The organism is Cellulosimicrobium sp. TH-20 (genome assembly GCF_002105775.1).
Lineage (GTDB): Bacteria > Actinomycetota > Actinomycetes > Actinomycetales > Cellulomonadaceae > Cellulosimicrobium > Cellulosimicrobium funkei.
This window is the reverse complement of record NZ_CP020857.1, coordinates 3,146,687-3,262,029: the sequence shown is the minus strand read 5'-3', so window position 1 is coordinate 3,262,029 and position 115,343 is coordinate 3,146,687. Positions and strand designations below refer to the sequence as shown.

102 protein-coding genes, 3 rRNA genes and 1 riboswitch (2 of these 106 running past the window's edge) are annotated in these 115,343 nt (G+C 74.3%); of the genes, 81 read left to right on the top strand and 24 right to left on the bottom strand.

Annotated features, from left to right (window positions below; all coding sequences use genetic code 11):
* The 18 genes from murF to B8281_RS14420 form a co-directional block, all read left to right on the top strand.
* A protein-coding gene (murF, locus tag B8281_RS14505; RefSeq protein WP_085388084.1) for a UDP-N-acetylmuramoyl-tripeptide--D-alanyl-D-alanine ligase crosses the window boundary here: on the top strand, positions 1-1,406 show its 3' portion. It extends 43 nt beyond the left edge of the window; the window shows 1,406 of its 1,449 coding nt (coding positions 44-1,449); its start codon lies beyond the left edge, outside the window; it ends in the stop codon at positions 1,404-1,406.
* A complete protein-coding gene (mraY, locus tag B8281_RS14500; RefSeq protein ID WP_021483305.1) occupies positions 1,403-2,485 on the top strand; it encodes a phospho-N-acetylmuramoyl-pentapeptide-transferase in 1,083 nt (360 codons plus the stop codon). The genes murF and mraY overlap by 4 nt, the downstream gene beginning before the upstream one ends.
* Complete coding sequence (gene murD, locus B8281_RS14495) at positions 2,485-3,933, top strand: UDP-N-acetylmuramoyl-L-alanine--D-glutamate ligase (protein ID WP_085388083.1); 1,449 nt, start codon at positions 2,485-2,487, stop codon at positions 3,931-3,933. Before mraY ends, murD begins: the two co-directional genes overlap by 1 nt.
* Before the next feature lie 12 nt (positions 3,934-3,945).
* Positions 3,946-5,292 (top strand): putative lipid II flippase FtsW, encoded by a 1,347-nt coding sequence (gene ftsW / locus B8281_RS14490; protein WP_043657972.1) that lies wholly within the window; start codon positions 3,946-3,948, stop codon positions 5,290-5,292.
* 127 nt (positions 5,293-5,419) lie between these two features.
* On the top strand, positions 5,420-6,568 hold the full coding sequence (gene murG, locus B8281_RS14485; RefSeq protein ID WP_157446641.1) for an undecaprenyldiphospho-muramoylpentapeptide beta-N-acetylglucosaminyltransferase: 1,149 nt from the start codon (positions 5,420-5,422) through the stop codon (positions 6,566-6,568).
* Complete coding sequence (gene murC, locus B8281_RS14480) at positions 6,565-8,043, top strand: UDP-N-acetylmuramate--L-alanine ligase (RefSeq protein WP_369824897.1); 1,479 nt, start codon at positions 6,565-6,567, stop codon at positions 8,041-8,043. The genes murG and murC overlap by 4 nt, the downstream gene beginning before the upstream one ends.
* A complete protein-coding gene (locus B8281_RS14475) occupies positions 8,043-9,113 on the top strand; it encodes a cell division protein FtsQ/DivIB (protein WP_085388082.1) in 1,071 nt (356 codons plus the stop codon). Before murC ends, B8281_RS14475 begins: the two co-directional genes overlap by 1 nt.
* Before the next feature lie 149 nt (positions 9,114-9,262).
* Positions 9,263-10,600: a cell division protein FtsZ gene (gene ftsZ, locus B8281_RS14470; RefSeq protein ID WP_034652916.1), complete on the top strand. Its 1,338-nt coding sequence runs from the start codon at positions 9,263-9,265 to the stop codon at positions 10,598-10,600.
* Between the two features lie 34 nt (positions 10,601-10,634).
* A complete protein-coding gene (locus B8281_RS14465; RefSeq protein WP_232322580.1) occupies positions 10,635-11,441 on the top strand; it encodes a polyphenol oxidase family protein in 807 nt (268 codons plus the stop codon).
* 139 nt (positions 11,442-11,580) lie between these two features.
* The gene (locus tag B8281_RS14460; RefSeq protein WP_034652914.1) at positions 11,581-12,066 is read left to right on the top strand and encodes a cell division protein SepF; all 486 of its coding nucleotides are present in this window, start codon (positions 11,581-11,583) and stop codon (positions 12,064-12,066) included.
* 151 nt (positions 12,067-12,217) lie between these two features.
* Positions 12,218-12,508, top strand: coding sequence for a YggT family protein (locus B8281_RS14455; protein WP_021482710.1), 291 nt, complete (start codon positions 12,218-12,220; stop codon positions 12,506-12,508).
* 226 nt (positions 12,509-12,734) lie between these two features.
* Entirely contained in the window at positions 12,735-13,409 is a 675-nt protein-coding gene (locus tag B8281_RS14450) for a DivIVA domain-containing protein (RefSeq protein WP_034652912.1), read from the top strand.
* Between the two features lie 138 nt (positions 13,410-13,547).
* On the top strand, positions 13,548-14,009 hold the full coding sequence (locus tag B8281_RS14445; protein ID WP_021482712.1) for a TraR/DksA C4-type zinc finger protein: 462 nt from the start codon (positions 13,548-13,550) through the stop codon (positions 14,007-14,009).
* Between the two features lie 59 nt (positions 14,010-14,068).
* Positions 14,069-14,755 (top strand): signal peptidase II, encoded by a 687-nt coding sequence (locus B8281_RS14440; protein ID WP_081600060.1) that lies wholly within the window; start codon positions 14,069-14,071, stop codon positions 14,753-14,755.
* Positions 14,752-15,681: an RluA family pseudouridine synthase gene (locus B8281_RS14435; protein WP_043655591.1), complete on the top strand. Its 930-nt coding sequence runs from the start codon at positions 14,752-14,754 to the stop codon at positions 15,679-15,681. Before B8281_RS14440 ends, B8281_RS14435 begins: the two co-directional genes overlap by 4 nt.
* Positions 15,678-16,199: a GNAT family N-acetyltransferase gene (locus tag B8281_RS14430; RefSeq protein WP_051028218.1), complete on the top strand. Its 522-nt coding sequence runs from the start codon at positions 15,678-15,680 to the stop codon at positions 16,197-16,199. The genes B8281_RS14435 and B8281_RS14430 overlap by 4 nt, the downstream gene beginning before the upstream one ends.
* A 98-nt stretch (positions 16,200-16,297) precedes the next feature.
* Entirely contained in the window at positions 16,298-19,834 is a 3,537-nt protein-coding gene (gene dnaE / locus B8281_RS14425; protein ID WP_021481777.1) for a DNA polymerase III subunit alpha, read from the top strand.
* Between the two features lie 197 nt (positions 19,835-20,031).
* Entirely contained in the window at positions 20,032-20,436 is a 405-nt protein-coding gene (locus tag B8281_RS14420) for a pyridoxamine 5'-phosphate oxidase family protein (protein ID WP_085388081.1), read from the top strand.
* Positions 20,437-20,463: 27 nt separating this feature from the next.
* Here the strand turns inward: B8281_RS14420 and B8281_RS14415 are convergent, their stop codons facing one another.
* Positions 20,464-20,700: an RNA-binding S4 domain-containing protein gene (locus B8281_RS14415; RefSeq protein WP_034652908.1), complete on the bottom strand. Its 237-nt coding sequence runs from the start codon at positions 20,698-20,700 to the stop codon at positions 20,464-20,466.
* 132 nt (positions 20,701-20,832) lie between these two features.
* Here B8281_RS14415 and hisD point away from each other — a divergent pair, with 132 nt between their 5' ends.
* Positions 20,833-22,158: a histidinol dehydrogenase gene (gene hisD / locus B8281_RS14410; protein WP_034652906.1), complete on the top strand. Its 1,326-nt coding sequence runs from the start codon at positions 20,833-20,835 to the stop codon at positions 22,156-22,158.
* The gene (locus tag B8281_RS14405; protein WP_051028219.1) at positions 22,155-22,772 is read left to right on the top strand and encodes a GNAT family N-acetyltransferase; all 618 of its coding nucleotides are present in this window, start codon (positions 22,155-22,157) and stop codon (positions 22,770-22,772) included. Before hisD ends, B8281_RS14405 begins: the two co-directional genes overlap by 4 nt.
* Positions 22,773-22,799: 27 nt before the next feature.
* Here the strand turns inward: B8281_RS14405 and B8281_RS14400 are convergent, their stop codons facing one another.
* On the bottom strand, positions 22,800-25,067 hold the full coding sequence (locus B8281_RS14400; protein ID WP_043655610.1) for a RecQ family ATP-dependent DNA helicase: 2,268 nt from the start codon (positions 25,065-25,067) through the stop codon (positions 22,800-22,802).
* Between the two features lie 365 nt (positions 25,068-25,432).
* The gene (gene adhP, locus B8281_RS14395) at positions 25,433-26,455 is read right to left on the bottom strand and encodes an alcohol dehydrogenase AdhP (protein WP_051028484.1); all 1,023 of its coding nucleotides are present in this window, start codon (positions 26,453-26,455) and stop codon (positions 25,433-25,435) included.
* A gap of 293 nt (positions 26,456-26,748) precedes the next feature.
* On the opposite strand from adhP, the gene B8281_RS14390 reads away from it, so the two are divergent.
* The 6 genes from B8281_RS14390 to B8281_RS14365 all read left to right on the top strand — a co-directional run bounded on the left by B8281_RS14390 (position 26,749) and on the right by B8281_RS14365 (position 31,244).
* Positions 26,749-27,912 (top strand): histidinol-phosphate transaminase, encoded by a 1,164-nt coding sequence (locus tag B8281_RS14390; protein ID WP_085388080.1) that lies wholly within the window; start codon positions 26,749-26,751, stop codon positions 27,910-27,912.
* Positions 27,909-28,508 (top strand): imidazoleglycerol-phosphate dehydratase HisB, encoded by a 600-nt coding sequence (hisB, locus tag B8281_RS14385; RefSeq protein ID WP_021482124.1) that lies wholly within the window; start codon positions 27,909-27,911, stop codon positions 28,506-28,508. The genes B8281_RS14390 and hisB overlap by 4 nt, the downstream gene beginning before the upstream one ends.
* Positions 28,505-29,017 carry a hypothetical protein gene (locus B8281_RS14380; protein ID WP_034654090.1) on the top strand — a complete coding sequence of 171 codons (513 nt, stop codon included), beginning with the start codon at positions 28,505-28,507 and terminating at the stop codon, positions 29,015-29,017. The genes hisB and B8281_RS14380 overlap by 4 nt, the downstream gene beginning before the upstream one ends.
* Positions 29,014-29,688, top strand: a complete 675-nt coding sequence (gene hisH, locus B8281_RS14375) for an imidazole glycerol phosphate synthase subunit HisH (protein ID WP_085388079.1) — start codon at positions 29,014-29,016, stop codon at positions 29,686-29,688. Before B8281_RS14380 ends, hisH begins: the two co-directional genes overlap by 4 nt.
* A gap of 69 nt (positions 29,689-29,757) precedes the next feature.
* Positions 29,758-30,501 carry a bifunctional 1-(5-phosphoribosyl)-5-((5-phosphoribosylamino)methylideneamino)imidazole-4-carboxamide isomerase/phosphoribosylanthranilate isomerase PriA gene (priA, locus tag B8281_RS14370; RefSeq protein ID WP_085951364.1) on the top strand — a complete coding sequence of 248 codons (744 nt, stop codon included), beginning with the start codon at positions 29,758-29,760 and terminating at the stop codon, positions 30,499-30,501.
* On the top strand, positions 30,498-31,244 hold the full coding sequence (locus B8281_RS14365) for an SseB family protein (protein ID WP_085388078.1): 747 nt from the start codon (positions 30,498-30,500) through the stop codon (positions 31,242-31,244). The genes priA and B8281_RS14365 overlap by 4 nt, the downstream gene beginning before the upstream one ends.
* A 73-nt stretch (positions 31,245-31,317) precedes the next feature.
* Here the strand turns inward: B8281_RS14365 and B8281_RS14360 are convergent, their stop codons facing one another.
* The 6 genes from B8281_RS14360 to B8281_RS14335 all read right to left on the bottom strand — a co-directional run bounded on the left by B8281_RS14360 (position 31,318) and on the right by B8281_RS14335 (position 36,057).
* The gene (locus tag B8281_RS14360; RefSeq protein WP_085388077.1) at positions 31,318-31,842 is read right to left on the bottom strand and encodes a hypothetical protein; all 525 of its coding nucleotides are present in this window, start codon (positions 31,840-31,842) and stop codon (positions 31,318-31,320) included.
* A 94-nt stretch (positions 31,843-31,936) separates the two neighbouring features.
* Positions 31,937-32,698: a serine protease gene (locus tag B8281_RS14355; RefSeq protein WP_085388076.1), complete on the bottom strand. Its 762-nt coding sequence runs from the start codon at positions 32,696-32,698 to the stop codon at positions 31,937-31,939.
* Positions 32,695-33,414, bottom strand: a complete 720-nt coding sequence (locus B8281_RS14350) for a hypothetical protein (RefSeq protein ID WP_232322579.1) — start codon at positions 33,412-33,414, stop codon at positions 32,695-32,697. Before B8281_RS14350 ends, B8281_RS14355 begins: the two co-directional genes overlap by 4 nt.
* 35 nt (positions 33,415-33,449) lie before the next feature.
* A complete protein-coding gene (locus B8281_RS14345) occupies positions 33,450-33,812 on the bottom strand; it encodes a DUF1844 domain-containing protein (RefSeq protein ID WP_043659864.1) in 363 nt (120 codons plus the stop codon).
* Positions 33,813-33,964: 152 nt separating this feature from the next.
* On the bottom strand, positions 33,965-35,479 hold the full coding sequence (locus tag B8281_RS14340) for a catalase (protein ID WP_085388075.1): 1,515 nt from the start codon (positions 35,477-35,479) through the stop codon (positions 33,965-33,967).
* A 113-nt stretch (positions 35,480-35,592) separates the two neighbouring features.
* On the bottom strand, positions 35,593-36,057 hold the full coding sequence (locus B8281_RS14335) for a Fur family transcriptional regulator (RefSeq protein ID WP_081600341.1): 465 nt from the start codon (positions 36,055-36,057) through the stop codon (positions 35,593-35,595).
* A 381-nt stretch (positions 36,058-36,438) separates the two neighbouring features.
* Between B8281_RS14335 and infC the strand changes: the two genes are divergently transcribed.
* The 8 genes from infC (at position 36,439) to B8281_RS14295 (ending at position 44,731) form a co-directional block, all read left to right on the top strand.
* Positions 36,439-37,476 (top strand): translation initiation factor IF-3, encoded by a 1,038-nt coding sequence (gene infC, locus B8281_RS14330; protein WP_085388074.1) that lies wholly within the window; start codon positions 36,439-36,441, stop codon positions 37,474-37,476.
* A gap of 108 nt (positions 37,477-37,584) precedes the next feature.
* The gene (rpmI, locus tag B8281_RS14325) at positions 37,585-37,779 is read left to right on the top strand and encodes a 50S ribosomal protein L35 (protein ID WP_034653792.1); all 195 of its coding nucleotides are present in this window, start codon (positions 37,585-37,587) and stop codon (positions 37,777-37,779) included.
* A 67-nt stretch (positions 37,780-37,846) separates the two neighbouring features.
* Entirely contained in the window at positions 37,847-38,233 is a 387-nt protein-coding gene (rplT, locus tag B8281_RS14320; RefSeq protein WP_024840664.1) for a 50S ribosomal protein L20, read from the top strand.
* 68 nt (positions 38,234-38,301) lie between these two features.
* The gene (locus tag B8281_RS14315) at positions 38,302-39,180 is read left to right on the top strand and encodes an RNA methyltransferase (RefSeq protein ID WP_085388790.1); all 879 of its coding nucleotides are present in this window, start codon (positions 38,302-38,304) and stop codon (positions 39,178-39,180) included.
* Complete coding sequence (gene thpR, locus B8281_RS14310) at positions 39,177-39,821, top strand: RNA 2',3'-cyclic phosphodiesterase (RefSeq protein WP_076406563.1); 645 nt, start codon at positions 39,177-39,179, stop codon at positions 39,819-39,821. The genes B8281_RS14315 and thpR overlap by 4 nt, the downstream gene beginning before the upstream one ends.
* A gap of 286 nt (positions 39,822-40,107) precedes the next feature.
* Positions 40,108-41,229, top strand: a complete 1,122-nt coding sequence (gene pheS, locus B8281_RS14305) for a phenylalanine--tRNA ligase subunit alpha (RefSeq protein WP_083712017.1) — start codon at positions 40,108-40,110, stop codon at positions 41,227-41,229.
* A complete protein-coding gene (gene pheT / locus B8281_RS14300) occupies positions 41,229-43,850 on the top strand; it encodes a phenylalanine--tRNA ligase subunit beta (protein ID WP_085388073.1) in 2,622 nt (873 codons plus the stop codon). Before pheS ends, pheT begins: the two co-directional genes overlap by 1 nt.
* The gene (locus B8281_RS14295) at positions 43,847-44,731 is read left to right on the top strand and encodes an SDR family oxidoreductase (protein ID WP_085388072.1); all 885 of its coding nucleotides are present in this window, start codon (positions 43,847-43,849) and stop codon (positions 44,729-44,731) included. Before pheT ends, B8281_RS14295 begins: the two co-directional genes overlap by 4 nt.
* A 72-nt stretch (positions 44,732-44,803) precedes the next feature.
* Here the strand turns inward: B8281_RS14295 and B8281_RS14290 are convergent, their stop codons facing one another.
* The gene (locus tag B8281_RS14290) at positions 44,804-45,028 is read right to left on the bottom strand and encodes a hypothetical protein (RefSeq protein ID WP_034651423.1); all 225 of its coding nucleotides are present in this window, start codon (positions 45,026-45,028) and stop codon (positions 44,804-44,806) included.
* A gap of 77 nt (positions 45,029-45,105) precedes the next feature.
* Positions 45,106-45,200, top strand: a riboswitch (TPP riboswitch).
* On the opposite strand from B8281_RS14290, the gene thiD reads away from it, so the two are divergent.
* Positions 45,194-46,165: a bifunctional hydroxymethylpyrimidine kinase/phosphomethylpyrimidine kinase gene (gene thiD, locus B8281_RS14285; protein ID WP_085388071.1), complete on the top strand. Its 972-nt coding sequence runs from the start codon at positions 45,194-45,196 to the stop codon at positions 46,163-46,165. It overlaps the preceding riboswitch by 7 nt.
* Positions 46,166-46,229: 64 nt before the next feature.
* Here the strand turns inward: thiD and B8281_RS14280 are convergent, their stop codons facing one another.
* The 4 genes from B8281_RS14280 to B8281_RS14265 are packed head-to-tail and all read right to left on the bottom strand — an operon-like array spanning position 46,230 to position 49,311.
* A complete protein-coding gene (locus tag B8281_RS14280) occupies positions 46,230-47,240 on the bottom strand; it encodes a DUF4862 family protein (protein WP_085388070.1) in 1,011 nt (336 codons plus the stop codon).
* Between the two features lie 36 nt (positions 47,241-47,276).
* The gene (locus B8281_RS14275) at positions 47,277-47,558 is read right to left on the bottom strand and encodes a hypothetical protein (RefSeq protein WP_085388069.1); all 282 of its coding nucleotides are present in this window, start codon (positions 47,556-47,558) and stop codon (positions 47,277-47,279) included.
* Complete coding sequence (locus B8281_RS14270; protein ID WP_085388068.1) at positions 47,555-48,592, bottom strand: quinone oxidoreductase; 1,038 nt, start codon at positions 48,590-48,592, stop codon at positions 47,555-47,557. The genes B8281_RS14275 and B8281_RS14270 overlap by 4 nt, the downstream gene beginning before the upstream one ends.
* Positions 48,593-48,618: 26 nt before the next feature.
* On the bottom strand, positions 48,619-49,311 hold the full coding sequence (locus tag B8281_RS14265) for a FadR/GntR family transcriptional regulator (RefSeq protein ID WP_157446639.1): 693 nt from the start codon (positions 49,309-49,311) through the stop codon (positions 48,619-48,621).
* Between the two features lie 264 nt (positions 49,312-49,575).
* Between B8281_RS14265 and B8281_RS14260 the strand changes: the two genes are divergently transcribed.
* The 28 genes from B8281_RS14260 (at position 49,576) to B8281_RS14120 (ending at position 85,100) form a co-directional block, all read left to right on the top strand.
* Positions 49,576-51,246, top strand: a complete 1,671-nt coding sequence (locus B8281_RS14260; protein ID WP_157446729.1) for a 2-isopropylmalate synthase — start codon at positions 49,576-49,578, stop codon at positions 51,244-51,246.
* A gap of 442 nt (positions 51,247-51,688) precedes the next feature.
* Positions 51,689-52,783, top strand: coding sequence for an N-acetyl-gamma-glutamyl-phosphate reductase (argC, locus tag B8281_RS14255; protein WP_085388066.1), 1,095 nt, complete (start codon positions 51,689-51,691; stop codon positions 52,781-52,783).
* Entirely contained in the window at positions 52,780-53,991 is a 1,212-nt protein-coding gene (gene argJ / locus B8281_RS14250) for a bifunctional glutamate N-acetyltransferase/amino-acid acetyltransferase ArgJ (protein WP_085388065.1), read from the top strand. The genes argC and argJ overlap by 4 nt, the downstream gene beginning before the upstream one ends.
* Complete coding sequence (gene argB, locus B8281_RS14245) at positions 53,988-54,974, top strand: acetylglutamate kinase (protein WP_085388064.1); 987 nt, start codon at positions 53,988-53,990, stop codon at positions 54,972-54,974. Before argJ ends, argB begins: the two co-directional genes overlap by 4 nt.
* Positions 54,975-55,084: 110 nt before the next feature.
* Positions 55,085-56,362 carry an acetylornithine transaminase gene (locus tag B8281_RS14240; RefSeq protein ID WP_157446728.1) on the top strand — a complete coding sequence of 426 codons (1,278 nt, stop codon included), beginning with the start codon at positions 55,085-55,087 and terminating at the stop codon, positions 56,360-56,362.
* Entirely contained in the window at positions 56,362-57,297 is a 936-nt protein-coding gene (gene argF / locus B8281_RS14235; protein ID WP_043655535.1) for an ornithine carbamoyltransferase, read from the top strand. The genes B8281_RS14240 and argF overlap by 1 nt, the downstream gene beginning before the upstream one ends.
* Positions 57,294-57,830 carry an arginine repressor gene (locus B8281_RS14230; RefSeq protein ID WP_074810086.1) on the top strand — a complete coding sequence of 179 codons (537 nt, stop codon included), beginning with the start codon at positions 57,294-57,296 and terminating at the stop codon, positions 57,828-57,830. The genes argF and B8281_RS14230 overlap by 4 nt, the downstream gene beginning before the upstream one ends.
* An 87-nt stretch (positions 57,831-57,917) precedes the next feature.
* Positions 57,918-59,147: an argininosuccinate synthase gene (locus B8281_RS14225; protein WP_043655541.1), complete on the top strand. Its 1,230-nt coding sequence runs from the start codon at positions 57,918-57,920 to the stop codon at positions 59,145-59,147.
* Positions 59,144-60,598 carry an argininosuccinate lyase gene (gene argH, locus B8281_RS14220; RefSeq protein WP_085388063.1) on the top strand — a complete coding sequence of 485 codons (1,455 nt, stop codon included), beginning with the start codon at positions 59,144-59,146 and terminating at the stop codon, positions 60,596-60,598. The genes B8281_RS14225 and argH overlap by 4 nt, the downstream gene beginning before the upstream one ends.
* 46 nt (positions 60,599-60,644) lie before the next feature.
* Positions 60,645-61,319 carry a uridine kinase gene (locus B8281_RS14215; protein ID WP_085388787.1) on the top strand — a complete coding sequence of 225 codons (675 nt, stop codon included), beginning with the start codon at positions 60,645-60,647 and terminating at the stop codon, positions 61,317-61,319.
* Positions 61,320-61,380: 61 nt separating this feature from the next.
* Positions 61,381-62,100, top strand: coding sequence for a DNA-3-methyladenine glycosylase (locus B8281_RS14210; RefSeq protein WP_085388062.1), 720 nt, complete (start codon positions 61,381-61,383; stop codon positions 62,098-62,100).
* A gap of 154 nt (positions 62,101-62,254) precedes the next feature.
* Positions 62,255-63,514 carry a tyrosine--tRNA ligase gene (gene tyrS / locus B8281_RS14205; RefSeq protein WP_085388061.1) on the top strand — a complete coding sequence of 420 codons (1,260 nt, stop codon included), beginning with the start codon at positions 62,255-62,257 and terminating at the stop codon, positions 63,512-63,514.
* A gap of 614 nt (positions 63,515-64,128) precedes the next feature.
* Positions 64,129-65,650 (top strand): 16S ribosomal RNA (locus B8281_RS14200).
* 469 nt (positions 65,651-66,119) lie between these two features.
* Positions 66,120-69,227 (top strand): 23S ribosomal RNA (locus B8281_RS14195).
* 96 nt (positions 69,228-69,323) lie between these two features.
* Positions 69,324-69,440 (top strand): 5S ribosomal RNA (gene rrf, locus B8281_RS14190).
* The 16S, 23S and 5S rRNA genes sit together here, the layout of an rRNA operon.
* Before the next feature lie 960 nt (positions 69,441-70,400).
* Complete coding sequence (locus tag B8281_RS14180; RefSeq protein WP_085951359.1) at positions 70,401-71,189, top strand: hypothetical protein; 789 nt, start codon at positions 70,401-70,403, stop codon at positions 71,187-71,189.
* Entirely contained in the window at positions 71,186-72,208 is a 1,023-nt protein-coding gene (locus tag B8281_RS14175) for an HAD-IIA family hydrolase (RefSeq protein ID WP_043658028.1), read from the top strand. Before B8281_RS14180 ends, B8281_RS14175 begins: the two co-directional genes overlap by 4 nt.
* A 148-nt stretch (positions 72,209-72,356) precedes the next feature.
* On the top strand, positions 72,357-72,560 hold the full coding sequence (locus B8281_RS14170; protein WP_085388060.1) for a hypothetical protein: 204 nt from the start codon (positions 72,357-72,359) through the stop codon (positions 72,558-72,560).
* A gap of 2 nt (positions 72,561-72,562) precedes the next feature.
* The gene (locus tag B8281_RS14165) at positions 72,563-73,618 is read left to right on the top strand and encodes a TlyA family RNA methyltransferase (protein ID WP_232322578.1); all 1,056 of its coding nucleotides are present in this window, start codon (positions 72,563-72,565) and stop codon (positions 73,616-73,618) included.
* Positions 73,615-74,616, top strand: a complete 1,002-nt coding sequence (locus tag B8281_RS14160) for an NAD kinase (protein WP_034650767.1) — start codon at positions 73,615-73,617, stop codon at positions 74,614-74,616. The genes B8281_RS14165 and B8281_RS14160 overlap by 4 nt, the downstream gene beginning before the upstream one ends.
* Positions 74,617-74,618: 2 nt before the next feature.
* Entirely contained in the window at positions 74,619-76,349 is a 1,731-nt protein-coding gene (gene recN / locus B8281_RS14155) for a DNA repair protein RecN (protein WP_085388785.1), read from the top strand.
* Between the two features lie 6 nt (positions 76,350-76,355).
* Positions 76,356-77,543, top strand: coding sequence for a putative cytokinetic ring protein SteA (steA, locus tag B8281_RS14150; RefSeq protein WP_021482582.1), 1,188 nt, complete (start codon positions 76,356-76,358; stop codon positions 77,541-77,543).
* Between the two features lie 124 nt (positions 77,544-77,667).
* On the top strand, positions 77,668-78,762 hold the full coding sequence (locus tag B8281_RS14145) for a copper transporter (RefSeq protein ID WP_085388059.1): 1,095 nt from the start codon (positions 77,668-77,670) through the stop codon (positions 78,760-78,762).
* 1 nt (position 78,763) lies between these two features.
* Positions 78,764-79,603 (top strand): hypothetical protein, encoded by an 840-nt coding sequence (locus B8281_RS14140; RefSeq protein WP_085388058.1) that lies wholly within the window; start codon positions 78,764-78,766, stop codon positions 79,601-79,603.
* Positions 79,600-81,327, top strand: coding sequence for a murein biosynthesis integral membrane protein MurJ (gene murJ, locus B8281_RS14135; RefSeq protein WP_232322577.1), 1,728 nt, complete (start codon positions 79,600-79,602; stop codon positions 81,325-81,327). The genes B8281_RS14140 and murJ overlap by 4 nt, the downstream gene beginning before the upstream one ends.
* 137 nt (positions 81,328-81,464) lie before the next feature.
* Positions 81,465-83,150, top strand: coding sequence for a CTP synthase (locus B8281_RS14130; protein WP_085388057.1), 1,686 nt, complete (start codon positions 81,465-81,467; stop codon positions 83,148-83,150).
* A complete protein-coding gene (locus B8281_RS14125; RefSeq protein ID WP_085388056.1) occupies positions 83,151-83,786 on the top strand; it encodes an NUDIX hydrolase in 636 nt (211 codons plus the stop codon).
* 306 nt (positions 83,787-84,092) lie between these two features.
* Positions 84,093-85,100, top strand: coding sequence for a patatin-like phospholipase family protein (locus tag B8281_RS14120; RefSeq protein WP_232322576.1), 1,008 nt, complete (start codon positions 84,093-84,095; stop codon positions 85,098-85,100).
* Between the two features lie 49 nt (positions 85,101-85,149).
* Here the strand turns inward: B8281_RS14120 and B8281_RS14115 are convergent, their stop codons facing one another.
* The 3 genes from B8281_RS14115 to B8281_RS14105 all read right to left on the bottom strand — a co-directional run bounded on the left by B8281_RS14115 (position 85,150) and on the right by B8281_RS14105 (position 87,928).
* Positions 85,150-86,103 (bottom strand): heme A synthase, encoded by a 954-nt coding sequence (locus tag B8281_RS14115; protein ID WP_085388055.1) that lies wholly within the window; start codon positions 86,101-86,103, stop codon positions 85,150-85,152.
* 68 nt (positions 86,104-86,171) lie between these two features.
* Positions 86,172-86,975, bottom strand: coding sequence for an ABC transporter permease (locus B8281_RS14110; protein ID WP_085388054.1), 804 nt, complete (start codon positions 86,973-86,975; stop codon positions 86,172-86,174).
* A complete protein-coding gene (locus tag B8281_RS14105) occupies positions 86,972-87,928 on the bottom strand; it encodes an ABC transporter ATP-binding protein (protein WP_085388053.1) in 957 nt (318 codons plus the stop codon). The genes B8281_RS14110 and B8281_RS14105 overlap by 4 nt, the downstream gene beginning before the upstream one ends.
* Positions 87,929-88,133: 205 nt before the next feature.
* Here B8281_RS14105 and B8281_RS14100 point away from each other — a divergent pair, with 205 nt between their 5' ends.
* The 11 genes from B8281_RS14100 (at position 88,134) to B8281_RS14050 (ending at position 100,068) form a co-directional block, all read left to right on the top strand.
* A complete protein-coding gene (locus B8281_RS14100) occupies positions 88,134-88,922 on the top strand; it encodes a metalloregulator ArsR/SmtB family transcription factor (RefSeq protein WP_076404969.1) in 789 nt (262 codons plus the stop codon).
* Between the two features lie 94 nt (positions 88,923-89,016).
* On the top strand, positions 89,017-90,477 hold the full coding sequence (gene sufB, locus B8281_RS14095; RefSeq protein ID WP_074805987.1) for a Fe-S cluster assembly protein SufB: 1,461 nt from the start codon (positions 89,017-89,019) through the stop codon (positions 90,475-90,477).
* A 1-nt stretch (position 90,478) separates the two neighbouring features.
* Entirely contained in the window at positions 90,479-91,735 is a 1,257-nt protein-coding gene (gene sufD, locus B8281_RS14090; protein WP_085388052.1) for a Fe-S cluster assembly protein SufD, read from the top strand.
* Entirely contained in the window at positions 91,732-92,076 is a 345-nt protein-coding gene (locus B8281_RS14085; protein WP_021480875.1) for a non-heme iron oxygenase ferredoxin subunit, read from the top strand. Before sufD ends, B8281_RS14085 begins: the two co-directional genes overlap by 4 nt.
* 67 nt (positions 92,077-92,143) lie before the next feature.
* Complete coding sequence (gene sufC / locus B8281_RS14080) at positions 92,144-92,926, top strand: Fe-S cluster assembly ATPase SufC (protein ID WP_021480874.1); 783 nt, start codon at positions 92,144-92,146, stop codon at positions 92,924-92,926.
* Positions 92,927-92,953: 27 nt separating this feature from the next.
* Entirely contained in the window at positions 92,954-94,270 is a 1,317-nt protein-coding gene (locus B8281_RS14075) for a cysteine desulfurase (protein ID WP_085388051.1), read from the top strand.
* Positions 94,271-94,281: 11 nt separating this feature from the next.
* Positions 94,282-94,818, top strand: coding sequence for a Fe-S cluster assembly sulfur transfer protein SufU (sufU, locus tag B8281_RS14070; protein ID WP_085388050.1), 537 nt, complete (start codon positions 94,282-94,284; stop codon positions 94,816-94,818).
* The gene (locus tag B8281_RS14065; RefSeq protein ID WP_074805999.1) at positions 94,815-95,168 is read left to right on the top strand and encodes a metal-sulfur cluster assembly factor; all 354 of its coding nucleotides are present in this window, start codon (positions 94,815-94,817) and stop codon (positions 95,166-95,168) included. The genes sufU and B8281_RS14065 overlap by 4 nt, the downstream gene beginning before the upstream one ends.
* A 175-nt stretch (positions 95,169-95,343) precedes the next feature.
* Positions 95,344-96,813, top strand: coding sequence for a helix-turn-helix domain-containing protein (locus B8281_RS14060; protein ID WP_157446638.1), 1,470 nt, complete (start codon positions 95,344-95,346; stop codon positions 96,811-96,813).
* A 301-nt stretch (positions 96,814-97,114) separates the two neighbouring features.
* The gene (gene nirB, locus B8281_RS14055; protein ID WP_085388782.1) at positions 97,115-99,670 is read left to right on the top strand and encodes a nitrite reductase large subunit NirB; all 2,556 of its coding nucleotides are present in this window, start codon (positions 97,115-97,117) and stop codon (positions 99,668-99,670) included.
* Positions 99,667-100,068 carry a nitrite reductase (NAD(P)H) small subunit gene (locus tag B8281_RS14050; RefSeq protein ID WP_085388048.1) on the top strand — a complete coding sequence of 134 codons (402 nt, stop codon included), beginning with the start codon at positions 99,667-99,669 and terminating at the stop codon, positions 100,066-100,068. The genes nirB and B8281_RS14050 overlap by 4 nt, the downstream gene beginning before the upstream one ends.
* A 27-nt stretch (positions 100,069-100,095) precedes the next feature.
* Here B8281_RS14050 and B8281_RS14045 read toward each other — a convergent pair whose 3' ends face one another.
* Positions 100,096-100,653 carry a DinB family protein gene (locus tag B8281_RS14045; protein WP_034656065.1) on the bottom strand — a complete coding sequence of 186 codons (558 nt, stop codon included), beginning with the start codon at positions 100,651-100,653 and terminating at the stop codon, positions 100,096-100,098.
* 118 nt (positions 100,654-100,771) lie between these two features.
* Here B8281_RS14045 and B8281_RS14040 point away from each other — a divergent pair, with 118 nt between their 5' ends.
* Together B8281_RS14040 and B8281_RS14035 are read left to right on the top strand one after the other, a co-directional pair.
* Positions 100,772-101,479: a lysoplasmalogenase gene (locus B8281_RS14040; protein ID WP_085388047.1), complete on the top strand. Its 708-nt coding sequence runs from the start codon at positions 100,772-100,774 to the stop codon at positions 101,477-101,479.
* A 62-nt stretch (positions 101,480-101,541) separates the two neighbouring features.
* Positions 101,542-101,790 carry a hypothetical protein gene (locus B8281_RS14035; protein ID WP_144723176.1) on the top strand — a complete coding sequence of 83 codons (249 nt, stop codon included), beginning with the start codon at positions 101,542-101,544 and terminating at the stop codon, positions 101,788-101,790.
* Between the two features lie 4 nt (positions 101,791-101,794).
* Here the strand turns inward: B8281_RS14035 and B8281_RS14030 are convergent, their stop codons facing one another.
* From B8281_RS14030 to B8281_RS14010, 5 genes are all read right to left on the bottom strand, one after another.
* On the bottom strand, positions 101,795-102,364 hold the full coding sequence (locus B8281_RS14030) for a DapH/DapD/GlmU-related protein (RefSeq protein ID WP_085388045.1): 570 nt from the start codon (positions 102,362-102,364) through the stop codon (positions 101,795-101,797).
* A gap of 9 nt (positions 102,365-102,373) precedes the next feature.
* Entirely contained in the window at positions 102,374-103,249 is an 876-nt protein-coding gene (locus tag B8281_RS14025) for a helix-turn-helix transcriptional regulator (protein WP_085388044.1), read from the bottom strand.
* A 97-nt stretch (positions 103,250-103,346) separates the two neighbouring features.
* A complete protein-coding gene (locus B8281_RS14020; protein ID WP_198163074.1) occupies positions 103,347-104,390 on the bottom strand; it encodes an alcohol dehydrogenase catalytic domain-containing protein in 1,044 nt (347 codons plus the stop codon).
* 94 nt (positions 104,391-104,484) lie between these two features.
* Entirely contained in the window at positions 104,485-105,786 is a 1,302-nt protein-coding gene (locus tag B8281_RS14015) for a PP2C family protein-serine/threonine phosphatase (protein WP_198163073.1), read from the bottom strand.
* Positions 105,787-105,883: 97 nt separating this feature from the next.
* Positions 105,884-108,334 (bottom strand): DNA topoisomerase (ATP-hydrolyzing) subunit A, encoded by a 2,451-nt coding sequence (locus B8281_RS14010; RefSeq protein ID WP_085388042.1) that lies wholly within the window; start codon positions 108,332-108,334, stop codon positions 105,884-105,886.
* Between the two features lie 246 nt (positions 108,335-108,580).
* Here B8281_RS14010 and B8281_RS14005 point away from each other — a divergent pair, with 246 nt between their 5' ends.
* The 4 genes from B8281_RS14005 (at position 108,581) to B8281_RS13990 (ending at position 113,913) form a co-directional block, all read left to right on the top strand.
* Positions 108,581-111,334: a GNAT family N-acetyltransferase gene (locus B8281_RS14005; RefSeq protein WP_085388041.1), complete on the top strand. Its 2,754-nt coding sequence runs from the start codon at positions 108,581-108,583 to the stop codon at positions 111,332-111,334.
* A gap of 74 nt (positions 111,335-111,408) precedes the next feature.
* The gene (locus tag B8281_RS14000; RefSeq protein WP_043652060.1) at positions 111,409-112,002 is read left to right on the top strand and encodes a DUF5998 family protein; all 594 of its coding nucleotides are present in this window, start codon (positions 111,409-111,411) and stop codon (positions 112,000-112,002) included.
* On the top strand, positions 111,999-113,201 hold the full coding sequence (locus B8281_RS13995; RefSeq protein WP_085388040.1) for an alkaline phosphatase family protein: 1,203 nt from the start codon (positions 111,999-112,001) through the stop codon (positions 113,199-113,201). The genes B8281_RS14000 and B8281_RS13995 overlap by 4 nt, the downstream gene beginning before the upstream one ends.
* Before the next feature lie 70 nt (positions 113,202-113,271).
* Positions 113,272-113,913 carry a thymidine kinase gene (locus B8281_RS13990; protein ID WP_085388039.1) on the top strand — a complete coding sequence of 214 codons (642 nt, stop codon included), beginning with the start codon at positions 113,272-113,274 and terminating at the stop codon, positions 113,911-113,913.
* Between the two features lie 13 nt (positions 113,914-113,926).
* Here the strand turns inward: B8281_RS13990 and sepH are convergent, their stop codons facing one another.
* Positions 113,927-115,042: a septation protein SepH gene (gene sepH / locus B8281_RS13985; protein ID WP_085388038.1), complete on the bottom strand. Its 1,116-nt coding sequence runs from the start codon at positions 115,040-115,042 to the stop codon at positions 113,927-113,929.
* A 249-nt stretch (positions 115,043-115,291) separates the two neighbouring features.
* Here sepH and B8281_RS13980 point away from each other — a divergent pair, with 249 nt between their 5' ends.
* On the top strand, positions 115,292-115,343 hold the 5' end (the start) of the coding sequence (locus B8281_RS13980) for a trimeric intracellular cation channel family protein (protein ID WP_085388037.1). Its footprint extends 602 nt past the window's final position; only the first 52 of its 654 coding nucleotides appear in the window; its start codon is at positions 115,292-115,294; its stop codon lies beyond the right edge, outside the window.

Sequence of the window (115,343 nt, the reverse complement as noted above, 5' to 3'; positions counted from 1 at the left end):
GACGCCTGTCCGCCGACCCGGAGGTCCGGGTCGGGGGGCCCGTCGTCGTCGACTCGCGCCGGGTCGCGCCGGGGTCGCTCTTCGTGGCGCTGCCGGGCGAGCACGTCGACGGTCACGAATACGCCGCCGGTGCCGTCGAGGCGGGCGCGACGCTCGTCCTCGCCGCGCGCGAGCTCGACGTGCCGTGCGTCGTCGTGGACGACGTCCAGGCCGCGCTGGGCGAGCTGGCCCGCCACGTGCTCGCGACGCTGCGCGAGCGCGGCGACCTGCGCGTGGTCGGTGTCACGGGCTCCGTGGGCAAGACCACGACGAAGGACCTGCTCGGCCAGCTCCTGCGCCCCGAGGGCCCCACCGTGGTCCCGCGCGGGTCGTTCAACAACGAGATCGGCCTGCCGCTCACGGTGCTGGAGGCCGACGAGTCCACGCGCTTCCTCGTGCTCGAGATGGGCGCGAGCGGCGTGGGTCACCTCACCTACCTCACGCGCATCGCGCCCCCGGACGTCTCGGTCGTGCTCGTCGTGGGCAGCGCCCACCTGGGCGAGTTCGGCGGGATCGAGGCCGTGGCGCGCGCCAAGTCCGAGATCGTCACGGGCCTCGCGCCCGGCGGCGTCGCCGTGCTCAACGCCGACGACCTGCGGGTCGCGGCGATGGCCGACGTCGCGCCGGGGGAGGTCGTCACCTTCGGGACGATCCCCGCGGCGGACGTGCGCGCGGAGGACCTGGGCATCGACCGCACGGGCCGGGCGTCCTTCACGCTGCGCGTGCGCCCCGGCGCGTCGGGCGACGCGGCGCGCGGCGAGGGCACGAGCGCGCGCGTGACCCTCGGCCTCGTCGGCGAGCACCACGTGACGAACGCGCTCGCGGCCGCGACGGCCGCGCTGCGCCTCGGCGTCGCGCTGCCCGACGTCGTGGACCGGCTGTCCGACGCGCGCGCCCTGAGCCCGCACCGGATGCAGGTCACCGAGCGTCCCGACGGCATCACGGTGATCGACGACTCCTACAACGCCAACCCGGACTCGATGCGCGCCGCGCTCAAGGCGCTCGCCGTCATGGCGGGGCGCGACCGGCGGTCCGTCGCCGTGCTCGGCGAGATGCTGGAGCTCGGCGAGGACTCGCGCGTCGCGCACGACGACATCGGCCGGCTCGTGGTCCGATTGAACGTCAAGCTGCTCGTCGTGGTCGGCGAGGGCGCCGGCGGGATCCACGACGGCGCGACCCAGGAGGGGTCGTGGGGCGACGAGACGCGCTTCGTCCCCGACGTCGAGGCGGCGTCCGCGCTGCTGCGCGACGAGCTGCAGGAGGGGGACGTCGTGCTCGTGAAGGCCTCGAACGGGTCCGGGCTGTGGCGGCTCGGCGACGAGCTGGCGGCCGCAGGTGCCGGTGCGACAGGAGGTGAACGCGCGTGATCGCGATCATCGTCGCGGCGGGCGTCTCCCTGCTCGTCGCGCTCTTCGGGACGCCGCTGTTCATCCGGTTCCTCGTGCACCGCAACTACGGGCAGTTCGTCCGCCAGGACGGCCCGACGGCGCACTTCACCAAGCGCGGGACGCCCACGATGGGCGGGGTCGTCATCATCGGCGCGACGCTGCTCGGCTGGGCGATGTCGTACGTCGTCTCGGGGCGGTTCCCGAGCGTCTCCGCCCTGCTCGTCCTGTTCCTCATGACGGGGCTCGGGATCGTCGGCTTCCTCGACGACTTCACGAAGATCCGCAAGCAGCGCAGCCTCGGGCTCACGGCCCGCGCGAAGATCATCGGCCAGGGCGCGGTCGGCATCGCGTTCGCGGTGCTCGCGCTGCAGTTCCCCAACGAGCACGGCCGCACGCCGGCGTCGACGCGCATCTCCTTCCTGCGCGACACGAACCTCGACCTCGCGTTCGCGGGCGTCACGGTCGGGCTGATCCTCTTCGTGCTCTGGGCCAACTTCCTCATCACCGCGTGGTCGAACGCGGTCAACCTCACCGACGGTCTCGACGGGCTCGCGACGGGCGTCTCGCTCATCGTGTTCGGCTCGTACGTGCTCGTAGGCATCTGGCAGCTCAACCAGACCTGCCAGCGCCTCGCGTCGGCCGGGCCGAGCTGCTACGAGACGCGCGACCCGCAGGACCTCGCGATCGTGGCCGCCGCGATCGTCGGCGCGTGCTTCGGGTTCCTGTGGTGGAACGCGAGCCCCGCGAAGATCTTCATGGGCGACACGGGCTCGCTCGCGCTCGGCGGCGCGCTCGCCGGCCTGTCGATCCTCACGCGCACCGAGTTCCTCGCGCTCATCATCGGCGGCCTCTTCGTCATCATCGTGCTCTCCGACGTCATCCAGATCGGGTTCTTCAAGATGACCGGGCGGCGCGTGTTCAAGATGGCGCCGCTGCACCACCACTTCGAGCTGTCCGGGTGGGGCGAGGTCACGATCGTGATCCGCTTCTGGCTCATCGCCGGGCTGTTCGCGGCGCTGGGCATCGGGATCTTCTACGCCGAGTGGGTGGTCGGCTAGTGGCACGCGACCCCCACGACCTCGCCGTCCCGCTCGAGCGTGCGCGCGTCGTCGTCGCCGGCCTCGGGGTGTCCGGGCGCGCCGCCGCGGCGGCGCTCCACCCGCGCGCGACGTCGGTCGTCACGCTCGACGACGGCGCCGCCGACGCCGACCTGCACGACGCGGCGGACGTGGACCTCGCGGCGACCGACCTCGTCGTCGTCTCGCCGGGCTGGCGCCCGAGCCACCCGCTGCTCGTGGCCGCCGCGGAGCGCGGCGTGCCGGTATGGAGCGAGGTCGAGCTCGCGTGGCGCCTCTGCGTCGCCGGCCCGTCGGGGCGGCCCGCGCCCTGGCTCGCCGTCACCGGGACGAACGGCAAGACGACGACGGTCGAGATGCTCGAGACGATCCTGCGGACCGCGGGCCTGCGGACGGCGGCGGTCGGCAACGTCGGGACGCCCGTCGTCGAGGCCGCGCTCGACCCGACGCTCGAGGTGCTCGCGGTCGAGCTGTCGAGCTTCCAGCTCCACTTCACGCACACCACGTCCCCCGAGGCGGGCGCCGTCCTCAACGTCGCCCCCGACCACCTCGACTGGCACGGCGGGATCGACGCCTACGCGGCCGACAAGGGCCGAGTCTTCGAGGACGCCCGGGTCGCGTGCGTCTACAACGTCGCGGACCCTCGCACCGAGGCGCTCGTGCGCGAGGCGGACGTCGTCGAGGGGGCCCGGGCCGTCGGCTTCACGCTCGGCGCCCCGGCGCGCGGGCAGCTCGGCGTCATCGAGGACGTGCTCGTCGACCGCGCGTTCCACGCGTCCGCGGACGCTCCGGACCGGCACACGCACGCCGCCGAGCTCGCGACGCTCGGCGACCTGTCGCACCTCGCGGGCGCCGACGGCGTCGTGCCCGCCCACGTCGTGGCGAACGCGCTCGCCGCGGCCGCCCTCGCGCGGGCGCACGGTGTCCCGGCCGTCGCCGTCCGCGACGGGCTGCGCGCGTTCCGCACGGGGTCGCACCGCATCGAGCAGGTCGCCTCGGTCGACGGCGTCGCCTACGTCGACGACTCCAAGGCGACCAACGCGCACGCCGCGTCCGCGTCCCTCGCCGCGTTCGCGCCCGGGACCGTCGTGTGGGTCGCGGGCGGCCTCGCGAAGGGGGCATCGTTCGACGAGCTCGTCGCCGCGCGCGCCGACCGGCTGCGTGCCGTCGTGCTCATCGGCGTCGACGCCGAGCCGTTCGCCGGTGCGCTCGCCCGACACGCGCCCGATATCCCCGTCGTGCGCGTGGATCCTGGCGACACTGGGACGGTGATGCCCCGCGCCGTCGACTCCGCCCGCCGCCTCGCGCAGGCCGGCGACACGGTGCTGCTCGCGCCCGCCGGCGCGTCGATGGACCAGTTCCGCTCGTACGCCGCGCGCGGCGACGCGTTCGCCGAGGCGGCGCGCGCCCTGCGCCCCGACCACGGGTAGGCCGGGCAGCCCATGACCCAGACCGCGAACGGGCGAGGCGCGCCCTCGACGCGCACCGTCCCCCGGGCCGGCACGAGCCGGACGGTGCCGCGGGGCCGGGCGACGACCCGCGAGCCGCGACGCCCGCGGCCCGAGCCCGCCGAGCGCCCGTGGCTCGGCCAGTGGAACAGCACGGTGACGAGCTACTACCTGCTCGTCGGCGCGACGGCGCTGCTCGCGATCATCGGTCTCGTCATGGTGTTCTCCAGCTCGGCGGTCACGCAGATCGCCGCGGGCAAGTCACCCTTCGGGGCGTTCCTCGAGCAGGCGAAGTTCGCCCTCATGGGCCTGCCCGTCCTGCTCGTCGCCACGCGCGTGCCGGTCGACTGGTACAAGCGGCTCGCGTGGCCCGCGCTCCTCGTGGCGCTCGGGCTGCAGATGCTCGTGTTCACGCCGCTCGCGAAGAACGTCAACGGCAACACGGGCTGGATCGACCTGAAGCTCTTCACGTTCCAGCCGGCCGAGGTCGCGAAGCTCGCGCTCGCGCTGTGGCTCGGTGTCGTGCTCGGGCGCAAGCAGCGGATGCTCGGTCAGTGGCGGCACGTGCTGATCCCCGCGGTCCCCGTCGCGGTCGCGGTCGTGGGCCTCGTGCTCGCGGGTCACGACCTCGGCACGGCGCTCGTCGTCATGGCGATCATCGCGGGTGCGTTCTTCGTCTCGGGGGCCGACGGGCGCCTGCTCGCCCTCGGGGCGGGCGGTGCCGCGTTCGTCGTCGGGTACGTGTTCATCCTCAACCAGTCGGGCGGCGACCGGCTCTCGCGCATCATGGCGACGTACCGCGAGTGCACCGACACCCTCGGCGAGTGCTACCAGTCGATGCACGGCCTGTACGCGCTCGGCACGGGCGGGCTCACGGGCGTCGGCCTCGGGGCGAGCCGCGAGAAGTGGTCGTACCTGCCGGAGGCGCACAACGACTTCATCTTCGCCGTGATCGGCGAGGAGCTCGGGCTGCTCGGCACGCTCCTGGTGCTGGGGCTGTTCGTCATCGTCGGCGTCGCCACGAGCCGGATCGTGCGTCGCCACCCCGACCCCTTCGTGAAGATCACGACGGCCGGGATCGCGTGCTGGATCGTCGGCCAGGCGTTCATCAACATCGGCGTCGTCATCGGGCTCCTGCCCGTGATCGGCGTCCCGCTGCCGCTCGTCTCGGCGGGCGGCTCCGCGCTCATCATGACGATGGCCGCGCTCGGCGTGCTCATCTCGTTCGCACGCTCGGAACCGGGCGCGGCCGAGGCGCTCGCCGCGCGGGGGAGCGTCGTGCGGCGCTCGCTCGCCGTCGTCGGCCGGGCGGCACGCCCCCGGCGCCGGACCGCGCGATGACCTCCCCGGCCGTCGCGGCCGCTCCGGCCGCGACGCCGGACCCGTGGGGCGCCCCGTGCCCCGCACGACAGACCTCCGCACGACGGACAGGACGCGGCACCTGCCGCAGGGAAGGACGACGAGGTACGTGACGACGATCGGTTCGGTGGTGCTCGCAGGCGGCGGGACGGCGGGGCACGTGAACCCGCTCCTCGCGGTGGCGGACGAGCTCCGGGTGCGTGAGCCCGGCGTGGTGGTGACCGCGCTCGGGGTCGCGGGCGGCCTCGAGGACGACCTGGTCCCCGCCCGGGGCTACCCGCTGCGGCACGTGCCGCGCGTCCCGCTCCCGCGCCGCCCCAGCGCGGAGTGGGTCAACCTCCCGGGACGCCTCAAGTCCGCCGTGGACGCGGCGGGCGCCGTCATCGACGAGACCGGCGCGCGCGTCGTCGTCGGCTTCGGGGGCTACGTCTCCACGCCCGCGTACCTCGCCGCGCGCCGTCGCGACGTCCCGGTCGTGATCCACGAGCAGAACGCGCGCCCCGGCCTGGCGAACCGCCTCGGTGCCCGGTGGGCCGTGCGCGTCGGCGTGACGTTCGAGGGCACGCCGCTCAAGGGCGGCGTCGTCACCGGGCTGCCGCTGCGCCGCGAGATCCAGGACCTCGTGGCCGCGCGGGCGGCGGACGCCGCCGGGGTGCGCGCGGACGCCGCGGCGCGCCTCGGCCTCGACCCCCGCGCGCGCACGCTCGTGGTCACCGGCGGCTCGCTGGGGGCGCAGAGCCTCAACGAGGCGGTCTCCGGTGCCGCCGGCGCGCTCCTCGGGGCGGGCACGCAGATCCTCCACCTGACGGGCAAGGGCAAGGACGGCGCGGTGCGCGAGGCGGCGGCCGGTGCCGTCGCGGGCCACCCCGGCGCGCGCTACGACGTGCGCGAGTACCTCGCCGAGATGCAGCTCGCGCTCGCGGTCGCGGACCTCGTCGTGTGCCGCGCGGGCGCGGGCACGGTGGGCGAGCTCGCGGCGCTGGGCATCCCGGCCGTCTACGTGCCGCTGCCCATCGGCAACGGGGAGCAGCGGCTCAACGCCGGCCCCGTCGTCGCGGCGGGTGGCGGCCTGCTCGTCGACGACGCGCAGCTCGACGCGGCGTGGGTCGCGCGCGAGGTCCCGGCGCTGCTCGGTGACCCGGGCCGGCTCGACGCGATGGCCGCGGCCGCCGCGGGTGCGGGCGTGCGCGACGGCGCCGCGCGGGTCGCGGACCTCGTCGCCGAGGCCGTCGCGGGTGCGTCGGGGGCACGGGCGTGACGGCGGCGTCGAGCGAGGGCCCGCTCGCGCTCGAGGCGCTCGGCACGGTCCACCTCGTCGGCGTCGGCGGGGCGGGCATGTCCGTCGTCGCCCGTCTCCTCGCCGCGCACGGCGTCCCCGTCCAGGGCTCGGACGCGCGCGAGGGCGACGCGCTCGCCGCGCTGCGCTCCGACGGCGTCCGCGTGTGGGTGGGGCACGACGCCGCGCACGTCGCCGGCGCGGACACCGTCGTGGTGTCGAGCGCGGTGCGCGAGACGAACCCCGAGCTCGCGGCGGCGCGCGCGGCCGGGCTGCGCGTGCTGCACCGCTCGCAGGCGCTGGCCTCGCTCATGGCGCGCGGCCGGTCCGTCGCCGTGGCGGGCGCGCACGGCAAGACCACGACGTCCGCGATGATCGCGACCGTCCTGCGCGGCGCGGGCCTCGACCCGTCGTTCGCGATCGGCGGCACGGTGCTCACCGAGGACGGCCCCGTCGCGGGCGGCCACCTCGGGTCGGACGTCCTCGTCGCCGAGGCCGACGAGTCGGACGGGTCGTTCCTCAACTACGCGCCCGACGTCGCCGTCGTCACCAACGTGGAGCCGGACCACCTCGACCACTACGGGTCGCGTGCCGCGTTCGAGCAGGCGTTCGTCGACTTCGCCGCGCGGATCGTCCCGGGCGGGACGCTCGTCGCGTGCGCCGACGACGCGGGGGCGCGCGCTCTCGCGTCGTCCCACGCCCGGGCCGGGGGAGCGGTGGTCACGTACGGCACGTCCGCGGACGCCGACGTGCGCGTCGCGGACGTGGCCCCCACCGACGAGGTGGGCCGACCCGGGGTGCGGGCGTCGCTCACCGGAACGGTCGGTGCGGCGCGCCTCGACGGGCTCGAGCTGCTGCTGCGCGTGCCGGGGCACCACAACGCGCTCAACGCGACCGCGGCCGTCGTGACGGCGGTCGTGCTCGGCGTCGACCCGGCGGCGGCGGTCGCGGCCGCGCACGGCTTCCTCGGCACCGGCCGCCGTTTCGAGGCCCGCGGCGAGGCGGGCGGCGTGCGCGTCGTCGACGACTACGCGCACCACCCGACCGAGGTGGCCGCGCTGCTCGCCGCCGCCCGGCCCGTCGCGGCCGGTGGCCGGGTGCTCGTGCTGTTCCAGCCGCACCTGTTCTCGCGCACCGCGACGTTCGCGCGCGAGTTCGCGCAGGCGCTCGCCGGAGCGGACGAGGTCGTGGTCACGGGCGTCTACGCGGCGCGCGAGGAGCCGGACCCGGCCGTGAGCGCGCGCACGATCACCGACCTGGTCGACGCTCCCGGCGTGGTCGTCGACGCGGTCGAGGACCGCGTCGAGGCGGCCCACCGCGTCGCGGACGCCGCCCGCCCGGGAGACCTCGTGCTCACCGTCGGGGCGGGCGACGTCACGGAGCTGGGCTCCGTCGTCCTCGAGCGCCTCCGCGCGCGTCGCGACGGTGCCCCGGCGCCCGGAGGAGGCGAGGCCTGATGCGTCCGCCGCCCCAGCCTCGTCCCGCCGCGCCGCGGCCGGGCCGGTCGGGCGCGGGCGAGCGGGCCGGACGGTCCGCGGCCCCGGGCCCCGCAAAGCAGGCCCCGAGCTCCGCGAAGCCGGCCCCGCCCCCGGGCGCGCGCCGGGCGCCGGTCGAGGACACGCCGACGCGACCGGTGCGCCGCGTCGCGGCGCCGGGCTCCGAGCTCGTGCGCTCGTCGGGCGGCCGACCCGGCACCGGTCGTCCTCCGGCCGCGCGCGGTGGCGGCAGCCGGGGCGCGGGCCCGACGACGTCGGTCCCGCGCGGCGCGTCGGCCGCCCCGATCGGGGTCGTCTCGCACGGCATGGCCGAGCGGCTCGCCGAGCGCGACGCGATGCGCCGCCACCGCGTGCGCACGCGCGTCCTCGGCTGGGTCGCGGGGCTCCTCGTCGTCGCCGGTCTCGCGTGGGTGGCGTTCTTCTCGCCCGTGCTCGGCCTCGACCTCGACGAGGTCACGGTCTCCGGCGAGGGCACGGTGATCGACCCGCAGCAGGTGCGCGACGTCGTCGCCGCCGCGGACGGCGTGCCGCTGCCGCGGCTCGACACGGTCGCGCTGCGCGAGCAGGTGCTCGACCTCAACGGCGTGCGCGACGTCGAGATCCGGCGTGCGTGGCCCTCGGGGCTCTCCGTGCTCCTCGAGTCGCGCGAGCCCGTCGTGGCGGTGCCCGTGGACGACGGCTTCGCGCTGCTCGACGCCGACGGTGTCCGCGTGCGTACCGACCCGGTGGTGCCCGAGGGGCTGCCGGAGATCGACGCGCCGCTCGACGACCAGGGAGCGCGGGCGCTCGACGCCGCGCTCGTGCTGCTCAACGCGCTCCCGGCGGACCTCCACGCGCAGGTCGCGGAGGTCTCGGCGCCGACGCGAGACGCGGTCCGCATGATGCTGCGGGACGGGGTCGTCGTCGAGTGGGGGAGCTCCGAGGAGGCGGCGCTGAAGGTGCGCGTCCTGCAGACGCTTCGGGCCGTCCCGGAGAACGCGGGGGTCACCGTGTACGACGTCTCGGCCCCGCGGCTCCCGGTGACGCGGTGAATGCGCGCGTGGCGATCCCCGACACGCGCGAGACGGTCGTTGATGATGGGCACGTCGACACCTACGGTCGACCCATGAACGACCTGACATAACTATAACCCTCTACTTGAGGGTGAAGGTTCAGGGCTGACCGATCGAGAGGCATTGACGTGGCAACTCCGCAGAACTACCTAGCAGTGATCAAGGTGGTCGGCATCGGCGGTGGGGGCGTGAACGCCGTCAACCGGATGATCGAGGTCGGCCTCAAGGGTGTCGAGTTCATCGCCATCAACACGGACGCGCAGGCGCTCCTCATGTCCGACGCGGACGTCAAGCTCGACGTCGGCCGCGAGCTCACGCGCGGTCTCGGCGCCGGCGCCGACCCGGAGGTCGGCAAGAAGGCGGCCGAGGACCACGCCGAGGAGATCGAGGACGTGCTGCGCGGCGCGGACATGGTCTTCGTCACGGCGGGCGAGGGCGGCGGCACCGGCACGGGCGGCGCACCGGTCGTCGCCCGCATCGCGCGCTCGCTCGGCGCGCTGACCGTCGGCGTCGTGACGCGGCCCTTCACGTTCGAGGGCCGCCGCCGCTCGGTCCAGGCGGACCAGGGCATCGAGAACCTGCGCAACGAGGTCGACACCCTCATCGTCATCCCGAACGACCGCCTCCTGTCGATGTCGGACCGCAACGTCAGCGCGCTGCAGGCGTTCCACCAGGCCGACCAGGTGCTGCTTTCCGGTGTCCAGGGCATCACCGACCTCATCACGACCCCCGGTCTCATCAACCTCGACTTCGCGGACGTCAAGTCCGTCATGCAGGGTGCGGGCAGCGCCCTCATGGGCATCGGCAACGCGCGGGGCGACGACCGCGCGGTGCAGGCCGCCGAGATGGCGATCTCGTCGCCGCTCCTCGAGGCGAGCATCGACGGCGCCCACGGCGTGCTGCTCTCCATCCAGGGTGGTTCCGACCTCGGCCTGTTCGAGATCAACGAGGCGGCGCGTCTGGTCCACGAGGCCGCGCACACCGAGGCGAACATCATCTTCGGCGCCGTGATCGACGACGCGCTGGGCGACGAGGTCCGTGTCACCGTCATCGCGGCCGGCTTCGACGGCGGTGCCCCGCAGGTGCGGGGCGACGCGCGGGCGCTCGGCCAGGTGGCAGGTGCCCAGCGCCCCGCGACGAGCGCGATCCCGGTCGTGCCCGCCGCGCGGGCCGTGCCGCCGGCACCGACGACGGGTGCGCACACGCTGCCGCGGCCGGTCGTGCCGATCCAGCCGGAGGCCGACGACGTGCCCGTCACGCTCGACGGCGGTCAGGGCCCGGTGCCGGTGCAGCCGGTCGCCCCCGCCCCGTTCACCGTGGTCGGTTCCGGCGACGCCGGGAACCACAACGCGGAGGCCGTGCCGGGCGGGCAGAACGAGGGCGTCGACGTGCCCCCGCGGATCTTCGACGAGGAGCCCCCGCGCCGCAAGGTCGAGGAGCTCGACGTGCCCGACTTCCTCAAGTGACGGTGCGCGACCGCGTGGCGCGGTGCGGGGCCGCGTGAGCGCCGGGGCCGTGCAGGACGGGAGGGGCGGTGCCGACGGCGCCGCCCCTCCCGTCGTGCTCGAGGTGGACCTCGGGCCGGGGGTGCGCGCCGGCTTCACGACGCGCGACGGCGGGCTCTCGCCGGCGCCGTGGGACACGCTCAACCTCGGGCTGAACGTGACCGACGACGCCGATCGGGTGCGCGCCAACCGTGCGCGCGCGGCCGCGTGGCTCGGCGTCCCGGCGTCCTTCGCGACGCAGGTGCACGGCACCCGCGTCGCGACGGTGGAGCCTGTGCCGCGCGGTGCGGACCCCGTCGACACGGTGGGGGAGGCGGACGCCCTCGTCGCCCCGTCCCGCGGCGCGGGCCTGGGCGTCCTCGTGGCCGACTGCGTGCCCGTCCTCCTCGCGGACGCCGAGGCGGGCGTCGTCGGCGTCGCGCACGCCGGGCGCCGCGGCCTCGCGCACGGGGTGGTCGACGCGGCGCTGGGCGCCCTGGTCGCCGCCGGTGCGCGGGTCGACCGGGTGCGGGCCGCCGTCGGGCCGAGCGCGTGCGGGCGGTGCTACGAGGTGCCCGCGTGGATGCGCGACGACGTCGCGCTCGCGCGTCCGGCCACGTGGTCGACGACGTCCTGGGGGACGCCGGCGCTCGACCTGCCCGCCGGGGTCGTCGCGGACCTCGTCGCGGCGGGCGTGGCGGACGTCGTGCGCGTCCCGGCGTGCACGATCGAGGACGAGCGGTTCTTCTCGCACCGTCGGGCGGCGCGTCGTGGCACGACGACCGGCCGGTTCGCCGGGCTCGTGACGCTCACCGGCACCTGAGCGGGCTCGGTCCGACCTCCGCACGAGGTTGCGCACGCCGGGCGTGTCGTCCGGGGCTCGCCGCGCACCCTCGGTTAGCGTGAACGCACCGGTCCGACGGCCGGTGGACCGAGGATCGATCGAGGACGGAGCAAGGCCCATGGCGGGAGCGCTGCGCAAGACCATGCTGTATCTGGGCCTCGCTGATGATCGCGGCGAGGACGAGCAGGACGAGTACGTCGACGAGCTCGACGAGACGGGGGCGGACGTGGCGCACGACTACCAGGCACCGGTGACGCCGCTGCACCGCGCGCTCGGGCCGCGCGAGGTGCCGCAGACGAGCATGTCGGCGGCCGAGCTGCGGCGGATCACGACGGTGCACCCGCGGTCGTACAACGACGCGCGCGTGATCGGCGAGGCGTTCCGCGGCGGCACCCCCGTGATCATGAACCTCTCGGACATGGACGACGCGGACGCGAAGCGCCTCGTCGACTTCTCCGCGGGCCTCATCTTCGGGCTGCACGGGGCCATCGAGCGCGTCACCAACAAGGTGTTCCTGCTCTCGCCCGAGCACGTCGAGATCACCGGCGAGGAGCAGGCCGCCGCGCCGGCCCCCGGTCGCGCGGGCTTCTACAACCAGAGCTGAGCGTGCGCGCGGCGCGGTGCACCCGCCGAGCACGCGCCGCACGCACGGAGGGACGGGCGCGGTGACGCGCCCGTCCCTCCTGCGCGTCCGCCCTGGGCGTAGCGCGTGTCCCCGGCGGGGCCGGGGGCGGTGCGTCTGGCACAGTTGACCCGTGATCTGGGACCTCATCACAGGCATCGTCGGATTCCTGCTCTGGCTCTACCTGCTGCTGCTCATCGGTCGGCTCGTGTTCGACTGGGTGCAGTTCTTCGCGCGCGACTGGAGGCCCCGGGGGGTCCTGCTGGTGCTCGCCGAGGTGATCTACTCGGCGACGGACCCGCCCCTGCGCGCGCTGCGCCGGCTCATCCCGCCGCTCTCGCTGGGTCAGGTGCGCCTCGACCTCGCGTTCATCATCCTGTTCTTCGCGGTGACGATCGCGGCGCAGATCGTGTCCTCGCTCTGAGACGCACGTCACCCGACCAGGGTGTCCGGACGGCCCGTACCGGGCCGCTACGTCCGGTTCGCCCCGACCCCCACCGCACGCCCGCGCACGCTGCACGCCGTCGGCACGGTTCCGACGGCGCGCGACGGCGCGGCTGCACCCGCCCCTGAGGGCAATGTCCGCTACTTTGGAGTCTGGTGATCGCGAGGTCGCCCGGACCGACACGCAAACGCTATGAGGTGAACCGATGGCACTGCTCACTGCAGAGGACATCCTGAACAAGAAGTTCTCGGCGACGAAGTTCCGCGAGGGCTACGACGTCGAAGAGGTCGACGACTTCTTGGACGAGGTGGTGAGGACCCTCAACTCCGTGCAGGAGGAGAACGAGGACCTCAAGTCGAAGCTCGCTGCGGCGGAGCGTCGTCTCGCCGAGCTCAGCCGGGCCGACGCGTCCAGCGCTGCGGTGCAGCCCCCCGTCGTCGAGACGCCGAAGGCGCCCGAGCCGGAGCCGGAGCCCGTGCGCCCCGCGCCGATCTCGCAGGCCGTCGTCACGAAGAACGCGGCGGAGCCCGAGTCGGCGACGGGCATGCTCCAGCTGGCCCAGAAGCTGCACGACGACTACGTGCGCTCCGGCCAGGAGGAGGGCGACCGCCTCATCGCGGAGGCCAAGGAGGAGGGCTCGCGCATCGTGCGCGAGGCCGAGGAGACCTCGCACCGTACGCTCTCGCAGCTCGAGCAGGAGCGTTCGCTCCTCGAGCGCAAGATCGACGAGCTGCGGATCTTCGAGCGCGACTACCGCACGCGTCTCAAGAGCTACCTGCAGAACCTGCTGGGCGACCTGGACAACCGGGGCAGCGCCCTCCCGCCGCGCAGCAACGTCGGCGGGGCGAGCCGCACGAGCGACCTGGCTCCCGGCATCTAGCACCTGCGTCGACCGTCCGGCAGCGGCCGGTACGCCACGCACCTGCGCCTTCTCTCCCGCCTCGGCGGACCGGCGTGGTGTGTTGTGCGTACCGGCCGCTGCGTCTACTCTCGCGTGACTCGAACTTGGAGGGGCGACATGACCAAGCTCACCACCGCGGCCCGTTCGGCCGTGCGCGACCGTTTCCCGAACCTCGCGAAGGACGTCAAGTCCTTCCCCGTGCGCGACGGGGAGGAGCCCTGGACCCTGCGGGAGGCCGAGGAGCTCGCCGCGGAGCTGCTGGCCGAGAAGGAGCGGCTGGAGGGGGAGCTCGCCGTCGCGGACGAGGAGCTGTCGAACCTCCTGCGACACTCCGGTGACGGTGCCGGCGACGACCAGGCAGACTCCGGGTCCAGCGCCCTCGAGCGCGAGCAGGAGCTGACGCTCGTCAACAACGTGCGCGACCTCCTCGCGCAGACGTCGCACGCGCTCGACCGCATCGCGGCCGGCACGTACGCGACGTGCGAGGAGACCGGGCTGCCGATCGGCAAGGCGCGCCTGCAGGCGTTCCCGCGCGCGAACCTCTCCGTCGAGGCCAAGCAGCGCGCCGAGCGGCGCTGAGCACCGGGCCGTCGCGGGGCCGCGTCGACCGGGGCGACGACGTGGCAGACTTGCCGCCGATGTCCACCTCTGCGCGCCCCGAGCCCACCGACCCCGCCGACGCCTCCCCGCAGGCGCCCGCCGACCCCTCCGCAGGAGCCGTCCGGCGCGGTCCGCGACGCGTCCTGGTCGTGTGGACCGTCGTCCTCGCCGTCCTCGTCCTCGTGCTCGACCAGCTCACCAAGTGGTGGGCGGAGTCGAGCCTCACGCTGGGCGACGACACGATCCCGCTCGTGGGGTCCCTGCTCGGCCTGCGGCTCATCTACAACCCGGGCGCGGCGCTCTCCATCGCGACGGGCATGACGTGGCTCCTGACCATCGTCGTGGTCGCGGTCGTGGTCGTCATCGTGCGCATGGTGAGCCGCATCGGCTCGCGCGCGTGGGCCGTCGCGCTGGGCCTCCTGCTGGGCGGCGCGCTCGGCAACCTCGTCGACCGCTTCTTCCGCGAGCCCGGCTTCGCGCGCGGGCACGTCGTCGACTTCATCGCCTACGCGAACTGGTTCGTGGGCAACGTCGCGGACATCGCGATCGTGGCCGCGGCCGTGATGATCGCCGTCCTGTCGGTGCTCGGCATCGGGCTGGACGGGACGCGCCACGGCGGCGACGACGCGGACCCCGGGACGAGCGCCGACGACGCCATCGAGCCGACGTCCGGGCCCGCACCCGAGCCGACCGCCACGCGGACCGACGACGAGGGGGCGCGGTGAGCCTCCGGTCGCTCCCGGTGCCCGACGGCCTCGCCGGCGAGCGGGTCGACGCCGGGCTGTCCCGGCTCCTCGGCCTCTCGCGGACGCGGGCCGCCGAGCTCGCCGCGGGCGGCGCCGTCCGCCTCGACGGACGCGAGGTCGGCAAGTCCGACCGGCTCGTCCCGGGCGGGTGGCTCGAGGTCGACGTGCCCGACGCCGCGCCCGCCGTCGAGGTCGTCGCGGAACCCGTGCCGGGCATGGGCATCGTGCACGACGACGACGACCTGGTGGTCGTCGACAAGCCCGTCGGCGTCGCGGCCCACCCGTCGCCGGGCTGGACGGGCCCGACCGTCGTCGGCGCCCTCGCGGCCGCGGGGTACCGGATCTCGACGTCGGGCGCCGCGGAGCGTCAGGGCATCGTGCACCGCCTCGACGCCGGGACGTCGGGGCTCATGGTCGTCGCGAAGAGCGAGGTCGCGTACACCGCGCTCAAGCGCGCCTTCAAGGAGCGCACGGTCGAGAAGGTCTACCACGCGCTCGTCCAGGGCCACCCCGAGCCCACGACCGGGACGATCGACGCGCCGATCGGGCGGCACCCCAGCGCGGACTGGAAGTTCGCCGTCACGGCGGAGGGCAAGCCCTCGGTCACGCACTACGAGGTCCTCGAGATGCTGCCCGCCGCGTCCCTCGTCGAGGTGCACCTCGAGACGGGACGCACGCACCAGATCCGGGTGCACTTCTCCGCGCTGCGGCACCCGTGCGTCGGCGACCTCACGTACGGTGCCGACCCGGTGCTGGCCTCGCGCGTGTCCCTGACGCGCCAGTGGCTGCACGCGATGCGCCTCGGGTTCGAGCACCCCACGACCGGGCAGTGGCTCGAGCTGACGAGCGAGTACCCGGACGACCTCGCGCACGCGCTCGAGGTGCTGCGCGGGGCGTACGCGTGACCGTCGCCGCCTCGGGGCCGGGCGACGCCCGGCTCGCCGTGGAGCGCGTGTCCGACGACGCCGGGCTGGCCGCGGCGCACGCGCTGCGGCTCGCGGTGTTCGTCGACGAGCAGGGCGTCCCGGTCGAGGAGGAGATCGACGACCTGGACACCGCGGAGACGACCACGCACGTGCTCGTGCGGGACCGCGAGCGGGGCGGGGAGGTCGTCGGCACGGGCCGGCTCCTCACGGACCCCGGGCGCCCGGGCGAGGTGCACGTCGGCCGGGTCGCGGTCGCCGCGGTCGCGCGCGGCACCGGCGCGGGCGCCACGGTGATGCGCGCGCTGGAGGGGGTCGCGCTCGCCGAGCACGCGGTCCCCGGACCGGACGGACGCCGCGCCGTGCGCGTGCTCCTCTCCGCCCAGGTCCAGGCGATCGGCTTCTACGAGCGGCTCGGGTACGCCGTGTCCGGGCCCGTCTACCTCGACGCGGGCATCGACCACCGCGACGCCGCCAAGACCCTGACGACCGACGCCTGACCCCTCTCGGCGGGGTGCCGCGGGTCGTCCGCGTGACGTGCCGCACGACCCGCCGCGACCTCGCGGGAGTGTCGGTGGGGCACGCCTAAGATCGGTGCATGCCCACCGCGACTGAGGACTTCGTCCACCTCCACGTCCACACCGAGTACTCGATGCTGGACGGCGCGGCCCGGATCGGGGACCTGTTCGACGAGGTCGAGCGCCTGGGGCAGAAGGCCATCGCGACGACGGACCACGGCTACGTGTTCGGGGCGTTCGAGTTCTGGTCGCGGGCGCAGGCGAAGGGCATCAAGCCGATCATCGGCGTCGAGGCGTACGTCACGCCGGGCACGAGCCGTTTCGACCAGACTCGCGTGCGGTTCGGGCAGCAGGGGCAGGAGTCGGACGACGTCTCGGCGCGCGGTGCGTACACGCACATGACGCTGCTCGCGAAGGACAACGAGGGTCTGCACAACCTGTTCCGGGCGTCGTCGCTCGCGTCGCTCGAGGGGCAGATGGGCAAGTGGCCGCGCATGGACCGCGACCTCCTCCAGCGCTACGGCAAGGGCCTCGTCGCGACGAGCGGGTGCCCGTCGGGCGAGATCCAGACGCGCCTGCGCCTCGGCCAGTGGGACGAGGCGGTGCGGACGGCGGGCGAGCTCCAGGACATCTTCGGCCGCGAGAACTTCTTCGTCGAGCTCATGGACCACGGGATCGACATCGAGACGCGGGTCACGAAGGACCTCCTGCGCCTCGCGGAGACCATCGGCGCGCGCCTCGTCGCGACGAACGACCTCCACTACGTGCGCGAGGAGGACGCCTCCAGCCAGGAGGCGCTGCTCGCGATCAACTCCGGCTCGACGCTCGACGACCCGGACAGGTTCAAGTTCGACGGCACCGGCTACTACGTGAAGTCGGCGGCCGAGATGCGCCGGGTCTTCGCGGAGCTCCCCGAGGCGTGCGACAACACGCTGCTCATCGCCGAGCAGTGCGAGGTGTCGTTCAACACGAAGGCGAACTACATGCCGCGGTTCCCCGTCCCCGAGGGCGAGGACGAGACGAGCTGGTTCGTCAAGGAGGTGGAGCGCGGGCTGCACCGCCGGTACCCGAACGGCATCCCGGACGCGGCGCGCAAGCAGGCGCAGTACGAGACCGAGGTCATCATCCAGATGGGCTTCCCGGGGTACTTCCTCGTGGTCGCCGACTTCATCAACTGGGCCAAGGACCAGGGCATCCGCGTCGGCCCGGGCCGTGGTTCGGCGGCGGGCTCCATGGCCTCCTACCTCATGGGCATCACCGAGCTCGACCCGCTGGAGCACGGGCTGATCTTCGAGCGGTTCCTCAACCCCGAGCGTGTGTCGATGCCCGACGTCGACGTCGACTTCGACGAGCGTCGGCGCGGGGAGGTCATCCGGTACGTCACGGAGAAGTACGGCGACGACCGCGTCGCCCAGATCGTCACCTACGGCACCATCAAGGCCAAGCAGGCGCTCAAGGACTCGGCGCGGCTCCTCGGCTTCCCCTTCGCGATGGGGGAGAAGCTCACCAAGGCGATGCCGCCGGCCGTGATGGGCAAGGACATCCCCCTGTCGGGGATCTTCGACCCCAAGCACGAGCGGTACTCCGAGGCGGCGGAGTTCCGCCAGCTCCACGACACCGACCCGGAGGCGCAGCGCGTCGTCGAGCTCGCGCGGGGTATCGAGGGGCTGAAGCGGCAGTGGGGCGTGCACGCGGCGGGCGTCATCATGTCGAGCGACCCGCTCATCGACATCATCCCGATCATGCGCCGTCCTCAGGACGGCGCGGTCATCACGCAGTTCGACTACCCGACGTCCGAGGGCCTCGGCCTCATCAAGATGGACTTCCTCGGGCTGCGGAACCTCACGATCCTCGACGACGCGCTCGAGAACATCGAGATGAACGGCAAGGAGCCGATCGAGATCGAGTCGCTCACGCTCGACGACAAGGCGTCGTACGAGCTGCTCGCGCGCGGTGACACGCTCGGCGTGTTCCAGCTCGACGGCGGCCCCATGCGCGCGCTCCTGCGCCAGATGAAGCCGGACAAGTTCGACGACCTCTCGGCCGTCATCGCGCTGTACCGCCCGGGCCCGATGGGCATGAACTCGCACACGAACTACGCGCTGCGCAAGAACGGGCTGCAGAAGATCGAGCCCATCCACCCGGAGCTCGAGCAGCCCCTCGCGGAGATCCTCGACGAGACCTACGGCCTCATCGTCTACCAGGAGCAGGTCCAGAGGGCCGCGCAGATCCTTGCCGGGTACTCGCTCGGACAGGCCGACCTGCTGCGGCGCGCGATGGGCAAGAAGAAGAAGGAGATCCTCGACAAGGAGTTCGTGCCGTTCCAGGCGGGCTGTCGGGAGCGCGGGTACTCCGACGCCGCGATCCAGGCGGTCTGGGACACGCTGGTCCCGTTCGCGGGCTACGCCTTCAACAAGGCGCACTCCGCCGGGTACGGCCTCGTGGCGTACTGGACGGCGTTCCTCAAGGCGAACTACCCGACGGAGTACATGGCGGCGCTCCTGCAGAGCGTGCGCGACGACAAGGACAAGCTGGCCCTCTACCTCAACGAGTGCCGGCGCATGCACATCACCGTGCTCCCGCCGGACGTGAACGACTCGGCGGCGAAGTTCACCGCGGTGGGCGGCGACATCCGCTTCGGTCTTACGGGCGTGCGCAACGTCGGCGCGAACGTCGTCGACGCGATCATCCGCACGCGCGAGGAGAAGGGCGCGTTCACGTCGTTCACCGACTTCCTCGACAAGGTACCGGCTGTGGTGTGCAACAAGCGCACCATCGAGTCGCTCATCAAGGCAGGCGCGTTCGACTCGCTCGGCCACGCGCGGCGCGCCCTGCTCGTCGTGCACGAGCAGGCCGTCGACTCGGTCATCAGCGTCAAGCGCAAGGAGGCTGAGGGGCAGTTCGACCTCTTCGCCGACTTCGGGGGAGCGGACGCCGAGGACGGCATGTCGTTCTCCGTCGACGTGCCGGACCTCCCGGACTGGGACAAGAAGCAGCGCCTCGCGTTCGAGCGCGAGATGCTCGGCCTGTACGTGTCCGACCACCCGCTGTCCGGTCTCGAGCACGTGCTGACGCGTGCGGCGGACACCGGGATCGCGAACCTCCTCGCCGACGAGGGCCGGCCCGACGGCTCCACCGTGACGATCGCCGGCCTCGTGACGTCGCTCCAGCGCAAGATGAGCAAGAACGGCAACCCGTGGGCCGCGGTGACCATCGAGGACCTCGAGGGCGCCGTCGAGGTCATGTTCTTCGGCGAGACGTATCTCGCGTACTCGACCGTCCTCGCCGAGGACCAGGTCGTGGTCCTGCGCGGGCGCGTGCGTCGGCGCGACGACACGATGCAGCTCCAGGCGATGGAGGTCTCGCTCCCGGACATCACCGTGGGCGCCGAGTCGCCGCTCGCCGTGAAGGTCTCGCACACGCGCTGCGTCGAGCCGATCATCCTGCGCCTGCGCGAGGTCCTCGCGACGCACCCCGGCTCGGCCGAGGTGCACGTCCAGGTCCTCGAGCCCGGCAAGACCACGGTCGTCCGCGCGGGCGACGGGTTGCGGGTCGAGAAGTCGCCGGCGCTGTTCGGCGACCTCAAGGCGCTGCTCGGGCCGTCCTGCCTGCTCTGACACGCCGACGCCGCCGGTCCGGCACTGCGCACGGTCCCGCCGAGCAGACGGTGCCACGGCCCGGGCGGTGCCGTCCTGCCCGCGGTGCGGCGCACCCAGGACGACGCACCCGCGGCGGCTCGTCGTCGGCGTCGTGTGACGACCGGCACGAGACGGCTCCGGCCGGTGCCGGGCGGGCCGCGCCTAGACTCGCGAGCGTGATCCGACTCAACCCCGAGCAGCGTGTCTTCGTCACCGAGCGGCACCTGGCCACGCTCACGACCCTGCGCGAGGACGGGAGCCCGCACGTCGTCCCGGTGGCGTTCACCTGGGACCCGGACGCGGGCGTCGTGCGGATCACGACGAACCGCGGGTCGGTGAAGGCGCGCAACGCCCGCCGGGCCGGCCCGGACGGGGCACACCCGCGCGCCGCGGTGTGCCAGGTCGACGGCGGGCGGTGGCTCACGCTCGAGGGGACGATCGAGGTCGTCGAGGACGCGGACGAGGTGGCGGACGCCGTCGCGCGCTACGCCCGCCGCTACCGCCCGCTGACGCCCAAGCCGGAGCGCGTGGTGCTGCGCCTCACGCCGGACAAGGTGATGGCCTCGACGTACATGGCCTGACCTCGCCCGACGAGTCGTACCCGCCGCTCAGGCGACGGTCGCGCTCTCCCCGCCCTGCGGCCGGTCCACCGTGACGACGTCGCCGCGGTGCAGCTGGCGGCCTCGGCGCGTGTCCACCTCGCCGTTCACGCGCACCTCGCCCTCGGTGACGAGCTCGCGCGCCTCCGCGCCGGACTCGGCGAGCCCGGCGAGCTTGAGGAACTGGCCGAGGCGGATGACGTCGTCGGAGATCTCGACCGGGCGGGCGTCGTCGGAGGCGTTCATGACGCCATTCTCCCCGGCGCCGCGTGCCGCGACGACACGACTCCCGACGAGAACGCGCCGGCGCGAGCCGCCAGGACGACCGGTGGGCGAAACGCGCTCGTCGCGGACCTCCCGGGCTCCTAGACTCGTCGCATGATCTCCCGCATCGATCTCCGAGGGCGTTCCCTGTCCGCACGCGAGCTCGCCGAGGCCCTGCCGCGCGCAGAGGTCGGCGTGGAGGACGCGGCGCATCGGGTCGCGCCGATCCTCGAGGCGGTGCGGACGCGCGGGGCCGAGGCCCTGCGCGAGTACGCCGAGCGCTTCGACGGTGTGCGGCCGGAGCACCTGCGGGTCCCGGCCGACGAGATCGCCGCGGCGCTCGCGGCGCTCGACCCGCAGGTCCGGGCAGGGCTCGAGGAGTCGATCCGCCGGGTCCGGCTCGTGCACGCGGCGCAGCGCCCGCAGGACTTCACGGTCCAGGTCGCGCCGGGCGCCCAGGTCCGCCAGCGGTGGGTGCCCGTGCGCCGCGTCGGGCTCTATGCCCCCGGTGGCCTGGCCGTCTACCCGTCGTCCGTCGTGATGAACGTCGTCGCGGCGCAGGAGGCGGGCGTGCCGAGCCTCGCCGTCGCGTCGCCGCCGCAGCGGGACAGCGGCGGCCTGCCGCACCCGACGATCCTCGCCGCGTGCGCGCTGCTCGGCGTCGACGAGGTGTACGCCGTCGGCGGGGCGCAGGCGGTCGCGATGTTCGCGTACGGCGCGGCCGGCAGCGAGCCGCAGGACGGCGACGTGCTGTGCGAGCCGGTCGACGTGGTGACGGGCCCCGGCAACGTCTTCGTCGCGGCGGCCAAGCGGCTCGTGCGAGGCGTCGTGGGTATCGACGCGGAGGCGGGCCCCACCGAGATCGCAGTCCTCGCCGACGCCTCGGCGGACCCGGGGCACGTCGCGGCCGACCTCATCAGCCAGGCGGAGCACGACCCGCTGGCCGCCGCGGTGCTCGTCACCCCGTCGGTCGAGCTCGCCGCCGCGGTCGAGGCGCGCCTCGCGGACCTCGTGACCGCGACGAAGCACGCGCAGCGCGTCGCGCAGTCGCTCGCGGGCCCGCAGTCCGCGATCGTGCTCGTCGACGACCTCGAGCACGGGCTGCAGGTGGTGGACGCCTACGGCGCGGAGCACCTGGAGATCCAGGCCGCGGGGGCGGCCGAGCTCGCCGAGCGCGTCACGAGCGCGGGGGCGATCTTCGTCGGGCCCTGGTCGCCGGTCTCGCTCGGCGACTACATGGCCGGCTCGAACCACGTCCTGCCGACGGGCGGCTGCGCGCACTTCTCCAGCGGGCTCGGCGTGCACAGCTACGTCAAGGCCGTCCAGGTGGTCGAGTACGACCGCGACGCCCTCGAGGACCTCGCGGACCGGATCGTCGCCGTGGCGAACGACGAGGACCTCCCGGCGCACGGCGAGGCGGTGCGGGCGCGGTTCCTGTGACCGCCGGTCGGTCCGGCGCGCCGCACGACGGCGGCCCGCACGACCAAGCACGGCGGCACGACGGCGGCCCGCACGACGAGGCCCCGCACGGCGGCGCCTCGCGCGACCAGGCACCGCTCGCCGGCGCTCCGCACGGCGTCTCCGCGCGGGACGCCGTCGTGCGGGTGCGGCGTGCCGTCCCGCGCGACGCGGCCGACCTCGTGTCGTTGCGTGTGCACCTCATGCGCGCGATGGGCGAGCCCGGCGCGGAGGACCCGACGTGGCAGGGCCGGGCGCGCGCGTGGTTCGCCGCGGGTCTGGGGACTCCCGACGTCGTCGCGTTCGTCGTCGACGCACCGGGACGCCTCGCGGCGTGCGCGCTCGTCGAGCTGCACCGGTCCGCGCCGTCGGCGCGCAACCCGCGCGGCACGACGGCGCACCTGTCGAACGTCTGCACGCACCCGGCCGACCGCGGCCGGGGGTTCGGGCGCGCGTGCGTCGGAGCGGCGCTCGACTGGGCCCGCACGGCGGGCGCGGACTCCGTGTCCCTGCACGCGACGCCGGAGGGCGAGCCGCTCTACCGCTCGCTCGGCTTCGTGGACACGACGTACACCGAGCTGCGCCTGCGCTGGTGACGCGGCCCGGTGTCTGGCGCGTCCGCGTCAGCGCACCCCGAGCACGAACGGGTGCACCGCCGCCGCCCCGGCGCGGCGCAGCAGGCGCGCCGCGACCGTGAGGGTCCAGCCCGACTCGGTGTAGTCGTCGACGAGCAGCACGCGGCGACCGGCGAGACCCGCGCGCGCCGCGTCCGACAGCTCGAGCTGGAGGCGGCCCGCGACGCCCGCGAGGCGCGTCGCGGAGTTCACGTCGTGCCGGCCCGGCTCCTCGCGGCCCGGGGCCGGCCCGACCGCGCCGATGAGCGGCTTGCCGAGGTAGCTCGCGAGCCCGTTCGCCAGGTGGAACGTGAGCCGCGGACGCGTCGCGGAGCGGACCGCGACGACGCCGTCCACGAGGAGCCGCCGCTCGGCCGGCGCGGTGCCGTCGGGGGTGTCGTCGTCGGCCCCGGTCCCCAGGTCCGGCTGCGGGGCGGACTCGTAGAGCTCCGCCCAGTCGTCGAGGACGCGCGCGGCGGCGCGCCGGAGCGCGACGGGGGTGTCGCCGTCGGGCGTCGTGGCCGCGAAGAGCTCGCGCAGCGGCGCGGACCAGCCGAGCCCGTCGAGGCGCGCGACCGCGCGCCCGGTCTCCGCGAGCTCGTCCGCACCCAGGCGCCCGCGCAGGTCGAGCCCCAGGCGGTCCATACCGCTCGGCCACTGCCGACGGGCCACGACCTCGACGCCGGGGCGGTCCATGTCGGCGCGCGCGGCGGCGACGGCCTCCGCGTCGGGGAGCGCGGGCAGCGTCACGCCGCCGCACGTGTCGCAACGGCCGCACCGCCACCCGTCCTCGAGCTCCGGGTCGTCGAGCGCGGCGCGCAGGAACGCCATGCGGCACCCGTCGGTGGCCTCGTAGTCGAGCATCGCCTGCTGCTCGGCCGAGCGCGTGGCGTCGACGCGCGCATAGCGCTCGGCGTCGTACGTCCAGGGCTCGCCCGTCGCCTCCCAGCCGCCCTTGACGCGCCGGACCGCGCCGTCGACGTCGAGCACCTTGAGCATGCCCTCGAGGCGTGACCGCTTGAGGTCGACCTGCGTCTCGAGCTGCGCGACGGACTGCGTGCCGCCCGCGCCGAGGGCGTCGAGGGTCGCCCGCACCTGGTCCTGGGGCGGGAACGCGGTGGACGCGAACCACTCCCAGATGCGGCGGTCCTCCTCGCCCGGCAGGAGCACCACGACGGCCGAGTCCACGCCACGGCCCGCGCGCCCGACCTGCTGGTAGTACGCGATGGGCGAGCTCGGCGCCCCGAGGTGGACGACGAAGGCCAGGTCCGGCTTGTCGAAGCCCATCCCGAGCGCGGAGGTCGCGACGAGCGCCTTGACACGGTTCTCCTTGAGGTCCTCCTCGAGCCGCTCGCGCTCGGCGGGGTCCGTCTGGCCCGTGTACGACGCCACGGCGAGACCGGCGGCGCGGAGCTGGCTCGCGACCTGCTCGGCGGCGGAGACGGTGAGGCAGTACACGATCCCCGAGCCGTCGACGTCCTGGAGCGCCTCGACGAGCCACGCGACGCGCGTCGGCTGGTCGGGCAGGCGCAGCACGGCGAGGTGCAGCGACTCGCGGTCCAGGCCGCCGCGCAGGACCAGGACGTCCTCGTGGGCCGCACCGCCCGCGGCGTCGCCGACGGCCCCGCCCGCGGCGTGCGCCGCCGTGACGCCGAGCTGCTCCGCGACGTCGGCGGTCACGCGCTCGTTCGCCGTCGCGGTCGTCGCGAGCACCGGGATGCCGGGCGGCAGGTCGGCGAGCAGGGTGCGGATGCGCCGGTAGTCCGGCCGGAAGTCGTGGCCCCAGTCCGAGATGCAGTGCGCCTCGTCGATGACGACGAGGCCCGCGTCGGCCGCGAGCCGGGGGAGGACCTCGTCGCGGAAGCCGGGGTTGTTGAGCCGCTCCGGCGAGCACAGGAGGACGTCCACCTCGCCGTCCGCGATCGCGCGGTGGACGTCGTCCCACTCGGTGACGTTCGCAGAGTTGATCGTCACCGCCTTGATCCCGGCGCGTGCGGCGGCCGAGATCTGGTCGCGCATGAGCGCGAGGAGCGGGGACACGATCACCGTCGGGCCGGCGCCGCGGTCCCGCAGCAGCCGGGTCGCCACGAAGTACACGGCCGACTTGCCCCACCCGGTGCGCTGCACGACGAGCGCACGACGGCGGAACGCCACGAGCGCCTCGATCGCGCGCCACTGGTCCTCGCGCAGCGTCGCGTCGTCGCGCCCCACGAGGGCGCGCAGCGCGGTCTCGGCGTCCTCGCGCAGCGACTGCCCGTCGAGGAGGCCGCGCAGCATGGCGAGCTTGGCGCGCTTGGCGGCCTCGCCGCCGTCGGCCGCAGGAACGGGCGTGGGGTCGGGCGTGGGGTCGCCGCCCCGAGCGCCCGTGCCCGGGACCTCGCCGCCGGCCGTGCGCGCGGCGGGAGCCGCGCCGGCCGGTGCCTGCGGCGCCGCGCCCGCCCACGGGTCGCCGAACGGGTCGGCGGGCTCGTCGAGCGGCGGCTCGTCGGCCGGGTCGAAGGGCAGGTCGGCGTACGGGTCGGTGGGGCTCACCCGCACGATCGTAGGCGCACCCGCCGACCCTCGGGCCGTCGTGCACAGCCCCGGCCCGCGACCCGGTCGGGGTCACGGGCCGGGACGACGCGAGCGGCAGCGGCGCGACGTCAGGAGCGCATGTCCATGACGACGCGCCCGTCGATCCGGCCCTCCTCCATCTCGGCGAAGATCGCGTTGATGTCGTCGAGCGGACGCACGGTGTACGTCGGGCTGATCTTGCCGCGCGCGAAGAAGTCGAGCGCCTCCGCCATGTCCTTGCGCGTCCCGACGATCGACCCGCGCACGGTCAGGCCGAAGAGGACGGTCGTGAAGATGTCGAGCGGGAACTTCTCCGGCGGCAGGCCGACGAGCGAGACCGTGCCACCGCGGCGCAGCGCCCCCACGGCCTGCGGGAACGCGTGCGCGTTGACGGCGGTGACGAGCGCGCCGTGGACGCCGCCGCCCGTCTTCTCGCGGATCTCGGCCGCCGCGTCGGGCGACGTCGCCGCGTTCACCGTCACCTCCGCGCCGTGCTTGCGCGCGAGCGCGAGCTTCTCGTCGTCGACGTCCACCGCGGCGACGCGGCGGCCCATCGCGACCGCGTACTGCACCGCGATGTGCCCGAGGCCGCCGATCCCGGAGACCAGCACCCACTCGCCGGGCTGGGTGTCCGTGACCTTGAGCCCCTTGTAGACGGTGACGCCGGCGCACAGGATCGGCCCGACGGCGGAGAGGTCGACCCCGTCGGGGATCACCGGGCAGTACCGCGAGTCGACGAGCATGTACTGGCCGAACGAGCCGTCGACCGAGTAGCCGCCGTTCTTCTGCTGCGGGCACAGCGTCTCCCAGCCCGTCTCGCAGTACTCGCACTCGCCGCACGCGCTCCACAGCCAGGCGTTGCCGACCGTGTCGCCCACGCGCACGCGCGTGACCTGGTCGCCGACCGCGACGACCGTGCCGACGCCCTCGTGGCCCGGCACGAACGGGGGAGCGGGCTTGACCGGCCAGTCGCCGTGCGCGGCGTGCAGGTCCGTGTGGCACACGCCGGTGTAGTCGACCTTGACCAGGGCCTCGTGGGGCCCGGGCGACGGGACGTCGAGCTCCTCGACGACCAGCGGGTCGGTGAACGAGCGGACGACGGCGGCACGCATGGCGGACACGGGGATCACCTCGTTTTCTCGGGGAGAGGGCCAGGAGGACCCTGCCGACGGTCCTCCCTTCCCTCTCGACGCTACGCGCGCGACGCCGCTCCGGCGCCCCGGACGGCCGGACCGGCGACCGACGTCCGCCCAGGTCGGGACCTCCGCCTCTCGCCGGCGAGGCCGACCGTCCCGGCCGACCGCGCGCCGACCGGCCTGGGGGACCGCCGCGTGCCGGTCGTCCCGGGTGCCCGCGTGCCGGACGTCACGGGCGGCCGCGCGCCCACGCTTCGTAGACTGGGGGAGTGACCCCACCCTCCGTCGCGGGACGACCCCTGCTCCCGCTGCGCCCCGAGCTCGCCGGCGTCGAGCCGTACGGTGCGCCGCAGCTCGACGTCCCGGTCCTGCTCAACGTCAACGAGAACCCGCACGCGCCGAGCGAGGCCGTCGTCGCGACCATCACGCGCGCGGTGCACGACGCCGCCACCGGGCTGAACCGCTACCCCGACCGCGACTTCCTCGGCCTGCGCACCGACCTCGCCGCCTACCTCGGGACGGAGGCGGGCGTCGTGCTGGGGGCGGAGCAGCTCTGGGCGGCGAACGGCTCGAACGAGATCATGCTCCACGTGCTGCAGGCCTTCGGCGGCCCGGGGCGCACGGCCGTCTCCTTCGCGCCGACGTACTCGATGTACCCGGAGTACGCGCGCGACACGCACACGGCCTGGGTCGTCGGGCGCCGCGCGGAGGACTTCACGCTCGACCCGGAGCACGCCCGCGAGGTGATCGCGCGCGAGCAGCCGTCCGTCGTCCTGCTCGCGAGCCCGAACAACCCGACCGGCACGGCGCTGCCTGCCGCGACCGTCGAGGCGGTGTGCGAGGCGGCGCTCGCGGTGCGCGTCCCGCTCCCCGGCGGGCAGGAGGCGCCCGCCGTCGTCGTCGTCGACGAGGCGTACGGCGAGTTCCGGCGCGCCGGGACGCCGTCGGCGCTCGAGCTGCTCGAGCGCTACCCGAACCTCGCGGTGACGCGCACGATGTCCAAGGCGTTCGCGCTCGCGGGCGCCCGCGTCGGGTACCTCGCGGCGTCGCGCGAGCTCGTCGACGCGCTGCGCGTCGTGCGCCTGCCGTACCACCTGTCGGCCGTGACGCAGGCGGTCGCGCGCGCGGCCCTCGCGCACTCGGGCGAGCTGCTCGCGCAGGTCTCCGCGCTGCGCGAGCGCCGCGACGAGACCGTCGCGTGGCTGCGCTCGCTGCGGCACCCGGACGGTCGTCCGGTCGAGGTCGCGGAGTCCGACGCCAACTTCGTCCTGTTCGGCACGTTCGCGGACCGGCACGCGGTCTGGGCGGCGTTGTTGGAGCGGGGCGTGCTCATCCGGGAGACTGGTCCCGACGGCTGGCTGCGGGTGTCGATCGGCACCGGCGACGAGATGAGGGCCTTCCGTCAGGCCCTCGTGGAGGTGGCAGGACTGTGAAGCGCACCGCGCGCATCGAGCGCGCGACGTCCGAGTCGAGCGTGCTCGTCGAGCTCGACCTCGACGGGACCGGACGGACCGAGATCTCGACGACCGTCCCGTTCTACGACCACATGCTCACGGCGCTGGGCAAGCACTCGCTCATCGACCTCAAGGTCGTCGCGACGGGGGACACCCACATCGACGCGCACCACACGGTGGAGGACGTCGCGATCACGATCGGCGAGGCGCTGCGCGTCGCGCTCGGCGACAAGGTGGGCATCGGGCGCTTCGGCGACGCGACGGTCCCGCTGGACGAGGCCCTCGCGCTCGCCGTCGTCGACGTGTCCGGGCGGCCGTACCTCGTGCACTCGGGCGAGCCGGAGGGGCAGGAGTACCACCTCATCGGCGGGCACTTCACGGGGTCACTCACGCGGCACGTGCTCGAGTCGATCGCCCACCACGCGGGCATCTGCATCCACGTGCGCGTCCTCGCGGGCCGCGACCCGCACCACATCGTCGAGGCGCAGTTCAAGGCGCTCGCCCGGGCGCTGCGCGCCGCCGTCGCGCCGGACCCGCGCGTCGAGGGCGTCCCGTCCACGAAGGGAGCCCTGTGAGCACGCACGACGACGACGCGCTGGACGGCGTCGAGATCCCCGACGACCTCTCGTCGCTGACGGCCTCGGCGGTCCCCGACCTCGTGGCGCTCATCACGCAGATCGCGGGCGCGGAGCCGCTCGCGGCGGCGTGCTCGCTCGCGCAGGTCGAGGCGGACGTCGTGCCGACCGACGTCGGTGCCGTGGCGGTGCTGCGCGACCCCGCGGGCGACGCACCCGCGCACGCGGCCGCCGCCCTGACGACCCTCGTCAAGGGCGTGCCGCTCGTGCTCGTCGAGCGCAGCGGCGAGCAGCTCACGATGACGCGCTGGGCGGACGGCGTGCAGGGCGACACCCTCGCGCCGGGCCTCGTGCTCGGCGGTGCGCCCGAGTCGCTCGAGGACCTGCTCACCGGCACGACGACGCTCGCCGACCAGGACGGCGTCGTGGCGAGCTCGTCGATCTCCCGCTGGAAGGCGATGCGCCTGCTCACGTCGGCGGCGCGGCGCGCACGGAAGGACGGCGCATGACCGAGCCCACCGCGGCGGCGTCTACCGCCCGCCGCCCGTCCGTCGTCGTGCTCGACTACGGGTTCGGCAACGTCCGCTCGGCCGTGCGCGCGCTCGAGCGCGTCGGCGCGGACGTCGAGCTGACGGCGGACCGGGCGCGCGCGCAGGACGCGGACGGGCTCGTCGTCCCGGGCGTCGGCGCGTTCGCCGCGGTCATGACCGGTCTGCGCGGCGTGCGGGGCGACGAGATCGTCGGTCGGCGGCTCGCCGGCGGGCGGCCCGTCCTCGGGATCTGCGTGGGCATGCAGGTCATGTTCGAGCAGGGCGACGAGCACGGGACGCTCACCGACGGTCTGGGGGAGTGGGCGGGCCTCGTCGACCGTCTGGAGGCCGACGTCGTGCCGCACATGGGCTGGGACACGGTCGACGTGCCCGAGGGCAGCGTGCTGTTCCGCGGGGTCGAGCGCGAGCGCTTCTACTTCGTGCACTCCTACGCGGCCCGGTCGTTCACGACCGGCCAGGACCTCCCGGCGGACTCGCCCGTCCGCCGACCGCTCGTCACGTGGTCCGAGCACGGTGGCCGCTTCGTCGCGGCCGTCGAGAACGGCCCGCTGTCCGCGACGCAGTTCCACCCCGAGAAGTCGGGCGACGCCGGCGCGACCCTGCTGGAGAACTGGGTCCGCTCGCTCTGACCGTCTGCGCACGCGGCACACGCCCGGCGCGCACCACCCGGCGCGAGCGACGCGCCACCGCCTACACCGATGGAGACCCTCGTGACCGACCGCCTCGTGCTGCTCCCCGCCGTCGACGTCGCCGACGGCCAGGCCGTCCGCCTCGTCCAGGGCGAGGCGGGCTCCGAGACCTCGTACGGCGACCCGCTCGCCGCCGCGCTCGACTGGCAGTCCGGCGGCGCGGAGTGGATCCACCTCGTCGACCTCGACGCCGCGTTCGGCCGCGGCTCCAACGCGGAGCTGCTCGCCGACGTCGTCGCGCGCCTCGACGTGCAGGTCGAGCTGTCCGGGGGCATCCGGGACGACGCGTCGCTCGAGCGCGCGCTCGCCACCGGCGCGCGCCGCGTCAACCTCGGCACCGCGGCGCTCGAGAACCCCGAGTGGACGGCGAAGGTCATCGCGGAGCACGGCGACGCGATCGCGGTCGGGCTCGACGTGCGCGGCACCACGCTCGCCGCGCGCGGGTGGACGCAGGAGGGCGGCGACCTCTGGGAGGTCCTCGACCGCCTGGAGGCGGCCGGGTGCGCGCGGTACGTCGTCACCGACGTGACCAAGGACGGGACGCTGCGCGGCCCGAACCTCGACCTGCTGCGCGACGTCGCGGCGCGCACCGACGCGCCTGTCGTCGCGTCCGGCGGCATCTCCAGCCTCGAGGACCTCGAGGCGCTGCGCTCGCTCGTGCCGGCCGGCGTCGAGGGCGCGATCGTGGGCAAGGCCCTCTACGCGGGCGCGTTCACGCTACCGCAGGCGCTCGACGTCGCGGGTCGGCCGTGACGAGCGACCACGAGCCCGCGGGCCCGGGCAAGGCGCTCCCGCCGTCCTCCGGCTTCGCGGGCGACGACGGATCGGCCGACCCCGCGCTCGCCGCGCTCCTCGACGCCTACGCCGCGGGCTCGGCCTCGCTGTCCGACGTCGTCGCGCGCCTCGGCGAGACGCGCGTGCTCGTGCCGATCCTCGCCGAGCTCGAGAGCGCGGGCGAGGGCGAGCACGGGCACACGGTCGACAAGGAGGCGTCGGCCGGGGTCGTCGCCATCGAGGCGCCGGACGGGCGCCGCGCGCTGCCCGTGTTCACGTCCGTCGCGGCGATGGCGGCGTGGCGCGCGAGCGCGCGGCCGGTGCCGGTGGACGCGCGCCGCGCGGCGCTGTCCGCCGTGAGCGAGGACTGGTCGCTGCTCGTGCTCGACCCGGCTGGACCGGTCACGGCGCTCGTGCCGCGCCCGGCCGTGTGGGCGCTCGCGCAGGGCAAGGACTGGTCGCCCGCGGTCGTCGACGGAGTCGTCGTGCCGGAGGTGCTCGCCGCCGTGCAGGGGTCGCTCGCGGGCGTGCCGCACGTCGCGCGCGTCTGGGCCGAGCCGGGCCGCCGGGCCGAGGTCGCGGTGGTCCTGCGCATCGACGCCGGCCTCGACCGCGCCGGTCTCGACGCCGTGCTCGGGCAGGTCAACGCCGCGCTCGCGACGGACGCGGTGGTGTCCGAGCGCGTCGACGGGCTCGAGCTCCGCGTCGGCCGGGCCGACTGAGGCGGCCCTCCGACCCGGACCGCCCGCGCGGACGCGCCGGCCGAAACGGATCGGCGGGCAGCGCTGCCCGGGCTCAGCGCCGGCGCAGGCGGCTGAGGCCCCACGCGAGCGCGGCCGAGAACGCCACGACCGCGCCCAGGGCCTGGCCGCCCAGGATCACGCGGTTGAGGTCGAGGGCGGGCTGCCAGCGCACGCCCGCGTCGTCGACGACGTAGACGCCCTTCGCGACGACGCGCACCCCGAACCCGCCGCCACCGCCCGAGCCCTCGCCGCCCGCCTCGCCCCCGGCGTTGCCGGAGCCCGGGTCGGACGACGAGCCACCGTCCGCGGTGCCGTCGCCGGGACCGGCGTCCGCCCCGCGTGCCGCCGCACCGACGCGACGCCGCCAGTCCGCGGCTCCCTTGCCGGAGAGCTCGCCGGTGCCGGACCCCCAGCCCGAGCCCGTGCCGCCCCAGACCGTCGCGACGGGGATGACGAGCGTGCCGTCCCGCTCGTACGACTCCCCGAAGACGCGACGCACGGTGAGCGTGTCGCGTGCCGCGTGGGTGATGTGCGCCGGGTCGACGGGGGGCGTGTCCGAGCTCGCGTGTGTGCTCATGGCACGAAGGGTAGACCTGGGGCCCCCGGTGCGCGCGGGAACCGCGCGCACCGCCTCGCCGTCGAGGCCGTCGGTGCGCGGACGCCGGGACGGGTCAGGCGTCGCACTCCGGGAGGCCCGTGAACGCGGACTCGTCGCCGAGCATCGTCTGGAGGGTGCTCACGGGCACGAGGAGCGACTTCTCCGTCGACGTCTTCGCGTAGACCACGCCGATCACCTCGCCCGCCTCGTTGAGCGCGGCGGACCCGGAGCTGCCGGGCTCGACGGGGGCGTCGGTGACGAGCACCTCGCCGAGGTTCTCGTGCAGCGGGTCCGTCGTCGTGCCGATGACCGACCCCTGCGTCACGGTGAGCCGCCCGCCCTCGGGGTACCCGACGACCGTCACCGCGTCGCCGGGCGCCGGGTCGGCGGCGGCCAGGGTCGGGGCGGACGGGAGGTCCTCCGCGGTCCGGACGATCGCGAGGTCCGCCAGACCGGCCACGCTCGCCGTCTGGGCGGCGATGTCGCGCCCGTCGTAGGTGAGGAGCTGGAGCGAGCGCGACGAGTCGACCACGTGCTTGTTGGTGATGAGGGTCCGGGAGTCGACGGCGAACCCCGAGCCGGTGGACAGGCCGTCGCACCGGACGTTGCGGATGCGCACGGCCATGCGCTGGACGGCGTCGAACCCGTCGGGGGAGAGGTTCTCCGAGCCGGCCGGGTCGTCGGGCGCCACGAGCGACGGCACGACCGAGCCCGGCACCGGCTCGGGAAGCTCCGGCAGGACGCCGCACGCGCCGAGCGAGCCGCCCGCGAGCGACAGCCCGAGCAGCGAGCCGAGGACGCGCACCGCCGCGCGCCGGGACGGGCGGCCCGTCATCCGGCGAGCTCCTGCTGGAGCTGGGCGTTCGCGTCGGTGGCCTCCTGGCAGAGCACCCCGACCTGGTCGGCGAACCGGTCGATGTCGGCGGGGTCGTAGGCGTCCCGGTTGTTGAGGTACCCGATGAGCTGCGTCTGCGCCGTCGTGCACTGCCCGAGCGCGGCCGCGACCTTGCCCGCTGCGTCCGAGACCCGGCTCTGGTAGTCCAGGTACTGCTGGGACGCCTCGTTCTCGTCGCCCAGCTGGGCCTTCTCGTTGGCGAGGTCGCTGATGCGGTCCTGGGCGGCGGTGAGCTGGGTGCGCGCGGACTCGAGCTCCGCGTTCGCGCCGTCGAGCTCGGTGCGCAGCTGCGCGACGTCCTGCCCGAGCCCGCGCGCCTGCGCCTCCCACCCGGCGCTCGTCTCCTGCCAGCGCGTCGTGGTGAGCCAGAGGTACGCGCCGACGCCCAGCGCCGCGGCGAGGGCCAGCGCGAGCACGACGATCGCGACCACGGCCCCGCGACGCCGTCGAGGCCGGGCCGCCGCGGCGTCGTCGCTCGCCGGTGCGCCGTCGCCCGGCGCGGTGGCCGTGGCGGACGCCGCGCCGGGTGCGGCACCCCCGGGGCCGGCCGTCGCCGGCGCGAACGACGGCGGCCCGACGGCGCCCGGTCGGGCCGTCGGGACCGCGTCGGCCGGGGTGCCCCGCGGCACGCTCTCGGGCGGCTGCGGTGGGCCCACGGGACCGCCGTGCGGGGGCGGGACCGGGGGCGTGCTCAACTCACGGCGCCCGTGTACTTCTCGCCCGGCCCCTCGCCCGGGGCGTCCGGGTAGACCGACGCCTCGCGGAAGGCCAGCTGGAGCGAGCGCAGCCCGTCGCGGAGCGAGCGGGCGTGCTGGTTGCCGATGTCGGGGGCGCTCGCCGTGACGAGCGCGGCGAGCGCGTTGATGAGCTTGCGCGCCTCGTCCAGGTCGAGGTGGCCCTGCTCCTGCGCGTCCTCCGCGAGCCCGCACTTGACGGCGGCGGCGCTCATGAGGTGGACGGCCGCGGACGTGATGACCTCCACGGCGGCCACGTCGGCGATGTCGCGCACCGCGTCGGTAGTGGGGTCGGGCACGGCGGCGTTCTCGGTACTCATGGCGACCATCTTTCCATCCGGCGGGGGGAGCGGTGGCCCGGTGCGCGGGAAGGACGGCCGACGCGCCCCGGGCCGGGGACGACGTCGGCCGCCGCCCCGGCGAGGGGCGACGGCCGACGGGTGCGACCGCCCCGCAGGGCGACCACGACGGGTCAGACGCGGACCGGCTCCGCGGCCGTCCCGGGCTGGCCACCCTCGAGCGGGGCGTCCGCGGCGGCGAGGGCCGCGCGCAGGTCGCGACCGAGGTTCGCGTCGACGTACGTCCAGTACTGCACGGCGCGCTCGCGGATGTCCTCGCTGCGCACGGCGCCGACGTGGCCCGTGATCGTCTCGAGGAAGCGCGCGCGGGCGGCGTCGTCGAAGACCTCGCGGTAGAGCGTGCCCGCCTGGCCGAAGTCGTCGTCCTCCGGGTGCAGCGTCGCGGCGCTGCGCGTCAGCTCGCCGTCGGCCTCCCAGCCGGCGGACTCCGCGGCGCGGGCCGGGTCGGCGTGTGCGCCGCCCTGGCTGTTCGGCGCGTACACCGGCGTGGTCGCCGACGAGAACGAGTAGCGCATCGACCCGTCCTTCGCGTACGAGTGACCGGCCTCGGCGGCCGCGTGGGGCGCGTTCACCGGGAGCTGGGCGTGGTTCGTGCCCACGCGGTACCGGTGGGCGTCGGCGTAGGAGAAGATGCGCGCGAGGAGCATCTTGTCCGGGCTCGTCGCGATGCCCGGGACGAAGTTGCTCGGCGCGAACGTCGCCTGCTCGATCTGCGCGAAGTAGTTCTCCGGGTTGCGGTTCAGCTCCATGACGCCCACCTCGATCAGCGGGTAGTCGGCGTGCGGCCACACCTTCGTGAGGTCGAACGGGTTGAACCGGTAGGTCTTGGCGTCCTCGTACGGCATGACCTGGACCGAGAGCGTCCAGCGCGGGAAGTCGCCCCCCTCGATGTGCTCGTACAGGTCGCGGATGTGGTGGTCAGAGTCCGACCCGGCGAGCTGCGAGGCCTCGTCCGCCGTGAGGTTCTTGATGCCCTGCTGGGTCTTGAAGTGGTACTTGACCCAGAACCGCTCGCCCGCCGCGTTGATCCACTGGTAGGTGTGCGAGCCGAACCCGTCCATGTGGCGCCAGCTCGACGGGAGGCCGCGGTCACCCATCAGCCAGGTCACCTGGTGCGCCGACTCGGGGGAGAGGGACCAGAAGTCCCACTGCATGTCGTTGTCGCGCAGGTTCGAGCCGGGCAGGCGCTTCTGCGACCGGATGAAGTCGGGGAACTTGATGCCGTCGCGCAGGAAGAACACGGGCGTGTTGTTGCCGACGAGGTCGTAGTTGCCCTCGGTCGTGTAGAACTTCAGCGCGAAGCCGCGAGGGTCGCGCCAGGTGTCGGGCGAGCCCTGCTCGCCGGCGACGGAGGAGAAGCGCGCGAGCATCTCGGTCGTCGTGCCGGGCTGGAACAGCGCCGCGCGGGTGTACGCGCTGACGTCCTGGGTCACGGTGAACGTGCCGAACGCACCGCCGCCCTTGGCGTGCACGACGCGCTCCGGGACGCGCTCGCGGTTGAACTGGGCGAGCTTCTCGACGAGGTAGTGGTCGTGCAGGACGATCGGGCCGTCGGCGCCGACGGACTGCGAGTGGGCGTCCGAGGCGACGGGCGCGCCGGCGTTCGTCGTGGTGAAGGGGGCGGTCATGGGTCTCCTTCCGTGAGCCGCGGGTACGGCTCGTCTGGCGTTCTCAAACAGTGCATCCGTGAGGAAACGGACGCGCTCCGGGTGCACGAGGCCCCGGAGCGGGTGGTGCGGGGTCAGTCGGCGCAGTCCGGGCAGAGTCCCCAGAACGTCACCTCGGCGGTGTCGATCCGGAACCCCGCGGTGCTGCTGGGGGTGAGGCACGGGGCGTGGCCCACGGTGCAGTCCACGTCGGCGACGGCGCCGCAGCCCCGGCACACCACGTGGTGGTGGTTGTCACCGAGCCGGCGCTCGTAGCGGGCCGGGTGCCCGGCCGGCTCGATGCGGCGCACGAGCCCCTTGTCGGTGAGCGTGTGCAGGACGTCGTAGACGGCCTGGACGGAGACGGAGCCCAGCGCCGTGCGCGCGGCGCGCAGCACGTCGTCGGCGTCCGCGTGCTGCTGCACCTCGACGGCGTCGAGCACGGCGAGGCGTGCGGCGGTGACGCGCAGGCCGTGGTCGCGCAGCTCGCTCTCGTGGCGTGCGCGGCGGGGCCCGTCCTCGAGGCCGGTGCCCGCGGTCGACGTCGCTCCTGTGGTCATGGCTCCCACTCTACCCCTCTATTCTGGAAGAGTTCCATTGATGGATCGAATCAGATGTCCACGGGTGCGCTCGGCTCGACCTGCACGCCCGCTCTGCTATCCTTGACAGCTGACCGACCCGTTCGTGTCCGTACTGCCCGGTTCCGGGTGGTGGGGAAGACGTGCGGGTGCGCAAGTGGATGACATCCCACCCGGGCTTCGACCGCCGACTCACGTCGCGACAGAGGCCGGGTCCTGGTCCGGAGCGAGCCCCTCGGGGACCGTTCCGCCGTGGTCGTCGCGTTCGCGTGACGTCCCGACCTGATGGCCTCCGCCCTGCGCCAGGGACGGAGGCCTTCTTCGTGTCCGGGCGGTCTACCGACGACTTCCTAGGAGCATCACATCAGCGAGCCTCGCATCAACGATCGGATCCGCGTCCCCGAGGTCCGACTCATCGGTCCCGGCGGGGAGCAGGTCGGCGTCGTCCGCACCGAGGTTGCCCTGAGCCTTGCCCAGGACGCGGACCTCGACCTCGTCGAGGTCGCCCCGGACGCCCGGCCCCCCGTCGCCAAGCTCATGGACTTCGGCAAGTTCAAGTACGAGTCCGACATGAAGGCGCGTGAGGCGCGGCGCAACCAGGCGAACACGGTCCTCAAGGAGATCCGTTTCCGCCTGAAGATCGACCCGCACGACTACGGCACCAAGAAGGGCCACGTCGAGCGCTTCCTCGCGGCGGGCGACAAGGTCAAGGTCATGATCATGTTCCGCGGCCGTGAGCAGTCGCGCCCCGAGATGGGTGTCCGCCTGCTCCAGCGCCTCGCGGACGACGTCGCGGAGCTCGGCTTCGTGGAGTCCATGCCGAAGCAGGACGGGCGCAACATGACCATGGTGCTCGGTCCGGTGAAGAAGAAGGCCGACGCCAAGAGCGAGCAGCGCAAGCGCGCGCAGGAGGCCGAGCCGCGTCTCACCAAGTCCGCCCAGCGCGCCGCTGCGCGCTCCGGCGACGACGCGGACGTGACCGACGAGCCCGAGACGGTCGAGACGCAGACCGTCGAGGCCACCGGCGCGGTCGAGGCGACGGAGACCACGGCCGCGGTCGAGGCCGCCGCCCCGGTCGAGGAGCACGCCCCGGCCGAGGCCCCGGCGCAGGCCGCTCCGGCTCCGCGCTCCGCTCCGGCTCCGCGGTCGGCTCCGGCTCCGCGGTCGGCTCCGGCTCCGCGGTCTGCTCCGGCTCCGCGGTCGGCTCCTGCCCCGCGTCCCGCGGCTCGGCCGGCCGCGGACTCGAAGCCGGCGGCGCCGCGCCCGACGCCCGCGGCCTCGCCCGCGTCGTCGGACGGCGCGAAGCCCGCAGCACCCCGGCCCGCCGCGCCGAAGCCGGGCGCCCCGCGCCCCGCGCCCAAGCCGGCACCCAAGCCGACGCCGCGCGGCAAGGCCGGCTGACACCGGCACCACGGACGGACCCTGCTCGGGGTCCGGGCCCACCGGCCCGGACCCGAACACGTCGGCCACCGCGAGGTGGCTGACCGGACACAAGGAGAGACGGCAGTCATGCCGAAGAACAAGACGCACTCGGGTGCCAAGAAGCGCTTCCGCATCACGGGTTCCGGGAAGGTCATGCGCGAGCAGACCAACGCCCGTCACTACCTCGAGCACAAGGCGACCAAGCGCAAGCGCCGCCTCGCTGCCGACCAGGTGGTCTCGCCCGCCGACGTCAAGTCCATCAAGAAGCTGCTCGGCAAGTGACCCGGCAGGTGGCGGGACCCGCCACCGACCGGCTCACCCCTGAGCCCCGAACTGCAAGGAGCATCACGTGGCACGCGTGAAGCGGGCGGTCAACGCCCAGAAGAAGCGCCGTACGACCCTCGAGCGCGCCAGCGGCTACCGCGGCCAGCGCTCGCGCCTCTACCGCAAGGCGAAGGAGCAGGTCACCCACTCCCTCGTCTACTCCTACCGTGACCGCAAGGCGCGCAAGGGCGACTTCCGCAAGCTGTGGATCCAGCGCATCAACGCTGCGTCGCGCGCCCAGGGCCTGACGTACAACCGCCTCATCCAGGGCCTCAAGGCCGCGGGTGTCGAGGTCGACCGTCGCCTGCTCGCGGAGCTCGCGGTCAACGACGTGGCGGCGTTCAACGCGCTCGTCCAGGTCGCGAAGGACGCGCTCCCCGAGGACGTCAACGCGCCCAAGGCCGCAGCCTGACCAGCGCCTCGCCCGGCCGCCCGTCGGCCACGGACGCCCGTCCGGCGCCCGGCCCGCTCGACCCCACGCTGACGAATCCTCGCAGCGACCGGGTCAAGGCGGTCCGTGCGCTGGCCGGGCGTCCGGCGCGTTCACGGCACGGACAGCTCCTCGTGGAGGGCCCGCAGGGCGTCCGCGAGGCGGTCCGGCACGCCTCCGACCGGGTCCGTGACGTCTACGTCACGCCCGCCGCAGCGGACCGGCACCCGGAGATCGTCGCCGACGCGCGCGCGGCCGGGCTGCACGTGCACGGCGCGACGCCCGAGGTGCTGGCGGCGATGAGCGCCGACGCGCAGGGCGTGCTCGCCGTCGTGCGTGCGGACGCGCCGCGGCTGCAGGACGTCGTCGCGACGCTCGCGCGGCGCGACCGCCCGGCGCTCGTCGCGGTGCTCGCGACGGTCCGGGACCCGGGCAACGCGGGGACCGTGGTCCGCGCGGCGGACGCCGCCGGGGCCGACGCCGTCGTGCTCGCCGGCGAGAGCGTCGACGTGCACAACCCGAAGGTCGTGCGGTCGACGGCCGGGTCGCTCTTCCACCTCCCGGTCGTCACGGGCGTGAGCCTGGCCGAGGCCGTGGCCGCGCTGCGCGGCGCGGGGCTCGCGGTCCTCGCCGCCGACGGCGCGGGGGACCTCGACCTCGACGACCTGCTCGACGTGGCCGGCACCGCGGGCGCCGGTACGGAGCGCCCGGTCGACCTCGCCGCGCCGACCGCGTGGGTCTTCGGGAACGAGGCGTGGGGGCTGCCCCCGGAGGACCGCGCGCTGGCCGACGCCGTCGTGCGCGTGCCGATCCGTGGCCGGGCCGAGTCCCTGAACCTCGCGACGGCGGCGACGGTCTGCCTCTACGCCTCCAGCCGCGCGCACCGGCCCGCCCGAGGCCCGGGCGCCGTCCCGGAGGGCGGCGCGTGAGGCTGTTCGCCGCGCTCTACCCGAGCGCCGCGGCGCTCGACCACCTCGCGCTCGCCCTCGCGGACGCGCACGCCCAGGAGGCCCGCCGGCCCGACGGCGCACCGCTCGTCCGCTGGACGTCCCCCGAGCTGTGGCACCTCACGGTGTCGTTCTTCGGCGACGTGCCAGAGGGGGCCGTCCCCGACCTCGCGGCGGCGCTCGAGCCGGTCGCGCACGAGGCCGCGCCGCTCGACCTCCGGCTGCGGGGCGCGGGCGTGTTCGACCGCCGCGTCCTGTGGGTCGGCGTCGGCGGGGACGGCGCCGACGCCCTGCGGGCGCTGAGCGCCGCGGTCGCCGAGGCGGCGGGCGACGCGGGCGTCCGGGTGGACCGCCGTCCCCGGCAGCGCGCGCACCTCACCGTCGCGCGGGCCGCGGCCGGGGCGCGCCAGGCGAACCGCCGGGCGCGCGGTCGCGGCGCGACCCGTCCCGACCGCACCGCGGGCGACCCGCTCGCCGCGCCCGCCGCGGCCCTCGCCGTGTACGCCGGCCCGGGGTGGACGACCGACGCGCTGCACCTCGTCGAGTCCGACCTCGGCGACGCCTCGGGGCACCCGGTGCACCGGACGCTGCGGACCCTGCCGCTCGGGCCCGCCGCGCGCTGAGCGGGACCACCCTCCGGCCGCGCCCGGAGACGCCTGTGCGAGGATGGGCCGCATGAGCCTGCGCGGTGGTCGTCGATTTCCCGGGCCCGTCACGGGCCCGCGCGACTGACGCGTGCTCCCCGCCCGCCTCGTGGCGGGACGGGTCCTGGCCCGGACGGGCGCCCTAGAATGACGGCGACGCGCGCACGTGCGCGCCCCGCACGCCCCGCCCCGAGCGGCGCGTGCCGCGGGTCGACGCCGGCCGTCGTCCGCTCCCCGCAGTCCCGCCCTCGCCAGGAAGGCACGCATGTCCAGCCCTGACGCCGACGTCGTCACCCCCCACGCGGGCGACGGCGGACCGGACACCACCACCGGACCCTCCCCGCTTGACGCCGACGCGCTGCAGCGCGCGCTCGACGCCGCGCTCGCCGCCGTCGCCGCGGCCGGCGACCTCGACGCGCTCAAGCGCGTGCGCACCGAGCACGCGGGCGACCGCAGCCCGCTCGCGCTCGCGAACCGCCAGATCGGTTCGCTCGCCCCCGCGGACAAGAAGACCGCGGGCAAGCTCCTCGGCCCGCTGCGCGGCCGGCTCAACCAGGCCCTCGCCGCGCGCCAGGCCGAGCTCGAGGCCGAGCGCGACGAGCGCGTCCTCGTCGAGGAGGCCGTGGACGTCACGCTGCCCGTGGACCGCGTCCCCGCGGGCGCGCGGCACCCGCTCGAGACGCTGCAGGAGCGCGTCGCGGACTTCTTCGTCGGCATGGGCTGGGAGATCGCGGAGGGCCCCGAGGTCGAGGCGGAGTGGTTCAACTTCGACGCCCTGAACTTCGGCGTGGACCACCCCGCGCGCCAGATGCAGGACACGTTCTACGTCGCCGGCCCCGACGGCGAGGACGGCGCGGAGCCGTCGAACCTCGTGCTGCGCACCCACACGTCGCCGGTCCAGGCCCGCTCGCTGCTCGAGCGCGGCGTGCCGCTGTACGTGGCGTGCCCGGGCAAGACGTTCCGAACGGACGCGCTCGACGCGACGCACACGCCCGTCTTCCACCAGGTCGAAGGCCTGGCGATCGACAAGGGCCTGACCATGGCGCACCTGCTCGGCACGCTCGACGCGTTCGCGCGCGCGATGTTCGGCCCGGACGCGCGCACGCGCCTGCGGCCCGCGTACTTCCCGTTCACCGAGCCGAGCGCCGAGATGGACCTGTGGTTCCCCCAGAAGAAGGGCGGGCCGGGCTGGATCGAGTGGGGCGGCTGCGGCATGGTCAACCCGAACGTGCTGCGGTCCGTCGGGGTCGACCCCGACGAGTACTCGGGCTTCGCGTTCGGCATGGGCATCGAGCGCACGCTCATGCTGCGCCACGGGATCGCGGACATGCACGACATGGTGGAGGGCGACGTGCGCTTCTCCGCCCAGTTCGGAACGGAGATCTGATGCCGTACGTCGCCATCGACTGGCTGGGCGACCACGTCGAGCTGCCCGCGGGGCTCACCGCCGAGCGGCTCGCCGCCGACCTCGTCCGCGTCGGCCTGGAGGAGGAGGCGATCCACGGCGCGGCCGCGACGGGTCCCCTCGTCGTCGGGCGCGTCCTCGAGATGACGCCCGAGCCGCAGAAGAACGGCAAGACGATCAACTGGTGCCTGGTCGACGTCGGGCCGGAGCACAACGCCGCCGAGATCAAGGGCGTCGAGCCGGCAGACATGCCGGCGGGCGGTGCGCGCGGCATCGTGTGCGGCGCGCACAACTTCGCGCCGGGCGACCTCGTCGTGGTCGCGCTGCCGGGCTCCGTCCTGCCCGGTCCGTTCCCCATCGCGAGCCGCAAGACGTACGGGCACGTGTCCGACGGCATGATCTGCTCGCAGCGCGAGCTCGGCCTCGGCGAGGACCACGACGGCATCATCGTGCTGCCGCGGCTCGGGTACGCGGCCGAGGACCTCACCCCGGGGCAGGACGCGGTCGCGCTGCTCGGGCTCGGCGACGAGGTGCTCGAGATCAACGTGACGCCCGACCGCGGGTACGCGTTCTCCTACCGCGGTGTCGCCCGCGAGTTCTCGCACTCGACGGGCGCGCGCTTCACGGACCCGGGCCTGCCCGGCTCCCTGCCCACGCCCCCGCCCGCGGCGACGCCCGACGGCTTCCCCGTCGAGGTCGACGACGCGGCGCCGGTCCACGGCGTCGTCGGGTGCGACCGGTTCGTCACGCGCGTCGTGCGCGGGCTCGACCCCGCGGCGCAGACGCCCGCGTGGATGCAGCGCCGCCTCACGGCGTCGGGCATGCGGCCCATCTCGCTCGCGGTCGACGTGACGAACTACGTCATGCTCGACCTCGGGCAGCCGCTGCACGCGTACGACCTCGAGAAGGTCGCGGCCCCCGTCGTGGTGCGGCGCGCCGCCCCGGGCGAGCGGCTCACGACGCTCGACGACGTGGACCGCCCGCTCGACCCGGAGGACCTGCTCATCACCGACAGCCCCGACGGTGCGCGCGGCGCGCGCGTGCTGGGTCTCGCCGGCGTCATGGGCGGTGCCTCGTCGGAGGTCGGGCCGGAGACGACGGCGGTGCTCGTCGAGGCCGCCCACTTCGACCCCGTGACGGTCGCGCGCACGTCGCGTCGCCACAAGCTGTCGAGCGAGGCCGCGAAGCGGTTCGAGCGCGGCGTGGACCCGCTGCTGCCCGCGGTCGCGGCGCAGCGCGTCGTCGACCTGCTCGTCGAGCTGGGCGGCGGGACCGCCGACCCGGCCGTCAGCGACCTCGACCGCGTGACCGCGCCCGCCCCGATCCACCTGCCCGTCGGCGAGGCCGAGCGCCTCGTCGGCGTGCCGTACACGCTCGAGCAGGTCGTCGGGACGCTCGGGGCGATCGGGTGCGCGGTCGACGCGGACGACGCCGCCGCGACGGGCGTCGTCGTCGTGACCCCGCCGTCGTGGCGCCCCGACCTCACCGAGCCGGCCGAGCTGGTCGAGGAGGTCGCGCGCCTCGTCGGGTACGACGAGATCCCGTCGGTGCTCCCCTCGGCGCCCGGCGGCCGCGGGCTCACGCGCGAGCAGCGCGTGCGCCGGTCGGTCGCCCGCGCGCTCGCCGAGCACGGGTTCGTCGAGACGCTGAGCTACCCGTTCGTCGGCGAGGGCGAGCTCGACGCGCTGCGGATCCCCGCGGACGACGAGCGCCGCCGGGCGCTGCGCCTGCTCAACCCGTTGGCCGACGACCGCCCCCTGATGCGCACGGACGTGCTGAGCACGCTCCTGGAGACCACGCGCCGCAACGTGGGCCGCGGGCTCGGGGACGTCGCCGTGTTCGAGGTCGGGCTCGTGACGCACCCGCGCCCGGGCGCCCCGGCCGCGCCGTCGCTGCCCGGCGGGGTGCGTCCCTCCGACGACGACCTCGCCGCGATCGAGGCCGCGCTCCCGGCGCAGCCGCGTCACGTCGCGGGCGTCCTGGTCGGTCGTCGCGAGCGGGCGGGCTGGTGGGGTCACGGACGTCCCGCGGACTGGACGGACGCGCTCGACGCGGCGCGCCTGGTCGCGGACCGCGCCGGCCTGCGGGGGGACGACGCCGTGCGCGTCGTCGCGGACACCGCGCGGGCCCCGTTCCACCCGGGCCGCTGCGCGCGCCTCGAGCTCGCCGACGGGACGGTCGTCGGGCACGCGGGCGAGCTGCACCCCAAGGTGCTCGAGAACGTCGGCCTGCCCGCCCGTTCCGTGGCGTTCGAGCTCGACCTGTCGGCGCTCGTCGCGGGCGCGCCCGACGAGCCCGTCCAGGCGACCCCGGTCTCCGGGTTCCCGGCGGCGAAGGAGGATCTCGCGTTCGTCGTCGCCGCCGACGTGCCGGCCGAGGCGCTGCGCGCCGCGGTCGTCGAGGGCGCCGGCGAGCTCGCCGAGGAGGTCGCGCTGTTCGACGTCTTCACGGGCGAGCAGGTGGGCGCCGGGCGCAAGTCGCTCGCGTTCTCGCTGCGGCTGCGCGCCGCGGACCGCACCCTCACCGCCGACGACGTCGCGCGGGTCCGGGAGGGCGCCGTGGCCGCCGCGCGCGAGCGCGTCGGGGCGGAGCTGCGCGCATGAGCGGCGCACCGGGGGAGGGCACGACGCCGGTCGTGGCACCCGCACGGACCGCGCTCGTCACCGGGGCGTCGCGCGGCATCGGCCGCGCGGTCGCCGTCGGGCTCGCCGCGTCCGGTCTCGACGTCGCGCTCCTCGCGCGCGACGCGGGCCGGCTCGCCGGGGTGGCCGACGAGATCCCCGCGCTCGACGGCGCGGGCCGGGCCGTCGTCGTCACGGCGGACGTGACCGACGCGGCGGCGGTGGCCGCGGCCGTCCGCGAGGCCGAGGCCGCGCTCGGGAGCGTGGACCTGCTCGTCAACAACGCGGGCCGGGTCGACGCCGAGGTGCCGCTCTGGGAGGCGGACCCCGACGAGTGGTGGGCCGTCCTGGAGACCAACGTGCGCGGGCCGTTCCTGCTCGCGCGCGCGGTCGTCCCCGGGATGCTCGCGCGCGGCGGCGGCCGCGTCGTCGACCTCAACAGCGGCGCGGGCTCGCACGACATGGAGGGCGCGAGCGCGTACAACGCGAGCAAGACGGCGCTGCTGCGCCTCGGGGCGAACCTCCACCGCTCGGGCCACGCGCTCGGGCTGCGGACCTTCGAGGTGTCGCCGGGCGTCGTGCAGACCGACATGACGGCGTCCATGGTCATGCACGAGGGCCGCACGGAGTGGACACCCGTCGAGCGCACGGTCGAGATGGTCGTCGCGATCGCGCGCGGCGAGCTCGACGCGTTCTCGGGGTCGTTCGTGCGCGTGACGCACGACTCGCCCGGGTCGCTCCGCGCGGCCGCCCAGGAGGCCGCCCGCGCGGGCGTCGCGTTGCCCGGTCCTGACGGCCGTCGGCTGCGCGTCACGCGCTGGGGCTCCGACGACCCGATGCCGGGAGAGCTCCCCGCCCGCTGAGCGCACGCACCCCGCACGGCCGACGCCGCCCGACCCCCCGGTCGGGCGGCGTCCGTGCGTCCGGGCACCGGGTCACAGGGGGACGCACGTGTCCCGGTCGACCCACACGTGCCACAGACCCCGCTCGGGGTGCTCGTACTCGAAGGCCACGAGGCCGCCCGCGTCGTGCGTGACGACGCCCGTGAGCACGACCCGCCGGCCGTCGCGGTCGAACGTCGTGCAGAGGGCGGGCACCTGGACCGGGACGGGCGCGTCCGGCAGGAAGGGGCGGGTCGCGGGGGCGACGTGCTGCGTCATACCCGGAAAGACGCGTGCACGCGCGTCGTCTCACGCGTCGGGGCGGGTGAAAAGCGCACGGGTCGCCGCGTAGCATGGCCCGCGACACGGGGTGCCCCGCACCGGGGCTGAGATGAGACCCGTCGAACCTGATCTGGCTCGTACCAGCGAAGGGATGTCCGCGCGATGACGCTCGCCCTGCCTCGGCACACCTCCGACCCGCTCCGCGCCCCCGCGGACCGTGACCGCCGACCCGACTTGGGCCGCGGGCCCGACCGGGCACCGTCCCGCCCCCGCGTCCTCTCCGTCGCGGGGACCGACCCGACCGGCGGCGCCGGGATCCAGGCCGACCTCAAGGCGTTCTGCGCGCACGGCGCCTACGGCATGGCCGTCACCACGGCGCTCGTCGCGCAGAACACCCACGGCGTGCGGTCGGTGCACGTCCCCGGGCCGGCGTTCCTGCGCGCGCAGCTCGACGCCGTGTCCGACGACGTCGAGGTCGACGCCGTGAAGATCGGCATGGTCGCGGACGAGGCGAACGCCCGCGCCGTCGGGGAGTGGCTCGACGATCTCGCCGCGGCGCGCGCCGCCGCTGGTGCTCTGCGGCCCTGGGTCGTCCTGGACCCAGTGATGGTCGCGACGTCCGGCCACCGCCTGCTTGACGCGGGCGCGGAGCAGGCCGTGCGCGACCTCGCCGCGCGCGCCGACGTCGTCACGCCGAACCTGCCCGAGCTCGCCGTCCTCGGCGGGCAGGAGCCCGCGACGACGTGGGACGACGCCCTGCGCCAGGCGACGGCGTACGCGACCGCGAGCGACGCCGTCGTGCTGCTCAAGGGCGGTCACCTCACCGGACGCACGTCGCCCGACGCGCTCGTCGTCCCCGCGCCCGGGCCGACGACGGGCCGCGCGCCGGGGGCGGTCACCGTCACGACGTTCGACGCCGAGCGCGTCGACACGCCCCACACCCACGGCACGGGGTGCTCGCTCTCGGCGGCGCTCGCGGCGCTGCGGCCGCAGCGCGCGAGCTGGGAGGAGTCCGCGCGCGAGGCGAAGGAGTGGCTCACGGGCGCGCTGCGTGCCGGCGCCGCGCTGCGGGTGGGGACGGGCCGGGGGCCCGTGGACCACCTGCACCGCTCGGCGCCCGTGCGGCGGGGCTGAGCCTGGGCCGACCGGCCGAGCCCGGGCTGCTGCGACGTGCCTGGCCCCGGCCCGCGGGACGCGCTCAGGCCGTGGGGCGGCTCGGTGCGTGGTCGGCCCTGCGGCCGACTCCGCGGTCGGTGTCGAGATCGGCCAGCGCGTCGCGGAGCACGGCGAGCGTCGCGCGCGCGACGGCGAGGCGCTGCGCGGGCGGGGCGTCCGCGGGCCGCGTGGTCACCTTGGCGCCGACGAGCGGGACGGGCCCCGCCGCGGCGAGGAACTCGCGCACCTCGGCCGGGCCGAGCATCGACTCGTCCGGGCCGGGGAGCGCGGGGTCCGGGCCGTGGGGCGGCACGTGCGCGTCCGCCCACGGCGCGCCCCACCGGCCGGGCCGGCCGGCGGCACCGGAGAGCATCGCGCTCGCGAGGAGGCCCGCGCCGGCGGCCGCCCGCGCGTGCTCGACGGGCGTCGCGGCGCTGCGCCCCTCGATGGCGGACCGACCCCAGTTGAGCCCGACGTGCAGGGGGTGGCCCGTGTCCCGGGCCGCGCGCGCGACGGCGGCGATCTCGTCGTCGAGCGCGAGGAAGCCCTTCTCCGCGACGCCCCACGGGCGGGGCGCGTCGCAGTGCTCCACCACGAGCGGCAGCCCGGCGGGCGCGACGGCGGCCAGCTCGGTGAGGCTGCGCGCGAGCGCCGCGCCGGACCCGCGGCCGGGACCGGGCGCGGACTGGAGCTCGACCGCGACGACGCGTCGTCGACCCTCCGCCTCGGCGAGCCGCGTCACGGCCGCGAGGACGCGCGCGACGCCGTCGACCGCCTCGCACCGACCCTCCTCGTCGTCGGACGCGAGGCCGTAGGAGCGGTCGGCCGTGGCGCGGCGGGCCGTCGCGGCGACCGTCGTCGGCAGCAGCGCCCAGTGCGCCGGCAGCGCGGCCGCGGTCGTCGCGAGCGCGTCCGTGTCGTCCGGGTCGACGGGGTGCTCGAGGCCGCCGAGGCCGTCCTCGTCGAGGGCGGCGTACCAGCCGCCCGGGTCGGGGACGCCCGCGAGGGCGTAGGCACCGAGCAGGGTCAGGGGGCGGTCGTGCAGGTCGGTCATCGGTCCTCGTCGGTCGTGGTGGGGGTGCCGGACGCGTCAGGCGCGGGCGACGTCCTGGTCGGCGGTGGCGTACCCGCACGCGTAGCCCGGCGGGACCCAGCGCCACCGTGCCTCGACGTCCTGCACCGCGACGCCCGCGGGTCGGTCGGCGACGCACGCGTCCGCCTGCTGGCGCACCGCCACGGTCACGTAGTAGACGACGAACACCGCGGTGAGCAGCACGGCGAGCACGGTCACGGTGCGGCGCAGCGCGGGGGAGGGGCCGCCGTCGGAGCCGTCCTCCTCGCCCGGGCGCGGGGGCACCCAGTCCCAGCTCACGCGGTCCCGGTCGTCGTGCCGGTCGCGGTGGCGGGAGCGTCGTCCGCCCCGGCGGGACGGAGCAGCACCTTGCCGGTGGTCGCCCGTCCCTCGAGCGCGCGGTGGGCGTCGGCGGCGTCGGCGAGCGGGAACGTCGCGCCGACGCGCACGTGCAGCGTGCCGCCCGCGACGGCGCCGAGCACCTCGGTCGCGCGCTCGACGAGCTCGGCGCGCGTCGCCGTGTGGTCGGCGAGCTTGGGCCGCGTGAGGAAGAGCGAGCCGCCCGCGTTGAGGCGCTGCGGGTCGAACGGCGGGACCTGCCCGGAGGAGCCGCCGTAGAGGACGAGCGTGCCGCGGCGGCGCAGCGACGCGAGCGACGCGTCGAACGTGTCCTTGCCGACCGAGTCGTACACCGCCGCGACGCCCTCGCCGCCCGTGAGCCCGCGCACGACCTCGGGCAGCTCGGCGGTGAGGTCGGCGAACGCCGTGTACTGGATCGCGTGCTCGGCGCCCGCGCCGCGGGACAGCTCCGCCTTCTCGGGGGTCGAGACCGTGGAGATCACGTGCGCGCCCCGCGCCACGAGCATCTGGGTCAGGAGCAGCCCGACGCCGCCCGCGCCCGCGTGCACGAGCACACGGTCGCCCGGACGCACGGGGTACGACGACGTGCACAGGCAGTGCGCCGTGAGCCCCTGGAGCGCGACGGCGGTCGCGTCCTCGAGCGAGACGGCGTCCGGCACGTGCAGCGCCTGCCCGGCGTCCACCACGACGAGCTCCGCGTACGACCCCGGCGCCTCGGTCCACACGACGCGGTCGCCGACGGTGAACCCCTCGACCCCCTCGCCCACCTCGGCGACGACCCCGGCCCCCTCGCTCCCGACGACGTGCGGGTACTCCATCGCGTACACGCCGGAGCGCTTGTACGTGTCGATGAAGTTCACGCCCGCCACCGCGGAGCGGACGAGGAGCTGCCCCGGGCCCGGCGACGGGTCGGGCAGCTCGGTGTACTCGAGGACCTCGGGACCGCCCGCCGCGCGGGCCACGATCGCGTGCATGGCCTCAGCCTAGGGTCGCGCGGCGGTCACGGTCGCCCTCGGTCGGCGACCTTCGCGTGCACGGACGCGAGGTGCTCGCGCGCCGCCGCCGCGGCGCGGCCGGTGTCCCGGTCGCGGACGGCGTCGAGGATCGCGTCGTGCGCGTCCTGGTCGTCCCGGTGCGTCGTGCCCGTCCGGTCGAGGTCGACCATGGCGACCATCGCGCGGCGCAGGCGCGGGACGAAGGTCGCGAAGAGCTCGGCGAGCACCGCGTTGTGCGCGGCGTCGACGACCGCCCGGTGGAACGCGAGGTCCGCGTCCACGTAGTCGACGGGCGACGCCGTCGCCGCGACCTGCCCGCGGCGGGCGAGCGCCGTCGTCATGGTGCGCAGGTCCGCGGGCGTGCGGCGCGCGGCGGCGAGCCCCGCGGCCTCCGCCTCCAGCGCGGCGCGCACCTCGAGCACGTCGGCGATCTCGCCGCGGCGCAGGACCTCGCCCCAGTCGTCGGTGGTGTCCGTCGAGACGACGTACACGCCCGAGCCCTGCCTGCTGTCGAGGACGCCGCGGCCCGCGAGCTGGCGGATCGCCTCGCGGACGGTCGATCGGCCCACGCCGAGCTCGGCGGCGAGCGCCTGCTCCCCGGGCAGCCGGTGGTCGAGGGGCCAGGCACCGGAGCGCACGCGCTCGAGCAGGAGCTCGGCGGCCTGGTCGGCCAGGGGGCGTCGCTGCAGCGCGGTCACGCAAACCTCTCAGGTTGTCTGAGGACTTGATCGGCGCTAGCGTACCCCGCATGTCCTGGACGGCGCTCCTCCTTCGGCGCCACGGCGGGGTCTGACCGGACCGGCCCCCCGCCGTGGGGGTCCGTCGTGCGCCGGTCGTCCCGCGCCCCGCCACCTCGGGGCTCCAGCCGAAGGACCGCCATGACCGTCTCCGCCACCCCCGTCCGCACGGACCGCCCCGCCGCCACGACGACGCCGTCGTGGAACCGGCAGCGCCCGTCGCCCATGCCGTCGTCCCGCTACGCCGACGTCCACGCCCGTGTCGACGTGCCCGACCTGCCCGACCGCCGCTGGCCGAACCGCCGGCTCACCCAGGCGCCGCTGTGGGTCCCCGTCGACCTGCGCGACGGCAACCAGGCGCTCGCGGAACCGATGGACCCGGCGCGCAAGCGCCGCTTCTTCGAGCTGCTCGTCGCGATGGGGTACACCGAGATCGAGGTGGGCTACCCGTCGGCGTCGCAGACCGACTTCGACTTCGTGCGCCTGCTCGCCGAGACCGACCTCGCGCCCGAGCACGTGACCGTCGTCGTGTTCACCGCCGCGCGCGCCGACCTCATCGCGCGCACGGTCGAGTCCGTGCGCGGGCTGCGCAACCCGGTCGTCGTCCACGTGTACGCCGCGACGGCGCCCGTCTGGCGGGACGTCGTGCTCGGCCGCGACCGCGAGGAGCTCGCCCGGCTGATCACCGACGCCGGGACCGAGGTGCTGCGCCACGCCGGCGACGACCCGCGCGTCCGGTTCGAGTTCTCGCCCGAGGTGTTCAACCTCACCGAGCCTGACTACGTGCTCGACGTCTGCGACCGCATGACGACGCTCTGGGACGCGACGCCCGAGCGGCCCGTCGTCCTCAACCTCCCCGCCACGGTCGAGGTCGCGACGCCCAACGTCTACGCCGACCAGATCGAGTACATGGACCGGAACCTCGCGCGGCGCGACGGCGTGATCCTCTCGGTCCACCCGCACAACGACCGGGGCACCGGCGTCGCGTGCGCCGAGCTCGCGGTCCTCGCGGGCGCGCAGCGCGTCGAGGGGTGCCTGTTCGGCAACGGCGAGCGCACCGGGAACGTCGACCTCGTGACGCTGGGCCTCAACCTGCACGCGCAGGGCGTCGACCCGATGGTCGACTTCTCCGACCTCGACGCGATCCGCGACGTCGTCGTGGCGTGCAACCGGGTCGACGTCCACCCGCGCCACCCGTACGTGGGCGACCTGGTGCACACCGCCTACTCCGGCACCCACCAGGACGCGATCCGCAAGGGGATGGCGCGGCACCGGGCCGACGCCGCGGCGGCCGGTCTCGACCCCGCGGCCGCGCCGTGGCGCGTGCCGTACCTGCCGGTCGACCCCGCGGACCTCGGGAGGTCGTACGAGGCCCTCGTGCGCGTGAACAGCCAGTCCGGGAAGGGCGGCGTCGCGTACGTGCTGCAGTCCGTCCACGGCCTGGACCTGCCCCGGGGCCTCCAGGTGGACCTCGCGCGCCGCGTCCAGGAGCACGCCGACGCCACCGGCGCCGAGGTGACGCCCGACGTCCTCCTCACGCTGTTCGACGCGGCCTACGCGCGCCCGGGCGCCGTCGCACCCGTCGCGTGGACGAGCCGGCGCGCCGACGACGGGACGGAGCACCTCGACCTCGAGGTCACGGTCGACGGCGAGCGCGTCGCCACGTCCGGGACGGGCACCGGCGCGGTCGACGCCCTCGTCGACGCGCTGGCCCGCCTCGGCCGCCCGGTCGAGGTCGTCTCGCTCACGCAGCAGTCCGTCGGCAGCGGCAGCGACGCGACCGCGGTGACCTACCTCGAGCACCGCGGCCCCGACGGCACCCCGTGCTGGACCGTGGGTCGTGACACGTCCGTCCTGGGAGCGGCCGTCCGCGCGGTCTGCGCGGCGACGGCCTGAGGCCGCCGGGTTGGGGACTCTCGTCGGAGGTGTGCGCGCGGTGACGAGAGGGGAGAAGTGGCCCCGCGAGCGGGCCCCGAAGGGGCCACTTCTCGCCTTTCGGTGGAGACGCTCCCCGCCGAGGTGGCAGGCCCGACCGGACGGGACCGCCGAAGCTGAGCGCAGGTCGTGCGGTGACGGACAGGACGAGCGGTGGGGTCGGACCGTGTGCGAAGGACGTCAGAGGCGCACTCCTCGAACCCACGCCCGCACGACCGAGGTGACGGTGCGCCAGTCCGAGCACACGGTCCGACCCCACCGCGGACCCGACCCCGCGGGCCGTCGACCGATCCCAACCGCGGTCCTGACCGTGACGGGCCGTGGACCCCACCGAGCACGGAGCCGACCCCGCGTACCGTGGGGCAGGACCTCCGGCCCGACCGTTGCATAACTATGTATAGTGATGCATATGACGATCAGAGTCGCGGTCGCGGGTGCGTCCGGGTACGCGGGCGGGGAGACGCTCCGCCTGCTCGCCGGGCACCCCGAGGTGGAGATCGGCGCCGTGACGGCGCACAGCAACGCGGGCACGCTCCTCGGCGAGCACCAGCCGCACCTGCGATCCCTGGCCGACCGCGTGCTCCTGCCGACGGCGGTCGAGCACCTCGTGGGGCACGACGTCGTCGTCCTCGCGCTGCCGCACGGTGCCTCGGGCGAGATCGCGGCGCAGCTCCCCGACGACGTGCTCGTGCTCGACCTCGGCGCGGACCACCGGCTCGAGTCCGCGGCGGACTGGTCGGCGTTCTACGGCTCCGAGCACGCGGGCACGTGGCCGTACGGGCTGCCGGAGCTCCTGCTGACGAACGTGCCGGGTGCCGCGGCGACCGAGACCCGGCAGCGTGAGCGGCTCGCCGGTGCGCGGCGCGTGGCCGTCCCCGGGTGCAACGTCACGGCTGTCACGCTCGGCATCCAGCCGGGCGTCGCCGCCGGGCTCGTCGAGGGCACGGACCTCGTCTCGGTGCTCGCCAACGGGTACTCGGGCGCCGGCAGGTCGCTCAAGACGCACCTGCTCGCGTCCGAGGCGCTCGGGTCGGCGCAGCCGTACGCCGTCGGCGGGTCGCACCGGCACATCCCGGAGATCGCGCAGAACCTGCGGGCCGCGGGGGCCCCGGCCGTGAGCATCTCGTTCACGCCCACGCTCGTGCCCATGTCGCGCGGCATCCTCGCCACGGTGACGGCGCGCCTGTCCGACGACGCCGCGCGCCTCGACCCCGCGGCGCTCGACGCGCGCGTCCGCCAGGCCTGGGAGGACGCGTACGTCGGCGAGCCGTTCGTCCGCGTGCTGCCTGCGGGCCAGTGGCCGACGACGGCGATGACCCTCGGCGCGAACATCGCGCTCGTCCAGGTCGCGGTCGACCACGCGGCGGGCCGCGTCGTCACCGTCACGGCGATCGACAACCTCGTCAAGGGCACCGCGGGCGCCGCGGTGCAGTCCATGAACATCGCGCTCGGCCTGCCGCAGACGGCGGGCCTCACGACCGAGGGGGTCGCCCCGTGACCGTCACCACCCCGCAGGGCTTCCGGGCCGCCGGCGTCGCCGCCGGGCTCAAGTCCACCGGCGCTCGCGACGTCGCGCTCGTCGTCAACGACGGGCCGCTCGACGTCGCCGCGGCCGTCCTCACGACGAACCGGGTGTTCGCCGCGCCGGTCGCCTGGACGCGCCAGGCCGTGCGCGACGGGCGCGCGACGGCCGTCGTGCTCAACTCGGGCGGCGCGAACGCGTGCACCGGGCCGGAGGGCTTCGCCGACACGCACCGCACGGCGGAGCACGTCGCCGACGTGCTTGCGACGTCGGCGGGCGACGTGCTCGTCTGCTCGACGGGCCTCATCGGCGTGCGGCTGCCCATGGACACGCTCCTCGCGGGCGTCGACGCCGCCGCGGCGGCGCTCGCGGACCCGGTCGCCGCGGTCGACGGCGGCGGCGACGCCGCGCTCGCCATCATGACGACGGACACCGTGCCGAAGACGGTGGCGGTGGTCCGCGAGGTCACGGACGCCACCGCGACGGACGGTGCCGCGACGTGGTCCGTGGGCGGCATGGCGAAGGGCGCGGGCATGCTCGCGCCGGGCCTCGCGACCATGCTGTGCGTGCTGACGACGGACGCCGTCGTCGACGCCGCGACGGCCGACGCCGCGCTGCGCGCCGCGACCCGCACGACGTTCGACCGCGTCGACTCCGACGGCTGCATGTCGACGAACGACACCGTGATCCTGCTCGCGTCGGGCGCGTCCGGGGTCGAGGTCGGTCTCGACGCGCTCACCGACGCCGTCACGGAGGCGTGCGGGTCGCTCGCGCGCCAGCTCGTCGCCGACGCGGAGGGCGCGAGCCACGACGTCGCCGTCACGGTGGTGGGTGCGTCCAGCGAGGACGCCGCGGTCGCCGTCGCGCGCGCCGTGACGCGGTCCAACCTGTTCAAGGCCGCGATCTTCGGCAACGACCCGAACTGGGGCCGCATCGTGTCCGCCGTCGGGACCGTCCCCGAGGACGTCGCGCCGTTCGACGCGCTCCTGCTCGACGTGACGGTCAACGGCGTCCAGGTCTGCCGGGCCGGGGGAGTGGGCGAGCCCCGCGAGCTCGTCGACCTCGCCGCCGAGCGGGAGGTGCGCGTCGAGATCGACCTGCACGCCGGCTCCGCGAGCGCGACCGTCTGGACCAACGACCTCACGCACGACTACGTCCACGAGAACAGCGCGTACTCCTCATGAGCGCCCCCACCACGCCCACGCCCCACCCGGACGACGCCGCGTTCGACACCCGCACCGACCTGCGCCCCGAGCAGAAGGCCGAGGTGCTCGTCGAGGCCCTGCCGTGGCTCGAGGAGTTCGCCGGCGCGCTCGTCGTCGTCAAGTACGGCGGCAACGCCATGGTCGACGACACGCTCAAGGCCGCGTTCGCCGAGGACATGGTGTTCCTGCGCCGCGTCGGGCTGCGCCCGGTCGTCGTGCACGGCGGGGGCCCGCAGATCTCCGCGATGCTCGACCGGCTCGGCATCGAGTCGGAGTTCCGCGGGGGCCTGCGCGTCACGACGCCGGAGGCGATGGACGTCGTGCGCATGGTCCTCACCGGCCAGGTCTCGCGCGAGCTCGTCGGCCTCATCAACGCGCACGGCCCGTACGCCGTCGGGCTCTCGGGCGAGGACGGCGGCCTGCTGCAGGCCCAGCGCCGGCACGCGACCGTCGACGGCGAGCCGGTCGACGTCGGGCTCGTCGGCGACGTCGTCGAGGTGCACCCGTCCGCGGTCCAGGACCTGCTCGACGCCGGCCGCATCCCCGTCGTGTCGACCATCGCCCCCGACCTCGAGGACCCGACCCAGGTGCTCAACGTCAACGCGGACACCGCCGCCGCGGCGCTCGCGGTCGCGCTCGGCGCGAAGAAGCTCGTCGTCCTGACCGACGTCGAGGGCCTGTACACGTCGTGGCCGGACCGCGGCTCGCTCGTCGCGCAGATCACGCGCTCCGAGCTCGCGGCGCTCCTGCCGTCGCTCTCGGCGGGCATGGTCCCCAAGATGGAGGCGTGCCTGCGCGCCGTCGAAGGCGGGGTCCCCGCGGCGACGGTCATCGACGGCCGCGTGCCGCACTCGACGCTGCTCGAGGTCTTCACCACCCAGGGCAACGGGACGATGGTCGTCCCCGACACCGCGGGCGCGCCGGCGCCCGCGCTCACCACGACCGCCGGAGGGGCCGCGTGAACGCGCTCGACCACCCGACGGGCGCGCCCGCGCCCGCACCGACGACCACCGTGACGGCCCCGGCCGACGGCTCCGTCGCGCAGTGGACCGACCGCTACACCCACGCGGTCATGGACACGTTCGGCCCGCCGCAGCGCGTCCTCGTGCGCGGCGAGGGCGCGTACGTGTGGGACGCCGACGGGAAGCGGTACCTCGACCTGCTCGCGGGCATCGCGGTCAACGCGCTCGGCCACGCCCACCCGACGCTCACGGCCGCCGTCTCGGCCCAGCTCGGCACGCTCGGGCACGTCTCGAACTTCTTCGGCACCCCGACGCAGATCGCGCTCGCCGAGCGCCTGCTCGCGCTCGCGGAGGCGCCCGAGGGGTCGCGCGTGTTCTTCACGAACTCGGGCACCGAGGCGAACGAGGCGGCGTTCAAGATGGCTCGTCGGAACAATGACACGGGGCGTCGGACGCGGGTCCTCGCGCTCCAGGGCGGCTTCCACGGGCGGACGATGGGCGCGCTCGCGCTGACGTCGAAGGCCGCGTACCGCGAGCCGTTCGAGCCGCTCCCGGGCGGCGTCGAGTTCGTCGCGTTCGACGACGTCGCCGCGCTCGAGGAGACCTTCTCGCCCGCGGCGGTGGCGGCCCGCGGCGAGGTCGCCGCGCTCGTCGTCGAGCCCGTGCAGGGCGAGGCGGGCGTGCGCGCGCTCTCGCCGGGCTACCTCGTCGCCGCGCGCGAGCTCACCGCGCGCCACGGCGCGCTCCTCGTCCTCGACGAGGTGCAGACCGGCGTCGGGCGCACCGGCTCGTGGTTCGCCTACCAGCAGCCGGAGGTGGGCGGCGGCGTCGTGCCCGACGTCGTCACGCTCGCCAAGGGCCTCGGCGGCGGGTTTCCCGTCGGCGCGGTGGTCGCGTACGGCGAGCGGGCGGCGACGCTGCTCGGCCGCGGCCAGCACGGGACGACTTTCGGCGGCAACCCCGTGGCGGCCGCCGCGGCGCTCGCGACGCTCGGGGTGATCGAGCGCGACGGGCTCCTCGAGAACGTGCGGGCCGTCGGGGCGCTCCTGCGCGACGGCATCGCCGGTGCGGGGAACCCGCTCGTGGCGGGCGTGCGGGGCCGCGGGCTCCTGCTCGCCGTCCAGCTCACGCGGCCCGTCGCGGCCGACGTCGCGCGCACGGCGCTCGACGCGGGCTTCGTCGTCAACGCCGTCGCGCCCGACGCGATCCGGCTCGCGCCGCCGCTCGTCCTCACGCCCGACCAGGCGCGCGACGTCGTCGCGTTCTTCGCCGCGGTCGAGGTCCCCGACGCCGCCGACCCGGCCGGCGCACCCACCGCCCCCACGACGAGCACCACGTCCGAGCCCAACACGGACCCCACGACCGCCCCCACGACGAGGAGCTCCTGATGGCCCCCCGGCACTTCCTGCGCGACGACGACCTCACGCCCGCCGAGCAGCGTCAGGTCCTCGAGATCGGCCTCGCGTTCCGCGACGACCGCACGTTCCGCCAGCCGCTCGCCGGACCGCAGGGCGTCGCCGTCCTGTTCGACAAGCCGACGCTGCGCACGCAGCTCTCGTTCGCGACGGGCATCGCTGAGCTCGGCGGCTTCCCGGTCGTCGTGGACGGCCGGCTCGCCCAGGTCGGGGTGCGCGAGTCCGTCGCGGACGTCACGCGCGTCCTCGACCGGCAGGCGTCCGCGATCGTGTGGCGCACGTTCGGCCAGGACCGGATCGAGGAGATGGCGGCGATCAGCCGGGTCCCGGTCGTCAACGCGCTCACCGACGACTTCCACCCGTGCCAGATCCTCGCGGACCTCCTGACGATCGCCCAGCTCCGCGGCGGGACGGGGGCGCTCGCGGGCCAGACGCTCGCGTACGTCGGCGACGGCGCGAACAACATGGCGCACTCCTACCTGCTCGGCGGCGCGACAGCGGGCCTGCACGTGCGGGTGGGGACGCCGGACGGATACCCGCCGCACCCCGTCTTCGTGGCCGACGCCGAGCGGATCGCCGCCGAGACCGGCGGCTCCGTGCTCGTCACGTCCGACCCGGTCGAGGCCGTCGCGGGGGCGGACGTCGTCGCGACCGACACGTGGGTGTCGATGGGCGACGAGGCGGAGGCCGAGGACCGCGCCCTGCCGTTCGTGCCGTACCAGGTGAACGACGAGCTCCTCGCGCACGCGCAGCCCGACGCGATCGTGCTGCACTGCCTGCCCGCCTACCGCGGCAAGGAGATCACCGCCGAGGTGATCGACGGCCCCCGCTCGGCGGTGTGGGACGAGGCGGAGAACCGGCTGCACGCCCAGAAGGCGCTGCTCACGTTCCTCCTGGAGCGGTCGTGACCGAGCCCCGCACGGCGACGACGAAGACGGCGCGCCACGCGCGCATCGCCGAGATCGTGCGCCGCACCGAGATCCACTCGCAGGCGGAGCTCGCGCGCGAGCTCGAGCGCGAGGGCCTGTCGGTGACGCAGGCGACGCTCTCGCGCGACCTCATCGAGCTGCGCGCGGAGAAGGTGCGCGGCGCCTCGGGCGCGCTCGTGTACGCGGTGCCGGGGGAGGGCGGGGACCGCAGCGTCCAGACCGCGGAGTCGCCCGAGTACCTCGCGGCCCGGCTCGCGCGCCTGTGCTCCGAGATGCTCGTGTCCGCCGAGGCGTCCGCGAACCTCGTCGTGCTGCGCACGCCCCCCGGTGCCGCGAACTACCTCGCGTCGGCGATCGACCACTCCGTGCTCCCGCACGTCCTCGGGTGCATCGCGGGCGACGACACGATCCTCGTCATCGCGCGCGACCCCGACGGCGGCGCGGACCTCGCGCGGCGCTTCCTCGAGCTCTCCGGACCCCACGGCGGGCCCGTCCCCGGCACGCCGGACTGACCGCCGTCGGACCACGCCCCGCGCGGCCGCGGCGCCCTGCGAGACTGGACCCCGGACCCCACCCGCACGTCACAGAAAGAGACCGTCATGACTGAACGCGTCGTGCTCGCCTACTCGGGCGGCCTGGACACGTCGGTGGCCATCGGCTGGATCGCCGAGGCCACGGGCGCCGAGGTCGTCGCCGTCGCGGTCGACGTCGGCCAGGGCGGGGAGGACCTCGAGGTCATCCGGCAGCGCGCCCTGGACTGCGGCGCCGTCGAGGCGTACGTCGCCGACGCACGCGACGAGTTCGCCGCGGAGTACTGCATGCCCGCGCTGCGCGCGAACGCCCTGTACCTCGACCGGTACCCGCTCGTCTCGGCGCTGTCGCGCCCGGTCATCGTCAAGCACCTCGTGCGCGCGGCGCGCCAGTTCGGCGCGACGACGGTCGCGCACGGCTGCACCGGCAAGGGCAACGACCAGGTGCGCTTCGAGGTCGCGACGACGTCCCTCGCGCCCGAGCTCAAGACCATCGCGCCCGTGCGCGACCTCGCGCTGACGCGCGAGAAGGCCATCGAGTACGCGGAGAAGCACGCGCTGCCCATCGCCACGACGAAGCACAACCCGTTCTCGATCGACCAGAACGTCTGGGGGCGCGCGGTCGAGACCGGCTTCCTCGAGGACATCTGGAACGCGCCGACCAAGGACGTCTACAACTACACCGACGACCCGACGTTCCCGCCCGTCGCGGACGAGGTCGTCGTCACGTTCGAGCAGGGCGTCCCGGTCGCGCTCGACGGCGTCGCGGTGACCCCGCTCCAGGCGATCCAGGAGATGAACCGCCGCGCGGGCGCCCAGGGCGTCGGGCGGATCGACATCGTCGAGGACCGCCTCGTGGGCATCAAGTCGCGCGAGGTCTACGAGGCGCCCGGCGCGATCGCCCTCATCGCCGCGCACCAGGAGCTCGAGAACGTCACGCTCGAGCGCGAGCAGGCCCGCTTCAAGCGCGGCGTCGAGCAGCGCTGGACCGAGCTCGTGTACGACGGCATGTGGTTCAGCCCGCTCAAGCGCTCGCTCGACGTGTTCGTCGACGACACGCAGCGGTACGTGTCCGGCGACGTGCGCCTCGTGCTGCACGGCGGGCGCGCGACCGTCACGGGCCGGCGCTCGGACGCGAGCCTCTACGACTTCAACCTCGCGACGTACGACGAGGGCGACTCGTTCGACCAGTCGCAGGCCAAGGGATTCATCGAGATCTACGGTCTCACCGCGAAGCTCGCCGCCGCGCGCGACGAGAAGTTCGGCAACGGTGTGGACCTCGGGACGGGAGCGCTGTGAGCACGCACGACGACCAGGACGGCACCGCCGTCGAGCCGACCGAGACGGCGCGCGTCAGCCTGTGGGGCGGCCGGTTCGCGGGCGGCCCCGCCGACGCGCTGGCCGCGCTGAGCAAGTCCACGCACTTCGACTGGCGCCTCGCGGGCCAGGACGTCGCGGGCTCGAAGGCCCACGCGAAGGTCCTGCACGCGGCCGGCCTGCTCGACGACGACGAGCTCGACGGCATGCTCGCCGCGCTCGAGCGCCTGCGCGAGGACGTCGCGTCGGGCGCGTTCGTCGCGGCCGACGACGACGAGGACGTGCACACCGCGCTGGAGCGCGGGCTCATCGAGCGGGCCGGGCCCGAGCTCGGCGGCAAGCTGCGCGCGGGCCGGTCGCGCAACGACCAGATCGCGACGCTCACGCGCATGTACCTGCGCGACGAGGCGCGCACGATCGCGCGACTCGTGCTCGACGTCGTCGACGCGCTCATCGAGCAGGCCGCCGCGCACCCGGGCGCGGCCATGCCCGGCCGCACGCACCTCCAGCACGCCCAGCCGGTGCTCCTCGCGCACCACCTGCTCGCCCACGCGTGGCCGCTGCTGCGCGACGTCGACCGGCTCATCGACTGGGACGTGCGCGCCGCGCGCTCGCCGTACGGGTCGGGGGCGCTCGCGGGCTCGTCGCTGGGCCTGGACCCGGCGGCGGTCGCCGCCGAGCTCGGGTTCGACGGCCCGGTCGAGAACTCGATCGACGGCACCGCGTCGCGCGACGTCGTCGCGGAGTTCGCGTTCGTCGCCGCGATGCTCGGGGTCGACCTCTCGCGCCTCGCGGAGGAGGTCATCCTCTGGGCGACGAAGGAGTTCGGCTTCGTGCGCCTGCACGACTCCTACTCCACGGGGTCGAGCATCATGCCGCAGAAGAAGAACCCGGACGTCGCCGAGCTCGCGCGCGGCAAGGCGGGCCGCCTCATCGGCGACCTGACGGGCCTGCTCGCGACGCTCAAGGGCCTGCCGCTCGCGTACAACCGCGACCTCCAGGAGGACAAGGAGCCGGTGTTCGACCAGGTCGACACGCTCGAGGTGCTCCTGCCCGCGTTCTCCGGCATGGTCGCGACCCTCGAGTTCGACACCGACCGGATGGCGTCGCTCGCGCCGCAGGGGTTCTCGCTCGCGACGGACGTCGCCGAGTGGCTCGTGCGCGAGGGCGTGCCGTTCCGCGTCGCGCACGAGGTCGCGGGCGCGTGCGTGCGCACGTGCGAGGAGCGCGGCATCGAGCTGTGGGACCTCTCGGACGACGACCTCGCGTCGATCTCCGAGCACCTCACGCCGGGCGTGCGCGACGTGCTGAGCGTCGAGGGCTCCCTTGCGTCGCGCGACGCCGTGGGCGGCACCGCCCCGGTGCGGGTCGCCGAGCAGCTCGAAGCCGCGAAGGAGCGCTCGGCCGAGTACCGCTTCTGGGCCCAGGACTGACGGTGCCCCGGCTCGCGGTGCGGCACGCGTGCCCGGCGGTGCGGGCGTGAGCGTCGGTCCGGACGTCCTCGCCGAGCTCGTCCGCCGGGTGCGCGACGCCGTCCCGCGCCTCGGCCCGCCCGGCCCGGGCGCGGTCACCGCGGGGGAGGGGACGACGTCGGGCACGCGCCTCGTCGTGGTGGACGGGCCCGCGGGCTCGGGCAAGACGACGCTCGCCGCCCAGCTCGGGGACGCGCTGCCCGCCCAGGTGCTCCACATGGACGACCTCTACGAGGGCTGGCGCGGGCTCGAGCCCGCCTGGGCGCGGCTCGACGCGTGGGTGCTGACGCCGCTCGCCGCGGGCCGGGCCGGGCGGTACCGCCGGTACGACTGGCACCTCGACCGCTTCGCCGAGCGGCACGACGTCCCGGTCGCGCCGTACCTCGTGGTCGAGGGCTGCGGGGCGGGGCGGCGCGAGGCCGACGAGGTCGCGGCGCTGCGCGTGTGGGTCGAGGCGCCGGACGACGTCCGGCTCCGGCGCGGCCTCGACCGGGACGGCGAGGACCAGCGCGACCACTGGCTCGCGTGGATGGCCGCGGAGCGCGAGCACTACCGCCGCAACGCCACGCGCGAGCGCGCGGACGTCGTCCTCGACGGGTGGGGTCGGCTCGTGCGCACCGGGCGGACGGCGCCCGGCCCGTGCCCGACCGCGCCCCGCACGGGCGTGGGCGGCGAGGCGTAGATTGCCCGGGACGGGAGGTGGTGGCATGCCGGCGGAGGCCTGGACGGACAGTGCGGCAGACATGGTGACGAGCACTGCGACGGAAGCTCCGGCGGACGCGCCGACGGGGACGATCGGGGCCGGGGGCGCGCGCGTCGTCGGGCCGTGGGACGCACCGGCGCGCGGCTGGTACGCGCGTGACGTGCACGAGGTCGCGCGCGACCTCCTGGGCGCCCTGCTCACGCGGCGCAGCGCCGAGGGCGACGTCACGCTGCGGATCACCGAGGTCGAGGCGTACGACGGCGAGCGCGACCCGGGCTCCCACGCGTTCCGTGGGCGCACGGAGCGCAACCGCGCCATGTTCGGCGAGCCGGGTCGCCTCTACGTCTACCGCCACCTGGGTCTGCACCACTGCGTCAACGTCGTGTGCGGGCCGGTGGGCCGCGCGTCCGCCGTCCTGCTGAGGGCCGGGGAGGTGACCGACGGCGTCGGGCTCGCCCGGTCCCGCCGGGTCGCCGCGGGCCGGTGCGACTCGGACCGTCAGATCGCGCGCGGCCCGGCGCGCCTCGCGGTCGCGCTCGACCTCGACCTGCGCCACTACGGCGCGGAGCTGACGGACCCGGACGGCGAGCTCGTGCTGCACCGGGCGACGGACGGGCCGCACCGGCCGCCGATCGCCACGGGACCGCGCGTCGGCGTGTCGGGCGACGGCGGGGACGGCGAGCTGTTCCCCTGGCGCTACTGGCTCGCGGGGGACCCGACGGTGTCCGCCTACCGCCGCGTGAGCGCGCGGTCCCGCTGAGCCGGGGTCGTCGACCCGCGGCACACGGTCCGGCGCCGCCCGTGAGGTGGGCGGTGGCGGGGCGACGGCGTCCGGCACGGCAGACTAGGACCCGCGGCCCGGACGGGGCCGCACCCTCGTGCCCGCACGGCGGGCACTCGACGAAGGAGCAGAAGTGAGCGACGTTCTCGACGAGCTGCAATGGCGGGGCCTGGTGGCGCAGTCCACCGACGAGGCCGCGCTGCGCGCCGCGCTGGCCGAGGGCCCGATCACCTATTACTGCGGCTTCGACCCGACCGCGCCGAGCCTGCACCACGGGCACCTGGTCCAGCTCCTCCTGCTGCGCCACCTCCAGCTCGCCGGCCACCGGCCGATCGCGCTCGTGGGCGGCGCGACGGGCATGATCGGCGACCCGCGCCAGTCGGGGGAGCGGGTGCTCAACTCGAAGGAGACGGTCGCCGACTGGACCGAGCGTCTGCGCGGCCAGGTCTCGCGCTTCCTGGACTTCGAGGGGGAGAACGCGGCGCGCGTCGTCAACAACCTCGACTGGATCTCGGAGATGTCGGCGATCGACTTCCTGCGCGACGTGGGCAAGCACTACCGCCTCGGCACGATGCTCGCCAAGGACACGGTGGCGCGCCGCCTGAGCTCGGACGAGGGCATCAGCTTCACGGAGTTCAGCTACCAGATCCTCCAGGGCATCGACTTCCACGAGCTGTACCTGCGCCACGGGGTCACGCTGCAGACGGGCGGGAACGACCAGTGGGGCAACCTGCTCTCGGGCGTCGACCTCATCCGTCGGACGGAGGGCGCGTCGGTGCACGTCATGACGACGCCGCTCATCACGAAGGCCGACGGCACGAAGTTCGGCAAGACCGAGGGCGGCGCGGTCTGGCTCGACGCCGACATGATGAGCCCGTACGCGTTCTACCAGTTCTGGCTCAACGCGGCGGACGACGACGTCGTGCGGTTCCTGAAGATCTTCACCTTCCGCTCGCGCGAGGAGATCGCGGAGCTCGAGGCCGCGGTCCGGGAGCGGCCGGGGGCACGGGAGGCGCAGCGCACGCTCGCCGCCGACGTGACGACGCTCGTGCACGGGGCGGCGGCGACCGACGCGGTCATCGCGGCGAGCCAGGCGCTCTTCGGGCGTGGCGAGCTCGACGCCCTCGACGAGCGCACGCTCGAGGCGGCGGTCGCCGAGCTGCCGCGCGCGACGGCGCAGGTCGGCGACCCGGTCGTCGACCTCCTGGTGGCGGCGGGCCTCGTCGCGTCGAAGGGGGCGGCACGCCGCGCGGTCGCGGAGGGCGGCGCGTACGTCAACAACGTCAAGGTCACCGGTGAGGACGCGACGCTCGGGGCCGACGACCTGCTGCACGGACGGTTCGCGCTGCTGCGCCGGGGCAAGAAGACCCTCGGGGTCGCCGTCGCCGGCTGATCCGGAGGGCGAGGGACAGGAGGGGCCGGGCCGCGTCGAGCGGTGCCGGCCCCTCCTGCGTCGGGTCCCGCGAGGGCGGCACGGAGCGGATTTGGCACTCCCGCGGAGCGCGTGTAGTGTTCTCGACGTTCGCCCGGCAGGGAGGAACGGACACCGGGTCTCGATCATCCGAGACGGTGGCTGGTCCCCCGGGCGGTCCCCTCGAAGATCGACAGGGTGCTTCGCGCGCCCTGAGGATGTTCGAGGCTGCTGGCTCCACGGCCGGCCCTCCGAGCTCGGAACACCGAGTTGGAAGGGACACCGAGGATCTGGTAGATTAGAGAAGTTGCCCCAAGCGAGGTTCTGCCCGGTCGGGTGGTGCTGAGTTGGTGTGTGTCGGTTGTTTGAGAACTCAACAGTGTGCTTGTTAGTCAATGCCAAATTTTTGTCCCTGTGGCATGGCTGGCCTGGTTGCCCGTCCGGGTGGTTGGGTTGGTTGTGTCTGGGATTCCTTTGGTTGATTTCGGAAGATGATGTCATCTTTCGTGTTGATGCCAGTTTTGTGAACCCTGTTGGGGTTCGCTTCGTATGGATTGTTCACTGCTGGGTTTTGTCCTGGTGGTGGGCGTTGTTCATTTACGGAGAGTTTGATCCTGGCTCAGGACGAACGCTGGCGGCGTGCTTAACACATGCAAGTCGAACGATGATGCCCAGCTTGCTGGGCGGATTAGTGGCGAACGGGTGAGTAACACGTGAGTAACCTGCCCTTGACTTCGGGATAACTCCGGGAAACCGGGGCTAATACCGGATATGAGCCGCCTTCGCATGGGGGTGGTTGGAAAGTTTTTCGGTCAGGGATGGGCTCGCGGCCTATCAGCTTGTTGGTGGGGTGATGGCCTACCAAGGCGACGACGGGTAGCCGGCCTGAGAGGGCGACCGGCCACACTGGGACTGAGACACGGCCCAGACTCCTACGGGAGGCAGCAGTGGGGAATATTGCACAATGGGCGAAAGCCTGATGCAGCGACGCCGCGTGAGGGATGAAGGCCTTCGGGTTGTAAACCTCTTTCAGCAGGGAAGAAGCGCAAGTGACGGTACCTGCAGAAGAAGCGCCGGCTAACTACGTGCCAGCAGCCGCGGTAATACGTAGGGCGCAAGCGTTGTCCGGAATTATTGGGCGTAAAGAGCTCGTAGGCGGTTTGTCGCGTCTGGTGTGAAAACTCGAGGCTCAACCTCGAGCTTGCATCGGGTACGGGCAGACTAGAGTGCGGTAGGGGAGACTGGAATTCCTGGTGTAGCGGTGGAATGCGCAGATATCAGGAGGAACACCGATGGCGAAGGCAGGTCTCTGGGCCGCAACTGACGCTGAGGAGCGAAAGCATGGGGAGCGAACAGGATTAGATACCCTGGTAGTCCATGCCGTAAACGTTGGGCACTAGGTGTGGGGCTCATTCCACGAGTTCCGTGCCGCAGCAAACGCATTAAGTGCCCCGCCTGGGGAGTACGGCCGCAAGGCTAAAACTCAAAGGAATTGACGGGGGCCCGCACAAGCGGCGGAGCATGCGGATTAATTCGATGCAACGCGAAGAACCTTACCAAGGCTTGACATGCACGAGAAGCCACCAGAGATGGTGGTCTCTTTGGACACTCGTGCACAGGTGGTGCATGGTTGTCGTCAGCTCGTGTCGTGAGATGTTGGGTTAAGTCCCGCAACGAGCGCAACCCTCGTCCCATGTTGCCAGCGGGTTATGCCGGGGACTCATGGGAGACTGCCGGGGTCAACTCGGAGGAAGGTGGGGATGACGTCAAATCATCATGCCCCTTATGTCTTGGGCTTCACGCATGCTACAATGGCCGGTACAAAGGGCTGCGATACCGTAAGGTGGAGCGAATCCCAAAAAGCCGGTCTCAGTTCGGATTGGGGTCTGCAACTCGACCCCATGAAGTCGGAGTCGCTAGTAATCGCAGATCAGCAACGCTGCGGTGAATACGTTCCCGGGCCTTGTACACACCGCCCGTCAAGTCACGAAAGTCGGTAACACCCGAAGCCCATGGCCCAACCGTTCGCGGGGGGAGTGGTCGAAGGTGGGACTGGCGATTGGGACTAAGTCGTAACAAGGTAGCCGTACCGGAAGGTGCGGCTGGATCACCTCCTTTCTAAGGAGCTACCAACCCTCGCCTTGCCGGTGTTTGCCGGTGGGTGGGTGGTTCAGGTGCCACGCCATCGCCGTCCGTGTGGTGGGTGGTTGCTCATGGGTGGAACATTGACGAAAGAGCTTTCTTGGTCTTGCTGGTGTCAGTACCTGCCGGCTCGCACGTGTCTCTTCGGGGTTCGTGTGGGTGGTGGTGGAACATCACGGGTGAGACTGGGGGGCTTGTCGAGCACACTGTTGGGTCCTCAGGTCACCGGCCACCGGTTGGTGGGGTGCCTGGTACGGGCCGGTCCTTGGACCACGAACCGCTTCGTCTGCGCTCTTGTATGAGGGTGTGGGTGGGGTAGGCGGGTCTGGTGGGGTCGGGGTCGTTGGTTGTTTGAGAACTGCACAGTGGACGCGAGCATCTTTGTAAAGATCAAGACGCACCCTTTGGGGTGTGGTTCTTGGTTCTCTGCAGTTTTGTTGTTTTTGTTGAAGTTTTTAAGGGCACAGGGTGGATGCCTTGGCACTAGGAGCCGAAGAAGGACGTGGTAGCCTGCGATAAGCCTCGGGGAGCTGGCAAACGAGCTGTGATCCGAGGGTTTCCGAATGGGGGAACCCCGCACGAGTCATGTCGTGTGACCCGCACCTGAATATATAGGGTGTGTGGAGGGAACGTCGGGAAGTGAAACATCTCAGTACCGACAGGAAGAGATATTCCGTGAGTAGTGGCGAGCGAAAGCGGATGAGGCCAAACCGGGCGCGTGTTCAAGCTGTCAGGCGTTGCGTGTTCGGGGTTGTGGGACCCTTCTGGTGGATCTGACAGTCCACCGGGGAGTAAGAAAGCCGTGTCATAGTCGAACCGCATTGAAAGGCGGACCACAGACGGTGCGAGTCCGGTAGACGAAATGGTGCGGCCTCCCGAAGGGGATCCCAAGTAGCACGGGGCCCGAGAAATCTCGTGTGAATCTGGCAAGACCACTTGCTAAGCCTAAATACTACCTAGTGACCGATAGCGGACCAGTACCGTGAGGGAAAGGTGAAAAGTACCCCGGGAGGGGAGTGAAATAGTACCTGAAACCGTGTGCCTACAATCCGTTGGAGCCTCCTTGGCTGGGGTGACAGCGTGCCTTTTGAAGAATGAGCCTGCGAGTTAGTGCTCAGTGGCGAGGTTAACCCGTGTGGGGAAGCCGTAGCGAAAGCGAGTCCGAACAGGGCGCCCATAGTCGCTGGGTCTAGACCCGAAGCGAAGTGATCTAGCCATGGGCAGGTTGAAGCGCGGGTAAGACCGCGTGGAGGACCGAACCCACCAGGGTTGAAAACCTGGGGGATGACCTGTGGTTAGGGGTGAAAGGCCAATCAAACTTCGTGATAGCTGGTTCTCCCCGAAATGCATTTAGGTGCAGCGTCACGTGTTTCTTGCCGGAGGTAGAGCTACTGGATGGCCGATGGGCCCTACAAGGTTACTGACGTCAGCCAAACTCCGAATGCCGGTAAGTGAAAGCGTGGCAGTGAGACTGCGGGGGATAAGCTCCGTAGTCGAGAGGGAAACAGCCCAGACCACCGGCTAAGGCCCCTAAGCGTGTGCTAAGTGGGAAAGGATGTGGAGTTGCACAGACAACCAGGAGGTTGGCTTAGAAGCAGCCACCCTTGAAAGAGTGCGTAATAGCTCACTGGTCAAGTGATTCCGCGCCGACAATGTAGCGGGGCTCAAGTACACCGCCGAAGCCGTGGCATCTGCGCTCAACTCAGGCCTTCGTGGTCCAGAGGCGCAGGTGGGTAGGGGAGCGTCGTGTGGGCGGTGAAGCCGCGGGGGAACCCAGCGGTGGAGCCCACACGAGTGAGAATGCAGGCATGAGTAGCGAAAGACGGGTGAGAAACCCGTCCGCCGAATGACCAAGGGTTCCAGGGCCAGGTTAATCCGCCCTGGGTAAGTCGGGACCTAAGGCGAGGCCGACAGGCGTAGTCGATGGACAAGGAGTTGATATTCTCCTACCGGCGAAGAACCGCCCATACCGAGCCCGGTGATGCTGACCGCCCAAACCTGCCCATCGACCCTTCGGGGTCACCGGGCAGGGGCGCGCGGGACCCAATCCGGTAGTAGGTAAGCGTATTAACAGGGGTGACGCAGGAAGGTAGCCCGGCGTGGCGATGGTAGACCACGTCCAAGGCTGTAGGCCGTCGGGTAGGCAAATCCGCCCGACATGAAGGCTGAGAGCTGACGGTGAGCGCACAAGCGCGAACTGGGTGATCCTATGCTGCCAAGAAAAGCCTCGGCGCGAGGTTCTAGCCGCCCGTACCCCAAACCGACTCAGGTGGTCAGGTAGAGAATACTAAGGCGATCGAGAGAATCGTGGTTAAGGAACTCGGCAAAATGCCCCCGTAACTTCGGGAGAAGGGGGGCCCGAAGCGTGAACACCCTCGCGGTGGGAGCGTGGACGGCCGCAGAGACCAGGGAGAAGCGACTGTTTACTAAAAACACAGGTCCGTGCGAAGTCGCAAGACGATGTATACGGACTGACGCCTGCCCGGTGCTGGAAGGTTAAGAGGACGGGTCAACCCTTCGGGGTGAAGCTCAGAATTTAAGCCCCAGTAAACGGCGGTGGTAACTATAACCATCCTAAGGTAGCGAAATTCCTTGTCGGGTAAGTTCCGACCTGCACGAATGGCGTAACGACTTCTCCGCTGTCTCAACCGCGAACTCGGCGAAATTGCACTACGAGTAAAGATGCTCGTTACGCGCAGCAGGACGGAAAGACCCCGGGACCTTTACTATAGCTTGGTATTGGTGTTCGGTGCGGCTTGTGTAGGATAGGTGGGAGACTGTGAAGCCCGTACGCCAGTGCGGGTGGAGTCAACGTTGAAATACCACTCTGGCCGCTTCGGGTGTCTAACCTCGGTCCGTGATCCGGACCAGGGACAGTGCCTGGTGGGTAGTTTAACTGGGGCGGTTGCCTCCTAAAATGTAACGGAGGCGCTCAAAGGTTCCCTCAGCCTGGTTGGCAATCAGGTGTCGAGTGCAAGTGCACAAGGGAGCTTGACTGTGAGACTGACAGGTCGAGCAGGGACGAAAGTCGGAACTAGTGATCCGGCGGTGGCTTGTGGAAGCGCCGTCGCTCAACGGATAAAAGGTACCCCGGGGATAACAGGCTGATCTTGCCCAAGAGTCCATATCGACGGCATGGTTTGGCACCTCGATGTCGGCTCGTCGCATCCTGGGGCTGGAGTAGGTCCCAAGGGTTGGGCTGTTCGCCCATTAAAGCGGTACGCGAGCTGGGTTTAGAACGTCGTGAGACAGTTCGGTCCCTATCCGCTGCGCGCGCAGGAAACTTGAGAAGGGCTGTCCCTAGTACGAGAGGACCGGGACGGACGAACCTCTGGTGTGCCAGTTGTTCCGCCAGGAGCACCGCTGGTTGGCTACGTTCGGAAGGGATAACCGCTGAAAGCATCTAAGCGGGAAGCCTGCTTCAAGATGAGGTTTCCATACCCTACGGGGTGAGAGGCACCCAGCAGAACACTGGGTCGATAGGCCGGACGTGGAAGCGGGGACGAAAGACCCGTGCAGCTGACCGGTACTAATCAGCCGACAACTTCAACACCAACACACTTTGCTACGCGTCCACTGTGCGGTTCCCGAACCACCAACACCACACCCCCACACGGGGTGCCCCGGTGTCGAGGAGGTTCAACAGAGTTACGGCGGTCACAGCGAAGGGGAAACGCCCGGTCCCATACCGAACCCGGAAGCTAAGCCCTTCAGCGCCGATGGTACTGCCCTGGAGACGGGGTGGGAGAGTAGGACGCCGCCGGACAACCCTTCACCGAAGGCCCACCCCACACGGGGTGGGCCTTCGGCATTTCCGCGCCCAGCACGCCGACTCGCTGGTGCCGCAGCACGCCGTGCAGAGCGCGTGCGAGAGCCGCCGACCGGACCGGACGCCACCGCGCATCCGCTGCCCTGAGGGACGCCGGGTTGCCGCATCGTCAGCGGGTCGCCGGTGGCACGGCAGGAGCCTCGTCGTCCCGTCGTGGGAGGATGGCCTGCGCAAACTTCAGAACGAGAGGGAACCCCGGTGAACGACACCCCCCGTGAGCCCGAGCCGGATCGTCCGTCCGCGGGCGACGACCGCGGCGGTCGCCGCGACCGTGACGGCCGGCAGGATCCTCCCCGTGAGGGACGTGGCCGGCAGGGCGACCGCCGTGGCGGGCCCGCCCGGGGAGCGGGCCGAGGCGCCGGGGACCAGCGGGGCCGGGGCGAGGGCGGATACCGCGGTCGGCGCGACGACGACCGTGGCCGCCCGGGCGGTGACCGGCCCGCGCGGGACGGGGCGAGCCGCGGTACCGGCGGACGCCCGGACCGCGACCGTCGCGACGGGCCTCGCGGCACCGGTGACGCCCGGAGCGGCGACCGCTCCGAGCGTCGGGGTGCCTGGGGCGAGCGTGGCGACGCGTCGCGTGGTCCCCGGCGGGAGTACGGCGCAGGCCGTGACGACCGCTCTCGTCCTCGCGACGGTGACAGCGGGTCGCGCCCGTGGCGTGACGGTGCGGACCGTCCGGCACGGGGTGGCGACGAGGGTCGGGGTCGCTTCGACCGCGACTCCGCGGGCGGGCGCCGGGGACCGGGGGGACCGCGCGACGATCGCCGCGGCGGTGACCGTCCCGGCGGTGAGCGCCGGGGTCACGCCCCGCGCGCCGGGGCGGGTCGCGACCGCGAGGGCTTCGACCGCCGTCCCGAGCCCCGGCACCCTGCCGGCCCGGACCTGCCCGAGGACGTGCAGATCTCCCAGCTCGACCGCGCGGCGCGCGGCAGGCTCCGGACGCTGAGCAAGGACACCGCGGAGGTCGTCGGGCGTCACCTCGTCATGGCGGGCCGCCTCATCGACACCGACCCGGAGCTCGCGTACGAGCACGCGCAGGCCGCGGTGCGTCGTGCGGGTCGCGTCGACGTGGCGCGCGAGGCCGCGGGCCTGACCGCCTACCGGACCGGACGGTACGCCGAAGCGCTGCGTGAGCTGCGCACGGTGCGCCGTCTCAACGGGTCCTCGGAGCACCTGCCGATCATGGCCGACTGCGAGCGCGGCCTGGGGCGGCCGGAGCGCGCGCTCGCCCTCGCGTCGTCGGACGAGGCCGCGACCTTGGACGACGTCGGCCGGACCGAGCTGGCGATCGTCGTGAGCGGCGCGCGCGTCGATCTCGGCGAGCTCGACGCCGCGCTCGCGGCGCTCGACAACGTGCCGCCGGTCGGCCGCGGCGGCGAGCTCGGCGCCCGCGTGCTCCAGGCGCGCGCGTCCGTCCTGGAGCTCGCCGGCCGCACGGAGGAGGCCGCCGAGATCCTCGCCGGCATCGACGCGCGCCTGCTGGCGGCCGCGCTCGGCGAGGAGGACGAGGACGTCGTCGTCTACGACCTGAGCGAGGAGCTCGAGGAGGCGGACGAGGACGCGGACGGCTCGGAAGAGCCCGACGCCGCGACCGACGAGCGCGGCGGCGCGCCCGAGGCGGTCGAGCCTGGGTCGGCGTCGTCCGGCTCGGACGAGCGCGAGACGGACGGGGACGACCGGTGAGCGCGGGCCTGCTCGCGAGCGACGTCGCGCTCGCAGACCGCTACGACCTCGCGCTCGTCGACCTCGACGGGGTCGCGTACCGCGGGCACGAGCCGATCGAGCACGCGTCCGAGGGCCTCACGGCCGCGCGGGGGCGCGGGATGCGGCTCGTCTTCGTGACGAACAACGCGTCCCGCGAGCCCGAGTCGGTCGCGGAGCAGCTCACCGGTCTCGACATCCCGACGACGCCGGACGAGGTGATGACCGCGGCGCAGGCCGCCGCGGCCCTCCTGCGGACCCGGCTCGAGCCGGGTGCGCGCGTCCTCGTCGTCGGTGGCGCGGGTCTGCTGACGGCGGTGCGCGAGGCGGGCTTCGTCGTCGTGGCGAGCGCGGACGACGAGCCGGACGCCGTCGCGCAGGGGTTCGCGCCCGAGCTCGGCTGGACCCAGCTCGCCGAGGCCGCCTACGCCGTCCAGCGCGGTGCCTGGCACGTGGCGAGCAACCTCGACCTGTCCCTCCCGACGGCCCGCGGGTTCGCGCCGGGCAACGGGTCGCTCGTCGGGGCGGTGCGGGCCGCCACGGGCGTGACGCCCGACAGCGCCGGCAAGCCGTCGCCCACGATGTACGGCCTCGCGATCGACCGGGCGGGCGCGCGGGCGCCGCTGGTCGTCGGCGACCGCCTGGACACCGACCTCGCCGGAGCGCGTGCCGGGGGCTACCCCGGTCTGCACGTGCTCACGGGCGTGAGCACCGCGCGGGACGCGATCCTCGCCGAGCCCGGGCTGCGGCCGCACTACGTGGGGGCGGACCTGCGCAGCCTCCTGGAGCCGCACCCCGCGCCCGAGCGCGGCGCCGAGGGCTGGTGGACGTGCGGTGACAGCGCGGCGCGCGTCGACGACGGCGCACTCCGGCTGGACGTGCGCGGCACGGCGACGATCGACACGGTGCGAGCCGCGGCGTCGGCCACCTGGGCGGCGGTCGACGACGGCCGGCCCGTCGACCCGGCGAGCGTCCCCGACCTCCCGGTGGGGACGCACTGACGGCACGCGCGGCAGATCACTGCGGCGGCGCACGGCGCGCGGCGCGCTTCCGGCACCGCGCGCGGTCGTCCGTGGGACGCTACCGGTAGCGTGGTCCGCGGTCCCGGGACGACGCCCGGGCGACGAGCGACCAGACAGGAGGCAGGACATGACGGACGGTCCGCAGCGACCCGTGCCCGGTCCGCCCCCTGGCCGTGCGGCCGACGCGCGCGTCGGCGACGCCGAGGTGTCGCTCGAACCGGTCCTCGCTCGGCTCGCCGAGCTGGACGGCCTCGCGACGGCTGACCACGTGGGGGTGCTGGAGGCCGTGCACGACGCGCTGGTCGCCGAGCTGGCCCGCGCGGAGGACTGAGCGTGGGGGAGCGGGACGGCGCCCGGCTGGACGGCGAGCTCGTCCGGCGCGGGCTCGCACGGTCACGGCGGCACGCGGCCGAGCTCGTCGCGGCGGGCCGGGTGACGCGCGCCGGGACGGTGCTGACCAAGCCGTCGACCGCCGTCGGCCCCGAGGACCTCGTGGAGGTGACGCCCGACCCGCACGACCCGGGCTATGCGTCCCGGGCCGCGTTCAAGCTCGCGGGCGTGCTCGACGCGCTGGACGCGGCCGGTCGTGCAGGCTCGGCGGAGGCCGGGGGGCTGCCCCGTGCCCCGGTCGTCGACGGTGCGCGATGCCTCGACCTCGGCGCGTCCACGGGTGGTTTCACCGACGTGCTGCTGCGGCGCGGCGCGCGCGAGGTCGTCGCGGTCGACGTGGGCCACGACCAGCTGGTGCCCGCGCTGCGGGCCGACCCGCGCGTCGTCGTGCACGAGGGGCTCAACGTGCGCGACCTGTCGCCCGAGCACGTGGGCGTCGTGCCCGACGTCGTGGTCGGCGACCTCTCGTTCATCTCGCTGGCGATGGTCCTGCCCGCCGTGGCCGGCGTCGTCGGGCCCGGGACGGACCTCCTGCTGCTGGTGAAGCCCCAGTTCGAGGTCGGCCGCGAGCGGCTCGGCAGCGGCGGGGTCGTCCGCGACCCCGCGCTGCACGTCGAGGTCGTCGCCGCGGTCGCGCGGCACGCCGCGCTGGTCGGGCTGCGGCCGATCGCCGTCGTGCCGAGCCCGCTCCCCGGTCCGAGCGGCAACCGCGAGTACTTCTGGTGGCTGCGCGCGGGGGACCCGGGCCGGGCCGACGGCGCGGCGTTCGAGGACGAGGCGCTCGAGGGCGCCGCGGCGCAGGCCGTCGCGTGGCAGCCCGGGCCCGACGGCGGCCCGCCCCCGGTCGTCGCGGTCGCCCGCACCGTGGGCCCGTCCGCCGAGCTGTCCACCGAACCGCCCGATCGACCCTCCGCCGCGGCCGTCCCGCCGCCGGCACCGCACGCCGCACCGGGTGTGCCCGAGACCACCGACCGACCCCTGACCGGAGGAGCAGCGTGACGCGACGCGTCCTGATCGTCACCCACGGCGGCCGCCCCGAGGCGGTCGTCGCGCTGCACGAGGCGGTGAGCGAGCTCGAGCGCGCCGGGTTCGAGGTGACGCTGCACGACGACGACCTCGCGGAGTCGTTCGGCGACCACATGGCGCGCACGCGGGCGCGCGAGGGCGTCGCGGAGTCCGAGGTCGTCATCGTGCTCGGCGGTGACGGCACGATCCTGCGGGCCGCGGAGCTCACCCACGGCACGGGCGTGCCGCTGCTGGGCGTGAACCTGGGCCACGTCGGGTTCCTGGCGGAGAGCGAGCGCGAGGACCTGCGCGCGGCGGTCGGCCGCCTCGCGGCGTTCGACTACACGGTCGAGGAGCGCACGATCGTCGAGGTCCGTGCCTACCTGCCGGGAGAGCCGGAGCCGCTCGTCGGCTGGGCCCTCAACGAGGCGACGGTGGAGAAGGCGCAGCGCGAGCGCATGATCGAGGTCGTGCTCGGCGTCGACGGCCGCCCGCTCTCGTCGTTCGGGTGCGACGGCGTCATCACGGCGACCGCGACGGGGTCGACGGCGCACGCGTTCTCGGCCGGCGGGCCCGTGATGTGGCCCGAGGTCGACGCGGTGCTCGTCGTGCCGCTCGCGGCGCACGCGCTGTTCGCGCGCCCGCTCGTCGTCGGTCCCCGCTCGACGATCACGGTCGACGTGCTGCCGGACTCGGCGTCGTCGGGCGTCCTCACGTGCGACGGCCGCCGCCGCATCGACCTGCCGAACGGCTCGCGCGTCGAGGTGCGGCGCTCGGACACGCCGCTGCGTCTCGCGCGCCTGAGCACGGCGCCGTTCACGGACCGGCTGGTGTCGAAGTTCTCGCTGCCGGTGGTCGGGTGGCGCGAGCGCGCGGCAAGCGTCGCCGCGACGGCGGGCACCACCGCGGAGCGCGCCGCCGCCGCTCCGGGCGGCGCGGGCGAGACGGCCAGGCTCCCGGGCGACGGGGGCACCACGGACGAGGAGGAGTGAGCGTGCTCGAGGAGATCGCGATCGAGAACCTCGGGGTCATCCGGTCGGCGCGCGTCCCGGTCGGCGCCGGGCTGACGGTGATCACGGGCGAGACGGGTGCCGGCAAGACGATGGTCCTCACCGGCCTCGGCCTGCTCATGGGCGGCAAGGCGGACCCGGCGACGGTGCGACCGGGCGCGGCGAGCGCCGTCGTGGAGGGCCGGGTGCGCGTCGCGGACCGCCCGGCGGTCGCGCAGCGCGTCGACGACGCGGGCGGGCAGGTCGACGACGACGGCTCGGTCGTCATCCTGCGCACGGTCGCCGCGGAGGGCCGCTCGCGAGCGCACCTCGGCGGGCGCAGCGTCCCGCAGGGCGTCCTCGCCGAGATCGCCGACGACCTCGTCACGGTGCACGGCCAGTCGGACCAGCTCCGGCTGCGCACCGCGAGCCGACAGCGCACAGCGCTCGACGCGTTCGCCGGGCCGCAGCACGCCGAGCTCCTCGGGCAGTACCGCGAGGCGTGGGCCGAGCGGGCGGCGCTGCAGGCGCAGATCGACGACATCGAGACGCGCGCCGGCGAGCGCGCCCGTGAGGCGGAGCTGCTGCGCCTCGGGCTCGCCGAGGTCGAGCGGGTCGCGCCCCAGCCGGGCGAGGACGTCGAGCTCACCGCGCTCGTCGCGCGGCTCGGGAACGTCGAGGAGCTCCGGGTCGCCGCGCAGCTCGCGCACGACGCCGTCGCGGGAGACGAGGCCGCGGAGCCGCAGGAGAACGCCGTCGTGTCGGTCGACCGCGCGCGCCGCGCGCTCGAGTCGGTGGCCGGGACGGACCCCGCGCTCGCCCGCCTCGCCGAGCGGCTCGCCGAGGTGGGGTACGTGCTGGCCGACGTGGCCACGGAGATCTCGGGCTACGTCGAGGACCTAGCCGCGGACCCGGCGGGTCTCGAGTCCGCGCACGCGCGCCTCGCCGAGCTGGGGACGCTCACGCGCAGCTACGGGGAGACGGTCGACGACGTCCTCGCCTGGGCGAGCGATGCGGGGCTGCGGCTCCTGGACCTGGACGACGGCGGCGAGCGGCTCCAGGCCGCGACGGCGCGCCGCGACGAGCTCGACGCGGAGCTGGACCGGCTCGGCACGGCGATCACGGCCTCGCGCGAGCGGGCCGCCGCCGAGCTCGCCGCGGCCGTGACCGACGAGCTGCGCGGGCTCGCGATGGGCGGGGCGAGCCTCGTCGTGGACGTCGAGCGGGCAGAGGAGCCCGGCCCGTGGGGCGTCGACGCGGTGACGTTCTCGCTCGTCGCGCACGCGGGCGCTCCCGCCCGCCCGCTGGGCAAGGGGGCGTCGGGCGGCGAGCTGTCGCGCGTCATGCTCGCGATCGAGGTCGCGCTCGCGACGGCCGCCGTCGACGGCACCGGCCAGGTGCTGCCCACGTTCGTGTTCGACGAGGTCGACGCCGGGGTCGGGGGCAAGGCGGCCGTGGAGGTGGGGCGCCGGCTCGCGTCGCTCGCGCGGCGCACCCAGGTCGTCGTCGTCACCCACCTCGCGCAGGTCGCGGCGTTCGCGGACGTGCAGCTCGTCGTCACGAAGGCGTCGGGCGAGGGCGACCCGTCGACCGCGGTCACGGTCACCGGTGTGCGCGAGGTCACGGGGGAGGAGCGCGTCCGCGAGCTCGCGCGGATGCTCTCGGGCCAGGAGGACTCCGACGCGGCCCGCCGCCACGCGGTGGAGCTTCTGGAGTCGTCGGTCGTGGGACGATAGGGCACGATGAGACTCACTCTGCGCAAAGCCTCCCTGCCGGAGGCCGGGTCCGGCACGCTCGGCCCGGCCAAGGTCGACGCGCGCACGAAGGCGCTCACGAAGCGGCTCAACCCGGGCGACGTCGCGGTGATCGACCACGTCGACATCGACCGGGTCGCCGCCGACGCGCTCGTCGCCGCGAAGCCGTCCGCCGTGCTCAACGCGGCCAAGTCGGTCTCGGGCCGTTACCCGAACCTCGGCCCCGACGTCCTCGTCGAGGCCGGCATCGTGCTCGTCGACGACCTCGGCCCCGCGATCATGGCGATCCCCGAGGGACGCGTGGTGCGGCTCGACGGCGGCAAGGTCTACCTGGGCGACGACCTCGTCGCCGAGGGCGTGCTGCAGAGCGAGGAGACGGTCGCGCGCAGCCTCGAGGAGGCGCGCGCCAACCTCTCGGTCGAGATCGAGTCGTTCGCCGAGAACACGATGAACTACCTGCGCCGCGAGCGGGACCTCCTGCTCGACGGCGTCGGCGTCCCGGACATCCGTACGTCCATCGAGGGGCGTCAGGTCCTCATCGTCGTGCGCGGCTACCACTACCGCGAGGACCTCGCGACGCTGCGCCCCTACATCACCGAGTACCGCCCGGTGCTCATCGGCGTGGACGGCGGCGCGGACGCGATCCTCGACGCGGGGTGGAAGCCCGACATGATCGTCGGCGACATGGACTCGGTCTCCGACCGCGCGCTGAGCAGCGGCGCGGAGATCGTCGTGCACGCCTACCGCGACGGCAAGGCGCCCGGCCTCGAGCGCGTGCAGGAGCTCGGCGTCGAGCCCGTCGTCTTCCCGGCGACCGGCACGAGCGAGGACATCGCGATGCTCCTCGCCGACGACAAGGGCGCCGAGGTCATCGTCGCCGTCGGCACGCACGCGACGCTCGTCGAGTTCCTCGACAAGGGTCGTGCGGGCATGGCGAGCACGTTCCTCACCCGGCTCCGGGTCGGCGGCAAGCTCGTCGACGCCAAGGGCGTGTCGCGCCTGTACCGGCACCGGATCTCCAACCTCCAGCTCTGGCTCCTGTCGATCGCCGGGCTCCTCGCCGTCGTCGCGGCGCTGTGGTCGACGGCGGCGGGCCAGACGTTCTTCGGGATCGTGGGCGCCCGGTTCGACGACCTCTGGTCGTGGATCGGGACGCTCTTCTCGGGCGGCGGCTGATCCCGCCGGGCCGTCGTGGTCGACGGCCCGCGCACGTGCCTGCGGCCCGTGCCCTCCGGCGGCCAGCGCCGACCCTGACCCTTGCCAGCACGCAGCAGCTCGAACCGAAGGACACCACCGCACAGTGATCGACTTCAGGTACCACATCGTCTCGTTGATCTCGGTCTTCCTGGCGCTCGCCGTGGGGATCATCCTCGGCGCGGGCCCGCTCCAGGGCGCGATCGGCGACCAGCTCACCGGGCAGGTGGAGCAGCTGCGCACCGAGCGCAACGAGCTGCGCGACCAGCTCGACCAGGCGAACGTGACGCTCGGCGACGACGCACGGTACATCGAGGCCGCGGGCCCGCAGCTCGTCGCGGGCTCCCTCCAGGACCGTCGCGTGGCCGTCGTCGACCTGGACGGGGCGGACGACGAGCGCGACGACGCGGTGACCGCGCAGCTCGAGACGGCGGGTGCGTCCGTCGTCGGGCACGTGCGCCTCACGGACTCGTGGACGAGCCAGGACGAGGAGAGCGCGCGGCAGACGGTGGCCGAGGGTCTCGGCGACAAGCTGGGCGACGTCCCGCAGGACGCGACCCCCGAGCAGCGGCTGTCGCGCGCGCTCGCGCTGTCGCTCACGGGGGCGGCGCCGTCGAGCACGGAGGAGCGCAGCCCCGAGGCGCTCGAGCTCGAGGCGCTGCTCGAGCGCTTCGCGCTCGTCGACGTGGTCTCCGAGCAGACGCTGCCCGCGGACGTGGTCCTGCTGCTCGGGGGCTCCGCGCCCTCGCCGGCCACCCCCGCCGCGGAGGGTGAGGAGCCGCCCGCACCCGACACCTACGCGGTCGACATCGAGGTCCAGGTGGCCGTCGCCGCGCAGGAGGTCGCCGGAGCCGCGCTGGTCGCCGGCCCGACGGCGGTCTCGGGCGACGTCGTCTCGACGATCCGCGCGAACGAGGACCTTTCCTCGACCGTCTCGACCGTCAGCGGCATCGAGGCCGAGCCGGGCCGGATCAACGTCCCGCTCGCGCTCGCCGCGCGGCTCGCGGACCAGGTGGGGCAGTTCGGGTTCGAGGAGAGCGCGACGGCCGTCCTCCCGCCCGCGGTCGAGCTCCCGCCGGTGACGCGCACGACGGCGTCCCCCGCCGGCGCGCAGGACGCCGCGGCGGGCGACACCACGGGCGAACCGGCCGGTGACGGGGCCGACGTCGAGCAGGCCGGCGACGGCGCGGGGGAGGGCTGACGTGGGGCGCGCGCTGCGCACGCTCGCGGCCGCCGGCGTCGCCGCGACGGTGACGGCCGCGGCACGCCGCACGGCCGGGTCGCGTGCGCCCGGGGGCGCGGAGCGATGGACCCGGACCAACCACCGGGGCGAGCCGATCAGCCTGCTCGAGGGTCCGGCCGTGGCCGCCGGCCTCGTCGCCGGCACGCTCGCGGCGGGAGGCGACGCCCGCACGCGCGCGGCGGTCGCCCTCGCGACGGCGAGCGCGGGCACGTTCGGCCTCGTCGACGACCTCGCGGAGGACACGACGAGCCGCACCAAGGGTCTGCGCGGCCACCTCGGCGCGCTCGCGCAGGGTCGGGTCACGACGGGTGCGCTGAAGATCCTCGGGATCAGCGGCGTCTCGCTCGTCGCGGCGGCGATCGGCACGCGACGCACGGGCGGTGCCTTCGGGCACCTCGTGGACGTGGGCGTGAACGGCGCGCTCATGGCCGGCACCGCGAACCTGCTCAACCTCCTCGACCTGCGGCCGGGGCGCGCCCTCAAGGCCGCCGGCGCGGCGTCGCTCCCGTACCTCGGCACCGCCGCCGCGCCGACGACGGGGGCCGTCCTGGGTGCCGCCGTCGCCGCGGCCCCGGGGGACCTCGGCGAGCGCGACATGCTCGGCGACTGCGGCGCGAACGCGCTCGGTGCCGCGCTGGGCTCCCAGGTCGCGTTCACCGCGCCTCGCCCGGTGCGCTGGCTCGCTCTGGCGGGCGTCGTGGGGCTCACCCTCGCGAGCGAGAAGGTGAGCTTCTCGAAGGTCATCGAGGGCAACGACGCGCTGCGGCGCGTGGACGCGTGGGGCCGGCGCCCGGCGTGAGCGCGGGGGCGGGGCGGCTGCGCGCCGCCACGGGCACCCTGGCGGGCGCCGCCGCGATGATCACGCTCGTGACGATCGCGAGCCGCCTCGTCGGGTTCGCAAGGTCGCTCGTGCAGTCCTTCGCCGTCGGCACCGAGGGCGTCGGGTCGGCGTTCACGGCGGCGAACCTCCTGCCGAACGTGCTGTTCGAGGTCGCCGCGGGCGGTGCGCTCGCCGGTTCGGTGGTCCCGCTCCTCGCCGGGCCCATCGCCCGGCGCGCGGGCACCGAGGTCTCGCGCATCGCCTCGGCGCTGCTCGGGTGGACGCTCGTCGTGCTCGTCCCGCTCGGGGCGCTGCTCGCGCTCCTCGCGGAGCCGATCGCGTCCCTCCTCATGCTGCCGAAGCATCCCGAGCTCGTCGACGTCACGGCGACCTTCGTGCGTGTGTTCGCCCTCCAGGTGCCGCTCTACGGGCTCGCGGTCGTGCTCGGGAGCATCCTCCAGGCGCACAAGCGGTTCTTCTGGCAGGCGTTCTCGCCGCTCCTGTCGAGCCTCGCGGTCATCGTCGTCTTCCTCGTGTTCGCGGGTCTGGCGGGGGGCGACCAGAAGGACGTCGCCGCGTTGTCGGGCCAGGCCATCGCGTGGCTCGCCTGGGGCACGACGGCGGGCGTCGCCGTCCTCGCGCTGCCCCTCGTGCTCCCCGTGCACCGGCTGGGCGTCCGCCTGCGGCCCACGCTGCGCTTCCCGGGCGGCGAGGCGGTCCGGGCGCGCAACCTCGCGTTCGCGGGCGTGGGGGCGCTCGTCGCGCAGCAGCTCTCGGTGCTCGCGATCATGGGCGCCGCCTACCGGTTCGGGCCGGAGCAGACCTTCCCGACGTACTGGTACGCCCAGCAGGTCTACCTGCTCCCGTACGCGGTGCTGGCGTTCCCGCTCGCGACGAGCACGTTCCCGCGCCTCGCGGAGCACGTCGCGCACGCCCGGCACGACGCCTACCGGCGCCTGCTCGCGACCACGACGCGCACGCTGCTCGTCGTGGCGGGGCTCGGCGTCGCGGCCCTGATCGCCGCGTCGGCGGCCGTCGAGGCGGTCTTCGCCCGCATCGCGACGGGCTCGGTCGACGGGCTCGGTGGAGCGGTCGCCGCGATGGCGGTGGGCATCGTCGGGTTCTCGCTGATCCTGCACCTGTCGCGCGCGCTGTACACGATCGACCGCCAGCGGATCGCGGTCGTCGTGACCGCCGCGGGCTGGCTCGTCGTCGCGGCGGCCGCCTACGTGCTCCCCGCCCTCACGGGCGCCCGCGACCAGGCCGGGGTGCTCCTGCAGCTCGGCCTCGCGACCGCGGTCGGGATGTCGGTCGCGGGCGCGGGGCTGCTCCTCGCGACGCGGCGCCACGCCGGCCCGGACGCGACGCGCGGCGTCCCGCGCACGCTCGTCGTCGTCGCGGTCGGCGTGGCGCTGGGCGCGCTCGCGGGCTCGGCGCTGTCGAGCGTCCTGCTGCCCGACGACGCGGGCTGGCTGCCCGCCGTCGGCGTCGGCGCACTCGCGGCCCTGGTCGCGGGCGTGGTCGTGGTCGGCGTCTCGCTCGTCGGCGACCGCGCGGCCCTCCTGGGCGTCCTGCGGCGCGGGACGCCGAGCACCGGCGACCCGGCCGCTCCCGGGGCGGGCGACGCCGTCGGGCCCACGACGGACGCGCCTGCGGGGGACGAACCCACGACGGAGGTACCCGGCGACACGTCGCCGAGGTGACGCGCCCGTGACGCGCGCCCGGACGCGCGCCGGGTCGCGCGTCGAGGCGAGGGGGACCTCGCCGTGCCGCCCGGTGTGAGCGGACCGACCCTCGGGTCCGCGTGCCGTCGTCGGGCACGCTGTTAGGATGGAGTTCCGTGGCAGATCACCTGAACCGGCCCTCCTCCCGCCTCAACGCCTCGGGCGCTCGTACCGAGCACCGCACCGCGCACGTCTTCGTCACCGGCGGCGTCGCCTCCTCGCTCGGCAAGGGCCTCACGGCGTCCAGCCTCGGTCGTCTGCTCCGCTCGCGCGGCCTGCGCGTCACCATGCAGAAGCTCGACCCGTACCTCAACGTCGATCCCGGGACGATGAACCCGTTCCAGCACGGCGAGGTGTTCGTCACCGAGGACGGCGCCGAGACGGACCTCGACATCGGCCACTACGAGCGCTTCCTCGACGTCGACCTCGAGGCGTCGGCGAACGTCACGACCGGCCAGGTGTACTCCCAGGTCATCGCGCGCGAGCGGCGCGGCGAGTACCTGGGCGACACGGTCCAGGTCATCCCGCACATCACCGACGAGATCAAGACGCGCATGCGCGCCCAGGCCGGTGAGGACGTCGACGTCATCATCACCGAGATCGGCGGCACCGTCGGCGACATCGAGTCGCAGCCCTTCCTCGAGGCGGCCCGCCAGGTCCGCCACGAGCTGGGCCGGGACGACGTCTTCTTCCTCCACGTGTCGCTCGTGCCGTACATCGGCCCGTCGGGCGAGCTCAAGACGAAGCCCACGCAGCACTCCGTCGCGGCGCTGCGGTCCATCGGCATCCAGCCCGACGCGATCGTGCTGCGCGCGGACCGCGTGGTGCCCGAGCCGGTGAAGCGCAAGATCGCCCTCATGTGCGACGTCGACAACGAGGCCGTCGTCAACGCGATCGACGCGCCGAGCATCTACGACATCCCGCGCGTGCTGCACGCGGAGGGCCTCGACGCCTACGTCGTGCGCCGCCTAGGCCTGCCGTTCCACGACGTCGACTGGGACGGCTGGAGCCAGCTCCTCGAGCGCGTGCACCAGCCCGCCCACCGCGTCGAGGTCGCGCTCGTCGGCAAGTACATCGACCTCCCGGACGCCTACCTCTCCGTCACGGAGGCGCTGCGCGCCGGCGGTTTCGCGAACGACGCCAAGGTCACGATCCGCTGGGTCGCGTCCGACGAGTGCCAGACGCCCGAGGGCGCGGACGACGCGCTGCACGGCGTGGACGCCGTCCTCGTGCCCGGCGGGTTCGGCGTGCGGGGCATCGAGGGCAAGCTCGGCGCGCTGCGCTGGGCGCGCGAGAACAGGGTGCCGACCCTCGGCATCTGCCTCGGCCTGCAGTCGATGGTCATCGAGTACGCGCGCAACGTGCTCGGCATCGACGACGCGTCCTCGACCGAGTTCGACCCGGGCACGTCCCACCCCGTCATCGCGACCATGGAGGAGCAGCTCGCGATCGTCGGCGGCGACGGCGACCTCGGCGGCACGATGCGCCTCGGCTCCTACGAGGCTGCGCTCACCCCGGGCTCGGTCGTCGCGAAGACCTACGGCGCGGAGCGCGTCACGGAGCGCCACCGCCACCGCTACGAGGTGAACAACACCTACCGCAAGCAGCTCGAGGAGGCGGGGCTCGTCATCAGCGGGACGTCGCCCGACTCGTCGCTCGTCGAGTTCGTCGAGCTCCCCGCGGACGTCCACCCGTACTACGTGAGCACGCAGGCGCACCCGGAGTTCAAGTCGCGCCCCACGCGTTCGCACCCGCTGTTCAGCGGCCTCGTCCGCGCCGCGCTCGAGAACCAGGCGGACTGAGTGGCCGGCGAGCACCCGGTCGTGGACGCGCTCGCGCCCCGGCCGGTCGTCGAGACGACGGTCGTGCACGAGGGGCGCGTGTTCGACCTGCGGTCCGACGTCGTCGACCTCGGCGACGGCGGCCGCGTCACGCGCGAGTACCTCGACCACCCCGGTGCGGTCGCGATCGTCGCCCTCGACGCGGACGAGCGTGTCCTGCTGCTGCGCCAGTACCGCCACCCGGTGCGGCGCGAGCTGTGGGAGGTGCCCGCGGGCCTGCTCGACGTCGTGGGCGAGGACGGGCGTGTCGCCGCGGCCCGCGAGCTCGCCGAGGAGGCGGACCTTCGGGCGGCCCGGTGGGACGTGCTCGTGGACTACTTCACGACGCCCGGCGGGTCCAACGAGGCGCTGCGCGTGTTCCTGGCGCGCGACCTGTCGCCCGTGCCGGACGACGAGCGGTTCGCGCGCGAGGCCGAGGAGCTCGACATCGAGCTGCGCTGGGTCCCGCTCGACGAGGCGGTGCCCGCCGTCCTCGGGGGCGCGCTGCACAACCCGTCGGCGGTCGTCGGGATCCTCGCGGCCGCCACGTCGCGCGCGGGCGGCTGGGCCTCCCTGCGCCCTGCCGACGCGCCGTGGCCCGAGCGCCGCGGGGGCTGACGGCGACGGGGGCCGGTCCGCGGTCCGTGACGGTCCGACCGCGGGCGGCGTCGTGAGCCATGCCGCGGGCTTCTCGTCCCCGGCGTGGCCCGACGCCGGCGGCCGGCCACAGCCGCGGTCCCTTGCCGTCCCGCCCCGGGTCCGCCGAGGCGGGCGTGCTAGCGTCGAGTCGGTCGTGCACCGAGCCGAGGAGGTGAGCCCCGTGAACGCTGTGTCCGTACCGGGCGCTCCCTCGCTGCCCACGATCGCGCGACGGCCGTAGCCGTCCCGGGAGCGCTCGCCGCACCATCGCGAGAGGCGACTCCCATGAGCACCACCACACCTTCGTCTGCACCGGGCTCCTCAGCAGGCGCCGCGGTCCCCGGCCCGGCGGCAGCGTCGGTCCCGGTCCCGGTCCCGGTCCCGGTCCCGGTCCAGACCCCGGCCCTGACGACGGGCGAGCGCGCCCTCGTGCTCGGGGGCGGCGGGTCCACCGGCAACGCGTGGCTGATCGGCGTCGTCGCCGGTCTCGCCGACGCCGGGGTCGACGTCACGACGGCGGACCTCACCGTGGGGACGTCGGCGGGCGCCACCACCGCGGCCCAGCTCGCCGGCGCGACGCCCGCCGAGCTCTACGCCGCCGTCGTCGCCGGAGCCCCGCCGCGGCGCGCACCGGATCCCGGGCGGGACGACCGCCGCGAGCGCACGCGCCAGGCGGCGGACCAGATGGCCCGCACGGCCGCGCTCATCGCCGCGTCGCGCGACGCTGCGGACATGCGGCGCCGGCTCGGCGCCGCGGCGCTCGACCTCCCGGCGGCCTCGGACACGTCCGCGCAGGCGCGCTGGCGGGCGACGGTCGCGGCACGCCTGCCGAGCACGTCGTGGCCGCGCCGCGCGCTGCTCCTCACCGCGGTCGACGCGCGGACCGGCGCGCCGGTCGTCCTCGGCGCGCACAGCGGGGTCGGCCTGGTGGACGCGGTCGCGGCGAGCTGCGCGGGCGGGTTCGCGTACGGCGTCGGGCCGGACCGGTTCATCGACGGCGGGTACCGCCGCAACGAGAACGCCGATCTCGCGGCGGGCTGCCGCCGCGTGCTCGTGCTGTCGCCGCTGGGCGGCAGGACGCGCACGCCGCGGGAGTGGGGCATGCAGCTCGACGTGCAGGTCGCGGAGCTGCGCGCGCAGGGCAGCGCGGTCGAGACGCTCGTCCCCGACGGGTCCGCCGAGGGGCTCGTGGGACCGCGGGCGATGGACCTGACGCTGCGCCCGTCCGCCGCCCGCGCGGGCCACGCCCAGGGCGTGGAGACCGCCGACCGCGTCGCGCGCCTCTGGCGCTGAGCGCGGGCCCGGTCCGGCGCGTCGTCCGTCGACGCGCCGGACCCCGGTGTCAGGCGCGCGTGCGGGTCGTGAGGACGACGCGCGTGGACCCGGCGACGAGCAGCGCCGAGCCGAGCATGTGCAGGCCCACGAGCAGCGCGGGCAGGCCCGTGAAGTACTGGACGTAGCCGATCGCGCCCTGGGCGAGCGTGATGGCGAGCAGGATCCACCCGGCGCGACGCACCTCCTGCGGCCCGCGGCGGACGCTCACGAGGTAGGCGACGAGGACGGCGACGAAGACCCACACGGCCCACGCGTGGACCTTGCTCATGAGCGCCGGGTCGACGGCGAACCGGTACCCGACCTCCTCGTCACCGCTGTGCGGGCCCGCGCCCGTGACGATCACGCCGAGGACCACGACGACCGCGGTGAGCCCGTACAGCGCCCACGCGAGCGCGCGCGAGCGCGGCGCGACCGTCGGGACGGGCGGGCCGTCGCCCTCCCCGGAGCGGTGCAGCAGCAGCAGCGAGACGGACACGAGCGCCGCCGAGACCACGAAGTGGAGCGACACCCAGCCCGGGTGCAGGTGCAGCAGCACGATGACGCCGCCGATGATCGCCTGCGCGGCGACGCCGAGGAGCGGCACGGCGCCCAGGAGCCGGTAGGACAGGACGCGCGAGCGGTCGGTCCACACGAGCACGAGGGCCGCGATCGCGATGACGCTCAGCACCCCGGTGAGCGTGCGGTTCCCGTACTCGACGAACTGGTGGTACGTCGTCTCCGGGTGGAAGCGCGCCGCGAACTGCCCGGGCTCGCACTGCGGCCACGTGGAGCACCCGAGGCCCGAGCCGGTCAGCCGGACGGCGCCGCCGGTGACGATGATGCCGATCTGCGCCACGAGGTTCGCGACGAGCACCGGCCGGGTCCAGCGGCGCAGCGGCGCGAGCCGGTCCGGACGGGCGACGCCGTCGCCGGCGGGGCGGGCGGTCGTGCCGGGGTCGAGCGCGGGGGGCGGGGTGCTCACGGTCCCACGGTATCGGGACGCGCGGGCAGCCCCGGAATCCTGCGGGTGTGAGATGTGCCCGGGGCGGGTCAGGTCCAGCGGAAGAGCTTGCCCGCGCCCCAACCGAGCGCGGCGGTCCAGCCCAGCAGCACGACGACCGAGAACGGCGGGACCGAGCCGTCGAGCAGGGCGCCGCGCATCGCCTCGCCGAGCGCGCCCGACGGCAGCAGCAGGGCGACGGGCGCGAGCGGTCCGGGCAGCTGGTCCGCCGGGACGAGCACGCCGCCGCCGACCGTGAGGAGCACGAGCACGAGGTTCGCGACCGCGAGCACGCCCTCGGCGCGCAGCGTGCCGGCGAGCAGCATCGCGAGCGACGTGAACGCCGCCGTGCCGAGCAGGACCGCGAGGAGCGCGGCCGGGATCCCCGCGACGTCGGGCTGCCAGCCGAGCGCGAGCGCGACGGCGGTGATGACGACGACCTGCACGACCTCGACCGCGAGCACGCCCAGCACCTTGCCCGCGAGCAGGCCGCCCCGGCCGAGGGGGGTCGTCGACATGAGGCGCAGCACGCCGTTGCGGCGGTCGAACGCGGTCGCGATGGCCTGCGAGGTGAACGCCGTCGACATCACGGCGAGCGCGAGCACGCCCGGCGTCACGAAGTCGACGCGCGACGCACCGCCCGTGTCGAGGTCGACGAAGGACGTGAGCACGAGGCCGAGCAGGAGCATGACGGGCAGGATGATCGTCACGAGCAGCTGCTCGCCGTTGCGCAGGATCATCCGGGTCTCGAACGCCGTCTGGGCGGCGACGCGGCGCCACGCGGGCGCGGCGAGCTCGGTCCCGGCCGGCCCTCGGGCCGCGGGGGTGGCCGACGGCGTCTCGTTCGCGGTCATCGCAGGTGCCGTCCCGTGAGGTCGAGGAACACGTCCTCGAGCGTGCGGCGGCCCACCGTGACGCGCGACGCGAGGACGCCGCGTGCGGCGAGCCACGTCGTCAGCGCGACGAGCGTCGCCGGGTCGGCGGGGCCGGTGAGGGTGTACGAGCCGGGCTGCGGCTCGGCGACGGTCCACGACCCGGGGCCGGGGGCGCCGTCGGGCGCGGCGAGCGCGTCGCGCAGGCCGCCGAGGTCCAGGCCGGCCGTCGCCTCGACGCGGACCGTGCGGTCGGTCTCCCCGTCGTCCCCGGACTCGAGAAGCTCGCGCGTCGCGCCCGCCGCGATGACCTTCCCGTGGTCGACGACGCACACCTGGTCCGCGAGGTCCTCCGCCTCGTCCATGAGGTGCGTCGTGAGGACGATCCCCACGCCCTCGGCGCGCAGCTCGCGCACGAGCTCCCACACCGCGTGGCGGCTCTGCGGGTCCATGCCCGCGCTCGGCTCGTCGAGGAAGACGACCTCGGGCCGCCCGACGATCGCCGCGGCGAGCGCGAGGCGCTGCCGCTGGCCGCCGGACAGGCGCCGGACGGTGGTGCGGGCGAAGCTCTCCAGCCCGAGGCGCTCGGTGAGCTCGCCGACGTCGCGCGGCCGGGCGTACATCGACGCGACGTGCCGCAGCATCTCCAGCGCGCGCACGCCCGTCGGCAGCCCGCCGTCCTGGAGCATGACGCCCACGCGGGGACGCAGCTCGCGCGCGTCGGTCAGCGGGTGCAGCCCGAGCACCTCGACGCGCCCGGCGTCGGGGGAGCGCAGGCCCTCGCAGCACTCGACGGTCGTCGTCTTGCCGGCGCCGTTGGGGCCGAGCACCGCGGTGATCGCGCCGCGCTCGGCGGTGAGGGACACGCCGTCGACGACGGCACGACCGTCGTAGCGCTTGACGAGGTCGTGCACGAGCACGGCGGGGGCGGGCACCCGGCCGATTCTAGGCGGAGCGCGCGCGCCCGCCGACCCGCGCCCGCCCAGGTCGCGCGGGGTGTCGCGTACGCCACATCCGCCGCGTCAGGGCCCCGTCTGAGGGTCGCCTTGCTTGCGCCGGAACAATTAGGGAACAACCATGTTGTCTATATCGAGGGCGCTGCGCGCGCAGGCGTGCCCCCGACCGACCACGGAGGTGAGCATGGGAGCAGGAGCGGTCCGACCGGACGCGCTGCGTACCGTCGCCCCCTCCGGCGCGCCCGCTGCCGACGTCGACCGGCGCACGCGCGAGCGCGTGCTCGAGCTCGTCGCGAGCGCGGGCCCCGTCAGCGCGGCCGACCTCGCCGCGACGCTGGGCCTCACGCCCGCCGCGGTGCGCCGCCACCTCGCCCTCCTCGAGGAGGACGACCTCGTCGCCGTGCACGACGCCGGGCACCCCACCGGGATGCGCGGCCGCCCCGCGCGGCGGTACGTGACGACGTCGGCCGGCCAGGGCGAGCTCAGCGGCACCTACGCCGACCTCGCCGCGCAGGCGCTGCGCTACCTGCGCGACGTCGCGGGACCGGGCGCCGTCGAGCGCTTCGCCCAGGACCGGCTGTCCGAGCTCGCAGACCGCTACGCGGACCGGCTCGACGCGCCGGACGTCGAGGGCCGCGCGGCCCAGCTCGCCGCCGCGCTGGCGGACGACGGCTACGCCGCGAGCGTGCGCCCCGTGCCGGGCACCTCCGCCGTCCAGCTGTGCCAGGGGCACTGCCCGGTGCAGCACGTCGCCGAGGAGTTCCCGCAGCTGTGCGAGGCGGAGGCCCAGGTCTTCGCCAAGCTCCTCGGCTCGCACGTGCAGCGCCTCGCGACCCTCGCCACGGGCGCGCACGCGTGCACCACGAACGTGCCGGTCGGGATCTCCGTCCCGGCCCCCGCACCGCGGGTGGCGCGAGCCGCCCTGGCCCACGACGTCCGGGCGCGGGGGCGCCCGTCGTCGGGCGAGACCTGACCCCGAGGGGCGCCCCGCCCCGCCCGCACGACCTCCCCCGAAGAACCTGTACCGACTGCCCCCGCCCGCAACGACGGACAGTGGAAGGACGACCATGAGCGCTCCCACCCAGGACGCCGCCGGCACGGCCCTGCCGACCGGTGAGAAGCAGACCGACGACGAGATCATCGCCTCGATCGGCGCCTACGAGTACGGCTGGCACGACTCCGACGAGGCGGGCCAGATCGCGCAGCGTGGCCTCAACGAGGACGTCGTGCGCAACATCTCCCGGCTCAAGAACGAGCCCGAGTGGATGCTGAACCAGCGCCTCAAGGCGCTGCGCCTGTTCGGCAAGAAGCCCATGCCGAGCTGGGGCTCCGACCTCACCGGCATCGACTTCGACAACATCAAGTACTTCGTGCGGTCCACGGAGAAGCAGGCCGCCACGTGGGACGACCTGCCCGAGGACATCAAGGAGACGTACGACAAGCTCGGCATCCCCGAGGCGGAGAAGCAGCGCCTCGTCGCGGGCGTCGCCGCGCAGTACGAGTCCGAGGTGGTCTACCACCAGATCAACGAGGAGCTCGAGCGCCAGGGCGTCATCTTCCTCGACACGGACACCGCGCTGCGCGAGCACCCGGAGATCTTCCAGGAGTACTTCGGCACCGTCATCCCGTCGGGCGACAACAAGTTCGCCGCGCTCAACTCCGCCGTGTGGTCGGGCGGGTCGTTCGTCTACGTGCCGCCGGGCGTGCACGTCGAGATCCCGCTGCAGGCCTACTTCCGCATCAACACGGAGAACATGGGTCAGTTCGAGCGGACGCTGATCATCGCGGACGAGGGCTCGTACGTGCACTACGTCGAGGGCTGCACCGCGCCGATCTACTCGTCGGACTCGCTGCACTCCGCGGTCGTCGAGATCGTCGTGAAGAAGAACGCCCGCGTGCGCTACACGACGATCCAGAACTGGTCGAACAACGTCTACAACCTCGTGACCAAGCGGGCGACCGCGGCCGAGGGCGCGACGATGGAGTGGGTCGACGGCAACATCGGCTCCAAGGTCACCATGAAGTACCCGGCGATCTACCTGCTCGGCGAGCACGCGCGCGGCGAGACGCTGTCGATCGCGTTCGCGGGCGAGGGCCAGCACCAGGACGCCGGGGCCAAGATGGTCCACGCGGCGCCCCACACGTCGTCGTCGATCGTCTCGAAGTCGGTCGCGCGCGGCGGTGGCCGCACGTCCTACCGCGGTCTGGTCCAGGTGCTCGAGGGCGCCTCGCACTCGGCCTCGACCGTGCTGTGCGACGCGCTGCTCGTCGACCAGATCTCCCGGTCCGACACCTACCCGTACGTCGACGTCCGCGAGGACGACGTGTCCATGGGGCACGAGGCGACGGTCTCGCGGGTGAGCGAGGACCAGCTGTTCTACCTCATGTCCCGAGGCATGGAGGAGACCGAGGCGATGGCCATGATCGTGCGCGGGTTCGTCGAGCCCATCGCGCGCGAGCTGCCCATGGAGTACGCGCTCGAGCTCAACCGCCTCATCGAGCTGCAGATGGAAGGGTCCGTCGGCTGATATGACCACCACCACCGTTCCCGAAGAGGCCGGTCTGACCACCGACCACTCGCGCGCGCAGGCCGACGGGGCGCACTCCCACGGCGTCGTCGTGCCCCAGGGCTCGCGCGCCGAGCGGCTCACGTCGTTCGACCTCGCCGACATCCCCGTGCCCTCCGGGCGCGAGGAGGAGTGGCGCTTCTCGCCCGTGGCGCGCCTCGCGCCGCTGTTCGACGACACGATCGTCGGGCAGAGCGGCGGCGGCGACGTGCGCGTCACGGTCGTCGAGGCGCCCGAGGTCGAGGTCACGATCGTCGGCCGCGACGACGAGCGCCTCGGCACCGCCGGCAAGCCCGGCGACCGCACGGCCGTGACGGCGTGGAACGCCTTCGAGCAGGCCACGGTCGTCACGGTGCCGAAGGAGGCCGTCGCCTCCGACGTCACCTCGGTCCGCATCGAGGGCCACGGCTCCACGCCGACGGCGAGCCACGTCCTCGTGCGCGCCGAGCGGCACTCCGAGGCCGTCGTCGTGCTCGACCACGTGGGCGCCGCGACGCTCAACGAGACGGTCGAGATCGTCGTCGAGGAGGGCGCGCACCTCACCGTCGTGTCCGTCCAGGACTGGGCCGACGGCGCCGTGCACGCGTCGTCGCACCGCGCGCGGATCGGGCGCGACGCGCGCCTCAAGCACGTGGTCGTCACGCTCGGCGGCGACGTCGTGCGCGTCACCCCGGACGCGGAGTTCACCGCCGAGGGCGGCGAGGTCGAGATGGTGGGCCTCTACTTCGCCGACGCGGACCAGCACCAGGAGCACCGCCTGTTCGTCGACCACGCCGTCCCGCGCTGCAAGTCCCGCGTGACGTACAAGGGCGCGCTGCAGGGCGAGGGCGCGCACGCCGTGTGGGTGGGGGACGTGCTCATCCGGGCCGAGGCCGAGGGCACCGACACCTACGAGCTCAACCGCAACCTCGTCCTCACGGACGGCGCGCGCGCGGACTCCGTGCCGAACCTCGAGATCGAGACGGGTGAGATCGAGGGCGCGGGACACGCGTCCGCGACCGGCCGCTTCGACGACGAGCAGCTCTTCTACCTGCAGGCTCGCGGCATCCCGGAGGTCGAGGCGCGCCGTCTCGTCGTCCGCGGCTTCTTCGCCGAGCTCATCCAGGAGATCGGCGTCGCGTCGGTCGAGGAGCGCCTGCTCGAGGCGATCGAGCGCGAGCTGAGCAAGTCCATGTCGATCATCGACGGGAGCGCCGAGCCCGCCGAGGCGACGGCGTGACCGCACAGCCCGCCTGCACGACGTCCGACCTCGGCCCGGAGGAGGCGTTGCGCGTCGAGCTCCCGGCCGAGGACGGGCGCGTCGTCGAGGTCGCGGTCGTGCGCGACGGCGACGGCGGGTGGCACGCGATCTCCGACATCTGCTCGCACGGGGCCGTGTCCCTGTCCGACGGGGAGGTCGAGGGCTGCTTCGTCGAGTGCTGGCTGCACGGCTCGCAGTTCGACCTGCGGACCGGCATGCCGACCGCGCTGCCCGCGATGCGGCCCGTGCCGGTCTACCCGGTGACGGTCGACGGCGAGCAGGTGCTCGTCGACGTCGACCGTGTCGTCGCTCCCACCTGACCCGACCTCCTCTGACCCGGCGCGCCGCGCGCGCCCCCCAGCTCAAGAACCTCTTGGAGAACCACTGATGTCCACTCTCGAGATCCGCGACCTGCACGTCAGCGTCGAGACCAAGGAAGGGCCGAAGCCGATCCTGCGCGGCGTCGACCTGACGATCGCCAGCGGCGAGGTCCACGCCATCATGGGCCCGAACGGCTCGGGCAAGTCCACGCTCGCCTACTCGATCGCCGGCCACCCCAAGTACCAGGTCACCGGCGGCACCGTGACGCTCGACGGCGAGGACGTCCTCGCCATGAGCGTCGACGAGCGCGCCCGCGCGGGCCTGTTCCTCGCCATGCAGTACCCGGTCGAGGTCCCCGGCGTCTCCGTGTCCAACTTCCTGCGCACCGCGAAGACCGCGATCGACGGCGAGGCCCCCGCGCTGCGCCACTGGGTCAAGGACGTCAAGGGCGCCATGGAGCGCCTGCGCATGGACGACTCCTTCGCCGAGCGCTCGGTCAACGAGGGCTTCTCGGGCGGTGAGAAGAAGCGCCACGAGATCCTCCAGATGGAGCTCCTCCAGCCGAAGTTCGCCGTCCTCGACGAGACCGACTCGGGCCTCGACGTCGACGCGCTGCGCATCGTCTCCGAGGGCGTGAACCGCGTCCACGAGGCGACCCAGGCGGGCGTCCTGCTCATCACGCACTACACGCGCATCCTGCGCTACATCAAGCCGGACTTCGTCCACGTCTTCGTCGACGGCAAGGTCGCGGAGGAGGGCGGCCCGGAGCTCGCCGAGCGCCTGGAGGAGGAGGGCTACGACCGCTACCTCGGTGGCGCCGTCGAGTCCGCCTCGGCCGCCTCGGCCTGAGCGCTCGCACCACCTGAGGAGACGACCATGACGACCACCGCGCACCCCGCAGGGCAGCACGCCGGTCCGGCGCGCCTGACCGACGTGGAGCTCGCCGCCGTGCGGGCGGACTTCCCGCTGCTCGAGCGCACCGTGCGCGGTGGTCGTCCGCTCGTCTACCTCGACTCCGCGGCCACCGCGCAGAAGCCGCAGGTCGTCCTCGACACCGAGGTCGACTTCTACGAGGAGCGCAACGCGGCCGTGCACCGCGGCGCGCACCAGCTCGCCGAGGAGGCGACCGAGGCGTTCGAGGACGCCCGGGCCGACGTCGCGGCGTTCGTCGGTGCGCGCCCGGGCGAGATCGTCTGGACGTCGGGAGCGACGGCCGCGATCAACCTCGTCGCGTACGGGATCTCGAACGCGACGCTCGGCCGCGGGGGAGAGGCGGCCCGCCGCTTCGCGCTGGCCCCGGGCGACGAGATCGTCGTCACCGAGGCGGAGCACCACGCGAACATCGTGCCGTGGCAGGAGCTCGCCGCCCGCACCGGGGCCGTCCTGCGCTGGTTCGAGGTGGACGACGACGGTCGCGTGCGCGTCGAGGACGCGGCGACCGTCATCACCGAGCGCACGCGCGTCGTGGCCTTCACGCACGTGTCGAACGTGACGGGCGCGGTCACCCCGGTCGAGCCGATCGTGGCCCGGGCGCGCGAGGTCGGGGCGCTCACGGTGCTCGACGCGTGCCAGTCCGTGCCGCACCTGCCGGTCGACCTGCCCGCGCTCGGCGTCGACTTCGCCGCGTTCTCGGCGCACAAGATGCTCGGCCCCACGGGCGTGGGCGTGCTGTACGGGCGGCGCGAGCTGCTCGAGGCGCTGCCGCCCGTGACGACCGGCGGGTCGATGATCGAGGTCGTCACGATGACCGAGTCGTCGTACATGGCGCCGCCGCAGCGGTTCGAGGCGGGCACGCAGCCCGTCGCGCAGGTCGTCGGGTTCGGTGCCGCCGCGAAGTACCTGCACGAGCTCGGCATGGACGGCGTCGCCGCGCACGAGCACGAGCTCGCCGCGGAGCTGCTGCGCATCGGGGAGATCCCCGGCGTGCGCATCGTCGGCCCGCGCGAGCCGGCCGACCGGCTCGCCGTCGTGTCGTTCGTCGTGGACGGCGTGCACGCGCACGACGTCGGCCAGGTGCTCGACGACGCAGGCATCGCCGTGCGCGTCGGTCACCACTGCGCCCAGCCCCTGCACCGCCGCTTCGGGATCGCCGCGACCGCGCGCGCGTCCGCGTCGGTGTACACCACGCGCGAGGACGTCGACGCGTTCCGGGAAGCATTGGCCGGGGTCCGCGCGTTCTTCTCGGTGGACTGAGAGAGGACCCGATGAGCTCGATCGAGCAGATGTACCAGCAGGTCATCCTCGACCACGCGAAGACCCCGCACGGGCGAGGCCTGGTCGAGGTGGCGGACGGCGCAACGAGCGGCCAGTCGCACCAGGTGAATCCCACGTGCGGCGACGAGGTGACGCTGCGCGTCGAGCTCGCCGACGGCACCATCGACCGCGTGAGCTGGGAGGGGCAGGGCTGCAGCATCTCGCAGGCGTCCCTGTCCGTGCTCACCGACCTCGTGACGGGGCGCCCCGCCGCGGAGGCCGAGCACCTCGGCGACGTCTTCCGCGAGCTCATGGGCTCGCGGGGCAAGGGCCTCGACGAGGCCGCGGAGGACGAGCTCGGTGACGCCACGGTGTTCACGGGCGTCTCGCGCTACCCTGCACGGATCAAGTGCGCCCTGCTCGGCTGGGCCGCGCTGCGCGACTCGCTCGTCACCTCGGGCGCCCTGAGCCCGCTGGGCGACGCATCGACCGCAATGGCTTCCGACGCGGCGCTCGCCGCGCGGGGAACGACGGAGGAGAACCGATGACCACCGAGACCGGCGCGCCCGCCGCGGGCGCCACGCCGAGCCCGCCGAACGTCGCGGACGTCGAGGAGGCGATGCGCGACGTCATCGACCCCGAGCTCGGCATCAACGTCGTCGACCTCGGCCTCGTCTACGGCATCCAGATCGACCAGAACAACCACGCCGTCATCGACATGACGCTCACGTCCGCGGCGTGCCCGCTGACCGACGTCATCGAGGACCAGTCCGCGCAGGCGCTCGAAGGCCTCGTCGACGGCTTCCGCGTCAACTGGGTCTGGATGCCGCCGTGGGGCCCGGAGAAGATCACCGACGACGGCAAGGAGCAGCTCCGCGCGCTCGGCTTCAACGTCTGAGACCACCGCTGCGACCGACGCCGCGTCCCCGTCCGGGGGGCGCGGCGTCGTGCTGTTCCCGGCAGGTCGTGCGGTGCCGGTCGTGCCCGGTCGCGGTTCGCCCCTTCCGGTACGTTGACGCGGATCGTCCTGAGTGTTGGGATATGTGCGCCCACACCACTTTTCGGAGGACGACGTGACACAGCAGGACCAGACCGGCGCGGGCGGTTCCCCGCGGCAGGTGCGCTATCGCGGCCGGCATCTCCCGATGGTGGCGGTGGTCATCGCGGCGACGATCGCCACCGCCCTGGCGTACAGCGGCATGGTCCTGTTCGGTCTCGAGGTGGCGCACATGTCGCCGCTCGAGGCGTACGGGCTCGCGGGCTTCCTCGAGATCAGCCTCGTCGCCGTCGCGCTCATGGCACGCAACGCGGCGCTCGAGGGGCGGCCCTACGGCGTGCTCCTCGCGCTCACGTGGGTGCTCTCGGGGACGTCGGGCCTGTTCGCCGCTCTCCACGAGATCGCCGTCCCGACGGCGAGCACCCCGTACATGGTGGTGTTCCGGTTCGTGCCGCCGCTGGTCGCCGCGCTCATGTGGCACCTCGCCCTCGTGGGGGAGCGGCACATGGTCACGGGCCACACGCTCGAGGAGCGCCGTCGTGAGCTGCGCGTCCACGGGTACGTGTCCGCGCTGGAGCAGTGGCGCGACGCGCGCGCCGACAGCGCTGGCTCGCCCGCGGACCTGCGCAAGGTCCGCGCCGCGCACGAGCGGCAACGCGCCGCCCGGGACGCCGCGCTCAAGCTGCTGACGGTCGAGGACTTCGAGCGTCGCATGCAGGTCTGGGTCGACCGCCTGGAGGCCGCCGAGCGGCACGGCAACCGGCTCGACCTCATCGGGGCGAGCTCCGCGAAGCGCGGCACCGCGCGTGGCAAGGCGGGGGCCGCGGTGTCCGAGGCTCCCGCGCCCGCCGAGGCGCCCATGGGCGTGGCCGCCGTGGCCGCCGGGGCGAGCGGCCCGGCGCTGCTCGCGCCGGAGCCCGCGCGCCACGACGACACCGGCGCGGTCGAGACTTTTCCGACTCCCGAACCGGTCGACGTCGTGACGACCGACGCCGTGACGACCGACGCCGCGCTGCGCGACGAGGTCCCGACGGACGGTGCGCCGTCGGCCGACCTCCCGGTGCGCGAGGTGACCCGCGACCTGCCCGCCGCCGAGGCGACGGCCGAGGCGACCGACGCGGAGACTGCGGAGGACGCGCCCGCCGCCGAGCCCGCGTTCGAGGCCCTGCCGGACCTCGAGGCACGAGTCAAGGAGATCTTCGGTCGCACGCGGCCGCTCCCGTGGGAGCAGCCCGCCCCCGAGGAGGCGGAGACGCCGTCGGCCCCCGAGCCGCCGGCCGTGACGGGGCACACGCGCCGCGTCGAGGTCTTCGACCTCCCGCGGCCCCAGGACGTGGAGCCGACGCCGGCGGACGACGCCGGGACGACGCTCGGTGAGGACCCGATGGCCGAGCGCGACCGCCGCATCGTCGAGCTCGCGCGCGAGGGCCTCAACCAGCGCGAGATCGCCCAGCGGGTCTCGGCGTCGCGGTCGACCGTGAGCCGCGTCGTGCGTCGCTACGAGGACCAGCTGGCCGACGAGGCCCGCGAGCTCGCGAACGCCTGACGCGCCGCCGAGCGCTCGGCGGCACGACGCCGCGCCCCGGAGGGGACGCGGCGTCGTGCCGTCGCCACCGCACGCATGGCCGGGCGGGTGGCTTTCGCCGTGGGAACCGAGGACCTTGGTCCCCGAGGGCGGCTGTGGTCGGACCGCGTCGCCTAGGGTCGGGGCAGGCACCGGTCGCACCCGGGTCGGTGCCTCGACGCAGCCCCGCCTCTCGAAAGTGCTCCCCGTGGCCTCCCTCTCTCAGCCCTCGCCCCACGACGGCCCTCTGGACGGCGACCGGATCGTCGTCGTCGGCGCCGGTATGACGGCCCACCGCCTCGTCGCGGGCCTGCGCTCCCGCGACCCCGAGGGCCCCTGGTCCGTCACTGTGATCGGCGACGAGCCGCACGAGCCGTACGACCGCGTGCACCTGTCCGAGTGGTTCGACGCCCGCGACGTGGACGCCCTCACCCTGGACCGCGCGGTGTGGGACGACCCGCGCGTCACGCTCGTCACCGGGGACGCGGTCGCGTCGCTCGACCGCACGGCGAGCGTCGTGACGACACGGTCGGGGCGTCAGGTCCACTACGACCGCGCGGTGCTCGCGACGGGCTCGTGGGCGTGGACGCCGCGCGCGGAGGGCACGGACCTGCCGGGACTGTTCACCTACCGCACGCTGGACGACGTCGAGCGGCTCGCCGAGTGGGTGCGCCTGCGCGAGCGGGCGCTGGGGCGGGCGGTGCGCGGCGTCGTCGTCGGCGGTGGCGTGCTGGGCCTCGAGGCGGCGGCGGCGCTCCAGCGGCTCGGCGCGGAGGCCACGGTCGTGGAGTTCGCCGACCGGCTCATGAGCGTCCAACTCGACCAGGGCGGCGGCGAGATGCTGCGCCTGCTCATCGAGGACCTCGGCGTCACGGTCCGCACCGGTGCGGGCGCGCACCGGTTCCTGCCTGCGGGCGACGGGTCCGTGGGCTCGGTCGAGCTCACGGACGGCTCTGAGCTGGCGACGGACGTCGTCGTCTTCTCCGTGGGCATCCGTCCGCGCGACAGGGTGGCGCGCGAGGCGGGCCTGGCGATCGGCGAACGCGGCGGCGTCGTCGTCGGCGAGGCGTGCCAGACCTCCGACCCGGGCGTGTGGGCGATCGGCGAGTGCGCGTCGGTCGACGGCGCGTGCGCGGGCCTGGTCGCGCCCGGGAACGACATGGCCGACGTCGTCGTCGACCGCTTCCTCGGCGGCGAGCGCGTGCACCGGCGCACCGACGACGGCACCAAGCTCAAGGGCGTGGGCGTCGAGGCGGCGTCGTTCGGCGACGTCAACGCGGTGAGCGCGGGCGCGCTCGAGGTCTCGTTCGTCGACCCGATCCACCGCCGGTACCGCAAGCTCGTGCTCTCGGACGACGCGACGACGCTGCTGGGCGGCGTGTTCGTCGGCGACATCGAGCTCTACTCGGCGCTGCGTCCGCTCCTGGGCCGCCCGCTCGGCGCCGACCCCGCGGCCGTGATCGCGCCCGACGGCGAGGGCCTGGCCGAGACCGAGCTGCCCGACGAGGCCGTCGTGTGCTCGTGCAACAACGTCGACGCGGGGACGGTCCGGGCCGCGGTGACCGAGCACGGCTGCCGGACGATCGGGCAGGTCAAGGACTGCACGACGGCGGGCACGGTGTGCGGGTCGTGCGTCCCGGCGCTCACCAAGCTGCTGAACGGCGAGCTGTCCCGGGCAGGGGTCACCGTCTCGGACGCGCTGTGCGAGCACTTCGCGATGTCCCGGGCGACCCTGTACCGGATCGTGCGGGAGGAAGGGCTGCGCACGTTCTCCGAGATCGTCGCGGCGCACGGGACGGGCCGCGGCTGCGCGGTCTGCCGCCCGACCGTCGCGTCGATCCTCTCGACGCTGCGCCGCGGGCACGTCCTCGAGGGCGAGCAGGCCGCGCTCCAGGACACCAACGACCACGTCATGGCGAACCTGCAGAAGAACGGCACCTACTCGGTGATCCCGCGGATGCCCGGGGGCGAGGTGCGTGCGGACCAGCTCCTGGAGTTCGCGAAGGTCGCCGACGACTTCGGGCTCTACGTGCGTGTCACCGGCGGCCAGCGGCTCGCGATGTTCGGCGCGCGCCTCGACCAGCTCCCGGAGATCTGGCGGCGCCTGACGGCCGTGGGTTTCGAGTCCGGGCACGCGTACGGGAAGTCGCTGCGCACCGTGAAGACGTGCGTCGGGCGTACGTGGTGCCGGTTCGGCGTGCAGGACTCGTCGGCCATGGCGGTGCGGCTCGAGCTGCGCTACCGCGGCCTGCGCTCGCCGCACAAGATCAAGTTCGGCGTCTCCGGGTGCGCGCGCGAGTGCGCCGAGGCTCGTGGCAAGGACGTCGGCATCATCGCGACCCACAAGGGGTGGAACCTCTACGTCGGCGGGAACGGCGGAGCCCAGCCGGCCCACGCCCAGCTCCTCGCCGAGGACCTCGACGACGAGACCCTGGTCCGCTACGTCGACCGGTTCCTCATGCTCTACGTCCAGGAGGCCGACCGTCTCCAGCGCACGGCGCCCTGGGTCGCGGAGCGCGCGGGCGGGCTCGAGGAGCTGCGCCGCGTCGTCGTCGAGGACTCGCTGGGGATCGCCGACGAGCTCGAGGCCGCGATGGCCGAGCACGTGCGCGACTACGAGGACGAGTGGAGCGCGACGCTCGCGGACCCGGCCAAGCTGCGCAAGTTCACGCCGTTCGTCAACGCGCCGGAGGCCGTCGACGGCGACCTCGCGTTCGTCCCCGAGCGCGGGCAGGTCCGTCCCGCCGACGAGACCGACGCCGTCGCCTACCCGGACCCCCGCGCGGCGCGCGACGTCGCGCTCGTTGCTGCCCGCGCCGAGCTGGAGGACATCCGATGAGCACGTTCGTCGACATCTGCGCGCTCGACGACCTCGAGCCCGAGCGCGGGGTCGGGGCCCTCCTGGGCGGGATCCAGATCGCCGTCTTCCGGCTCGCCGACGGCACCGTGCGAGCCGTCCAGCAGCGGGACCCCTACTCCGGCGCCAACGTCATGTCGCGCGGCCTCGTCGGCACGCACCGCGTCACGCTCGACGACGGCACGGAGCGCGACGTCGACACCGTGACCACCCCGATGCTCAAGCAGGTCTGGGACGTCGACACCGGCGACGTGCTCGACGCCGGGGGCAAGGACCGCAGACCCCTGGCGGTCTTCGCGGCCGAGGTGCGCGACGGGCGCGTCCTCGTCGCGGACGCCGCGACCTCGACACCGGGGACGGCGGGAGGCGCGACGACGTGAGCGGCAGGGCCGTCGTCGGCTGAGGCCCTACTGTCCGGTCCTGCCGTCGATCCGCTCGCGCAGGAGGTCGGCGTGCCCGCAGTGCCGGGCGTACTCCTCGATCCGGTGGACCAGGACCTCGCGGACCGCGACCCGGTCCGCGCCGAGCCGCTCCCCGAGGTCCGGGTGCCGGGCCAGCACCGCGTCGGTCGCGGCCTGCTCGCGCGCCAGGTTCGCGTACGCCTCGTCGACCACGCGCTGGTCGGCGACCGCGCCGTCGAAGTCCGCGTCGTGCCCCCCGTACAGCGCCGGCTCGCCGTCGTCGTCGGAGACCCACCCGCGCCACTCCCGCTCGACCTCCGCGAGATGGCGGACAAGGCCGAGCAACGACATCGTCGACGGCGGCACGGAGCGCCGTGCGAGCTGCTCGGGGTCGAGTCCCTCGCACTTCATGAGCAGCGTCGTCCGGTAGCTCGCCGTGTAGTCGAGCAGCGTCGCGAGCTCGCCGTCCGGGCTCACGCCGTCGGTGTTGCGCGGGTCCTCGTCCGGGTCCACCCACATGTCCGGGTAGACGGCTGCGCGGGTCCACCGCACGGGCTCGGTCATCACCCCATGCTCGCGCGCACCGGGGTGCCCCACAAGGTCATTCGCCCCGGTCCCAGGCGCTAGGATCGGCCACCGCCGGCAAGGAAGCCGGTGCACGACCGAAGGAGTCTCCTCGCCCATGATCGTCGCGTGGGGCGTGCTCGCCCTGCTCACCCTCGTCCACCTCGCCGCCCACCTCCTCGGTGCCGAGACCCTCGCCGACACGTCGCAGTGGTTCCTCATGCCGGTCCTGGCGGGCTGCCTCTGGCTCGCCACGCGGCGCCACGCCGCCCACGGCCCGGGCCGGCGCTCGCGGCTCGTCCGGCTCACGCTCGTCGCGCTGGGCTTCTCGTGGCTCGGCGACACCGCGCCCGACCTCGCCGACGGCGACACCGCCTTCCTGGTCATGGTCGGGTTCTTCCTCTGCGCCCAGATCACGTACACGATCGCGTTCTGGCCCTACCGCGCGGGCTCCGTCCTGCGCCGCCCGCTCGCGCTCGTGCCGTACGGCCTCGCGTTGCTCGCCCTCGTCGTCGCGTGCGCGCCGGACGCCGGGTCGCTGCTCGTCCCCGTCGTCGTCTACGGCGTGTGCCTCGTGACGATGGCCGTGGTCGCGACGGGCGTCGACCGGCTCGCCGCGGTCGGTGGTGCGGTCTTCCTCCTGTCCGACGCGCTCATCGCGCTGAACGCCTTCGCCCCGTGGTACGACCTGCTCGGGCACGGCTTCTGGGTCATGCTCACCTACGTCGTCGGCCAGGTGCTGCTCGTGCTCGGTGTGCTCCGTCGAGAGCGTGCGGCGGTGGTCCCCGTCGCGGAGAAGGGAGGAGCCGCATGGGCGTCGACGTGACGCTCGCGAGGGTCGTTCAGCAGGGGACGAGTCCCCGGCGTCGTTCCACGACGTCTGTCGACGTGGTGCCCGACGACGGTGACGTGCTGGCCCGGCTGCTCCCGGCGAGCGGCTTGCCGATGCTCGCGCGGGTCGATCCGTACGGTGACGTCGTGCTCAGCGGCTCCGAGATGGAACAGCTCCTCGACGAGCTGCACATCCTCATGGACCGCTCGTCCCCTCCTGACGCCGTCGTCCTGGGCGCGGTCGTCGTGCTCGCCGAACGGTGTCGTCGGGAGCTCGGGTCAGAGCTGCGGTTCGAGGGCGACTGAGGCCTCAGGCGTCGAGCGAGCGGACGACGCGAGCGGGTGAGCCGACGACGACCGTGCGCGGCGGCACGTCCCGGGTGACGACGGAACCGGCCCCCACGACGGCGTCGTCCCCGATCGTCACGCCCGGGAGGACGGTCACGTTCGCCCCGAGCCAGACGTTGCGGCCGAGGACGACGCGCGCCGGGTGCATGTCGGCGCGGCGGGCCGGGTCGAGGTCGTGGTTGAGGGTCGTGAGGACGGCGTTGTGCCCGATGAGGCACCCGTCCCCGACGACGATGCCGCCCTGGTCCTGGAACCGGCAGCCGGAGTTGACGAACACGTCACGCCCCAGGGTGATGTTCTTGCCGAAGTCGGCGGTGAAGGGCGGGAAGAGGTTCACGGACTCGTGCACGGGCTTGCCCGTCAGCTCCGCGAGGAGCTCGCGGACCCGTTCGGGCGAGCGGTATGCGCCGTTGAGCTCACCGGCGATGCGCAGCGCCTCCTGGCTCGTGCGGTGCATGACGGCGTGCAGCGGCGAGCCGCCAGGGATCGTCCGCCCGGCGTCGAGCTCGGCCAGCAGGTCGTCCAGGTCCATGGGTTCCTCTCAGTCGGTGAAGGTCGCGGTGGTCGAGGCCGCGGTGGCCGCCCATGACGCGAGCAGGCGCAGCGACTCCTCCGTCGGGGAGCCCGGCGTCGCGGTGTACACGGTCATGCCGAGCCCGGGGTCGCCGTGGAGCTCGAGCGTCTGGTAGTGCAGCTCGAGGTCCCCCACGACGGGGTGCCGGAACGTCTTCTGCCCGGCGTAGTGCCGCCGCACGTCGTGGGACGCCCACAACTCGCGGAACCGCTCGCTGCGCGTCGACAGCTCGCCGACGAGGGCCTGGAGCCGCTTGTCGTGCGGGCTGCGGCCCGCCTCGCGGCGCAGGATCGTGACGTTCGTCCAGGCCGCCCGGTCCCAGTCGGGGTAGAAGTCGTGGGACGCGGGGTCGAGGAAGATGTGGCGCGAGAAGTTCGCCGGTCCCGCGGAGCCCGCGATCATGGGCGCGTACATCGCGGACCCGAGCGCGTTGGCGGCGACGAGGTCCATGCGGTTGTTCTGGATGAACGCCGGCGCGGTGGTGATCGCGTCGAGCAGGTACTGCAGCTCCGGGCGCACCGGCGTGTCGCCGTGGCCGCGCGGCGGGCGCGCGCCGACGGGGTTGGCGGTGCGCGCGAGGTCGAGCAGGTGCTCCCGCTCGGCCGCGTCGAGGAGGAGCGCCCGCGCGACGGACTCGAGCACGGCGTCGGACACGCCCCGCAGGTTCCCGCGCTCGAGTCGCGTGTGGTAGTCGACGCTCACCCCGGCGAGACGGGCGACCTCGTCGCGGCGCAGCCCGTCGACGCGTCGACGGCCGCCGTACGTCTCGATGCCCGCCTGCTCGGGCGTCACCCGCGCTCGACGGCTCATGAGGAACTCCCGCACCTCGGAACGGTTGTCCATGGCCTCCACGTCCTTCACGGTAGTGCGGGACGACGGCGCGCGGCGCGGGCGGGCGGCACCCCCACGCCGCGCCCGCCCGGTCCGAGCGTCCCGCCGGTCAGAACGTGACGATCGTCTTGAGGGACTCGCGGCGGTCCATCGCGGCGTAGCCGTCGGCGATGTCGTCGAGCGCGACGGCCTTGTCGAAAACGCGGCCGGGGTCGATCGCGCCGCTCAGCACCTGCGGGATCGCGTCCTCAAGGTAGGCGCGGACGGGGGCAGGCCCGCCGGTGAGCGTGATGTTGCGGCCGAACAGCGAGGCGAAGCCGACAGGGGCGTCGTCGTACTGCGGGACGCCCACGCGGCTGATCACGCCTCCGGCGCGCACGACGCCGTAGGACTGCTCGTAGGCGGGCAGGTGCCCGACGGCCTCCACGACGACGTGGCTGCCCAGGCCGTCCGTGAGGTCGAGGACCCGCTGCACGCCCTCGGCGCCGCGCTCGGCGACGACGTCGGTCGCGCCCCACTCGCGCCCCAGGTCGGTCCGGGCCTCGTGACGGCCCATGAGGATGATGCGCTCGGCGCCCATCTGGCGTGCGGCGAGCACGGCGGACAGCCCGACCGCGCCGTCGCCGACGACCGCCACGGTCTGGCCCGGGGACACGCGCGCCATGTGCGCGGTGTGGTACCCCGTGAGGTACACGTCCGAGAGCGTGAGCAGTGAGGGCAGGAGCGGGCTCGACTCGTCGACGTCGGGCACGGCGACGAGGCTGCCGTCCGCGAGCGGGATGCGCGCGAGCTCGGCCTGCTGGCCGCCGACGTCGCCGGGGTTGCCGTAGAAGCCCCCGTGGGGGCACGCGGTCTGGAACCCGTCGCGGCACACGTCGCACGTGTTGTCCGACCAGGCGAACGGCGCGATCACGAGGTCACCCGGACGGACCGTCGCGACGGCGGACCCGGTCTCCTCCACGACGCCGAGGAGCTCGTGGCCGATCGGGACGCCCTCGTCGCTGCGTCCCATCGAGCGGTAGGGGTGCAGGTCCGAGCCGCAGACGCACGCGCGCACCGCGCGGACGATCGCGTCGGTCGGCTCGAGGATCGTCGGGTCGGGACGGGTCTCGACCCGGACGTCGCCCGCGCCGTAGATGATGGTGGCCTTCATGGAGCTCTCCTCGCTGTGGGGTACGCGCACCATTCGACACCGCACCCCGGGGCCTGAGGGAGTCCCGCTCCAGCAGGGTTCTGGCAGTACCTGGTTAGGCGCCCGCGGCCGTGCGCTCGTCGTCGACGTGCACCATGACGAGCGCGACGTCGTCCTGGGAGCCGAGCGGCACGAGCTCGGCGAGGAGGGCGTCGAGGAGCGCGTCGGGCGGCACAGCGCCGAGCGCCTCGACGCGGGCCGGCAGCTCGTCGAGCACGTCCCGCAATGACCGGTCCCGCCGCTCGACGAGCCCGTCGGTGTAGAGCAGGAGCGTGTCGCCCGGGTCGAGCGACGTCTCGTGCTCGGCGCGCGGGCCGCCGAGCCCGACGCCGAGCATCGGCGAGGGGCGTGCGGTGAGCAGGTGCGCGGTCCCGTCGGCGCGACGCACGACGGGCGGGACGTGCCCGGCGCTCGCCCAGCACACGGCGCGCCGCCCCGTCAGGCCAGGGGTGCCGATGCGCGCGACGGCGACGGTGGACAGCGCCTGGAGCCCGAGCCCTTCCGCGGTGCGCTCGGCGGCGTCGAGCGCCTCGGCTGGCCCGGCGTCCGTCGCGAACGCGACCGAGCGCAGCACGCCGCGCAGGTGGGCCATGTGGGCGGCGGCGGCGACGTCGTGCCCCGTCACGTCGCCCACGACGACGGTCGCCTCGCCGTCGGGGTGGACGAATGCGTCGTACCAGTCGCCGCCGACGTGGACCTCCGGCACCGCCGGCCGGTACCGCACGTCGATCGTCAGGCCGGGGATGCGCGGGGGAGGCGTGAGCACGGAGTCCTGGAGGGCGAGCGACGCGCTGCGCTCGCGCGTGATCACGTCCGCGTACCGGTCGACGGACGACCCGAGCAGCAGGGCCTGGTCGACGACCGAGAGCGCGGTGGGGTCCGCGGGGGGCTCGGGCGCCGTCGTCCCGCCGGCCTGCACGACGGACGTCACGTCCTCCGCGCGGTGGACGACGGCCGTGACCCGGCCCGCGGCGTCGAGCACGGGGAGGTTCGTCGTGAGCCACCAGCGCTCGGACCACCCGCCACCGGGACCGCGCAGGTCGTACCGGTGCGGGCCGATCGTCTCGAGACGTCCCGTCCGCGCGACGCGCTCGAGCGACAGCACGACCCGGTCGACGGCACTCCCGTCCGGCCCCTGGACGGGGAAGACGTCGAGGTAGTGGCGCCCGACGACGGCGCTCGCGGGCGCGCCGATGGTGCGCAGGAGGGACTCGTTGGCGTCGAGGATGGTCAGGTCGGGCGCGAGCACCGCCTTGGGCGCCGTGAGGACCGAGAAGACGGCGTGGTAGTCGACGGGGCCGGCGGCCCCGTCCACGTCCGAGGGCGTGCGGACGCCGCCCCCTTCGTTCTCTGCCACACCTCGAGCCTGCCCCGATCCCGTGCACTCGCAAGGGCGGGCGCAGGCGGAGCGACCCGCCCGGCGCACGACGACGACCGAGCGGGAGGACCGAGGGCTACCCGACGGCCGTGACCGGGGACGCGAGCGGCGTGCCCGACCCGTCGCGGCGCTGGTCGACCGGGGGCAGGTCGACCGACTGCCCGCCCGACCCCGTCGCCCGCGCCGGACCCTGGCCGACCCACGCGAGGATGAGCGCGTCCTCGCCCTTGAGGAACCGGTGCGCGCGGACGCCGCCGGTCCCGCGGCCCTTGCCGGGGTAGAGCTCGTACGGGGTCACCTTGCCGGCGCCGGTCTGGGTCCCGGGGAGCGCGTCGGACGACCCGGCGACGGTGACGACGACGCCGAGGTCGCGTACGTCGGCCGGGACGACGCCGAAGAACGCGACCCGTTGGCCGTCGGCGAGCCGGATGCCGGCCATGCCGCCGGCCGGGCGGCCCTGGGGTCGCACCGCGGACGCGTCGAAGTGCAGCAGGGACGCGTCGCTGGAGACGAACACGAGCTCGTCGGCGTCCGTCGCGGGCGCCGCGCCCACGACGGTGTCGCCGTCCTTGAGCCCGATGACCTCCCACTCGTCCCGGTTGCCCGGGACGTCGCCCGGCGTGACGCGCTTGACGACGCCCTGCGCGGTGCCGAGCGCGAGCGGGGGAGCGTCGGGGTCGAGCGACGCGATGGTCACCGCGTCCTCGCCCGGCTCGAGCGCGACGACCTCGCTGAGCGGGACGCCGCCGGACAGGCTCGGCGCGTTGTCCGTCGGCGGGAGGGCGGGCAGGTCGAGCACGGACACGCGCAGCATGCGGCCTTGGCTCGTGACGAGGCCGACCTCGCCGCGCGCGGTCGTGCGGACGGCGGCGCGCAGCACGTCGTGCGCGGCGCGCGGCCCCGAGCGCGCGGGCTCCGTCTCGTCGCTCGTGCGCGCGAGGAGCCCGGTCGCGGAGAACAGCGCCCAGCACGTGGTGTCGGCGACCTCGAGCGGGACGGCCGCGGTCGTCGTCGGCGCCGCGCCCGCGGACTCCAGCAGGATGGTGCGGCGCGGGGTGCCGTACGTCTTCGCGACGTCGGCCATCTCGCCCGACACCACGGCGCGCAGCCGTGCGTCGCTGCCGAGGATCTCCTGGAGCTCCTCGATCTCGCGGCGCAGGGTCTCCTGCTCCTTCTCGAGCTCGATGCGGGAGAACTTGGTGAGGCGGCGCAGCTGGAGCTCGAGGATGTACTCCGCCTGCGGCTCGGACAGGTCGAACACCGTCTGCAGGCGCCCGCGGGCGGTCGCGGTGTCGTCGGACGAGCGGATCACCTGGATCACCTCGTCGATGTCGACGATCGCGACGAGGAGGCCGTCCACGAGGTGCAGTCGCTCGGACCGCTTGCGCAGGCGGTAGGCCGAGCGACGGCGGACCACGTCGATCCGGTGGTCGACCCACACCGACAGCATCTCCCGCAGGCCGAGCGTGCGCGGCTGGCCGTCGACGAGCGCGACGTTGTTCATGCCGAACGAGTCCTCGAGCGGCGTGAACTTGTAGAGCTGCTCGAGCACCGCCTCGGGGTTGAAGCCCGTCTTCACCTCGACGACGATGCGCAGCCCGTGCTCGCGGTCGGTGAGGTCGGTCGCGGCCGTGATCCCCTGGATCTTCTTCGTCTTGACGCCCTCGGCGATCTTCTCGATCACCTTCTCCGGGCCGACGAGGTAGGGCAGCTCGGTGATGACGATGCCCTTGCGGCGCGGCGTGAGGTTCTCGACGCGTGCCGTGGCGCGCGTGCGGAACGTCCCGCGGCCCGTGCGGTAGGCGTCCCGGACGCCGTCGAGGCCGACGATCTTGCCGCCCGTCGGCAGGTCCGGGCCGGGCACGAACCGCATGAGCGCCTCGAGGTCGGCGTCCGGGTGCGCGACGAGGTGGCGTGCCGCGGCGACGACCTCGACGAGGTTGTGCGGCGCCATGTTGGTCGCCATGCCGACCGCGATGCCCGACGCGCCGTTGACCAGCAGGTTGGGGATCGCGGCGGGCAGGACCTCGGGCTGCTGGAGCTTGTTGTCGTAGTTCGGCACGAAGTCGACGACGTCCTCGTCGAGCCCCGCCGTCATCGCGAGCGACGGCGGCGCGAGACGGGCCTCGGTGTACCGGGAGGCCGCGGGGCCGTCGTCGAGCGTTCCGAAGTTGCCGTGCCCGTCGACCAGCGGCAGCCGGAGCGAGAAGTCCTGGGAGAGGCGCACCAGTGCGTCGTAGATCGCGGCGTCGCCGTGCGGGTGCAGCTTGCCCATGACCTCGCCGACGACGCGCGCCGACTTCACGTGGGCGCGGTCGGGGCGCAGCCCCATGTCGGCCATCATGTAGAGGATGCGGCGCTGGACGGGCTTGAGGCCGTCCCGGGCGTCGGGCAGGGCGCGCGAGTAGATGACGGAGTAGGCGTACTCGAGGAACGACGTCTCCATCTCCGCCTGGACGTCGACGTCGACGATCTTCTCGTTCACCTCGGCCGGGTCGATCGAGGGGGTCGAGGACTTGCGCGCCATGGGCCTGCGGGCTCCTGCCGTTCGGTGCGCCGCGGTGGCGCGGGGTCTGTGCCGTCGTGGCCGGTGCTGGGCCGGCCGGGGTGCTGCGGTTGCGTGCCGCACGCGAGGGTACGCCACGCGTCCGACACGCCGTGCCACGGCGCCTGCCGTGGCACGTGCCGGGACTGCCTGCCGGGACCATTGTCCTCCCGGCGCGGGCCGGGGTGGCGCAGGCGCACCGCGCGCGCGACCGCATAGCCTGGGGTCGTGGACGACGGCGCGCCGGGGCGGGACCCGGACCGGTACCCGGTGGAGTGGGAGGCCGACGTCGTGCTGCGCGACGGGACCACCACGCACGTGCGGCCCATCCGCCCCGAGGACGCCGACGCGCTCCAGCGCTTTCACGTCGGCCAGTCCGAGCGCTCCACCTACCTGCGGTTCTTCGCGCCCATGGAACGGCTGTCCGAGCGCGACCTCGAGCGCTTCACGCGCGTCGACCACGTGGACCGCGTCGCGCTCGTCGCGGTGCGCCCGCGCGACGGCGCCCCCGGGGACGGCGGCGAGGACATCATCGGCGTCGCACGGTTCGACCGCACCGGCCCCTCCGAGGCGGAGGTCGCCTTCAACATCGCGGACTCCGCGCAGGGCCGGGGCCTGGGCTCCGTGCTGCTGGAGCACGTCGCCGCGGCGGCGCGCGAGCGCGGTGTGCGCCGCTTCACGGCCGAGGTGCTGCCCCAGAACGGCAAGATGCTCGCGGTGTTCCGCGAGGCGGGGTACGACGTGCGCCAGCAGATGGACGACGGCTTCGTCCAGGTCAGCGTCGACCTCGACCCCACGGAGCGGTCGCGGGCCGTCATGGCCGACCGCGAGCACCGCGCGGAGGCCCGGAGCATGCAGGGGCTGCTGGGCGCCACGAGCGTCGTGCTCGTGGGCCCCGACGCCCCGGCCGACGCGCGCGCGGAGCACGACGGCGAGGCCCTCGACCGCCTGCTCGCGCAGCGCGCGCTCGCCGCGCTCGAGCGCAGCGACGTGACGGTCCACGTCGTGGGGGCCGCGCGCGGCCCGGGGGAGGAGCGGTGGTCCGCGACCCTCGCCGACGTACCCGGTCCCGTCGACCTCGCCGTCGTCGCGCTGCCCCCGCCCGCGGCGATCGACGCCGTCCGCCGGCTCGCGCGCCTCGAGGTGCGCGGCGTCGTCGTGCTGTCGGCCGGCTTCGCCGAGACGGGTCCGGACGGGCTCGCGCTGCAGCGCGAGCTCCTGCGCGTCGCGCACACGGCGGGGCTGCGCGTCGTCGGGCCCGCGAGCTACGGGCTGCTGCGCACGGGCGACGCGCCCGACCGCCCCGCCCTCGCCGCGACCCTCGCCCACGACCTGCCGGCCCCCGGCGTGGTGGGCCTGTTCAGCCAGTCCGCGCCCATGGCCGTGACGCTCCTCGCGACGACGGCGCGGCGCGGCCTGGGCGTGTCGTCGTTCCTGTCCGCCGGGCACCGCGCCGACGTCTCGGGCAACGACCTCATGCAGTACTGGCAGGACGACGCCGCGACGCAGGTCGTGTGCCTCTACCTCGAGTCCATCGGCAACCCGCGCAAGTTCTCGCGCATCGCGCGCCGCCTCGCGTCGGTCAAGCCCGTGGTCGTGGTGACGGCGGGGCGCTCGGGGCACGTCGTGCCGCCGGGGCACGCGGTCCGCTCGACGCGCGCGCCGCGGCGGACGCTCGAGGAGATGCTGCGGCAGTCCGGCGTCATCCGGGCCGAGAACACGCACCACATGATCGACATCGCCCAGCTGCTCGCGCACCAGCCGCTCCCGGCCGGGCGCCGCGTCGGCATCCTCGCGAGCTCCGCGTCGCTCGCCGCGCTCGTCGCCGAGGCGTCGTCCTCGGCGGGCCTCGTCGTCGCGCGCTCGGACTTCCTGCCCGAGGACGCGTCCGCCGACGAGCTCGCCGCCACGGTCGGCGCGCTCTACGCGCCCGACGCGTGCGACGTCGTCGTCGTGGTGCAGGTCCCGGTCGTCGGGCCCCGGCGCGCGGACGTCTCGCGCGCCGTCGCGGACGCGGCCGCCCGCACGGGCCGCACGACCGTGGCGAGCATGCTCGGCCTGCACGGCCTCACCGACGAGCTCTCGGCCCCGGCCCCGGGGGCGCAGAGCGGGGCGGCCCCCGTGCGCGTCCCCGCCTACTCGACGCCGGAGGACGCCGTCGCCGCGCTCGGCGCGGTCGTGCGCTACGCGCGCTGGCGCGAGGCCGACCACGGCACGCCCGTGCGCCCGGCCGGCGTCGACCCGGTGCGGGCGCGCGCGCTCGTCGAGGAGGCGCTCGCCGGTCAGGACGCCGTCGACCTCGACCCGACGACGACGGCGGAGCTGCTCGCGTGCTACGGCGTGCGGGTCTGGCCCGCGCGCCGGGTGCGGACCGCCGACGAGGCGGTCGAGGCGGCGCGCGAGGTCGGCTGGCCCGTGGTGCTCAAGAGCACCGCGGCAGGCCTGCGGCACCGGGCCGACCTCGGGGGCGTGCGGCTGGACATCGCGGACGAGACCGAGCTGCGCACGGACTTCGCGCAGATGCGCGAGGCGCTCGCGGCCGTGCTGCCGGGCGCCGCGGACGAGCCGTTCGAGGTCCAGGCGATGGCCGACGCCGGGGTCGCGTGCGTGGTCCGCTCGACCGAGGACCAGCTCTTCGGCCCCGTCGTCTCGTTCGGGCTCGCGGGCGACGCCGTCGACCTCCTCGGCGACGTCGCGTACGGCGTGCCGCCCCTGACCGACGTCGACGTCGCGGCGATGGTCCGCTCGGTGCGGGCCGCGCCGCGCCTGTTCGGCTACATGGGCACGCACGTGGTGGCCACGGCCGCGCTCGAGGACGTCCTGGCGCGCGTGTCCGTGCTCGCGGACGACCTGCCCGAGGTCCGCAGCCTCGAGCTGTACCCCGTCGTCGTCTCGGAGCACGGGGCCGCGGTCCTCAGCGCGCGCGTCACGCTCGCCGACGCCCAGCGGGCCGACGCGCTCCGGCGGGCCCTGCCGGGCTGACGGGCCGGCCGCGACCCGCCCGGGCCCCCGACGGCGGGTGGCCCCGGCCCGGCGCCGGATGGGACAATGCGCGGGTGCCCTCTGCTACCTCCAACGCCTGGACCGACCTGACGACCCAGCTCCACCGCGCCGGCTACTACCCGGAGCTCGTCGCGGACGTCCTCGACCTCGCGGTCGCGGGGGAGGAGATCGTCTCGCACCTCGTGCTCCCGGAGACGACGTTCGACGCGACCGAGGTGCGCCGCCACCTCACGGTGCTCGTCCTCACGCCCACGCGGCTCGTCACGGCGCACGTCGACGACCACCCGGCGGACAGCGAGAACCCGTCGGCCTCCGCCGCCGCCACGACCGAGGCGGTGCCCCTGTCCGAGGTGCGGTCCGTCTCGCTCACGCACGTCGTGGCCGAGCCGCACGAGCACCGTGCGGGCGCCGCGCCGCTCGAGGTCACGCTCGCGCTCGGCTGGGGCGCGGTCTCGCGCGTCGACCTCGAGCCCGCCGGCTGCCCCGACCCCGCGTGCGACGCCGACCACGGGCTCACCGGCCAGATCACGCCCGACGACGTCGTCGTCCGCGTGAGCGCCGAGGCGGAGGGCCGCGACGCCGTCCGTGCCGCGGTGGACTTCGCGCGGGCCCTGTCGCGCTCGACCACCCGGCACAGCGCCCGGTGAGCGAGGCACCCGCGGGCGCGCCGGCCCCGGTCGCCGACCCGGCGCTCCCCCCGGGCCTGCTCGCGCCGGAGCACGGGACGCGCGGCCTCGCGGCCGTCCTGCCCGCCGCCGCGGGTGCGCTCGGCGTCGGCCTGACCACCGCCACGGGGCTCGCGAGCGAGACGGCGCGCGGCGCGCTCGACCTGCCGCGCGCCGAGCGCGTGTGCGTCGTGCTGGTCGACGGCCTCGGCCACGTCAACCTCGCCGAGCGCGCGGGGCACGCCCCGTTCCTGCGCTCGCTCCTGCCCGACGCGCGGCCCCTCACCTCGACGTTCCCCAGCACGACCGCCGCCGCGATCGGCGCGTTCGGCACGGGCACCGCGCCGGGCCGCACGGGCATGCTCGGGTACACGCAGCGCAACCCGGTGACGCGCGGCCTCGCCAACATGGTGTCGTGGGAGGGCGCGCCCGCGCCCGCCGAGCTCCAGCGCGAGGAGCCGGTGCTCGCGCGCCTGGCCGGGGCGGGCGTCGCGGTGACGTCCACCGGCCCCGCCCGGTTCGCCGGGTCGGGCATGACGGTCGCCGCGCTGCGGGGCGGCACGTACGCGGCCGCCGAGCCGCTGGCGGGGCGCGTCGACGCGGCCGTCCGCGCGCTGTCCCGGCCCGGTCTCGTCTACCTCTACTGGGGCGAGGTGGACAAGGCGGGCCACCACCACGGCAGCGCGTCGTGGCAGTGGGGCGACGAGCTCGAGGCGCTCGACCGCGAGCTCGCGCGCCTCGTGCGGTCGGTGCCGCGCGGCACGCTCGTGCTCGTCACCGCGGACCACGGCATGGTCGACGTCGACCCGGCGCTGCGCCGCGACGTCGCGACCGACCCCGCGCTCGCCCGCGGCGTCGAGCTCGTCGGCGGCGAGCCGCGCGCCGTCCACGTGTACACCGAGCCCGGCCAGACGGCGGCCGTCGCCGCGCGCTGGCGCGACGTCCTCGGCGACGACGCGCTCGTGCTGGAGCGGGACGAGGTGCTGGCCCGGGGATTCCTCGGGCCCGACCCTCGGCCCGAGGCCGTCGCCTCCGCCGGCGACGTGATGGTCGCGCTGCGGGGGCGGGCGACCGTCGTCGACTCGCGCACCCAGACGCCCGCGTCGCTCACGCTCGTGGGCGTGCACGGCTCGCTCACCGAGCGCGAGATGCGCGTGCCGCTGCTCGTCGCGGCCACCTGACCCGACCGCGTCCCGTCGCGCCGGAGCCACCCGGCGCGGACGCACCGACCGACCTCGCGGAGGACCGCCGATGGCAGAGCTCGTCTTCTTCTCCGGGACCATGGACTGCGGCAAGTCCACCCTGGCGCTCCAGCTCGACCACAACCACGCCGCGCGCGGCCGGCGCGGGCTGATCTTCTCGCGCGACGACCGCGCCGGGTCCGACCGGCTCTCCTCGCGCCTCGGGCTCGAGGTCGTCGCGCGCGAGGTCCACGACGACACCGACTTCTGGTCGCTGGTCACCGCCGAGCCGGTGCCCGTGGACTACCTCGTGTGCGACGAGGCGCAGTTCTACTCCCCGGCGCAGGTCGAGCAGCTCGCGCGCCTCGTCGACGAGACGGAGATCGACGTCTTCGCGTTCGGCATCACGGCCGACTTCCGCACGCGCCTGTTCCCGGGCTCCGCACGCCTCATCGAGCTCGCGGACCGGGTCGAGGTCCTCCAGGTCGAGTCGCTGTGCTGGTGCGGGCGGCGCGCCACGCACAACGCGCGCACGGTGGACGGGCGCATGGTCGTCGAGGGCGACCAGGTCGTCGTCGGGGACGTCCGGGCCGGCTCGGGGGAGATCGGCTACGAGGTGCTCTGCCGGCGCCACCACATGCGACGCATGACGACGGTGGTCGCGCGCCGGCACGCGACGGAGGACGGCCTGCCGCTCGACCTGCCGCGCTGACGCGCCGCCGGCATCACTCGGGGCGGGCCCCGAACACGATCTCGTCCCAGCTCGGGACCTTCGCGCGCGACCGGTTCTTGCCCTTGCGGGGCTCGCGCGCGGCCGGGGGCCGCGTCGTGCTCGAGGCGCCGTCGGCGTCGGACGCCGACGGGGCGTCGTCGTCCGCGCCCGCCTCCCCGGACGGCGCGGTCTGCGGGCGCCCGGGCTCGTCGGGGCCGTCCTCGGACGCGTCGGCGGCGGCGACCAGGCCCTGCGGGGGCCGGATCGTCGGCAGGTGCACCACGGTCGCGCCCGCGGGCAGGCCGCCGGAGAACCCGCCCTCGTCCTCGTCCTGCTCACGGTTCCCCGGGGCGAGCGGACCGAAGCCCTCGAACGGCTCCTGCCCGACGGCGTCGCCCGCGGACGCCGGGTCCTTGCGCGGGCGCACGCCGCGCCGTTGGCTCAGGTCGTCGAGCAGCTCGGCCGTCCCGTCGTCGGCGGGCGGCGCGGCCCGCAGGCCGCGGGCGCCGCGCGCGGTCGCGTCCACGTCGAACACCGCCACGGCCCCCGGTGCCGGGTCGCGCGGGGCGTCCGTCCCGGAGAGCCAGCGGGCCTCGTCGTCCAGCGCCTGCAGCGCGCGCGTCGCCGGGTCGTAGGTCCAGCGGGCCGTCCGCTCGCCGGTCCCGGCCTCGAACGTCGCCGTCACGACCCACGGGGAGCCGTGCGCGCGCGCCGCGCTCCACGCGACCGCCGCGGCGTCGACGTCGCGCGCGGCGAGCCGCTGCGCGACGAGCTCGCCCACCGTCGGGGAGTCCTCGTCGTGCCCTGGGCGCAGCCCGCGCACGCGCTCGACGACGTACTCCTGCTCGGCGACGACCGGGCCGGCGAACCGGCGCACGTGCTCGACCCCGAGCCCCGCGGCCTCGGCGACCGCCTCGACGGAGTCCCCGGCGCGCAGCCGGGCCTGGATCTCGCGCGGGGCGAGGTTGCGCTCGCCCTCCGCGCGCAGGTGCTCCAGGTGCGGGCGGTCGCGCCGTACGGCCGCGCGCAGCGCCTCGGTGATGGGCAGCACGAACTGCGCGCCACCCGTCGCCCGCAGGACGAGGTGCTCCCCGTCCTCGTGCAGTCTCACCAGCTCCAGCTCGTCCATGGACCCTCCCGTGTCGCCGCGCCCGGTGGCGCTCGCGGTGCCGCTCGTGCGCCGCTCGTGGTGCCGCCCCGGTCGCCCGGCGCCCGGCCCCGTGCCGGACCGCCGTGCGCCGTGGACCGCGACGCCCGCGCCACCGCTCCCTCGAGGGTGCCATCGTCCCATCCCCGAGCGGCGCAGCACGCGCGGTGTGCCGCCCATTCGCGCCGGCCCGGCCCCGCCCCCGCAGGCGGCGGCTGGGATGATGCGGGGGTGATCCTCGACCTCGTGCCCGGCGACGCCCTCGAGCTCGGCGGCGTGTTCT

Excerpts from the sequence above, each read along its gene's own strand:
- sufD (WP_085388052.1), top strand. The coding sequence starts at position 90,479 with ATGACCACCACCACCGTTCCCGAAGAGGCCGGTCTGACCACCGACCAC.
- B8281_RS14260 (WP_157446729.1), top strand. The coding sequence starts at position 49,576 with ATGCCGTCGTCCCGCTACGCCGACGTCCACGCCCGTGTCGACGTGCCC.
- B8281_RS14335 (WP_081600341.1), bottom strand. The coding sequence starts at position 36,057 with ATGACCACAGGAGCGACGTCGACCGCGGGCACCGGCCTCGAGGACGGG.
- argB (WP_085388064.1), top strand. The coding sequence starts at position 53,988 with ATGAGCGCCCCCACCACGCCCACGCCCCACCCGGACGACGCCGCGTTC.
- sepH (WP_085388038.1), bottom strand. The coding sequence starts at position 115,042 with ATGGACGAGCTGGAGCTGGTGAGACTGCACGAGGACGGGGAGCACCTC.
- B8281_RS14475 (WP_085388082.1), top strand. The coding sequence starts at position 8,043 with ATGCGTCCGCCGCCCCAGCCTCGTCCCGCCGCGCCGCGGCCGGGCCGG.
- sufU (WP_085388050.1), top strand. The coding sequence starts at position 94,282 with ATGAGCTCGATCGAGCAGATGTACCAGCAGGTCATCCTCGACCACGCG.
- B8281_RS14210 (WP_085388062.1), top strand. The coding sequence starts at position 61,381 with ATGGTGACGAGCACTGCGACGGAAGCTCCGGCGGACGCGCCGACGGGG.
- B8281_RS14355 (WP_085388076.1), bottom strand. The coding sequence starts at position 32,698 with ATGACGGGCCGCCCGTCCCGGCGCGCGGCGGTGCGCGTCCTCGGCTCG.
- B8281_RS14025 (WP_085388044.1), bottom strand. The coding sequence starts at position 103,249 with ATGGACAACCGTTCCGAGGTGCGGGAGTTCCTCATGAGCCGTCGAGCG.
- B8281_RS14345 (WP_043659864.1), bottom strand. The coding sequence starts at position 33,812 with ATGAGTACCGAGAACGCCGCCGTGCCCGACCCCACTACCGACGCGGTG.
- nirB (WP_085388782.1), top strand. The coding sequence starts at position 97,115 with ATGACGGCCCACCGCCTCGTCGCGGGCCTGCGCTCCCGCGACCCCGAG.
- ftsW (WP_043657972.1), top strand. The coding sequence starts at position 3,946 with ATGACCCAGACCGCGAACGGGCGAGGCGCGCCCTCGACGCGCACCGTC.
- B8281_RS14400 (WP_043655610.1), bottom strand. The coding sequence starts at position 25,067 with ATGCTGCGCGGCCTCCTCGACGGGCAGTCGCTGCGCGAGGACGCCGAG.
- adhP (WP_051028484.1), bottom strand. The coding sequence starts at position 26,455 with ATGCGTGCCGCCGTCGTCCGCTCGTTCACCGACCCGCTGGTCGTCGAG.
- sufC (WP_021480874.1), top strand. The coding sequence starts at position 92,144 with ATGTCCACTCTCGAGATCCGCGACCTGCACGTCAGCGTCGAGACCAAG.
- B8281_RS14225 (WP_043655541.1), top strand. The coding sequence starts at position 57,918 with ATGACTGAACGCGTCGTGCTCGCCTACTCGGGCGGCCTGGACACGTCG.
- hisH (WP_085388079.1), top strand. The coding sequence starts at position 29,014 with ATGACCGAGCCCACCGCGGCGGCGTCTACCGCCCGCCGCCCGTCCGTC.
- thiD (WP_085388071.1), top strand. The coding sequence starts at position 45,194 with ATGACGCTCGCCCTGCCTCGGCACACCTCCGACCCGCTCCGCGCCCCC.
- B8281_RS14295 (WP_085388072.1), top strand. The coding sequence starts at position 43,847 with ATGAGCGGCGCACCGGGGGAGGGCACGACGCCGGTCGTGGCACCCGCA.
- B8281_RS14030 (WP_085388045.1), bottom strand. The coding sequence starts at position 102,364 with ATGGACCTGGACGACCTGCTGGCCGAGCTCGACGCCGGGCGGACGATC.
- B8281_RS14075 (WP_085388051.1), top strand. The coding sequence starts at position 92,954 with ATGACGACCACCGCGCACCCCGCAGGGCAGCACGCCGGTCCGGCGCGC.
- B8281_RS14120 (WP_232322576.1), top strand. The coding sequence starts at position 84,093 with ATGAGCACCACCACACCTTCGTCTGCACCGGGCTCCTCAGCAGGCGCC.
- argF (WP_043655535.1), top strand. The coding sequence starts at position 56,362 with ATGGCCCCCCGGCACTTCCTGCGCGACGACGACCTCACGCCCGCCGAG.
- pheS (WP_083712017.1), top strand. The coding sequence starts at position 40,108 with ATGTCCAGCCCTGACGCCGACGTCGTCACCCCCCACGCGGGCGACGGC.
- B8281_RS14045 (WP_034656065.1), bottom strand. The coding sequence starts at position 100,653 with ATGACCGAGCCCGTGCGGTGGACCCGCGCAGCCGTCTACCCGGACATG.
- argC (WP_085388066.1), top strand. The coding sequence starts at position 51,689 with ATGCATATGACGATCAGAGTCGCGGTCGCGGGTGCGTCCGGGTACGCG.
- B8281_RS14415 (WP_034652908.1), bottom strand. The coding sequence starts at position 20,700 with ATGAACGCCTCCGACGACGCCCGCCCGGTCGAGATCTCCGACGACGTC.
- B8281_RS14280 (WP_085388070.1), bottom strand. The coding sequence starts at position 47,240 with ATGACCGACCTGCACGACCGCCCCCTGACCCTGCTCGGTGCCTACGCC.
- B8281_RS14445 (WP_021482712.1), top strand. The coding sequence starts at position 13,548 with ATGACCAAGCTCACCACCGCGGCCCGTTCGGCCGTGCGCGACCGTTTC.
- priA (WP_085951364.1), top strand. The coding sequence starts at position 29,758 with ATGGAGACCCTCGTGACCGACCGCCTCGTGCTGCTCCCCGCCGTCGAC.
- rpmI (WP_034653792.1), top strand. The coding sequence starts at position 37,585 with ATGCCGAAGAACAAGACGCACTCGGGTGCCAAGAAGCGCTTCCGCATC.
- B8281_RS13990 (WP_085388039.1), top strand. The coding sequence starts at position 113,272 with ATGGCAGAGCTCGTCTTCTTCTCCGGGACCATGGACTGCGGCAAGTCC.
- dnaE (WP_021481777.1), top strand. The coding sequence starts at position 16,298 with ATGCCCACCGCGACTGAGGACTTCGTCCACCTCCACGTCCACACCGAG.
- B8281_RS14065 (WP_074805999.1), top strand. The coding sequence starts at position 94,815 with ATGACCACCGAGACCGGCGCGCCCGCCGCGGGCGCCACGCCGAGCCCG.
- B8281_RS14440 (WP_081600060.1), top strand. The coding sequence starts at position 14,069 with ATGTCCACCTCTGCGCGCCCCGAGCCCACCGACCCCGCCGACGCCTCC.
- B8281_RS14170 (WP_085388060.1), top strand. The coding sequence starts at position 72,357 with ATGACGGACGGTCCGCAGCGACCCGTGCCCGGTCCGCCCCCTGGCCGT.
- B8281_RS14100 (WP_076404969.1), top strand. The coding sequence starts at position 88,134 with ATGGGAGCAGGAGCGGTCCGACCGGACGCGCTGCGTACCGTCGCCCCC.
- B8281_RS14290 (WP_034651423.1), bottom strand. The coding sequence starts at position 45,028 with ATGACGCAGCACGTCGCCCCCGCGACCCGCCCCTTCCTGCCGGACGCG.
- steA (WP_021482582.1), top strand. The coding sequence starts at position 76,356 with ATGAGACTCACTCTGCGCAAAGCCTCCCTGCCGGAGGCCGGGTCCGGC.
- B8281_RS14460 (WP_034652914.1), top strand. The coding sequence starts at position 11,581 with ATGGCGGGAGCGCTGCGCAAGACCATGCTGTATCTGGGCCTCGCTGAT.
- B8281_RS14050 (WP_085388048.1), top strand. The coding sequence starts at position 99,667 with ATGAGCACGTTCGTCGACATCTGCGCGCTCGACGACCTCGAGCCCGAG.
- B8281_RS14040 (WP_085388047.1), top strand. The coding sequence starts at position 100,772 with ATGATCGTCGCGTGGGGCGTGCTCGCCCTGCTCACCCTCGTCCACCTC.
- B8281_RS14270 (WP_085388068.1), bottom strand. The coding sequence starts at position 48,592 with ATGCACGCGATCGTGGCCCGCGCGGCGGGCGGTCCCGAGGTCCTCGAG.
- B8281_RS14360 (WP_085388077.1), bottom strand. The coding sequence starts at position 31,842 with ATGAGCACACACGCGAGCTCGGACACGCCCCCCGTCGACCCGGCGCAC.
- B8281_RS14240 (WP_157446728.1), top strand. The coding sequence starts at position 55,085 with ATGGACACGTTCGGCCCGCCGCAGCGCGTCCTCGTGCGCGGCGAGGGC.
- B8281_RS14340 (WP_085388075.1), bottom strand. The coding sequence starts at position 35,479 with ATGACCGCCCCCTTCACCACGACGAACGCCGGCGCGCCCGTCGCCTCG.
- B8281_RS14110 (WP_085388054.1), bottom strand. The coding sequence starts at position 86,975 with ATGACCGCGAACGAGACGCCGTCGGCCACCCCCGCGGCCCGAGGGCCG.
- B8281_RS14450 (WP_034652912.1), top strand. The coding sequence starts at position 12,735 with ATGGCACTGCTCACTGCAGAGGACATCCTGAACAAGAAGTTCTCGGCG.
- pheT (WP_085388073.1), top strand. The coding sequence starts at position 41,229 with ATGCCGTACGTCGCCATCGACTGGCTGGGCGACCACGTCGAGCTGCCC.
- B8281_RS14010 (WP_085388042.1), bottom strand. The coding sequence starts at position 108,334 with ATGGCGCGCAAGTCCTCGACCCCCTCGATCGACCCGGCCGAGGTGAAC.
- hisD (WP_034652906.1), top strand. The coding sequence starts at position 20,833 with ATGATCTCCCGCATCGATCTCCGAGGGCGTTCCCTGTCCGCACGCGAG.
- sufB (WP_074805987.1), top strand. The coding sequence starts at position 89,017 with ATGAGCGCTCCCACCCAGGACGCCGCCGGCACGGCCCTGCCGACCGGT.
- B8281_RS14020 (WP_198163074.1), bottom strand. The coding sequence starts at position 104,390 with ATGAAGGCCACCATCATCTACGGCGCGGGCGACGTCCGGGTCGAGACC.